The sequence below is a fragment of the Arthrobacter sp. Soil763 genome (assembly GCF_001428365.1).
GTDB lineage: Bacteria > Actinomycetota > Actinomycetes > Actinomycetales > Micrococcaceae > Arthrobacter.
Map to the genome: position 1 here is coordinate 3788 of NZ_LMSH01000001.1, position 115343 is coordinate 119130.

The 115343-nt window shown below is 69.0% G+C and carries 94 protein-coding genes, 5 tRNA genes, 1 rRNA gene, 1 pseudogene and 1 riboswitch (1 of these 102 cut by a window edge); of the genes and pseudogenes, 44 read left to right on the plus strand and 57 right to left on the minus strand.

All coding sequences use genetic code 11. From position 1 onward, the window contains the following. Positions 1-66: 66 nt before the first annotated feature. The 4 genes from ASG71_RS00015 to ASG71_RS00030 form a co-directional block, all read right to left on the minus strand. Positions 67-1590 (minus strand): 16S ribosomal RNA (locus ASG71_RS00015). A gap of 552 nt (positions 1591-2142) precedes the next feature. After that, a complete protein-coding gene (locus ASG71_RS00020) occupies positions 2143-5841 on the minus strand; it encodes a 1,4-alpha-glucan branching enzyme (protein WP_056735886.1) in 3699 nt (1232 codons plus the stop codon). 1 nt (position 5842) lies between these two features. After that, complete coding sequence (treS, locus tag ASG71_RS00025) at positions 5843-7639, minus strand: maltose alpha-D-glucosyltransferase (RefSeq protein WP_056735887.1); 1797 nt, start codon at positions 7637-7639, stop codon at positions 5843-5845. Positions 7640-7645: 6 nt separating this feature from the next. Further along, positions 7646-9718, minus strand: coding sequence for an alpha-1,4-glucan--maltose-1-phosphate maltosyltransferase (locus tag ASG71_RS00030; protein ID WP_056735890.1), 2073 nt, complete (start codon positions 9716-9718; stop codon positions 7646-7648). Positions 9719-9858: 140 nt separating this feature from the next. On the opposite strand from ASG71_RS00030, the gene glgP reads away from it, so the two are divergent. Then, positions 9859-12477 (plus strand): alpha-glucan family phosphorylase, encoded by a 2619-nt coding sequence (glgP, locus tag ASG71_RS00035; protein ID WP_056735893.1) that lies wholly within the window; start codon positions 9859-9861, stop codon positions 12475-12477. Between the two features lie 186 nt (positions 12478-12663). Here glgP and ASG71_RS00040 read toward each other — a convergent pair whose 3' ends face one another. From ASG71_RS00040 to glgX, 3 genes are read right to left on the minus strand one after another with little or no spacing between them, the layout of a single operon-like run. Then, a complete protein-coding gene (locus ASG71_RS00040; protein ID WP_056735895.1) occupies positions 12664-13017 on the minus strand; it encodes a barstar family protein in 354 nt (117 codons plus the stop codon). Positions 13018-13023: 6 nt separating this feature from the next. Further along, entirely contained in the window at positions 13024-13515 is a 492-nt protein-coding gene (locus ASG71_RS00045) for a ribonuclease domain-containing protein (RefSeq protein ID WP_056735897.1), read from the minus strand. A gap of 19 nt (positions 13516-13534) precedes the next feature. After that, a complete protein-coding gene (glgX, locus tag ASG71_RS00050; RefSeq protein ID WP_056735899.1) occupies positions 13535-15649 on the minus strand; it encodes a glycogen debranching protein GlgX in 2115 nt (704 codons plus the stop codon). 111 nt (positions 15650-15760) lie between these two features. On the opposite strand from glgX, the gene ASG71_RS00055 reads away from it, so the two are divergent. Then, complete coding sequence (locus ASG71_RS00055) at positions 15761-16567, plus strand: carbon-nitrogen hydrolase family protein (RefSeq protein ID WP_056735901.1); 807 nt, start codon at positions 15761-15763, stop codon at positions 16565-16567. Between the two features lie 197 nt (positions 16568-16764). Here ASG71_RS00055 and rlmB read toward each other — a convergent pair whose 3' ends face one another. From rlmB to ASG71_RS00085, 6 genes are all read right to left on the minus strand, one after another. Beyond that, positions 16765-17751 carry a 23S rRNA (guanosine(2251)-2'-O)-methyltransferase RlmB gene (gene rlmB, locus ASG71_RS00060; protein ID WP_056737122.1) on the minus strand — a complete coding sequence of 329 codons (987 nt, stop codon included), beginning with the start codon at positions 17749-17751 and terminating at the stop codon, positions 16765-16767. A gap of 145 nt (positions 17752-17896) precedes the next feature. Further along, positions 17897-19351: a cysteine--tRNA ligase gene (gene cysS / locus ASG71_RS00065; protein WP_056735904.1), complete on the minus strand. Its 1455-nt coding sequence runs from the start codon at positions 19349-19351 to the stop codon at positions 17897-17899. Positions 19352-19404: 53 nt separating this feature from the next. Then, positions 19405-19752 carry a hypothetical protein gene (locus tag ASG71_RS00070; protein WP_056735906.1) on the minus strand — a complete coding sequence of 116 codons (348 nt, stop codon included), beginning with the start codon at positions 19750-19752 and terminating at the stop codon, positions 19405-19407. Positions 19753-19815: 63 nt separating this feature from the next. Further along, complete coding sequence (gene ispF, locus ASG71_RS00075; protein WP_056735908.1) at positions 19816-20322, minus strand: 2-C-methyl-D-erythritol 2,4-cyclodiphosphate synthase; 507 nt, start codon at positions 20320-20322, stop codon at positions 19816-19818. Between the two features lie 2 nt (positions 20323-20324). Further along, a complete protein-coding gene (ispD, locus tag ASG71_RS00080; RefSeq protein WP_056735910.1) occupies positions 20325-21143 on the minus strand; it encodes a 2-C-methyl-D-erythritol 4-phosphate cytidylyltransferase in 819 nt (272 codons plus the stop codon). Between the two features lie 91 nt (positions 21144-21234). Beyond that, a complete protein-coding gene (locus tag ASG71_RS00085; RefSeq protein ID WP_026266570.1) occupies positions 21235-21717 on the minus strand; it encodes a CarD family transcriptional regulator in 483 nt (160 codons plus the stop codon). A gap of 350 nt (positions 21718-22067) precedes the next feature. Between ASG71_RS00085 and ASG71_RS00090 the strand changes: the two genes are divergently transcribed. Then, a complete protein-coding gene (locus tag ASG71_RS00090; protein WP_056735912.1) occupies positions 22068-22643 on the plus strand; it encodes a hypothetical protein in 576 nt (191 codons plus the stop codon). Positions 22644-22730: 87 nt separating this feature from the next. Here ASG71_RS00090 and ASG71_RS00095 read toward each other — a convergent pair whose 3' ends face one another. Both ASG71_RS00095 and ASG71_RS00100 read right to left on the minus strand, forming a co-directional pair. Next, positions 22731-23411: a response regulator transcription factor gene (locus ASG71_RS00095; RefSeq protein WP_056735913.1), complete on the minus strand. Its 681-nt coding sequence runs from the start codon at positions 23409-23411 to the stop codon at positions 22731-22733. Beyond that, positions 23408-24658: a sensor histidine kinase gene (locus ASG71_RS00100; RefSeq protein ID WP_056735914.1), complete on the minus strand. Its 1251-nt coding sequence runs from the start codon at positions 24656-24658 to the stop codon at positions 23408-23410. The genes ASG71_RS00095 and ASG71_RS00100 overlap by 4 nt, the downstream gene beginning before the upstream one ends. A 208-nt stretch (positions 24659-24866) precedes the next feature. Between ASG71_RS00100 and phoU the strand changes: the two genes are divergently transcribed. After that, on the plus strand, positions 24867-25529 hold the full coding sequence (gene phoU, locus ASG71_RS00105; protein ID WP_056737125.1) for a phosphate signaling complex protein PhoU: 663 nt from the start codon (positions 24867-24869) through the stop codon (positions 25527-25529). 90 nt (positions 25530-25619) lie between these two features. Here phoU and ASG71_RS00110 read toward each other — a convergent pair whose 3' ends face one another. Further along, on the minus strand, positions 25620-26366 hold the full coding sequence (locus ASG71_RS00110) for a phosphoglyceromutase (protein ID WP_056735916.1): 747 nt from the start codon (positions 26364-26366) through the stop codon (positions 25620-25622). Between the two features lie 68 nt (positions 26367-26434). On the opposite strand from ASG71_RS00110, the gene ASG71_RS00115 reads away from it, so the two are divergent. Next, positions 26435-27289: a class I SAM-dependent methyltransferase gene (locus ASG71_RS00115; protein ID WP_200947911.1), complete on the plus strand. Its 855-nt coding sequence runs from the start codon at positions 26435-26437 to the stop codon at positions 27287-27289. 19 nt (positions 27290-27308) lie between these two features. Here the strand turns inward: ASG71_RS00115 and ASG71_RS00120 are convergent, their stop codons facing one another. Further along, the gene (locus ASG71_RS00120; RefSeq protein WP_056735918.1) at positions 27309-27662 is read right to left on the minus strand and encodes a DUF2516 family protein; all 354 of its coding nucleotides are present in this window, start codon (positions 27660-27662) and stop codon (positions 27309-27311) included. A gap of 9 nt (positions 27663-27671) precedes the next feature. Continuing rightward, positions 27672-28856, minus strand: coding sequence for a trans-sulfuration enzyme family protein (locus tag ASG71_RS00125; protein ID WP_056735919.1), 1185 nt, complete (start codon positions 28854-28856; stop codon positions 27672-27674). An 89-nt stretch (positions 28857-28945) separates the two neighbouring features. Between ASG71_RS00125 and tmk the strand changes: the two genes are divergently transcribed. The 4 genes from tmk to ASG71_RS00145 all read left to right on the plus strand — a co-directional run bounded on the left by tmk (position 28946) and on the right by ASG71_RS00145 (position 32572). Next, positions 28946-29614 carry a dTMP kinase gene (gene tmk, locus ASG71_RS00130; protein ID WP_056735921.1) on the plus strand — a complete coding sequence of 223 codons (669 nt, stop codon included), beginning with the start codon at positions 28946-28948 and terminating at the stop codon, positions 29612-29614. Then, positions 29611-30753 (plus strand): DNA polymerase III subunit delta', encoded by a 1143-nt coding sequence (locus tag ASG71_RS00135; RefSeq protein WP_056735923.1) that lies wholly within the window; start codon positions 29611-29613, stop codon positions 30751-30753. Before tmk ends, ASG71_RS00135 begins: the two co-directional genes overlap by 4 nt. 60 nt (positions 30754-30813) lie before the next feature. Continuing rightward, positions 30814-32397: an alpha/beta hydrolase gene (locus tag ASG71_RS00140; RefSeq protein WP_056735925.1), complete on the plus strand. Its 1584-nt coding sequence runs from the start codon at positions 30814-30816 to the stop codon at positions 32395-32397. Between the two features lie 102 nt (positions 32398-32499). Continuing rightward, positions 32500-32572, plus strand: a tRNA-Thr gene (locus ASG71_RS00145). Between the two features lie 99 nt (positions 32573-32671). On the opposite strand, the gene ASG71_RS00150 is transcribed toward ASG71_RS00145, so the two are convergent. From ASG71_RS00150 to ASG71_RS00160, 3 genes are all read right to left on the minus strand, one after another. Beyond that, positions 32672-35164, minus strand: a complete 2493-nt coding sequence (locus tag ASG71_RS00150; protein WP_162254035.1) for a S8 family serine peptidase — start codon at positions 35162-35164, stop codon at positions 32672-32674. A 376-nt stretch (positions 35165-35540) separates the two neighbouring features. Beyond that, positions 35541-37076 carry an alkaline phosphatase D family protein gene (locus tag ASG71_RS00155; protein WP_056735928.1) on the minus strand — a complete coding sequence of 512 codons (1536 nt, stop codon included), beginning with the start codon at positions 37074-37076 and terminating at the stop codon, positions 35541-35543. 157 nt (positions 37077-37233) lie between these two features. Further along, the gene (locus ASG71_RS00160; RefSeq protein WP_056735930.1) at positions 37234-37707 is read right to left on the minus strand and encodes a DUF2231 domain-containing protein; all 474 of its coding nucleotides are present in this window, start codon (positions 37705-37707) and stop codon (positions 37234-37236) included. A gap of 70 nt (positions 37708-37777) precedes the next feature. Between ASG71_RS00160 and ASG71_RS00165 the strand changes: the two genes are divergently transcribed. Beyond that, complete coding sequence (locus ASG71_RS00165) at positions 37778-38836, plus strand: hypothetical protein (protein ID WP_056735932.1); 1059 nt, start codon at positions 37778-37780, stop codon at positions 38834-38836. Positions 38837-38872: 36 nt separating this feature from the next. Next, a complete protein-coding gene (locus ASG71_RS00170) occupies positions 38873-39097 on the plus strand; it encodes a hypothetical protein (protein ID WP_056735934.1) in 225 nt (74 codons plus the stop codon). Between the two features lie 148 nt (positions 39098-39245). Here ASG71_RS00170 and ASG71_RS00175 read toward each other — a convergent pair whose 3' ends face one another. The 7 genes from ASG71_RS00175 to ASG71_RS00205 all read right to left on the minus strand — a co-directional run bounded on the left by ASG71_RS00175 (position 39246) and on the right by ASG71_RS00205 (position 45873). Continuing rightward, positions 39246-40091 (minus strand): aldo/keto reductase, encoded by an 846-nt coding sequence (locus tag ASG71_RS00175; RefSeq protein ID WP_056735936.1) that lies wholly within the window; start codon positions 40089-40091, stop codon positions 39246-39248. 110 nt (positions 40092-40201) lie between these two features. Continuing rightward, a complete protein-coding gene (locus tag ASG71_RS00180) occupies positions 40202-40651 on the minus strand; it encodes a hypothetical protein (RefSeq protein WP_056735938.1) in 450 nt (149 codons plus the stop codon). 7 nt (positions 40652-40658) lie between these two features. Further along, positions 40659-41330: a bacterial proteasome activator family protein gene (locus tag ASG71_RS00185; protein ID WP_056735940.1), complete on the minus strand. Its 672-nt coding sequence runs from the start codon at positions 41328-41330 to the stop codon at positions 40659-40661. Positions 41331-41469: 139 nt separating this feature from the next. Further along, the gene (locus ASG71_RS00190; protein WP_056735942.1) at positions 41470-41661 is read right to left on the minus strand and encodes a YbdD/YjiX family protein; all 192 of its coding nucleotides are present in this window, start codon (positions 41659-41661) and stop codon (positions 41470-41472) included. Positions 41662-41671: 10 nt separating this feature from the next. After that, entirely contained in the window at positions 41672-43963 is a 2292-nt protein-coding gene (locus ASG71_RS00195) for a carbon starvation CstA family protein (protein ID WP_414826642.1), read from the minus strand. A 220-nt stretch (positions 43964-44183) separates the two neighbouring features. Continuing rightward, positions 44184-44717 (minus strand): PadR family transcriptional regulator, encoded by a 534-nt coding sequence (locus ASG71_RS00200; protein WP_056735946.1) that lies wholly within the window; start codon positions 44715-44717, stop codon positions 44184-44186. A gap of 172 nt (positions 44718-44889) precedes the next feature. Further along, positions 44890-45873 carry an NAD(P)H-quinone oxidoreductase gene (locus tag ASG71_RS00205; RefSeq protein ID WP_056735948.1) on the minus strand — a complete coding sequence of 328 codons (984 nt, stop codon included), beginning with the start codon at positions 45871-45873 and terminating at the stop codon, positions 44890-44892. 160 nt (positions 45874-46033) lie between these two features. On the opposite strand from ASG71_RS00205, the gene ASG71_RS00210 reads away from it, so the two are divergent. Then, positions 46034-46121 (plus strand) — tRNA-Ser (locus tag ASG71_RS00210). A 93-nt stretch (positions 46122-46214) separates the two neighbouring features. On the opposite strand, the gene ASG71_RS00215 is transcribed toward ASG71_RS00210, so the two are convergent. Beyond that, positions 46215-46970 carry a ZIP family metal transporter gene (locus tag ASG71_RS00215; RefSeq protein WP_056735950.1) on the minus strand — a complete coding sequence of 252 codons (756 nt, stop codon included), beginning with the start codon at positions 46968-46970 and terminating at the stop codon, positions 46215-46217. 111 nt (positions 46971-47081) lie between these two features. Here ASG71_RS00215 and ASG71_RS00220 point away from each other — a divergent pair, with 111 nt between their 5' ends. Genes ASG71_RS00220 through ASG71_RS00230 form a run of 3 tightly spaced genes read left to right on the plus strand, consistent with a single transcriptional unit; the run spans position 47082 to position 48456 of the window. Continuing rightward, positions 47082-47585: a TspO/MBR family protein gene (locus tag ASG71_RS00220; RefSeq protein WP_056735952.1), complete on the plus strand. Its 504-nt coding sequence runs from the start codon at positions 47082-47084 to the stop codon at positions 47583-47585. Positions 47586-47594: 9 nt separating this feature from the next. Next, positions 47595-48044 carry a helix-turn-helix transcriptional regulator gene (locus tag ASG71_RS00225; RefSeq protein ID WP_056735955.1) on the plus strand — a complete coding sequence of 150 codons (450 nt, stop codon included), beginning with the start codon at positions 47595-47597 and terminating at the stop codon, positions 48042-48044. Positions 48045-48054: 10 nt separating this feature from the next. Then, complete coding sequence (locus ASG71_RS00230; protein WP_056737129.1) at positions 48055-48456, plus strand: VOC family protein; 402 nt, start codon at positions 48055-48057, stop codon at positions 48454-48456. 44 nt (positions 48457-48500) lie between these two features. On the opposite strand, the gene ASG71_RS00235 is transcribed toward ASG71_RS00230, so the two are convergent. Beyond that, positions 48501-48722, minus strand: a complete 222-nt coding sequence (locus ASG71_RS00235) for a helix-turn-helix transcriptional regulator (RefSeq protein WP_056735957.1) — start codon at positions 48720-48722, stop codon at positions 48501-48503. Beyond that, positions 48719-48958 (minus strand): hypothetical protein, encoded by a 240-nt coding sequence (locus ASG71_RS00240; RefSeq protein ID WP_056735959.1) that lies wholly within the window; start codon positions 48956-48958, stop codon positions 48719-48721. Before ASG71_RS00240 ends, ASG71_RS00235 begins: the two co-directional genes overlap by 4 nt. 372 nt (positions 48959-49330) lie before the next feature. On the opposite strand from ASG71_RS00240, the gene ASG71_RS00245 reads away from it, so the two are divergent. The 3 genes from ASG71_RS00245 (at position 49331) to ASG71_RS00255 (ending at position 55795) form a co-directional block, all read left to right on the plus strand. Next, positions 49331-53863, plus strand: a complete 4533-nt coding sequence (locus tag ASG71_RS00245) for an ExeM/NucH family extracellular endonuclease (protein WP_056735961.1) — start codon at positions 49331-49333, stop codon at positions 53861-53863. A 274-nt stretch (positions 53864-54137) separates the two neighbouring features. Beyond that, complete coding sequence (locus ASG71_RS00250; RefSeq protein WP_235563885.1) at positions 54138-55580, plus strand: glycosyltransferase family 2 protein; 1443 nt, start codon at positions 54138-54140, stop codon at positions 55578-55580. Further along, a complete protein-coding gene (locus ASG71_RS00255; RefSeq protein ID WP_235563886.1) occupies positions 55577-55795 on the plus strand; it encodes a hypothetical protein in 219 nt (72 codons plus the stop codon). The genes ASG71_RS00250 and ASG71_RS00255 overlap by 4 nt, the downstream gene beginning before the upstream one ends. On the opposite strand, the gene ASG71_RS00260 is transcribed toward ASG71_RS00255, so the two are convergent. Then, entirely contained in the window at positions 55792-57861 is a 2070-nt protein-coding gene (locus ASG71_RS00260; protein WP_056735963.1) for an FAD/NAD(P)-binding protein, read from the minus strand. The genes ASG71_RS00255 and ASG71_RS00260 overlap by 4 nt on opposite strands. 74 nt (positions 57862-57935) lie before the next feature. On the opposite strand from ASG71_RS00260, the gene ASG71_RS00265 reads away from it, so the two are divergent. The 3 genes from ASG71_RS00265 (at position 57936) to ASG71_RS00275 (ending at position 62123) form a co-directional block, all read left to right on the plus strand. Continuing rightward, complete coding sequence (locus ASG71_RS00265; protein WP_056735965.1) at positions 57936-60191, plus strand: prolyl oligopeptidase family serine peptidase; 2256 nt, start codon at positions 57936-57938, stop codon at positions 60189-60191. Positions 60192-60272: 81 nt separating this feature from the next. After that, positions 60273-60360, plus strand: a tRNA-Ser gene (locus tag ASG71_RS00270). 125 nt (positions 60361-60485) lie between these two features. Next, a complete protein-coding gene (locus ASG71_RS00275) occupies positions 60486-62123 on the plus strand; it encodes a phytoene desaturase family protein (RefSeq protein ID WP_056735967.1) in 1638 nt (545 codons plus the stop codon). Between the two features lie 8 nt (positions 62124-62131). Here ASG71_RS00275 and ASG71_RS00280 read toward each other — a convergent pair whose 3' ends face one another. Further along, positions 62132-64315: a RecQ family ATP-dependent DNA helicase gene (locus ASG71_RS00280; RefSeq protein WP_056735969.1), complete on the minus strand. Its 2184-nt coding sequence runs from the start codon at positions 64313-64315 to the stop codon at positions 62132-62134. A 123-nt stretch (positions 64316-64438) separates the two neighbouring features. Here ASG71_RS00280 and ASG71_RS00285 point away from each other — a divergent pair, with 123 nt between their 5' ends. From ASG71_RS00285 to ASG71_RS00300, 4 genes are all read left to right on the plus strand, one after another. Continuing rightward, positions 64439-65857, plus strand: a complete 1419-nt coding sequence (locus ASG71_RS00285) for a phosphomannomutase/phosphoglucomutase (protein WP_056735971.1) — start codon at positions 64439-64441, stop codon at positions 65855-65857. Between the two features lie 5 nt (positions 65858-65862). Then, positions 65863-66369, plus strand: coding sequence for a hypothetical protein (locus ASG71_RS00290; protein WP_235563887.1), 507 nt, complete (start codon positions 65863-65865; stop codon positions 66367-66369). Between the two features lie 13 nt (positions 66370-66382). After that, a complete protein-coding gene (locus ASG71_RS00295; protein WP_056735973.1) occupies positions 66383-66832 on the plus strand; it encodes an RrF2 family transcriptional regulator in 450 nt (149 codons plus the stop codon). A 149-nt stretch (positions 66833-66981) separates the two neighbouring features. Then, a complete protein-coding gene (locus ASG71_RS00300) occupies positions 66982-68142 on the plus strand; it encodes a globin domain-containing protein (protein ID WP_056735975.1) in 1161 nt (386 codons plus the stop codon). A 154-nt stretch (positions 68143-68296) separates the two neighbouring features. On the opposite strand, the gene ASG71_RS00305 is transcribed toward ASG71_RS00300, so the two are convergent. Both ASG71_RS00305 and ASG71_RS00310 read right to left on the minus strand, forming a co-directional pair. Beyond that, positions 68297-69676 (minus strand): FAD-binding oxidoreductase, encoded by a 1380-nt coding sequence (locus tag ASG71_RS00305; RefSeq protein ID WP_056735977.1) that lies wholly within the window; start codon positions 69674-69676, stop codon positions 68297-68299. A 248-nt stretch (positions 69677-69924) separates the two neighbouring features. After that, the gene (locus ASG71_RS00310) at positions 69925-71757 is read right to left on the minus strand and encodes a phosphoenolpyruvate carboxykinase (GTP) (protein ID WP_056735979.1); all 1833 of its coding nucleotides are present in this window, start codon (positions 71755-71757) and stop codon (positions 69925-69927) included. Between the two features lie 278 nt (positions 71758-72035). On the opposite strand from ASG71_RS00310, the gene ASG71_RS00315 reads away from it, so the two are divergent. The 5 genes from ASG71_RS00315 (at position 72036) to ASG71_RS00335 (ending at position 77300) form a co-directional block, all read left to right on the plus strand. Further along, positions 72036-72109: transfer RNA gene (locus ASG71_RS00315), tRNA-Arg, on the plus strand. A 244-nt stretch (positions 72110-72353) separates the two neighbouring features. Further along, positions 72354-73811, plus strand: a complete 1458-nt coding sequence (locus ASG71_RS00320) for a dihydrolipoyl dehydrogenase family protein (protein WP_056735982.1) — start codon at positions 72354-72356, stop codon at positions 73809-73811. Positions 73812-73945: 134 nt separating this feature from the next. Beyond that, positions 73946-74620 carry a hypothetical protein gene (locus tag ASG71_RS00325; protein ID WP_056737137.1) on the plus strand — a complete coding sequence of 225 codons (675 nt, stop codon included), beginning with the start codon at positions 73946-73948 and terminating at the stop codon, positions 74618-74620. Beyond that, a complete protein-coding gene (locus ASG71_RS00330) occupies positions 74617-76662 on the plus strand; it encodes a YhgE/Pip domain-containing protein (RefSeq protein WP_056735984.1) in 2046 nt (681 codons plus the stop codon). Before ASG71_RS00325 ends, ASG71_RS00330 begins: the two co-directional genes overlap by 4 nt. Continuing rightward, the gene (locus ASG71_RS00335; protein ID WP_056735986.1) at positions 76659-77300 is read left to right on the plus strand and encodes a TetR/AcrR family transcriptional regulator; all 642 of its coding nucleotides are present in this window, start codon (positions 76659-76661) and stop codon (positions 77298-77300) included. The genes ASG71_RS00330 and ASG71_RS00335 overlap by 4 nt, the downstream gene beginning before the upstream one ends. Positions 77301-78079: 779 nt before the next feature. Here the strand turns inward: ASG71_RS00335 and ASG71_RS00345 are convergent. The 5 genes and pseudogenes from ASG71_RS00345 to ASG71_RS00365 form a co-directional block, all read right to left on the minus strand. Then, positions 78080-78958, minus strand: a pseudogene (locus ASG71_RS00345) (EamA family transporter); the annotation flags it as partial. Between the two features lie 21 nt (positions 78959-78979). Next, on the minus strand, positions 78980-79585 hold the full coding sequence (locus ASG71_RS00350; RefSeq protein WP_056735990.1) for a hypothetical protein: 606 nt from the start codon (positions 79583-79585) through the stop codon (positions 78980-78982). Between the two features lie 112 nt (positions 79586-79697). Then, complete coding sequence (locus tag ASG71_RS00355; protein ID WP_056735993.1) at positions 79698-80225, minus strand: SixA phosphatase family protein; 528 nt, start codon at positions 80223-80225, stop codon at positions 79698-79700. 53 nt (positions 80226-80278) lie between these two features. Beyond that, a complete protein-coding gene (locus ASG71_RS00360) occupies positions 80279-80482 on the minus strand; it encodes a dodecin family protein (protein WP_056735995.1) in 204 nt (67 codons plus the stop codon). A 131-nt stretch (positions 80483-80613) separates the two neighbouring features. Next, positions 80614-81468, minus strand: a complete 855-nt coding sequence (locus tag ASG71_RS00365; protein WP_056735997.1) for a winged helix-turn-helix domain-containing protein — start codon at positions 81466-81468, stop codon at positions 80614-80616. A 668-nt stretch (positions 81469-82136) separates the two neighbouring features. Between ASG71_RS00365 and ASG71_RS00370 the strand changes: the two genes are divergently transcribed. From ASG71_RS00370 to ASG71_RS00380, 3 genes are all read left to right on the plus strand, one after another. After that, complete coding sequence (locus ASG71_RS00370; protein ID WP_056735999.1) at positions 82137-82877, plus strand: response regulator transcription factor; 741 nt, start codon at positions 82137-82139, stop codon at positions 82875-82877. A 3-nt stretch (positions 82878-82880) separates the two neighbouring features. Beyond that, positions 82881-84458 carry a sensor histidine kinase gene (locus tag ASG71_RS00375; RefSeq protein ID WP_056736001.1) on the plus strand — a complete coding sequence of 526 codons (1578 nt, stop codon included), beginning with the start codon at positions 82881-82883 and terminating at the stop codon, positions 84456-84458. Between the two features lie 213 nt (positions 84459-84671). Next, positions 84672-84855, plus strand: a riboswitch (cyclic di-AMP (ydaO/yuaA leader). 1 nt (position 84856) lies between these two features. Next, positions 84857-85603 (plus strand): hypothetical protein, encoded by a 747-nt coding sequence (locus ASG71_RS00380; protein ID WP_056736003.1) that lies wholly within the window; start codon positions 84857-84859, stop codon positions 85601-85603. Between the two features lie 114 nt (positions 85604-85717). Here the strand turns inward: ASG71_RS00380 and ASG71_RS00385 are convergent, their stop codons facing one another. The 3 genes from ASG71_RS00385 to ASG71_RS00395 all read right to left on the minus strand — a co-directional run bounded on the left by ASG71_RS00385 (position 85718) and on the right by ASG71_RS00395 (position 87733). After that, complete coding sequence (locus ASG71_RS00385) at positions 85718-86095, minus strand: glyoxalase superfamily protein (RefSeq protein ID WP_056736004.1); 378 nt, start codon at positions 86093-86095, stop codon at positions 85718-85720. A 132-nt stretch (positions 86096-86227) separates the two neighbouring features. Further along, positions 86228-86863: a uracil phosphoribosyltransferase gene (upp, locus tag ASG71_RS00390; RefSeq protein ID WP_056736007.1), complete on the minus strand. Its 636-nt coding sequence runs from the start codon at positions 86861-86863 to the stop codon at positions 86228-86230. Between the two features lie 12 nt (positions 86864-86875). Next, positions 86876-87733: a phosphatase PAP2 family protein gene (locus ASG71_RS00395; RefSeq protein ID WP_056736009.1), complete on the minus strand. Its 858-nt coding sequence runs from the start codon at positions 87731-87733 to the stop codon at positions 86876-86878. 98 nt (positions 87734-87831) lie between these two features. Here ASG71_RS00395 and ASG71_RS00400 point away from each other — a divergent pair, with 98 nt between their 5' ends. After that, positions 87832-88341 carry a nucleoside deaminase gene (locus tag ASG71_RS00400; protein ID WP_056736011.1) on the plus strand — a complete coding sequence of 170 codons (510 nt, stop codon included), beginning with the start codon at positions 87832-87834 and terminating at the stop codon, positions 88339-88341. Here the strand turns inward: ASG71_RS00400 and ASG71_RS00405 are convergent. Genes ASG71_RS00405 through ASG71_RS00420 form a run of 4 tightly spaced genes read right to left on the minus strand, consistent with a single transcriptional unit; the run spans position 88338 to position 92156 of the window. Then, complete coding sequence (locus ASG71_RS00405) at positions 88338-89573, minus strand: DNA glycosylase AlkZ-like family protein (RefSeq protein ID WP_056736013.1); 1236 nt, start codon at positions 89571-89573, stop codon at positions 88338-88340. The two genes, ASG71_RS00400 and ASG71_RS00405, sit on opposite strands and share 4 nt — an antisense overlap. A 38-nt stretch (positions 89574-89611) precedes the next feature. Then, positions 89612-90730, minus strand: a complete 1119-nt coding sequence (locus ASG71_RS00410) for a glycosyltransferase (protein ID WP_056736015.1) — start codon at positions 90728-90730, stop codon at positions 89612-89614. A 7-nt stretch (positions 90731-90737) separates the two neighbouring features. Continuing rightward, positions 90738-91136, minus strand: a complete 399-nt coding sequence (locus ASG71_RS00415; RefSeq protein ID WP_056736017.1) for a 6-pyruvoyl trahydropterin synthase family protein — start codon at positions 91134-91136, stop codon at positions 90738-90740. A 3-nt stretch (positions 91137-91139) separates the two neighbouring features. Next, entirely contained in the window at positions 91140-92156 is a 1017-nt protein-coding gene (locus ASG71_RS00420) for a zinc-binding alcohol dehydrogenase (RefSeq protein WP_056736019.1), read from the minus strand. A 128-nt stretch (positions 92157-92284) separates the two neighbouring features. On the opposite strand from ASG71_RS00420, the gene ASG71_RS00425 reads away from it, so the two are divergent. Continuing rightward, positions 92285-92374 (plus strand) — tRNA-Ser (locus ASG71_RS00425). A 739-nt stretch (positions 92375-93113) separates the two neighbouring features. On the opposite strand, the gene ASG71_RS00430 is transcribed toward ASG71_RS00425, so the two are convergent. Further along, entirely contained in the window at positions 93114-93746 is a 633-nt protein-coding gene (locus ASG71_RS00430; protein WP_056736021.1) for a PAS and ANTAR domain-containing protein, read from the minus strand. Between the two features lie 325 nt (positions 93747-94071). Between ASG71_RS00430 and ASG71_RS00435 the strand changes: the two genes are divergently transcribed. Beyond that, the gene (locus ASG71_RS00435) at positions 94072-94326 is read left to right on the plus strand and encodes a hypothetical protein (protein WP_056736023.1); all 255 of its coding nucleotides are present in this window, start codon (positions 94072-94074) and stop codon (positions 94324-94326) included. Positions 94327-94409: 83 nt separating this feature from the next. Here the strand turns inward: ASG71_RS00435 and ASG71_RS00440 are convergent, their stop codons facing one another. From ASG71_RS00440 to ASG71_RS00460, 5 genes are all read right to left on the minus strand, one after another. Beyond that, positions 94410-94967, minus strand: coding sequence for an HPP family protein (locus ASG71_RS00440; protein ID WP_235563888.1), 558 nt, complete (start codon positions 94965-94967; stop codon positions 94410-94412). Positions 94968-95121: 154 nt separating this feature from the next. Further along, positions 95122-96216 (minus strand): heme-dependent oxidative N-demethylase family protein, encoded by a 1095-nt coding sequence (locus ASG71_RS00445; RefSeq protein WP_056736025.1) that lies wholly within the window; start codon positions 96214-96216, stop codon positions 95122-95124. A gap of 9 nt (positions 96217-96225) precedes the next feature. Then, positions 96226-97197, minus strand: a complete 972-nt coding sequence (locus ASG71_RS00450) for a PDR/VanB family oxidoreductase (protein ID WP_056736027.1) — start codon at positions 97195-97197, stop codon at positions 96226-96228. Then, positions 97194-97799, minus strand: coding sequence for a dimethylamine monooxygenase subunit DmmA family protein (locus ASG71_RS00455; protein ID WP_056736029.1), 606 nt, complete (start codon positions 97797-97799; stop codon positions 97194-97196). Before ASG71_RS00455 ends, ASG71_RS00450 begins: the two co-directional genes overlap by 4 nt. Positions 97800-97808: 9 nt before the next feature. Then, positions 97809-99353: an APC family permease gene (locus ASG71_RS00460; protein WP_056736031.1), complete on the minus strand. Its 1545-nt coding sequence runs from the start codon at positions 99351-99353 to the stop codon at positions 97809-97811. A 327-nt stretch (positions 99354-99680) separates the two neighbouring features. Here ASG71_RS00460 and ASG71_RS00465 point away from each other — a divergent pair, with 327 nt between their 5' ends. The 3 genes from ASG71_RS00465 (at position 99681) to ASG71_RS00475 (ending at position 102170) form a co-directional block, all read left to right on the plus strand. Further along, complete coding sequence (locus tag ASG71_RS00465) at positions 99681-100442, plus strand: FadR/GntR family transcriptional regulator (protein ID WP_056737140.1); 762 nt, start codon at positions 99681-99683, stop codon at positions 100440-100442. After that, entirely contained in the window at positions 100439-101140 is a 702-nt protein-coding gene (locus tag ASG71_RS00470) for a cache domain-containing protein (RefSeq protein ID WP_056736032.1), read from the plus strand. The genes ASG71_RS00465 and ASG71_RS00470 overlap by 4 nt, the downstream gene beginning before the upstream one ends. Positions 101141-101249: 109 nt before the next feature. Continuing rightward, positions 101250-102170: a F510_1955 family glycosylhydrolase gene (locus tag ASG71_RS00475; RefSeq protein WP_056736034.1), complete on the plus strand. Its 921-nt coding sequence runs from the start codon at positions 101250-101252 to the stop codon at positions 102168-102170. Between the two features lie 35 nt (positions 102171-102205). Here the strand turns inward: ASG71_RS00475 and ASG71_RS00480 are convergent, their stop codons facing one another. Beyond that, entirely contained in the window at positions 102206-102715 is a 510-nt protein-coding gene (locus ASG71_RS00480) for a peptidase (protein ID WP_235563889.1), read from the minus strand. A gap of 303 nt (positions 102716-103018) precedes the next feature. On the opposite strand from ASG71_RS00480, the gene ASG71_RS00485 reads away from it, so the two are divergent. From ASG71_RS00485 to ASG71_RS00495, 3 genes are all read left to right on the plus strand, one after another. Next, positions 103019-103654: a DUF4232 domain-containing protein gene (locus tag ASG71_RS00485; RefSeq protein ID WP_235563890.1), complete on the plus strand. Its 636-nt coding sequence runs from the start codon at positions 103019-103021 to the stop codon at positions 103652-103654. A gap of 67 nt (positions 103655-103721) precedes the next feature. Further along, complete coding sequence (locus tag ASG71_RS00490; RefSeq protein WP_056736038.1) at positions 103722-108743, plus strand: DNA glycosylase AlkZ-like family protein; 5022 nt, start codon at positions 103722-103724, stop codon at positions 108741-108743. Beyond that, entirely contained in the window at positions 108736-109572 is an 837-nt protein-coding gene (locus ASG71_RS00495; protein ID WP_056736040.1) for a DNA-formamidopyrimidine glycosylase family protein, read from the plus strand. The genes ASG71_RS00490 and ASG71_RS00495 overlap by 8 nt, the downstream gene beginning before the upstream one ends. Before the next feature lie 24 nt (positions 109573-109596). Here the strand turns inward: ASG71_RS00495 and ASG71_RS00500 are convergent, their stop codons facing one another. Beyond that, a complete protein-coding gene (locus ASG71_RS00500) occupies positions 109597-110244 on the minus strand; it encodes a YczE/YyaS/YitT family protein (protein WP_056736042.1) in 648 nt (215 codons plus the stop codon). 144 nt (positions 110245-110388) lie between these two features. Between ASG71_RS00500 and ASG71_RS00505 the strand changes: the two genes are divergently transcribed. Beyond that, on the plus strand, positions 110389-111390 hold the full coding sequence (locus ASG71_RS00505) for an RluA family pseudouridine synthase (RefSeq protein ID WP_056736044.1): 1002 nt from the start codon (positions 110389-110391) through the stop codon (positions 111388-111390). Positions 111391-111487: 97 nt separating this feature from the next. Continuing rightward, on the plus strand, positions 111488-112132 hold the full coding sequence (locus tag ASG71_RS00510; RefSeq protein WP_056736046.1) for a DedA family protein: 645 nt from the start codon (positions 111488-111490) through the stop codon (positions 112130-112132). Between the two features lie 34 nt (positions 112133-112166). Here the strand turns inward: ASG71_RS00510 and ASG71_RS00515 are convergent, their stop codons facing one another. Together ASG71_RS00515 and ppc are read right to left on the minus strand one after the other, a co-directional pair. Continuing rightward, entirely contained in the window at positions 112167-112472 is a 306-nt protein-coding gene (locus ASG71_RS00515) for a hypothetical protein (protein WP_056736048.1), read from the minus strand. A 153-nt stretch (positions 112473-112625) separates the two neighbouring features. Continuing rightward, positions 112626-115343, minus strand: partial view of a phosphoenolpyruvate carboxylase gene (gene ppc, locus ASG71_RS00520; protein ID WP_056736050.1) — the 3' portion only. It continues 99 nt past the right edge of the window; only the last 2718 of its 2817 coding nucleotides appear in the window; its start codon lies beyond the right edge, outside the window; its stop codon occupies positions 112626-112628.

The window sequence follows — 115343 nt, forward strand, 5'->3', positions numbered from 1 at the left end:
CGTACTCCTGACAACACCACCACACAAACACWCRGGCTTGGCRGGGTTGTTGTAGGTGCTCCTTAGAAAGGAGGTGATCCAGCCGCACCTTCCGGTACGGCTACCTTGTTACGACTTAGTCCCAATCGCCAGTCCCACCTTCGACAGCTCCCTCCCACAAGGGGTTAGGCCACCGGCTTCGGGTGTTACCAACTTTCGTGACTTGACGGGCGGTGTGTACAAGGCCCGGGAACGTATTCACCGCAGCGTTGCTGATCTGCGATTACTAGCGACTCCGACTTCATGGGGTCGAGTTGCAGACCCCAATCCGAACTGAGACCGGCTTTTTGGGATTAGCTCCACCTCACAGTATCGCAACCCTTTGTACCGGCCATTGTAGCATGCGTGAAGCCCAAGACATAAGGGGCATGATGATTTGACGTCGTCCCCACCTTCCTCCGAGTTGACCCCGGCAGTCTCCCATGAGTCCCCGCCATAACGCGCTGGCAACATGGAACGAGGGTTGCGCTCGTTGCGGGACTTAACCCAACATCTCACGACACGAGCTGACGACAACCATGCACCACCTGTAAACCGGCCACAAGTGGGGGACCTGTTTCCAGGTCTTACCGGTTCATGTCAAGCCTTGGTAAGGTTCTTCGCGTTGCATCGAATTAATCCGCATGCTCCGCCGCTTGTGCGGGCCCCCGTCAATTCCTTTGAGTTTTAGCCTTGCGGCCGTACTCCCCAGGCGGGGCACTTAATGCGTTAGCTACGGCGCGGAAAACGTGGAATGTCCCCCACACCTAGTGCCCAACGTTTACGGCATGGACTACCAGGGTATCTAATCCTGTTCGCTCCCCATGCTTTCGCTCCTCAGCGTCAGTTAATGCCCAGAGACCTGCCTTCGCCATCGGTGTTCCTCCTGATATCTGCGCATTTCACCGCTACACCAGGAATTCCAGTCTCCCCTACATCACTCTAGTCTGCCCGTACCCACCGCAGATCCGGAGTTGAGCCCCGGACTTTCACGGCAGACGCGACAAACCGCCTACGAGCTCTTTACGCCCAATAATTCCGGATAACGCTTGCGCCCTACGTATTACCGCGGCTGCTGGCACGTAGTTAGCCGGCGCTTCTTCTGCAGGTACCGTCACTTTCGCTTCTTCCCTACTGAAAGAGGTTTACAACCCGAAGGCCGTCATCCCTCACGCGGCGTCGCTGCATCAGGCTTCCGCCCATTGTGCAATATTCCCCACTGCTGCCTCCCGTAGGAGTCTGGGCCGTGTCTCAGTCCCAGTGTGGCCGGTCACCCTCTCAGGCCGGCTACCCGTCGTCGCCTTGGTGAGCCATTACCTCACCAACAAGCTGATAGGCCGCGAGTCCATCCAAAACCACAAAAGCTTTCCACCCCCCACCATGCGATGAGGAGTCATATCCGGTATTAGACCCAGTTTCCCAGGCTTATCCCAGAGTTAAGGGCAGGTTACTCACGTGTTACTCACCCGTTCGCCACTAATCCCCGGTGCAAGCACCGGATCATCGTTCGACTTGCATGTGTTAAGCACGCCGCCAGCGTTCATCCTGAGCCAGGATCAAACTCTCCGTTGAAAACAAACAGACTTGCATGTGTTAAGCACGCCGCCAGCGTTCATCCTGAGCCAGGATCAAACTCTCCGTTGAAAACAAACAGACACAGCACCCGCACCCGGGAAAACGGGAACRAAGCRCTGCACAAAATTTGAAACCAGCTGTAAAAACCATGCCATCCACGGGGTGGACAACACAGCCAAAACAACCAATCAATAAAACAATTGGTATCAACAAACTTGGCACACTATTGAGTTCTCAAACAACAGACACACCCGGCACCACCACAACCCAACCAAGGGGTCCCGGCTCGCTCCGGAGCAACTTKTCAAACTTACCCGCGCGCTTCGCCCTAGTCAAATCAGCGTTTTCGACTCAGTCTTCGAGAGGCTTTTTGTCTTTTCAGCGGATCATCTCCGGGGAGCAGCGCGGAAATAAACTGTACCACCACTCGGCCGCGGTGACAAAGCCGCCCTGGTGCGGGGCCCTCTTGGAGAGAAGTCTGGACCCCGGCCGGGCAGCGAAAAGGCCCGGAACCGCGCGGATTCCGGGCCCTTCCGGAGCGGCCGGCGGTTAGTCGGCGGCCCTGAAGTAGGCTGCGCCGAGCGGGGGCAGCGTCACGGTTAGCATGGCGGGCTGGCCGTCCACACCGCCGTCGGACGCTGTCAGCGTGCCGCCGTTCAGTACGCCAGAGCCGCCGTACGCGGGGTCGTCGGTGTTCAGCACTTCCTGCCACGCACCGGCGGCCGGCACACCGAGCCGGAAGTCATGGTGCGGGGCGCCGGAGAAGTTGAACACGCACACCAGTTCATCACCGTCCGCACCGCGGCGGATGAAGCTGAGGACGTTGCGGTCCGCATCGCCGCCGTTGATCCACTGGAAGCCGTCGGGATCGTTGTCCCGCTCGTACAGGGCCGGGGTGGAGCGGTACAGCTCGTTCAGGTCCTTGGTCAGCAGCTGCACGCCGCGGTGGGCGGGGATGTCCGCCAGCCACCAGTCCAGGCCGTATTGTTCGGACCATTCGGCTTCCTGGCCGAACTCGGTGCCCATGAAAATGAGCTGCTTGCCCGGGTGCGCCCACTGGTAGCCGAGGAACGCCCGCAGGTTCGCCAGCTGCTGCCACCGGTCCCCGGGCATCTTGCGCAGCATCGATCCCTTGCCATGGACAACCTCATCGTGGCTGATCGGCAGCAGGAAGTTCTCCGTGTAGGCGTAGACCATCGAGAAGGTGATGGTGCCGTGGTGCCATTTGCGGTTGTACGGGTCCTCGGCCATGTACTTGAGCGAATCGTGCATCCAGCCCATGTTCCACTTGATCCCGAAGCCCAGGCCGCCCTGGCTGGTGGGCGCGGTGACCCCGGGGAACGCGGTGGACTCCTCGGCGATCATGACCGCGCCGGGGTGCGTCTTGTAGACCGTGGCGTTGACCTCCTGCAGGAAGGAGATCGCCTCGAGGTTTTCGCGGCCGCCGAAGCGGTTGGGCCGCCACTGGCCCTCCTCGCGGGAGTAGTCCAGGTACAGCATCGAGGCGACCGCATCAACGCGCAGCCCGTCGATGTGGAACTCCTCGAGCCAGTACAGGGCGTTGGCGACCAGGAAGTTGCGCACCTCGCGGCGGCCGAAGTCGAAGATCAGCGTGCCCCAGTCGGGGTGCTCGCCCAGGGCCGGGTCGGAGTGCTCGTACAGCGGTTCGCCGTCGAACTGGGCCAGGGCCCAGGCGTCCTTCGGGAAGTGTGCCGGCACCCAGTCCAGCAACACGCCGATCCCGGCCTGGTGCAGCTCGTCCACCAGGTACCGGAATTCGTCGGGATGCCCGAAGCGGGAGGTCGGCGCGAAGTAGGAGGTGACCTGGTAGCCCCAGGAGCCGCCGAACGGATGCTCCGCGACCGGCATGAATTCGACATGGCTGAAGCCGAGCCACTTCACGTACTCGACCAGTTCCTTGGCCAGTTGGCGGTAGTCAAGGCCAAGCCGCCAGGATCCGAGGTGGACCTCGTAGACGCTCATCGGGGCGTTGTGCGGATCCCGAGCCTCCCGCGCCTGCATCCATTCGGCGTCTTTGAAGGCGTAGGAGGGTTCCACCACCCGGGAGGCGGTCAGCGGCGGAACTTCGGTGCCGAACGCCAGCGGGTCGGCCTTTTCCACCCAGTGGCCCTGCCGGGTCCGGATCTCAAATTTGTAGCACGCCCCTGCTACAACCCCGGGGATGAACAGTTCCCAGACCCCGGAGGAGCCGAGGGAGCGCATCGAGAATTCCCGGCCGTCCCAGCCGTTGAAGTCGCCCTTGATCCGGACGGCCTGCGCGTTCGGGGCCCAGACGGCGAAGGACACGCCGTCGACGTCGCCGAGGGATGACTTGTAGTGCCGCACGTGCGCGCCCAGCACATCCCAGAGGCGCTCGTGGCGTCCCTCGCCGATCAGGTGCAGGTCGATTTCACCGACCGTGGGCAGGTAGCGGTAGGGGTCGTCGGCGCGCTGCGGCGCCTGCCCCTCGTAGCTGACCTCGAGCCGGTAGTCGGGGACGTGTCCCGACTCCACCGGTTCCAGCACGGCGACCCAGACGCCGTGGGCTTCGTGGGTCATCGGGACGGTGCCGGCGGAGGTGGCGACCGAGACGGCTTCGGCGAGGTGCTTGACGGTGCGGATGGTGACATGGCCGTAGTCGTCCAGGTGGGCGCCGAGGACCGAGTGCGGCGCGTGGTGTTCCCCTGCGGCGATGCGGCCGAGGGTGGCTCCGTCGACGGGAAGCGGGGCTCCGGGTCGATCGGTACGTGCTGATCCTGTCATTTTGTTACCTTCCGGTGCGGCTTCGGCAGGAACGCCGGAGTCTGTACTGCCGAGGAGACGACGGGACGCATTCACCGGGATGGCGAGCCAGTCCGGCCGGTTCCGTAGTTCGTAAACAACTTCGTAAAGGGCTTTGTCCAGCCACAGGGCCACGAAGAGCGGCGAGTCGCGGTCGATCGTGCCGGGGGTGACTTCCGCGTAGCCGGCCAGGAAGGCCTCCGCGCAGTCGTCCACCCAGCCTGCGGGGACCACCGCGGCCGCGGCCGCCGGGGACGCCGTGCCGCTGTGTTCGCGGACCGCCGCGCCGGCGGCGTAGTCGAAGGACCGGAGCATGCCGACGACGTCGCGCAGCGGCACGTCGGGGAAGTTGCGTTCGGAGATCGGCCGCAGCGGCTCCCCCTCGAAGTCGAGGATGGCCCAGCGGGCGGGCGCCCCGGGAGCGCCGGGGACCTGCAGGATCTGGCCCAGGTGCAGGTCACCGTGGATCCGCTGCAGCGGCCCCGCCCCGCTGCCTTTGAGCCGGGCGAGCAGCGCGTCGAGTTCGGCGTCAAACGGCCCGACGGCGGCGCCGGCCTCCGCCCAGGACTGGCGGACACGCTGGGCGACGCCGGAGGCGATGTCCCGGCCCGGGACGGCCTCCTCGGCGGTGCCCAGGGCCTCGGCGAGGCGGCGGTGGACGGTGGCGGTCGCGGCGCCCAGGGCCCGCGCCTCGGCGGTGAAATCGGTGCCGGTGCTGGCCGCGTCGACGGCGAGGCGCCAGGCGTCCAGCCCGCCGGCCAGGAACTCGTGCGCGACGGCGAGCTCGCCGCGCGCGGTCTGCCCGGCTCCCCCGCTGTCCGGTCCGGTCCACTCGCCGGTGACCCAGCCGAGGGTTGCCGGGACCTCCGCGGTGCGGCCGGAGGTCAGCGCGGCACCGATCTCGACCTCGGGGTTCTGCCCCTCGGAGAGCACCCGGAAGAACTTCAGGATCGCCGCGGAGTCGCCGTCGTCGACAATCACCGAACTGTTGGACTGCTCACCGGAGAGCACCCGGACCTTGCCGGTCGCGAAGGGCAGCCGGTAGCCGGAGGGCACCAAGTGCCCGCTCGCCGCGGCGTCGGCGGTGGAGCCGCCGGTGCGCATGAGCTCAAGCCAGGCCGCGATGAACGCCGGGTCGTGGACGCCGTCGTAGATCCAGCCGTGCGCCCCGTCCGAGCCGTCCGCCGGGATCTCCCCGAGCAGGGCCGCGCCCGCCCCGGCGATCGGCAGGGTGCGGGCGCTGAGCGGGATCTGCACGACGTCGGTGCGGCTGCCGTCGGCGGTCGGGTAGGTCACCGCCAGGAGCAGGACCTCCAGACGCGCACCGGTGTCCGGCGCCCCGCCCAGCTGCACCAGGCCCACGGGCTCGAAGCTGAAGTGGGCGCTCTTGACGGGGAACCAGCGTTGCCGCGGCAGCCAGCTGCGCAGCAGGGAATCCAGCGCGGGGGAAAGGTTCGGTCGGGTCATTTCAGCCTTCGATGGACAGGATAGGCATCGCCTGGGTGTGCGGGGAGGCCGGGTTGGAGCCGGCCGAGCGGACGCGCAGCCAGAAGAAGTCGTGGCTGCCCAGGGTCAGGGTGAGGGTGCCGTCGTCGGCGATGCCGGGGAACGGCTGCCCGCCGAAGACGTCGCGCAGCCCGCGGCCGGCGTACTGCGGGACCCGCAGCGTGGTGGCCACCGGGTGCTGGGAGAGGTTGAACGCGCACAGGATGGTCTCCGGCTCCTCCCCTGCGGCGTTGCCTGCCGGCAGTTCGCGCAGGTAGGCCAGGACGACGTCGTGGTCCGCCTCGACGTGCTGGAAGGAACCGAGCCCGAACGCCGGGTGGTTCTTGCGCACGCTGAGGATTTGCCGGGTCCAGCGCAGCAGCGACCCCGAGTGGGCGGCCTCGGCCTCGACGTTGGCCATGCTGTAGTTGTAGACCAGCGACTGGATGACCGGGAGGTAGAGCTTGCCCGGGTCGGCGTTGGAGAACCCGGCGTTGCGGTCCGGGTTCCACTGCATCGGCGTGCGGACCGCATCGCGGTCCTCGAGCCAGATGTTGTCGCCCATGCCGATCTCGTCGCCGTAGTACAGGAACGGGCTGCCCGGCAGCGAGAGCAGCAGGGCGTTGATCAGTTCGATCTCCGACCGCGAGTTATCCAGCAGCGGCGCCAGCCGGCGGCGGATGCCGATGTTGGCCCGCATGCGCGGGTCCGGCGCGTACCAGCCGAGCATCGCGGCGCGCTCGTCGGCGGTGACCATCTCCAAGGTCAGCTCGTCATGGTTGCGCAGGAACGTCCCCCACTGGGCCCCTTCGGGGATGGCAGGGGTGTCCTTCATCGTCTCGATGATGGGCGCGGCCTTCTGGTCACGCAGGGCGTAGTAAAGCCGCGGCATGATCGGGAAGTGGAAGGCCATGTGGCATTCCGGCTCTTCCTCGGTGCCGAAGTACTCCACGACCTCGACCGGGGGCTGGTTGGCTTCGGCGATGATGACGCGGCCCGGGTAGCTCTCGTCGACCATCTTCCGCAGCTGGCGCAGGAACTCGTGCGTCGCGGGCAGGTTCTCGCAGTTGGTGCCTTCCTCCTCGTACAGGTACGGGATGGCGTCGGCACGGAAACCGTCGATGCCCTGGTCCAGCCAGAACCGCACGACGTCGAACAGGGCGTCGATCACCTTCGGATTCTCGAAGTTCAGGTCGGGCTGGTGGCTGAAGAAGCGGTGCCAGAAGAACTGGCGGCGGATCGGGTCGAAGGTCCAGTTGGATTCCTCGGTGTCCACGAAGATGATGCGGGCGTCCTGATACTTCTCGTCCGTGTCGCTCCAGACATAGAAGTCGCCGAACGGGCCGTCCGGGTCCTTGCGGGACTCCTGGAACCAGGGGTGCTGGTCCGAGGTGTGGTTCAGCGGCAGGTCGATGATGACGCGGACGCCCCGGGCGTGCGCTTCGGCGACGAGCCGCTTGAAGTCGCTGATCGTGCCGAATTCGTCCAGCACCGAGTTGTAGTCGGAGATGTCGTAGCCGCCGTCGCGCAGCGGGGACTGGAAGAAGGGCGGCAGCCAGAGGCAGTCGACGCCGAGCCACTGCAGGTAGTCCAGCTTTTCGATCAGGCCGTGGAAGTCGCCGGAGCCGTCACCGTTTCCGTCCGCGAAGCCGCGGACCAGCACCTCGTAGAACACCGCCTTGCGGTACCAGTGCGGGTCGTGCTGGAGCCCGGGGGCATTCAATTCGAAGGTGCCCTTCGGGGTGAAGTGATGGCTGGGGTTGCTCGGGCTGAAACTCACTGGCTGCTACCTCCGGATGCTCAGGATGTGGGCGGGCTCGACGTGCGCATCGAGGCGGACGTAGTTGTACTCGCCCCACTCCCAGCTTTCGCCGGTGAGCAGGTCATCGACGATGAAACCGCCGTTGTGCGTCAGGTCCGCCGGGTCCAGATGCAGGGCGGGCAGGTCCAGGGACACCGTGCTCTCCCGGGTGCTGTGCGGATCCACGTTCACCACGATGATCACGGTGTCCTTGGAGCCGTCCGGCAGGGTCTTGTGCTTGGAATACACCACGGTGGCGTCGTCGGTGCTCTGGTGCAGCGTGAGGTTCTGCAGGTCGCCGAGGGCCGGGTGGGCGCGCCGGATCTCGTTCAGCCGGGTCAGGTACGGGGCGAGAGTGCGGCCGGATTCGGCCGCGGCATCCCAATCGCGGGCCTTGTATTCGAACTTCTCGTTGTCGATGTACTCCTCGGCCCCGGGCCGGGCGACGTGCTCGTAGAGTTCGTAGCCGGCGTACACGCCCCAGATCGGGCTGGCCGTCGCCGCGAGCGTGGCGCGGATCTTGAACGCGGCCGGGCCACCGAACTGGAGGTATTCGGTGAGGATGTCCGGGGTGTTGACGAAGAAGTTGGGCCGGAAGTAGGCCGGCGATTCGTGGCTGACCTCCTGGAAGTACTCCTCCAGCTCCTTCTTGGTGTTCCGCCAGGTGAAGTAGGTGTAGGACTGCTGGAACCCGGCCCGGCCGAGCGCGTGCATCATGGCCGGCCGGGTGAACGCCTCGGCGAGGAACACGACGTCGGGGTGCTTCTTGTTCACCTTCGCGATCAGCCATTCCCAGAACCACACCGGCTTGGTGTGCGGGTTGTCGACGCGGAAGACCTTGACGCCGTGGCTGACCCAGAGCAGGACGATCCGCAGGATCTCGTTGGACAGACCCGCCGGGTCGTTGTCGAAGTTCAGCGGGAAGATGTCCTGGTACTTCTTCGGCGGGTTTTCGGCGTACGCGATGCTGCCGTCCACCCGGGTGGTGAACCATTCGGGGTGGCTCTGCACCCAGGGGTGGTCCGGGGCGGCCTGCAGGGCCAGGTCCAGGGCCACCTCGAGGCCGAGTTCGCCGGCGCGGGCCACGAAAGCGTCGAAGTCCTCGAAGGTGCCCAGGTCCGGGTGGATGGCGTCGTGGCCGCCCTCCTTGGCGCCGATCGCCCAGGGCGAGCCGGGGTCGTGCGGGCCGGCCAGCAGGGTGTTGTTCGGGCCCTTGCGGTGCTGGGTGCCGATCGGGTGGATCGGGGGCATGTAGATGATGTCGAAGCCCATCGCGGCGACGGCGTCGAGGCGCTTGGCGGCGGTGCGGAACGTTCCGGAGGTCCACTCGCCGGTCTCGTGGTTGCGGACGGCACCCTCGGAGCGGGGGAAGAATTCGTACCAGGCACCCCGGCCGGCCAGTTCGCGCTCCACCAGCAGCGGATAGGGTTCCGTGGCGGTCACCAGTTCACGGATCGGCTGCCGGGCGACGACGGCGGCGACCTCGGCGCTGAAGCCGGCGGCGAGGCGTTCCTCGGGCGTCTTGGAGGCGTCGGAGAGCCCGACGACGGCGATCCGCAGGGTCCGCCGGTCCGCGGAGGGCCGGGTGGTGTCTTCCGACGCCTCGGTCAGCAGGGCGGCGCCCTCGGCGAGCATCAGGTCGACGTCGATGCCCGCTTCGATCTTCACCTCGGCGTTGTGGTGCCAGGTGCCGTAACGGTCGTGCCAGGCTTCGATGACGAAGGACCACTTGCCGGTCCCGGACGGGGTGAGCTGGCCTTCCCAGCGGTCGGTTCCCATGCCGCGGTCACCGCGCGGGGGTGCGAGCCGGATCCGCTGGCGTTCCTTGCCGCGCGGGTCCAGGAGCACCGCGCTGACGCCGAGCATGTCGTGGCCCTCACGGAACGCGGTGGCCCCGACGACGATGCTCTCGCCGACGACTGCCTTGGCGGGGAATTTTCCGTCCTCGACCGCGGGCTGCACCGCGGTGATGGGAAATCTGCCGAATTTGAGGCCCTCCGTGATCAGGGCCTTCGGCTTTTGCTTGGATACGGCACTGGTTCGCGAGTTAGTCGTCACAGCCTCGACGTTATCTACAAATCGCACAGAATGCTAAGGTCACGCAGTTTTTTGGGCCAATCCTGAGGTCCTTCCGACATTTACCGGAAAGAAAGCCAAAGCGGTTCCGGGGCCCTGAGTTGTCCGTTAGTGTTTCGCTCGTGAAGGCTATCCGCAGATTTACCGTCCGAACCGTTCTTCCCGAATCGATCCGACCCCTGGCGCGGCTCGCCACCAACCTTCGCTGGTCGTGGCACCTGCCGACGCGGGAACTGTTCGAGCAGCTGAACCCGGCCGTCTGGGCCGAAAGCGCGCAGGACCCGGTGACCTTCCTCGGCCTGGTCAGCCGCGAGGAGCTGCAGCGGCTCGCAGCGGACCAGGACGTGGTGCGCCGCGTCCACGCCGCCGCCGACGAGCTGGACCGGTACCTGGAGGAGCCCCGCTGGTACCAGAGCCTGGGCGAGGACGCGCCCCGGTGCATCGCCTATTTCTCCCCCGAGTTCGGCATCACGGAGGTGCTGCCGCAGTACTCCGGCGGGCTCGGCATCCTCGCCGGCGATCACCTGAAGGCGGCCTCCGACCTCGGCGTACCGCTGATCGGCGTCGGGCTGCTCTACCAGGCCGGCTATTTCAAACAATCTCTGTCCCGCGATGCCTGGCAGCAGGAGACCTATCCGGTCCTGGACCCCGACGGCCTCCCGCTGACCCTGCTCCGCGAGCCGTCCCCGGACGGGAACGGCCGTCCCGTGCAGATTTCCCTGCCGCTCCCCCACGGCCGGCGCCTGCTGGCGCACGTCTGGCGGGCCGACGTCGGGCGCGTCCCGCTGCTGCTGTTGGACTCCAACGTCGCGGGCAACGACGACGCCGCGCGCGGCATCACCGACCGGCTGTACGGCGGCGGCGGCGACCACCGGCTGCAGCAGGAGCTCCTGCTGGGCATGGGCGGGGTGAAAGCGCTGCGGGCCTTCCAGCGGCTGGCCGGCGTCCCGGCGCCGGAGGTGTTCCACACCAACGAGGGCCACGCCGGCTTCCTCGGCGTCGAGCGCATCCAGGAACTGATGTCCGGGGAGAACCCGCTCAGCTGGGAGGAGGCGCTGACGGCGGGACGCGCGTCCACCGTGTTCACCACCCACACCCCGGTCCCGGCCGGCATCGACCGCTTCGAGACCTCCCAGATCGAGCATTTCTTCACCGCCGGGCTGGCCCCGGATGTGCCGGTCGCGAAGATCCTGGACCTGGGCCGGGAAGACTTCGCGGACGGCAATCCGTTCGTATTCAACATGGCGGTGATGGGGCTGCGGCTGGCGCAGCGGGCCAACGGCGTCGCCAAGCTGCACGGCGTTGTCTCCCGCGGCATGTTCTCCGCGCTCTGGCCCGGGTTCGACCACTCCGAGGTGCCCATCACCTCGGTCACCAACGGCGTGCACGTGCCCACCTGGGTTGATCCCCGGGTCTCCCAGCTGGCGCGCGGACAGTTCGGTTCCGACGCCGAGACCGAGGGCCGCTGGGACCTGGCCTATAACGTCAGCGACGAGGCCATCTGGGCGCTCCGCCGCGAGATGCGCCTGTCTTTGGTTGAGGACGTCCGGCGCCGGCTCCGGGCCGCATGGAAGAAGCGCGGCGCGGCCGACGCCGAGCTGTCCTGGACGGATTCGGTCCTCGACCCGGACGTCCTGACCATCGGCTTCGCCCGCCGGGTGCCGACCTACAAGCGCCTGACGCTGATGCTGCGCGACCCGGAACGGCTCCGGGCCCTGCTGCTGCACAAGACCCACCCGATCCAGCTGGTGATCGCCGGCAAGTCCCACCCGGCGGACGACGCCGGCAAGAAGATGATCCAGGACCTGGTCCGGTTCACCGACGACCCGGCGGTCCGGCACCGGATCGCGTTCCTGCCCAACTACGACATCGCCATGGCGCGGACCCTCTTCCCGGGCTGCGACGTCTGGCTGAACAACCCGCTCCGCCCGCTGGAGGCCTGCGGAACCTCGGGGATGAAGGCGGCCCTGAACGGGTCGCTGAACCTCTCGGTGCTGGACGGCTGGTGGGATGAGATGTACGACGGCGAGAACGGCTGGGCGATCCCGACGGCCAACAACGACGCCTCCTCCGAAGAGCGCGACGACATTGAGGCCGCGGCGCTGTACGAGCTGCTGGAAACCCAGGTGGCGCCGAAGTTCTACGGCCTCACGGTCTCCGACGGCGCCGGCGCCGCGGGGCCCTCGGAGTCCGGGCCGCAGACCGTCCCCACGCACTGGGTCTCGATGATCAAGCACACCATGGCGCACCTTGGCCCGGCCGTGTCCGCGGACCGGATGTTGAAGGACTACGTCAACGTTCTCTACCGGCCCGCCGCCGAGGCCGGACGGCACGCCTCCGCCGGCAACTATGCCGAAGCCAAGGCCTTGGCCGCCTGGTGCGCCCGGGTCCGCGCGGCGTGGCCCCAGATCCAGGTGGAGCACGTGGACTCCGTGGGCGTCTCGGAGGACCCGCAGATCGGCGACGACCTGCAGGTGAACGCCTACGTGGCGCTGCACGAGCTGCCGCCCGAGGACGTGGCCGTGGAGGTGGCGTTCGGCCGGGCCGAGGACAGCGACGAACTGACCGATGTGACCGTGCTGGAGTTGAAGAACGTCGAGGACCTGGGCAAGGGCCGGTACCTCTTCAGCGGCACCCTGGTGATCGACCGCTCCGGCTCCTTCGGCTACACCGTCCGGGTGCTGCCGAAGCACGAGGGGTTGGCGTCGAAGGCCGAACTGGGCCTGATCGTCAACGCCTGAGCCTGACCGGCGTTTGCTCCGTCGTTTTGGTGACGCCGCGAAGCGGCCATGCTCCGCGTGCTCGCTCGTTCCTCCCCACCGTCTCCCTAACCTCGCAAGCTCGGCCAGGGAACCCTGACGGCGGGGGCCCAGCTTAGACGCACGCTTCCGGATGGCCTGTTCGCGGAGCCGTCGGAGGTCTTGGGGTTAGAGGCAGACTGTGATGACGGTCAGGTCTGTGCCGGCGTAGCTTTCGGCGTCTTGGAGGATTTCGCAGATGAGGCCGAAGGCGCGGTCGCTGCGGAAGGTGGGCGGGACCTGCCAGATGACGGTGGCCGGCCGTCCGTCGTCGGCTGCGGCATCGGCGAAGTCGTGCAGGGCGTCGTTCAGGGCGTCGAGGTTGATGCCGTAGTGTTCCGGGAACTCCAGAACATCGCCGAAGGCGGCCAGGACCGACTTTTTTGATTCGGCGGCCGGAATTATCAGGACGCGGCGGCCGGCGTCGTGCGCCTGGTCGCGCAGTTCCTCGAGCGTCCAGGTGTCAGCGGCGAATATTTTCATGGGTCCCTACTTGCCTTCGGCGATGAATTTGAACGAATTGTAATGATCGGCGGTGTAGTACTTTTCGCCGCCGGCGCCCGTGACGATCCGGCGCGCGCCGCGGTCCGACTCCCCCGGTGTCGGGACGGTGAATTCGCGGTAATAGCCGGAGGATTTCCGCGGCAGAATACGCTCGAAGTTGCTGAACACGGCGTTGTCCCGGGCATACGGGTACGGTCCGCCGCGGGCGATGAGGACCAGGACCCGCCGGGCCTCGGACGGCAGTGCCGACGCCTTGATCTCCGGCAATCCGGACGGGTTGGCGACGCCCGGGGCCCGCGGTGCGGTTGTCGGCGCGGCTGTGCGGGCGGTCGGGCTGCCGGCAACGGGGCTGCTGGTGGTCGCCGGGCTTGCGGGCGACGGGCCGGTCCCGGCCTGGGGCAGACCGCCCAGGACGAACACCAGGACCACCAGCCCCAGCAGCGCGGCGAGCGTCGCGAGGAGCCCTCGGGTCTTCATGCGTGGTCCTTCCGGGCCGCTAAACGCGGTAGATGTTGATGCTGTTGGCCTGGACCACGTCCCGCTCCCCGGCGGCGATGCGGACACCCTGGCGGCGGTCATGCAGTTCCGAGGTGGTCAGCCGCAGCTCGTACAGCCGGTGCGCGCCGCCGTCGTCCGCGGGGATGAGCGGAAGGGTGACCTTGACGTCGTCGGCGCCGCCGTTGACCACCACGAGCCCGTCGATGCGCCCGTCGTCGGAGCCCAGCAGGAGCTGGACCACCCGGTGGCCCGGGTCCTGCCAGCGTTCCCCGGACATGGGGGCGCCGTCCGCGTCGAACCAGTGGAAGTAGGACTGCCGGTCCCGGGCCGGGTAATCGTGCGGCTGGGCGGCCAGGAATTCCTTACGGAGCCGGATCACGCGTTTGGTGGTGCGCAGCATGCCGTGGGATTCCGGGGTGCTGGTCCAGTCGATCCAGGTGATGGGGTTGTCCTGGCAGTAGGCGTTGTTGTTTCCCTGCTGGCTGCGGCCCACCTCGTCCCCGGCAGTAATCATGGGCACGCCCTGGGAGATCATCAGCGAGGCCATCAGGTTGCGGCTGGTCTGGGCGCGCCGGGCGAGGATTTCCTCGTCCTCGGTGCGGCCCTCGAAGCCGTGGTTGTAGCTGCGGTTGTCGCCGTGGCCGTCGCGGTTCTGTTCCCCGTTCGCCTCGTTGTGCTTGCGGTCGTAGGCCACCAGGTCGGCCAGGGTGAAGCCGTCGTGCGCGGTGATGAAATTGACCGAGGCCAGCCGGCTCCGGCCGGAGGGTTCGAAGAGGCTGGCCGACCCGGACAGCGCGTCCGCGAGCCGCGCCACCGACCCGCCCTGGCCGCCCGCGTCGATCGCGGCCCTGTCCGCAAGCCAGAAGGTGCGGACGGCATCGCGGAAATGGTCGTTCCAGTCCACCCAGCCCGCGGGAAAGCGGCCGGTCTGCCAGCCCCCGTAGCCGATGTCCCACGGCTCGGCGATGAGCTTGGTCTCCGAAAGGACCGGGTCCGCGGCGACGGCCACCAGGAACGGGTGCCGCGGGTCGAACTCGTTGTTGGCGTTGCGGCACAGCGTGACGGCGAGGTCGAAGCGGAACCCGTCGATATGGAACTCATTGACCCAGTAGCGCAGGGAATCGAGCACCAGCTGAACCACGCGCGGTTCGCCGAAGTTCAGCGAATTGCCGCAACCGGTGGTGTCCACGTACTTCCCGTGGCCGTCGTGGCGGTAGTACTGCTGGTCGCCCAGGCCGCGGAAGCTCAGCGTCGGGCCGTCGGAGCCGCCCTCGGCGGTGTGGTTGTAGACGACATCGAGGATCACCTCGAGCCCCGCGGCGTGCAGCAGCTTCACCATGCCCTTGAACTCGTCCTGCACCGCTTGGGGGCCGGCGTCGCGGGCGGCCTGGGTGGCGTAGCCGGGGTGCGGGGCGAAGAACGCGGCGGTGTTATAGCCCCAGTAGTTCGGCAGCCCGAGGTTCTGCAGGTGCTGTTCGTCGATGTGGAAGTGGACCGGCAGCAGCTGGACGGCCGTGATGCCCAGCGAAATGAGGTGCTCGACCATGGCCGGGTGCGCCATGCCGGCGTAGGTGCCCTGGAGGTGCTCGGGGATGTCCGGGTGCAGCATGGTCTGGCCGCGGACGTGGGCCTCGTAGATGATCGTGTTGCGCCACGGGGTGCGGGGCACGTGGTCCAGACCCCAGTCGAAGTCGCCGGTCATCCGCACGTTCGTAATGAAGCCGTCGCGTTCGTCCACGCCGCGGCCGTAGGGGTCCAGCAGCAGCGGCTGTTCGCCGTCGGCGTCGAAATCCAGCGTCGGAACGGACAGCGGCAGGGCGGCGGTCCCGGGCGAGGCGCGCAGGCCGTACCGCGATCCGGCCGGGAGCCCCTCGACGATGCCGTGGTGGACGCCATCGGTGACATTGGGCAGGGTTTTCAGCTGCCAGCTGCCGCCAGGGGGCTGGAAGGCGACATCCAGGGAGGCCACGCCGGGCGCGTAGACGGCCACGTTCGCGAAGGCACCCCGAGGATCGTCCGTCGCCGGGGAACCCGTGCGGGGGACGCTGACACCAAGCGGAAACGGCCGCGAGGCGTCTACCGTGGTAGCTGCTTCAGCAAAGGACTTGACCATCGCTAATAGCTTAGCCGGGGATAGGGCTCCCGCTTCCCTTGCCGCGGACGGTTACGGCGCCGCGGGCAGCGCACCGGCATACTGGGAGAAGACCCAGACTGGAGGTAACCCGTGCGCGTAGCACTTGCTCAGATCATTACCGGCCGCGAGCCGGAGCGGAACCTGGACCTGGTCCGGGAGTACGCCCGGAAGGCGAAGGCGGGCGGCGCCGAGCTGGTGGTCTTCCCCGAGGCGACCATGCGCGCGTTCGGCAATTCGCTGCTGGACATCGCCGAGCCCCTCGACGGGCCATGGGCGTCGCAGGTCCGAGCCCTCGCGGCGGAGCTTGGCATCGTGGTGGTGGCCGGGATGTTCACGCCGGGCGCCGCCGGGGCCGGCGGGGCCAAGGTCCGCAACACGCTGCTGGTCACCGGCCCCGGGGTGGACACGAGCTACGACAAGATCCACCTCTTTGACGCGTTCGGATTCGCCGAGTCGGACACCGTGGACGCCGGCACGGCGCCGGTGACGTTCGACGTCGGCGGCGTCACCGTGGGGCTGGCGACCTGCTACGACCTGCGGTTCCCGGCCCTGTTCACCGAGAACGCCGACCGCGGCGCCGTGGTCAACATTGTCTGCGCGTCCTGGGGCGCCGGTCCGGGGAAAGTTGAGCAGTGGAAGCTGCTGTCCCGGGCCCGCGCCGCGGATTCCACTACGTTTGTCCTCGCGTGCGGGCAGGGCGACCCGGCCAGCCAGGGCCTCGAGGTGAAGGGCTCCGCCCCGACCGGCGTCGGCCACTCCGCCGTCATCTCCCCCTTCGGCGAGGTGCTCCAGGAACTCGACGGCGCCCCGGGCCTGCTCTTCGCCGATCTGGACTCCGCCGAGGTCGCCGATGCCCGAGCTAAACTCCCCGTCCTCGCCAACCGCCACCGGTTCTAACCGACGCTCCCTCACGTCTGGCACCCCACCGCCCGACGCTCCCTGACTTTTGGCACCAAAAAGCAAAACGCTCCCTCACTTGATGTGAGGGAGCGTTTTGACTGCTGCTACCGGATCTGAGGGAGCGTCCCGGAAAAGCCCGTCAAACCTCAGGGAGCGTCCCGGGAAACCCGCCGAACCTGAGGGAGCGTCGGGGGTTATTTGACGGCGCGCTGGCGGGAGATCTCGTAGAGCGAGATGCCGACGGCCATGGAGGCGTTGAGCGATTCCATTGCGGAGTCGATCGGGATGGAGACGATCTGGTCGCAGTTCTCCCGGACCAGGCGGCTCAGGCCCTTGCCCTCGGAGCCGACGACGATGCACACCGGTTCCCCGGCCAGCGCCAGGTCCGGCAGCGAGACGTCGCCGTCGCCGTCCAGGCCCAGAACGTAGATGCCCATGTTCTTGAAGGCCTTCAGCGTGTTGTTCAGGTTCGCGGCGCGGGCCACGGGGACGCGGACGGCGGCGCCGGCACTGGTCTTCCAGGCCGAGGCGGTGACGCCGACGGACCGGCGCTCGGGCACGATGACGCCGTGGCCGCTGAAGGCCGAGACGGAGCGGATGATCGCGCCGAGGTTGCGCGGGTCGGTGATGCCGTCGAGGGCGACGAAGAGCGGGGCGTTGGCGATGTGGCCCTTCTTCCAGCCCTCCACGGTTTCCTCGGCCAGTTCGTAGGCGTCCTGGTATTCATACGGCGGGATCTGCAGCACGAGGCCCTGGTGGATGGCGTCGTCAGTCATCCGGTCCAGTTCCGGCTTGCCGGTTTCCAGCAGCGGGATGCCGCGCTCGGCCGCAATCTTCAGCGACTCCTTGACCCGGTCGTCCATCTCGATGCGGATGGCGACATGCAGGGCCTTGGCCGGGATCCCGGCGCGCAGTGCCTCGACGACGGAGTTACGGCCGGTGACGACTTCCTCGGTGGCACGGCCCTTGGGACCGGAGCGGGCGCCGGCGCTGCGGGCGCCCGGGGCGCGCTTGGCGGCGGAGCGCTCGGCAAGCTGCTTGTTCTTGTGGGCCTTGTGGTAGACCCGGTCCTCCGCCTTGGGCGTGGGGCCCTTGCCCTCGAGGGCCTTGCGGCCGTGACCGCCGGTCCCGACGGTGGGGCCCTTCTTCTGTTTGACCGAGCGGCGACCGTTGTTGGCCATGAGTTTCACCCTTTTAACTACGCGATTCGTGGATAAGTCCGACTTCCAGTCTACTGACCCGGATAAAATCCTCGACCGCACGGTTCGGCGCAGGGCCCGGCCGCCGGGCGGCCGCACCGCGTGCCAGCCGCGTGTCAGCCGCGTGTCAGCCGCGCTTGAGGCTCCAGTTCGCGCCGTCCGCGCCGTCCTCGACGACGACGCCGGCCGCCGCCAGGGTGTCCCGGATCGCGTCCGAGGCGGCCCAGTCCTTGGCCGCGCGGGCCTGGGCCCTGGCGGCGAGCTGGGCTTCGACCAGGACGCCGAGCGCGGCGGTGGCCTGCTCGTCGACGGCCGCGGCCGCGGTGTCGTTCAGGCCCAGGACCCGCAGCATGTCGTGCACGTCGTGCAGAGCGGCGCGGGCGTCCTCGAGCCGGCCCTCGGTCAGGGCGGTGTTGCCGGCCCGGACGGTTTCGTGCAGGACGGCTAGCGCCTGCGGCACATTCAGGTCATCGTCCATGGCGCGTTCGAAGGCCTCCGGCACGGCCCCGACGGTGCCGAACGTGTAGGACCCGCCGTCGGAAAGGGCACGGACGGCGCGGCTGATGAACCCGTCAATGCGTTCGACGGCGGCCGCGGCCTCCTGCAGCGACGTGGGCTGGTAGTCGAGCACCGAGCGGTACTGGGCCTGGCCGAGGTAGTACCGGACGACGCGCGGCGGGGCGAGTTCCAGCATCTCGGCCGGGCTGATGGTGTTGCCGATGGACTTGGACATCTTCTCGCCGGCGTAGGTGACCATGCCGTTGTGCATCCAGAAGTTGGCGAAGCCGTGGCCTGCCGCCTGGGACTGGGCCATCTCGTTTTCGTGGTGCGGGAAGCGCAGGTCCAGGCCGCCGCCGTGGATGTCGAACTCGGTGCCGAGGTACTTGGTGACCATCGCGGAGCACTCCAGGTGCCAGCCCGGCCGCCCGGCGCCCCACGGCGAGTCCCAGCTCGCCGTCGTCGGCTCTCCTTCCTTGTGGCCCTTCCAGAGGGCGAAGTCGCGGGGGTCTTTCTTCCCGCGGGGGTCCGAGTCGGCGGCGCCCTGCATGTCGTCAATGTTCTGGCGGGTCAGCGAGCCGTACTTGGACCACGAGCGCACGTCGAAGTAGACGTCGCCGGAGCCGTCGGTGGCGGGATAGGCATGGCCGCGGTCGATCAGCCGGGCAATGAGGGCGTGCATCTCGGGGATGTGGCCGGTGGCGCGCGGTTCGTAGGTGGGGCGGGAGACGCCCAGCGTGTCGTAGGCCTTGAGGAATTCCTGCTCGTACCGGTAGGCCAGCGCCCACCATTCCTCCTCGCGGACGGTGCCCGGCTCGCCCGCGAAGTCAGCGGCGAAGGACTCTGCGGACTTCGCCAGGATCTTGTCGTCAATGTCGGTGACGTTGCGGACCACGGTGACCCGGAAGCCGCGGTACTGCAGCCAGCGGGTGAGCTGGTCGAACGCGATCGCGGAGCGGATGTGCCCGACGTGCGGCATGCCCTGCACGGTGGCGCCGCAGTAATACAGGCTCACCTGGCCAGGTACAAGGGGAACGAAGTCCCGGACTTCGGCGGATGCTGTGTCGTAAAAGCGCAGGGTCACCGCTCCAGATTAGCCGATCCCGGTTCCCGCCCCGCCGGGGTGCTTGGCCCGGGTTACCTGCAGTGCTGGCCGATCTTGTCCATCTGCTGGCGGAGCTGCGTCAGCTGCTCGGAGGTCTGCCTGCCGGTGGCGCTCGCGGCGACCTGCTTCATGACGTCGGCCATCGACTGGATCGGTTCGGCGATCTCCGGGGCGACTTTGTCCGCGACTTCCTGGTAATGCTGGCCGATCTGGCCGGCTTTTTCCTTATCGCTCCCCTTGGGGACGAAGGTATCGGTATTGAGGAACTTGCAGCTTTCCTCCACGCTCATCCGGGGCGTGGCCGACGGGGCAGGGGTGCCGCCGCAGGCGGTTAGCAGCGTTGCCGCAAGAACGACGACGGCGGGAAGCAGCTTTTTCACGGGAAGTCTCCTGACGATTCCGGAGGGGTGTCCCTTAAGCGTAGGCCTCCGGGCCGGTGATGGTCAGCCCGCGGGGTAAACCAGGGCGGTGGCCGTTGCCGCGATGCCTTCGCCGCGGCCGGTGAAACCCAGCCCGTCGCTGGTGGTCGCCGAGACACTTACCGGCGCGCCGGCGGCTTCGCTCAGCACCCGCTGCGACTCCTCGCGCCGCGGTCCGAACTTGGGCCGGTTCGCCACGAACTGGACGGCGATGTTGCCGATCTCAAAACCCGCGGCCCGGACGATCCGGGCGGCCTCGGCCAGCAAGGTGGCCCCCGAGGCCCCGGCGTATTCGGGCCGGTCCGTGCCGAAGTGCGTGCCAAGGTCGCCCACGCCGGCGGCGGAGAACAGTGCGTCAGCGGCGGCGTGCGCCACCGGGTCGCCGTCGGAGTGGCCGGCGAGTCCGCGTTCGCCCTCCCAGAACAGCCCGCCCAGCCAGAGCGGCTGCGGCGCCTCGTCCGGGGCGTAGGCGTGGACGTCGATCCCGATCCCGGTCCTGGGCAGGAGCGGGGGCTGTGGCTGTGCGTCCATCCCTAGCCCTCCACCCAGCGGGCACCGAGCGGGCCTTCGAGCAGTCCCTCGGCGAGGATGAGGTCCAGCGGGGTGGTGATCTTAAGGGACTGGCTGGCCCCGCGCACGGCGTAGACGGGGACGCCCAGCAGTTCGACCAGCATGGCGTCGTCCGTCACGGCCGCCGCGCGGTCCGCGTCGAAGCCGGCTGCCGCTTCGTGTGCCCGGCGGAGGGTGGCGAGTTCGAAGCCCTGCGGGGTCTGGACGGACCGGAGCTGTTCGCGGGGCGCGGTGCCGGTGACCACTTCCGGGGCGATGCCGGCGCTGCCGTCGTGGGTGGCTTCGACGGTTTTGACCGTATCGACCACCGGGACGACCGGGATGACGGCCTTGGCGCCGGCCGCCAGCGCGGCCGCAACCCGGTGGAAGACGGCTTCGGGGGCGAGTGCCCGGGCAGCGTCGTGGACCAGGACGGCCTCAACGTCGGGTTCCAGGGCCGCGACGGCGGCACGCACGGAGTCCGCGCGGCTCGCGCCGCCGTCGACGATGGAGACGGCGGGCAGCTGGACGGCCGCGCTGGAGGTTGCGGTGCGGCGGTGTTCGGCCTGCAGCTCCGCAGCGAAGCTCTCGCACTGGGCCCGCAGCTCGGCGTCGCCTGGCGGCAGCGCGACGCAGATCTGCCGGGCGATGCCGGCCGCGGCGACTCCGCGCAGCGCGTGAGTGAGGATGCTGTCGCCGCCCAGCGGGACCTTCGCCTTGGGCATGCCGTAGCCCAGCCGCTGGCCGGATCCGGCGGCCACGAGGATGACCGCGGTGACGGGAGCTGTCGATGCAGTGTTCATGCGCTCAAGACTACGTCCCGCCGCCGGGGCCGGCAGGTTTTGGGCAAAAAGAAGCCCCGGCGGCGTGATGCCACCGGGGTTCGATTCTTAGCTAGGAAGCCAGGACCTCGTCGAGAACGCTTGCGGCCTTCTCTTCATCGGTCTTCTCAGCCAGTGCCAGTTCTGAAATCAGAATCTGGCGGGCCTTGGCCAGCATGCGCTTCTCTCCTGCGGAGAGACCCCGGTCGTGGTCCCGGCGCCACAGGTCGCGGACGACCTCTGCCACCTTGATCACGTCACCGGAAGCAAGCTTTTCCAGGTTTGCCTTGTAACGACGCGACCAGTTGGTGGGCTCTTCAGTGAACTCGGCACGCAGCACGTCGAAAACGTGCTCCAAGCCTTCCTTGCCCACTACGTCCCGGACCCCAACAAGGTCAACGTTTTCTGCTGGAACTTCAATGGTCAGATCACCCTGAGCCACCTTGAGCTTGAGATACATCTTCTCTTCGCCCTTGACAGTGCGCATCTTGATTTCTTCAATTTTGGCTGCACCGTGGTGAGGGTAAACTACTGTCTCGCCGACCTCAAAAACCATGTGGACATTCCCCTTTCCCGCAGACCAGTTTATCACGATTAAGGCATACGACTGCCATGGATCGGCCACGGAAACCGCGTAAATACGCGGAAAATCGCCATAATCGGCCTCTCAAACCCCTTGACGGACGCGGATAATAGTGCATTGCCCGGCGGCTGCCAAGGGCTTCCGGGTCCGACGGCGGAGGGGTCACCGGCTGGCCGGACGGCCCCCGGCTGCTCCCTCCCACCGGCCCCGGCCGGGCGCTTTCATGTAGCGCCCGGAATCCGCGTTTGGGGCGATTGCGGATAGGCTATGGCTGAATAATGTTTCAAGACTCTCAAGGAGTGCGTGACGTGCGTTTCACTGCGATGACTCGGGGCCGGCGCGGCAAGCTGGCAATGGCAACGGCTGCACTTGGCATTGGCCTGCTGTCCGTGACCGGATGCGGCTACATCAATGCCCAGCAGACGACGGAGCAGTACTCGGCGTCGGACGGGACGGCGACGGAGCTCGGCCCGCTCAAGCTGCGCAACATGATGATCATCGCCGATGGTGAGGACAAGGCAGGCCGCGTGATCGGCGCCGTCTACAATTCCTCGGCCAACGATGTGAAGCTCACCATTAACGGCGCCGGCGGGTCCCAGACCCAGGTCCCGGTCAAGAAGAACTCCTACGTGCTGCTCAACGAGTCCTCCGACCCGGCCATCCTGAGCACCGCCGGTGGCAAGCCGGGCTCGCTGGTGGAGGTCACGATCCGCGAGGACGGGACCAACAAGGACGCCAAGTTCAAGGTCCCGGTGCTGGATTCGACGATCGTGGACTACAAGTCCTTCCTGCCCACGGCCGAGCCCACCACGTCGGAGTCCGCCTCGGGCACGGCTTCGCCGTCCGAGACCCCGTCCGAGACCCCGACCGAGACGCCGTCGGCCACCCCGACGCCGTAGCGCCGGAAAAGTTACGTCCGCACGCAGAAGGAGGGGCACCCGCACGGGGTGCCCCTCCTTCTGCGTTAACCCGGCTGTCCGCGCCGCCTAGGGTTCGAACTTGTAGCCCAGGCCGCGGACGGTGACGAGGTAGCGCGGCGCCGACGGGTCGGGTTCGATCTTGCTGCGCAGCCGCTTGACGTGCACGTCCAGGGTCTTGGTGTCGCCGACATAGTCGGAGCCCCAGACCCGGTCGATGAGCTGGCCCCGGGTCAGCACCCGGCCCGAGTTCCGCAGGAGCATCTCCAGCAGTTCAAATTCCTTCAGCGGCAGCGAGACCTGTTCGCCCTGGACGCTGACGACGTGCCGCTCGACGTCCATCCGGACCGGCCCCGCCTGGACGGTGCTGGAGACCAGCTCTTCGGGTTCGCCGTGGCGGCGCAGCACGGCGCGGACCCGTGCCACCAGTTCCCTCGAGGAGTAGGGCTTGGTGACGTAGTCGTCGGCGCCAAGCTCCAGTCCCACCACCTTGTCGATCTCGGCGTCTTTGGCGGTGAGCATGATGACCGGCACGGAGGAGCGCTGGCGCAGCTGCCGGCACACCTCGGTGCCGGACTGTCCCGGCAGCTGCAGGTCAAGCAGGACCAGGTCGGCGCCGTTGCGGTCGAATTCGGTGATGGCATCCAGGCCGTTGTCCACGACCTCTACTTCGAACCCTTCCTTGCCCAGCAAGTAGGACAGGGGGTCGCTGAACGATTCCTCGTCCTCGACAATAAGAATCCGGCTCAAGCGCTAGCTCCTTGCTCATGGACGCCGGCGGCGTCACGTCGTTCGGGTCGATCTGGTCGTCCTGGTCGTTCTTGGCTTTCGGGCCGCTCGGCCCGCGCGGTGCGGCCGGACTCCGCGGCGGGTTCGTCCTGGCCCTCCATCTCGGGCAGCCGGATGGTGAAGGTGGACCCCTGCCCCGGCTGGGACCAGACCGTCACCTCGCCGCCGTGGTTCGCCATGACGTGCTTGACGATGCTCAGGCCCAGGCCGGTGCCGCCGGTGTGCCGGGACCGTGCGGAGTCGACCCGGTAGAACCGCTCGAACACCCGCTCCTGGTCCTCGGGGCTGAGCCCCTCCCCCTGGTCGGTCACGGAGACCGCGACCAGGCCGTCCCGGGAGCGGACCCCGACGCCGACCCGGGTGTTCTCCGGCGAGTACCTGATGGCGTTGTCGATCAGGTTGCGCAGCGCCGTGACCAGCAGGTCCTGGTCACCGTAGACCATCGCGTCGGTCCGGCCGCCGACGACGATCTCGATGTTCTTGCTTTCGGCGGGCAATTGGGAGCGGTCGACGGCGTCGGCGACCACTTTGTTGATGTCCACCGGGTGGGCCTGCTGGGCGACGTTGGCGCCCTGCAGCCGGGACAGTTCGATGATGTCCTGGACCAAGGCGGCCAGCCGGCTCGATTCCTTGTGCATGCGCTTGGCGAAGCGGCGCACGGCTTCCTCATCGTCGGGCGAGGCTTCCAGCGCCTCGGCGAGCAGCGAGATGGCACCGACCGGAGTTTTGAGCTCGTGCGAGACGTTGGCGACGAAGTCGTTGCGGATTTCCTCGGTCCGGGTGATTTCGGTGCGGTCGTCCGCAAGCAGGAGGATATATTCCTCGCCGAGCATGGCGGCGCGGACCTGCACCACGATGGTGCCCTGGCCGAGCGGACCGCGCGGCAGTTCGAGCTGCTGTTCGAGGATGACCCCGTCGCGCCGGACCTTCGCGGTCATGTCCAGCAGCTGCCGGTGCACCACGGTGTGGCCGCGGACCAGGCCGTAGGCGTACGCCGCGGGGCTGGCCCGGACGACGCCGTCGATCGCGTCCACCACGACGAACGCCCGCCCGACGACGGCCAGGACTTCCGCGGCGCCGTCCGGGAGCGAGGGGTCACCGGTTTCGACGTCGCTGATCTTGCGTTGCTGTTCGCTGATCCGGAAAGCGAGCACGCCGAAGATGCCGAGCGACAGGCCGATCAGGCCGGCGATCACGCCGATGAGCATTGGATCCACGGCTCCAGCTTATGCTCTGGGACCGGGCCGGAATCGAAAACGTGTGCGGTTCCGGGGTTGGTTCAGCTAACGTTCACCTATTGAGGCGTAACAGTTCACCGGAGACTGGAAAGGTGGCAGGTTGAACGCCGCAACGGTGAAACGAAACGAGCCGGCCGCCCTGGTGCCCGGCGACGTTTCCAAGGAAAGGAACGCGCCCGTGCGTAAGGTTTTTCAGGAAGAGCTGGCCCAGGTCGGCGAGCAGCTCGTCGAGATTTCGAAGCTCGTCAGCGAGGCATTCGAGAAGGCCACCACTGCCTTTGAGGGCGCCGACATTGACCTGGCCGAGGATGTCATCGCGGCGGACGCCCGGATTGACTTCCTGCAGAACAGCCTCGACGAGCGCGCCATCGACATCCTGGCCCTGCAGGGTCCGGTAGCCAGCGACCTGCGCATGATCGTGGGCTCGCTGCGGATGAGCGCCTCCCTGGAGCGGATGGGCGACCTTGCCCGGCACATCGCCCAGCTGGCGCGGCTCCGCTACCCGGCGAACGTGATCCCGCAGCCGCTGCAGGAGACCTTCAAGAGCTTCGCCAAGCACGACCTGGAGATCGCGGAAAAGCTCACCGTGCTGCTGGAGACCCGCGACCTCGAGGTGGCCCGGGACATCCTGAAGGCCAACAGCGCCGTCAACGACCTGCACCTGAGCGTCTTCAAGGCGATCGCCCGCGACGACTGGGCAGAGTCCGCGGCGACCACGGTCGACGTCGCCCTCGCCAGCCGCTACTTCGAGCGGTTCGCGGACCACGGCGTGTCCGTCGCGCAGAAGGTCACCTACCTCGTCACCGGCGCCTGGCACCCGAACAGCATCGAGCACAGCTGACGCTTCCGCTGCCCTGCGGCAGGTACGACGGCGGCCGGTCACCCCAAGGGTGGCCGGCCGCCGTCGTCGTTGTGCGGGGTGTCCGCGGCGCTACTTCTTGCCCTGGTTGGCCACGGCCTTGATCGACTCGGCGGCGGCCTCGGGGTCGAGGTAGGTTCCGCCCGGGTTCAGCGGCTTGAAGTTCTCATCCAGTTCGTAAACCAGCGGGATGCCGGTGGGGATGTTCAGGCCCGCGATGTCCTCGTCGCTGATGCCGTCCAGGTGCTTGACCAAGGCGCGCAGGGAGTTTCCGTGGGCGGTGACCAGCACGGTCTTGCCTGCCTTCAGGTCTTCCTTGATATCCGACTCCCAGTACGGCAGCAGGCGGATCAGGACGTCCTTGAGGCACTCGGTGCGCGGCACGGCGTCGCCGAGGTCCTTGTACCGCGGGTCCCCCACCTGGGAGAACTCGGAGTCGTCCGCGAGCGGCGGCGGCGGGGTGTCGTAGGAACGGCGCCAGGTCATGAACTGCTGCTCGCCGTATTCGGCCAGGGTCTGGGCCTTGTCCTTGCCCTGGAGGGCGCCGTAGTGGCGCTCGTTGAGACGCCAGTCCCGCTTGACGTCGATCCAGCCGCGGTCCGCCTTCTCCAGCGCCAGGTTGGCGGTGTTGATGGCCCGCTTCAGCCGCGAGGTGTAGAGGATATCCGGCAGGATATTGTTCTCCACCAGCAGCTCCCCGCCGCGCACTGCCTCGGCACGGCCCTGGTCGTTCAGGTCGACGTCCACCCAGCCGGTGAACAGGTTCTTGGCGTTCCATTCGCTGTGGCCGTGGCGCAGCAAGATCAGCTTGTAAGTCATGGTTGTCATCCTAACCGAGGGGCCGCGGGCGGCGCCCTGCGTTACAGCGGCCGGGATAGGCTGGACGCGTGGTGCAGAAGGCGGAACGGGTGGCGTCCCCGGGGACCCGGGGCGGGGCCGGCGGCAGGACCGGCGGCCGGGCCGGGCGCCCGGTCGGCAACATCACCCGCGGGACCACCAACCCGAACCGGATGCGGCGGGTGGACCGCTGGCTCACGGGCCCGCAGGCGTGGCGGCTGCGCAATGCGCCGGACCCGCTGGTCGTCGACCTGGGCTACGGCGCCTCCCCGGCCACCGCCGTCGAACTTTTCGACCGGCTCCGGGCCGTCCGGCCGGACGTGCGCGTGGTCGGGATCGAGATTGAGCCGGAGCGGGTCCGGCAGGCCAAGGCACTGGAGCGCCCGGGCCTGAGCTTCCAGCTGGGCGGCTTCGAACTCCCGGTGCCGGGCCGGCCGGTCCTGGTGCGGGCGTTCAACGTGCTGCGGCAGTACGAGGAAGCGGACGTGGCCGCGATCTGGCGGCTGGTGCAGGACCGGCTGGCGCCCGGCGGACTGTTCATCGACGGCACCTGCGACGAGATCGGCCGCCGGGTCACGTGGGTGGCGCTCGACGCCGAGCGGCCCCTGTGCCTGGGCCTGTCCTTACGTTTCGGCGGCTTTGAGCTGCCCTCGGAGATCGCCGAACGGCTGCCCAAGGCGCTGATCCACCGGAACGTTCCGGGCGAACGCATCCATACTTTCCTGCAGGCCTTGGACAAGGCGTGGCTGGAGGCGGCGCCGCTTGCCTCGTTCGGCAACCGGCAGCGCTGGACTGCGATGTGCCGGGCGGTGCGCGACGCCGGCTGGCCGGTGCTGGACGGCCCGTCGCGGTGGCGCCTGGGCGAGCTCACCGTGGCCTGGGACGCCGTCGCGCCGGGGCCCTAGAGAGCCTGCGAGCTTACGGTCACCAGGGGCCGTACGGGCCCATGTTGCGGCTGCCGCCGCGGCCGGCGTCCTTGACCGCCGGTCGCACGTCGGCGAGGTACACGCTGGCTGCCGTCACCGCGGCGATGCCGAAGAGGCCCAGCGGGCCGAAGAAACCGCCGCCGCCGCTGACGATGGAGAGCAGGCCGATCGCCAGGGCGCCGCCGGTCAGGGCCAACCAGAAAGTTTTGGTCCGCTTGGACACCGCCTCGAAGGCGTTGGCCTTGTGCCGCAGGCAGTCGAAGAACGCCCACACCTCGAGAGCCAGGGCTACGAGGGCGAGGAGGAAATAGATCCCCGTCTCGGCAATTGAAATCAGCGTTCTTCCGTCCATGCCCCCAGCCTATCCGCCCAGCGCCGCGAGAGCCTGTTCCAAATCGGCCCACAGGTCCTCGACATTTTCGATGCCCACGCTGAGCCGGACCAGGTTGTCCGGAACGCTGGTTGGCTCCGCCGTGTGCCGGCGTCGCCGTTCGATCAAGGATTCCACCCCGCCGAGCGAAGTCGCCGGCAGCCAGAGACGCAACGCCCGGATCATCCGGTCGGCCGCGTCGGCGCCGCTCAATCCGGCCGCCGGGGCCATCTCGATGCACAGCACCGAGCCGAAGCCCTTCATCTGCTTCCTGGCCCGCTCGTGCCCTGGATCCGAGGCCAGGCCCGGGTAGCGGATGCTCTGGACCAGGGGGTGGCTGCTGAGCCGTTCCGCGAGCAGCGCCGCGGAGGCCTGCGAACGTTCGATCCGGAGCGCAAGGGTGCGCAGTCCACGCAGGGCCAGCCACGCCTCGAACGGCCCGGCGATGCCGCCGTGGATGGTGCGGTGGTGCAAAAGCCGCGCATGCAGGTCCTCGTCGGAAGTCACCAGGGCCCCGAGGACGACGTCGGAGTGGCCGGAGAGGTACTTGGTGACTGAATGCAGGACGACGTCGGAGCCCAGGCTGAGCGGCTGCTGCACCAGCGGGGTGGAGAAGGTGTTGTCCGTGACCACCAGGGCTCCGGCGGCGTGCGCGGCGGCAGTGAGTGCCGGGATGTCCGCGATGCCGAGCATCGGGTTGGTGGGGCTTTCGAGCCACAGCATGTTGGCCGGCCTGCCGCCGGCCGGAGCCAGTTGTGCCAGCACGGCGTCGGTGTCCGCGATGTCCACGGTGCGGAGTTCCAGCGTGCCGCGCTCGGCCAGTTCCGTGGCCATGCCGAGCGAGCCGGCGTAGCTGTGCGAGGGCATCACCAGGACGCCCTGCGGCGGCAGCAGGGACAGCGCGGAACTCACGGCGGCGAGGCCTGAGGCGTAGAGCAGGCCCGGCAGCGCCGCGCCCTCCAACTGCGCCAGGGCCTCCTCGAACGGGTCCCAGGTGGGATTGGAGTAGCGCCCGTAGCCGCGGTCGCCGGGACCCAGCGGGCCGGTGCCGACGTAGGTGGAGGAGAGCACGATCGGCGGGTTCACCGCGGCGTCCCGCTCGCGCGCCGGACGTCCGGCGGCGACCACCACGGTTTCGGCCGAAAGCGAGGCGGCCTGTTCTTCGGAGAGACTCATGGTGACAGGGTACTTCGGGGCGCCGCCGTGCCCGTAAGGCGTTACGCGCTGCCCGCCAAGGTGTCGGTGATTGTCGGTAGGCTAGAGCAGTGACTACCCAGACTCCCGGACCGGCCGCCGGACTGTTCATTGCCTTCGAGGGCGGCGACGGCGCCGGCAAGTCGACCCAGGCGGCGGAACTGGCCGGCGCGCTGGAAGCGCGCGGGCTGACCGTGCTGCGCACGCGGGAGCCGGGCGGGACGCCGATCGGCGAAAAGCTGCGGTCCCTGGTGCTGGACCACGGCCACGGCCACATCGACGCGAGGACCGAGGCCCTGATCTTCGCCGCGTCGCGCGCCGCGCACGCCGAGCAGGTCATCCGCCCGGCCCTGGAGCGGGGCGAGGTGGTCCTGACCGACCGCTACATCGACTCCTCGGTCGCCTACCAGGGTGCCGGCCGCGACCTCGGCACGGAGGTGGTGCGGACGCTCAATGAGTGGGCCACCTCGGGGCTGCAGCCGGACCTGACCGTCCTGCTCGACGTTGACCCGGCCGACGGCCGGCGGCGCCGTACCGCCGGCGCCGCCGCGGAGGACCGGCTGGAGTCCGAAGCCGACGAGTTCCATGCCCGGATCCGCGCCGCGTTCCTGGACCTGGCGGCGGCCCAGCCGGAGAAGTACCTGGTCCTCGCCGCTCAGCTGCCGGTTCCGGAGCTGGCGGCCCGGATCCGTGACCGGGTGGAGGCCCTGCTGGCGCTGCGCGAGGGAAGCCCCGCGTGAGTGTCTGGGACGACCTGCACGGCCAGCCCGCCGTCGTCGACCAGCTGCGCCAGGCCGCGGAGGGCGACGGGCTGACGCACGCGTGGCTCTTCACCGGCCCGCCGGGGTCCGGCCGGTCCAACGCCGCCAAGGCCTTCGCCGCGGCCCTGAACTGCGACCAGGAAGACGTCACGCGGCGGGGCTGTGGCGAGTGCCCGGCGTGCCAGACGATCCTGGGCGAGACGCACTCCGATGTGACCTTCGTGCGTACCGAGAAGGTCACCATCACCATCGATGAGGCGCGCGAGCTGGTGGCCACCGCTGGCAACCGCCCGTCCTCCGCGCGTTGGCGGATCATTGTCGTCGAGGACGCGGACCGGATGGCGGAGCGCACCACCAATGTGCTGCTGAAGGCCATCGAGGAGCCCACGCCCCGCACCATCTGGATGCTGTGTGCTCCGTCCCCGGCGGACGTGCTGGTGACGATCCGCTCGCGCTGCCGCCCAGTGGCGCTGCGGCTGCCGCCGGCGGCCGACGTCGCCGCCCTCCTGGTCAAGCGCGACGGCGTCGCTCCCGACGTCGCCGAACGCGCGGCCCGCGCCGCGCAGAGCCACGTCGGCATCGCCCGGCGGCTGGCCCGCGACCCCGAGGCCCGGGAGCGCCGGCTGGAGACGGTGCGCTTCCCGCTGCACCTGCGCGGCGTCACCGCGGCGGTGATGATGGCGGACAAGCTCGTCAAGATCGCCACCGAGGAGGCCACCAGCTCCAATGAGGAGCGCGACGCCGCGGAGAAGACCGCGCTCCTGGCCACTCTGGGCGCGCCCGACAGCGGGCCCCTGCCGCCGGCGATGCGAGGCCAGGTCAAACAGCTGGAGGACGACCAGAAGCGGCGCGCCAAGCGCTCGGTCACCGACTCCCTTGACCGCACCCTGACAGACCTGCTGTCCTTTTACCGGGATGTGCTGATCATCCAATTGGGGAACTCCGTGGAGCTGGTCAACGTTGAGTTGAGGGCCGAACTGCAGGAGTTCGCGGGACACTCGACGCCCGAGGTGACCCTGGCCCGCATGGATGCCATCAACAAGGCCCGCAAACGGATCACGACCACCAACGTGGCCCCGCTGCTGGCCATCGAGTCCATGGCCGCGAGCCTGATCTGAGCCGGCGGCAATACTCCGCCTCACGATTTTTAGACAGTTCCACATCCCAAGGAGAACCGCATGACGTCAGCACCCCACCGTCCCGCAGGCAGCCGACCTCCGGGCCGCCGCGGACGGACCGCCGGGGCCGCGGCGCTGGGCCTGGTGCTGGCCCTGGTCCTCTCCTCCTGCACCCTCTTCGGCTCCGGCGGGGGCAACTCCGGCAGCGCCCCTGGCTCGGCTGACCCGTCGATCGCCGCCGCAGCACCGGCCGAGCTACGCAGCTTTTACTCGCAGCAGCTGACCTGGTCCCGCTGTGAAGGGGAGTTCCAGTGCGCCAAGGTCAAGGTTCCGGTGGACTACGCCAAGCCCGACGGCGGCACGATCGAGATCGCCGCTATCAAGCTGGCCTCCAAGGGCGGCAACACCAAGGGCAGCCTGCTGGTCAACCCCGGCGGGCCGGGCGGCTCCGGCTACGACTTCGTGCGGGATGCCGGCGCCACCAACATTTCCGAAAAGGTGCGCTCCAACTACGACGTCGTCGGTTTCGACCCCCGCGGCGTCAAGCGCTCGGCACCGGTCACCTGCCTGACCGATAAGGAACGCGACGCCAACCGGGCCAAGGTCTACAAGCTGGACACCGACGCCGGGCTGGCCGAGGCCCTCGCCGACAACAAGGCAATCGCCGCCAAGTGCGCGGAGAAGACCGGGCCCGTCATGGGCCACCTGGATACCGTCAGCGCCGCCAAGGACCTGGACATCCTCCGCGGTGTCCTTAACGACAGCAAGCTCAACTATCTGGGCTACTCCTACGGCACGTTCCTCGGTTCCACCTACGCGTCGCTCTTCCCGGACAACGTGGGCAGGATGGTGCTGGACGGCGCCATGGACCCGTCGCTGAGCTACGAGGATCTCACCAGCGGCCAGGCGAAGGCCTTCGAGAAGGCCATCCGCGCCTACGTGGACAACTGCCTGCAGGACAGCGGCTGCCCGCTCAGCGGCGGCCCGGACGACGCCGTCCGCCAGATCCAGGACCTCATCGCCGCCGTGGAAGCCAACCCGATGCCGGCCAAGGACGGCCGGGTCGTCAACGCCTCGATGTTCGTCAGCGGATTCATCCTGCCGTTCTACAACGACGACAACTGGCCGGCACTGACCCAGGCCCTGGACAGCGCCATGAAGGGCGACCTCTCCCCGATGCTCCGGCTGGCGGACTTCGGGGCGGACCGGGAGCCCGACGGGACCTACTCGGCGAACTCCACCTTCGCCTTCACCGCCATCAACTGCCTCGACTACCCGATGAACTCGGACACGGCGGCGATGCGCGCCGAGGAGAAGCAGCTCCGCGAGCTCTCCCCCACCCTGGGCTACTACTTCGCCTACGGCGGCACGAGCTGCAAGGACTGGCCCTACAAGAGCGTCCGCACCCCGGCCCCGGTTCAGTACAAGGGCTCCACGGACATCCTCGTCGTCGGCACCACCGGGGACCCGGCCACGCCGGTCGAGTGGGCCAGCGCGCTGCGCAAGCAGCTGGGCACTGCGTCGCTGCTGACCTGGGAAGGCCAGGGCCACACCGCGTACGGCCGCTCCAACAGCTGCGTGGAAAAGGCCGTCGACCGCTACCTCGTGGACGGCAAGACGCCGGCGGACAACACCGTCTGCTGAGGTGCCCCGCGGGACTGCCGGCTCATTTTGACCCGGGCGCGGACACTCCATTACAGTTGACTCTTGCATGATCCGCCCGGTTCGCCGGCGGCCCACGCGGTTGCTTCCTTAGCTCAGTCGGTAGAGCGTTTCACTCGTAATGAAAAGGTCATCAGTTCGATTCTGATAGGAAGCTCGAAGAAAACCCCGGGTTCCCGCTCATACAGCGGGAACCCGGGGTTCTTTCGTTGGGCGCGGGTGGCGCCGCCCTGCGATGACGCCCTGCGGCGGCGCCCTACGGGATCCGGATGCTGGGGCCCGACCACTTGGTGACCGTGGCGTACCCGGCCTTGGAACCGATCACACGGACCTTGATGGTGTCGTACCGGTCCGCCCAGACGAGCCGGTAGTACCGCCCGGTCGCACCCCGGATGGCAACCCCCGACCGGTACCACTGGTAGCGCAGCGTGGTTCCTGCGGTCCAGGTCCTCGGGTTGGCGGCAAGCGTGTAGCCGTAGCGCGGGTAACCGCTGATCCAGGGCGTCCCCGCGATGAGGGTGCCCGTCGCGACGGCGCCCGTCGTGGCGGAGTCCCTGTAAAGGGTGGTGTAGCCGGCTTTGGTGCCGGTGACGCGGACCCGCATGGCCTTGCCCTGGTCGGCCGCTCCGAGCGTGTACTTGGCAGCCGTGGCTCCGGTGATGGCGCTGCCGGAGCGGTACCACTGGTATCGAAGGGCAGCGCCCGGAGTCCAGGTGCCGGGGGCCGCGGTCAGCGCGTAGCCGACTTTCCTGGTGCCGTTGATGATCGGGGCCGGGCCGGAAAGGATGCCGGCGCTGACTACGTAGGCCGGGGTTTCTTTGACGATGGTGGTGTAGCCGGGCTGGGTGCGGGTCACGCGGCCCATCACGGCCTTGCCCAGGTCCGCCGCGGTGAGGTCGTATTTCGGGTGGGTGGCGCCCGGGACCGGCGCCCCGGACCTGTACCACTGCCAGGTCTGCGTGGCGTTGACCTGCCAGCCCGCTTGATCGGTCAACGTTCCCAGGAGCGACATCCCAACGCGGGCGCTGCCCGTTACCGTCAGGACCGGGTCCGGAACCGAGCCGGGATCCACCGGCTGGGTGGGCTCCGATGTTGCCGTCGCCGGATCGCAGCCGTATTTGGTCCCGGTGACGACGACGCTGAGTACTTGCCCCAGGTCGGCCGGCGCCACGGTGTACGTGCTGCCGGCCGCCGCCGCGATGGCGGCCCCGGCACGGTACCACTGGTAGCGCAGCGTGGTGTTTGGTGTCCAGGTGCCCGGGTCCGCGGAGAGCACCGAGCCGACAGTGGCGCTGCCCCGGATGGACGGGGTGCCCGGCACGATCGGTTCCGGGGTCACCGCCCCGGCGGCCGCAGCCTGGACAGCGGCGGCCGCGTCAACCAGGCCGGCTCCGCAGCCTCCGGTGTCGCAGGTGCCCGGTAGCGGCCGGGCCGTCTGCTTAAGGATCGCTTCGACCTCGCCCGGCGTGAGGGCCGGGTTTGCGGCCGTGATCAGGGCCGCGGCGCCGGCGACGTGGGGTGCGGCCATCGAGGTGCCCTGCATGTAGCCGTAGGTTTCGGCTCCGGGCACCGTGGTGCCGTTATTCCAGGTCGAGAGGATGGTGTTCTGCCCGCCGGTGGAGCCATCACCGCCGGGGGCACTGACGTCGACCTCGGGCCCGTAGTTGGAGTAGTAGGCCCTGTTCCCCTCTCGGCCGGTCGCCCCGACGGTGACGATGTTGCTGCAGTTCGCCGGGGTGGAACCGGAGGCCGGTGAATTCTCGTTGCCGGCAGCGGCGACGACCGTGACGCCCCGCGCGGCGGCGAAGTCGAGGGCGGACTGGAAGTAGGTGCCGCACTGGCCGTCACCGCCCAGGGACATGTTGATGACCCGGGCGGGGGTGATGGTGTCCGGAACGCCGGGGACGGCTCCCCCGGCAGCCCAGACGACGGCGTCGGCAACGTCACTGAGGTAGCCGCCGCAGGCGCCCAGGGCGCGGACCGGGAGGATCGAGGAGGAGTACGCGACGCCGGCGATGCCGATGCCGTTGTTGGCGGCCGCCCCGATGGTGCCGGCGACGTGCGTGCCGTGCCAGGACGAGGAATCGCCGTTGCAGTAGTCCCCGGCGTCGGTGGCGTCGCTGTCGCGGCCATCGCCATCGTTGGAGATGGTGGAATCGGAGATGAAGTCGTAGCCGGGGAGGACCTGCGTCAGGTCCGAGTGGGGTGTGATGCCGGTGTCGATGACGGCGACGACGGCGCCGTGGCCGGAGGTGACATCCCAAGCCGCGGGGACGCGCATCCCGGCCTTGTCCTCGAAGAGGTCCCACTGCCGCGGGTACATCGGGTCGTTCGGGGTGGAGGCCTGCCGGAGGAAGGTGTCCGGTTCGGCGTATTCGACGTTGGCCTGGCTGCGCAGGGAGGCGAGGACCTTGGCGCCCTCGGAAGGGGTCAGCGTCCCGGCAGCCTGGACGACGGCTGCTCCACGGGCCGTGGCGCGCAACTCTTTGACGGAGACCCCCGAGGACCTGGCTGCCTGCCCGTAGGCGTGGGCCCGGGCACTGGCCCTGCCGGCGGCTTCGGTCTTGAACTTCACCACGAACCGTCCCGCCGCTACGGCAGGTGCGGGCGCAGTCGCCGTCGCGGGCGGGGAGACCGGCCGCAAATCACGCTCGGGCGCCGCTGCGGCGGGAAGCGTGAACAGGGTGCCGCAAAGGACGGCTGCAGTACTCAGTGAGACGACGGCCCTGGACGGGCGCGGTGCGGTCATTCGGTTCCTCAGGTGCATGGCCGGCGGCCGCCGGCGCTCGGGCGAGAGCGGGAAACGCTCGCGCTCGACCAGCCCCGGGTCCCCGAAAGAACTTTAACCTAGAAGCATCGGTGCTGGCCGCAAATTGCGGGTACCCTTGGCCTTTCCTGCGCTTGGAGCGCACCCCGGAGACTGCAGCCGTCCGGGCGCCCCGCAAACCACCCTCGACATTCTCGATTTTTGATCGGAAGCTCAAGGAGACCCCCCGGAAATCAGTGATCTCCGGGGGTCTGTCTTTTGTTGATTCGGCGTGATCGCGGCCGGACCAGCGGCTTCCATGGGTGCTCTGAGGGGCCGCCCAGCCGAACCGAGTCCAGGGCGCCGCCCCACACCGACGTCAGGCCCGCTGCGCCCCAGGCTGGCCGTTCCGGACCACGAAGGACGCGTCGACGACGGCCGGTGACGTGGTGTCCGCGGCCGACGCCACCACGAGGTAGTCGCTGCGAAACTCGTCCGGGGTCACCGTGCAGCGGGTCCAGCCCCGCTTGTCCGGGTTGATGTAGTGGGTGTGGGGGTTGGCCGGCAGGCCGTCCTTGATTGACTGGGCCCAGCCGCATCCGGAGCTGATGGAGGTTCCGACGAACTCCGTGGTGACGATCTTTGAGGCCGGGTCCGCGTGGTCGAGCAGGACATCGTTGACGAAGGCGGCGTGCCAGTCACCGCTGAGGATCACGGGGTTGGCCGGGTTCTGCCGGTTGATGAAGTTGGTGAGGCGGTTGCGCGAGACGACGTAGCCGTCCCACTGGTCGTGGTTGACCGAAAGCTTCTCGGTCGTGTCGTAGTCGTACTGCGCCATCATCGTCTGCTGGGCGATGACGTTCCAGCGGGCGGACGAGGAGGCGAGCCCCTTGAAGAGCCACTGTTCCTGCTCATCCCCCATGAGGGTGCGTGAGGGGTCGTACACGCCGGGGTGCTGGGGGCCGCCGGGGAAGTTCTCGGTGAGCTGGTCCGAGCGGTACTGGCGCGTGTCCAGCACGTGGAACCGCGCCAGGTTGCCGTAGTCCAGGGCCCGGTACAGGACCATGTCCGGGCCGGTGGGCCGTTGCGGACGGCGCAGCGGAAGGTGCTCGTAGTAGGCCTGGAACGCGTTGGTGCGCAACTGAAGGAACCGCTGCGGGTCGTTCGACGCCTCGTTGTCGGGCTGGGACACAGCGTTGGCCCAGTTGTTCTCGACCTCATGGTCGTCGAAAGTCACGACGAACGGGAACCGCGCGTGCGCGGCCTGCAGGTCGGGCGAGCTCTTGTACTTGGCGTGGTTGTTGCGGAAGTCGGCCAGCGTCTCGTGGTTCCTGGCTTCGTAGGTGTAGTCCCCCACGTGCACCACGAGGTCAAGGTCCTCCCGTGCCATGGTGCGGTAGGCGGCGTAGCGGCCGCCCGCCCACGACTGGCACGAGGCCAGTCCGAAGGTGATCCGCGCCGGGTCCGACCCGGCCGCCGGCGCCGTGCGGGTGTGCCCGACCGGGCTTTCCTCGTTGCCGACGCGGAAACGGAACCAGTAGTCCGCGGACGGGCGCAGGCCGTCCACCTCGGCGTGCACGGAGTGGGCCAGCTCGGGGGTGGCGCTCTCGCTGCCCGCTTTGACGACGGTGCGGAATGCCGGGTCCGCGGCGACCTGCCAGTTCACCTGGACCTTGTAAGGGGGCATGCCGCCCCGCCCGTCTGCGGCCTGGGGCTCCGGCGCCAGCCGGGTCCACAGCACGATGCCGTCAGGGGTAGGATCACCGGACGCCACACCCAGGGTGAAAGGGTTCTGCGGGAAGTGCGGTTCAGCCCAGGCGGGGGCCGTGGAGAGGCCGTAGATGGCGGCAGTGGCCGCCGCGCCGCCGGACAGGGCGAGGAAGCGTCGGCGGGACGTGGCAAAGGAACCTGACATGGTGTCTCCTGAGTGGGTCGGCTGATGTCCGCTCCATTCAGTCAGCGCGAGCTGAGGGGACTGTGAACCCGCAGTGAACGAGCCCCAAACCCTGTCCGGATCCCTGGGGCGACGGTGCAGCGCGCGTCCGGCCCTCCAGCACCGGCTCGACCCGGTCCTACCGGCCCCAGACCGACGCGGCGCCGGAGTGGCCGGTGACGATGCTCTGGTACAGGAAGAAAGCCCCGGCCAGTGCCCCGGCGACCAGCAGGACCAGCCGGACCGCCCGGTTATCACGCAGGCTTCCCAGGAACGCGAAGCGCCGCCCGATCGGGTCGTAGCTGGTCACGATCATGGCCGCCACGATCACAAAGAAGATCACCGAGACAATCTTCAACACGTCGCCCTGCTCTGCATGTTCCCGGATCATCTCCGTCGCGGGACGGGACTCCTCCAGCTGCTCCCCGGCTTGCGCGGTGACCAGCGAGATAGGCACCAGGAGCAGCGCGAGGACCCCCAGGGGCCAGGCGAGGTACCGGCGCCAGCGCGGCGCCGCGGCGTAGATGATGGCCGCGAGCCCCGCGATCGGACCAAGAACGACGACGGCGTGGACCAGCAGAATATGGGCCGGGAGACCGGCAATTTCAATCACGGAGGATCTCCTACGGTGGACGTGCCCTGCACTTTCCCGGCGCAGGGGCCGGAGCTTCTATGATTCTTGCATGGCAGAGCGTGGGCTGGCGGGCATCGCGGCGGAACTCTATGCCCTGCCGTTCGACGACTTTGTTGCCGGCCGCAACGCCGCCGCCAAGGCCCTGCTCGCCGAAACCGCCCCGACACCGGAGCTGCGGGCCCGGGCCGCGGAGGTCAGGGCCCTGCCCAAACCCTCGGTAGGCGCCTGGGCCGTCAACATGCTCGCCTGGCAGCAGCCCGCGGCCCTGCACGGCCTGGTTGATCTGGGGCGCACCATGCGGCAGGCGCAGAACGACCTCGACGCCGCTGCCCTCCGGACGCTCGCCCGGGAGCGGCGGACGCTGCTCGCCGCCGCGGTCGACGCAGCCCGGGCGGCGGCCGCCCAGCGCGGACGGAAGATCAGCGGCACCGTCGCCGCGGAGGTGGAACAAACGCTGCGCGCGGCCACTGCGGACGAGGGTGCGGCCGCTGCCGTCGGCAGCGGGCGCCTGCTCCGCGCCCTGGCCGGCGACGGCGTCGACGTCGTCGACCTCGACGGCGCGGTCGCGGTCCCGGATGCTCCCCCGGCGGCTGCCGCCGCGCCGCCGGCCGCCGCTGCCTCAACCCCCGCCGGGTCACCGCCGCCGGCCGGGCGCGGGAAAACGAGCGGCGCGGCAGGTCGAAGCCGCACTGCCGGGGCCGCTCCCGTATCCGGCAAACCCGGGAGCACTACGCCGCCGCCGACCGGCGAGCCGCGGCTCCGGGCTGTCCGGCCGGAGCGGCCCGCGCCCAGCCCCACCGTGCGGAAACGCGCGGAGGCGGCACTGCAGGAAGCGCAGGCGGCCGCGGAGGCCAGTGCCGAGGAGGCAGCGCGCACGGCCGGCGAGCGGGAGGACGCCGAGGGGGCAGCCGCTGCCCTGGCCGAGGAAGTCAGCCGGCTGAGGCAGGAACTGTCCCGCACGGAGTACGAGTTGCGGCGGGCACGCAAGCAGCTGGACCACACGTCGGCGACCGCCCAGCAGGCCGGCCGCGCCGCCGCCAAGGACCGCCGCCGGGAGGAGCTGGCCCGGCAGCGGGTGCTCCGGCTGGGCAACACGCCGGACCGGTGACGGAAGACTGTCAGAGGCCGGTTGCAGACTTAAACCATGGAAAAGCATCAGGATTCCGCATCAGCCCGGACGGCGGGGACGCAGCAGCCGGCACTGTACTGGGAGGTGACCTATCTGGACGCCGACTGCGGCCGGGTACGCACCGAAGCTTTCGACGACGCCGCACAGGCCGAGCGCTTCGCCAGCCGCTACGTCCACCACCAGGACGGCTGGGCGATCGTCGACGCCCTCCAGGTGCGGGCCGGCCGGGCCGCCGCCTGACATTGGCGGACCAGGCGCATGGGAGCTTCCTGAGAGTCTCGCTTCCGCCCTATCCGGGGACGTGCGGCGGGAGCGGCTAACCCCGCGGCACTTAAGCCGAAGGGCGGCCCGGGGCCGAAGCCCCGGACCGCCCTCTGGCTGCGCTCGGTTAGGCGAAGTCCGACACCGCGGGGTCGGCGCCGATCCGGCCCGCGCCCTCGGCGGAGCGGTCCAGTCCGTTGATTGCCTGCACATCGGTCTCATCGAGGGTGACGTCCAGGGCCGCGTAGTTTTCGCGGATCCGCGACTCGGTCACCGACTTGGGGATCACAACGTTGCCGATTGCGAGGTGCCAGGCGATGACGACCTGCGCCGGCGTGGCGTTGTGCTTGGCCGCAATCTCCGCGATGACCGGGCTTTCCAGCAGTTCGCCGCCCTGGCCCAGCGGCGACCAGGCTTCGGTCAGGATGCCGTTGGCCGCGTTGAACTCGCGCAGGTCCGCCTGGTTGAAGAACGGGTGCAGCTCAATCTGGTGGATGGCCGGCACTACACCGGTCTCGTCGATGATGCGCTGCAGGCCTTCCTTGGTGAAGTTCGAGACGCCGATGCTCTTCACGCGGCCCTGCTTCTGCAGTTCGATGAGCGCCTTCCAGGTGTCCACGTACTTGTCCTGCTTGGGCTGCATCCAGTGGATCAGGTAGAGGTCCAGCGTCTCCAGGCCCAGGCGCTCCATGGATTCCTTGAACGCCGTGAGGGTCGACTCATAGCCCTGGTCCGCGTTCCACAGCTTGGTGGTGATGAAGATTTCCTCCGGCTTCAGGCCGGAACGGGCGATCGCACGGCCCACGCCGGCCTCGTTGCCGTAGATCTTGGCGGTGTCGATGTGCCGGTAGCCGGCCTCGAACGCCTGGACGACAACCTTTTCGGCCACGTCGTCCTCGACCTGCCAGACCCCGTAGCCGAGCTGCGGGATGGTGTTGCCGTCATTGAATGTCAGTTCAGGAGAAGAAGTCATCTTTTTATCCTGCCAAGTCGGGGCCGCCGATGCCAGTGTTTTCTCACCGCTAAGCTAGCCGCTTAACCCGGAATATCCGGCCCTGACCGCCCCGGGTTCCGGCGGCGGCGTCAGGACGCCGACTCCGCCAGGCGCCGTTCGGCGTCGACGACGTGCTCCGCGACGGTGTCCGCGCGGCGGCGCACCGAGGCTGCCCCCACGGGTACGGGACCGACGGCGAGGCGGAGCATCGCGGCCGCCTCCGCCGTCATGGCCAACGAATTGCCGGCCGTCGACAGCGAGCGGTGCACGCCGGCGAGTGCACCGGGAATGTCCAGGCCCTCGCTCGGCGACCGGCGCTGCGCCTCGCGGCAGATGGAGCGCACCCGCACGGCCAGCGCGGACAGGTCGTTGGCGATCTCCACCAGTTCGGCGTAGAGGGCTTCGTCTTCCACTCCTTCGAGGACCTGGTGGTAACGGTCAAGGCCCCGGATGAAGCGGTCATGGGCGCGCCGCCAGAGGCCCTTGCCGAGTTCGGCGTCGTCCTTGCGTCCCTGCCGTGCTGCGCTGAAGAAACCCAACGCGGTCCTAAAGGTACTGGCCGGGGCCGTGGTCCGGATCGGCAGCTTCGGCGGGCCGCGACGGGTCCGTGCCCGGCCGCCGCTCGGCCGCGCGCTGCGGCTCACCGTTCTCCCCAATGATGACCCCCGGCGCGATCATGGTGCCCGGCGGCAGCTGGCGGAGCTGCAGCTGCGAGGCAGCGTGCTCCCGGGCAGCGTGCTGGGCGGCGATGGCCGTCTGGATGCCGTGGAAGAGCCCCTCGAGCCAGCCGACCAGCTGGGCCTGGGCGATGCGGAGTTCCGCGTCCGACGGCGTGCCGTCGTCGGTGAAGGGCAGGTGGATCCGTTCCAGTTCCTGGACCAGTTCCGGGGCGAGGCCGTCCTCGAGTTCCTTGATCGAGCGTTCGTGGATTCCGGCGAGCCGGAGCCTGGCGGCGTCGTCCAGCGGCGCCGACTTCACCTCATCCAGCAGCTGCTTCATCATGGTGCCGATCCGCATGACTTTGGCCGGCTCGTCGACGAGGTCCTGGAGATGGCTTGCCCGGCTGCGGGGCTCCCCCGGTTCAGCAGGCCGTGAGTCGGCGGCGTCCGGCGGGGTGGCGGTGCCCTCCAGCGGGGTATCAGCCTCTTCCGGCGTAGCGGCGTCTTCCGGCGTGGTGCCGGTGCCGGTGCCGGGCTGAGTGTCGTTCGGATCGCTCATGGCTTCATACTCTCACGACGGCGGGTGCGCGGCAGGGCCGCAGGACCTCCGCGCCGGGCGCTGGCGCGCCCGCCCCGGGACGCCGAAGGCGCCGCCGGGAACGTCAGTTCCCGACGGCGCCTTCGGCGTGCGCCGCAGCTCAGCAGCAGCGGCCTTGCGGGTTGGCGTCCTGGCGGTCCGTGTGGTCGCGCCAGAAGTCCCGCTCGCACATCGGCGGCCCGGCGTGGCCCGAGGCGCGGTGGTGCTCAAGGTACTTCTTGTAGGCGTCTGCTCCGAGCACGCCGCTGAAGTACTCGGCGAAGCCCCGGAAGCCGGCTACGAGTGCGTTCATGGCCGGTACCTCAGTGCCCGGCCGAGTGTTCGAGCCGCTGGTCCGCCGGCAGCTTCTTCCACTCCGCCTCAAGCTCGCGCTCCGCGGCGGTCGGGAAGAGCCCCGCCGGCGCGAACACGCGCGAGGGCTGGGCCGGGTCCTCGTACTCGACGTTGGCGATGCCGGCCTTGACGTTGCGGAACGCCTTGGCGGTGGCGATCAGCGCCGTGATGATGACGATGATGCTGAGGACCACGAAGATCACCGAGAGCCAGCCCTGGATCATGGTGTTGCGGACCACGGCTTCCATGGCCGCCTGCGTCTTGGCCGTGCCGAACGAAGTCTTCCCGTCGGCGAGGGCCTTGGAGAAGGCGGCGTTGTTGGCGAAGTACCCGACGGCCGGGACCGGCGAGAAGATCTTGTAGAAGCTCGCGGTGATGGTCACGACGGCGGCGAACGCCAGCGGCAGCGCCACGATCCACAGGTACTTGAAGGTGCCGCGCTTCGCCACGATCGCGAGCACGACCGAGAGGGCGATGGCGGCGAGCAGCTGGTTGGCAATGCCGAACAGCGGGAAGAGCGTGTTGATGCCGCCGAGCGGGTCGGTGACGCCCATCAGCAGCACCGCGCCCCACGCCGCCACCATGACCGCCGTGGCGAGCCAGGCACCCGGGCGCCAGGAGTGGTCCTTGAACTTCGGGACAAAGTTGCCGATCGAATCCTGCAGCATGAAGCGCGCAACGCGCGTGCCGGCGTCGACCGCGGTGAGGATGAAGAGCGCCTCAAACATGATGGCGAAGTGGTACCAGAACGCCATCATCGCGGTGCCGCCGATGAACTGCTGCATGATGTGCGCCAGGCCGACGGCGAGGGTGGGGGCGCCGCCGGAGCGCGAGACGATGCTTTCCTCGCCGACGTCTTTGGCGGTCTGGGCGAGGACGTCGGGGGTGATGTTAACGCCGGACAGGCCCAGGCTGTTGACCCACTGGGCCGCGGTTTCGACGGTGCCGCCGGTGAGCGCGAGCGGGGCGTTCATGGCGAAGTAGATGCCGCGGTCGATCGAGATGGCCGCAACGAGCGCCATGATCGCAACGAAGGACTCCATCAGCATGCCGCCGTAGCCGATCAGGCGGGTCTGGCGTTCCTTCTCGATCAGCTTGGGCGTGGTGCCGGAGGAGATCAGGGCGTGGAACCCGGAGAGGGCGCCGCAGGCGATGGTGACGAACAGGAACGGGAACACGGCGCCGGAGAAGACCGGGCCGTTGTCACGGGAGGCGAATTCGCTGAACGCCGGGACCGTGATTTCGGGCCGCACCACGATGATGGCGAGGGCGAGCATCACGATCACGCCGATCTTCATGAAGGTGGAGAGGTAGTCGCGCGGGGCGAGCAGCAGCCACACCGGCAGGATGGCGGCGATGAAACCGTAGATGATCAGGCCCCAGGCGATGGTGACCTTGTCCAGGTGGAAGAAGGCCGCACCCCATTCGGTGCCGGCGACGGCGCCGCCGCCGATGATCGCGGCCATGAGCAGCACGAAGCCGATCAGGGAGACCTCCATGACCTTGCCGGGACGGAGGTAGCGGAGGTAGACGCCCATGAACAGGGCGATCGGGATGGTCATGCCGACCGAGAAGACACCCCAGGGGCTTTCGCCGAGGGCGTTGACGACGACGAGGGCCAGGATGGCGACGATGATGACCATGATGAGGAGGGTCGCGATCAGGGCGGCGGTGCCGCCGATCACGCCGAGTTCCTCGCGGGCCATCTGGCCGAGCGAACGGCCTCCGCGGCGCATGGAGAAGAAGAGGACCAGGTAGTCCTGGACGGCGCCGGCAAGGACGACGCCGATGATGATCCAGATGGTGCCGGGTAGGTAACCCATCTGGGCTGCGATAACCGGGCCGACGAGCGGGCCGGCGCCGGCGATGGCGGCGAAGTGGTGGCCGAAAAGGACGTTGCGGTCCGTGCGGACGTAGTCCTTGCCGTCGGCCTTGTACTCGGCCGGGGTGGCGCGGCGGTCGTTTGGCTTGGCGATGTACCGCTCAATGACCTTGGAGTAGAACCGGTAGCCGATCAGGTAGGTGCAGACCGAGGCGAACACGAACCAGATGGCGTTGACGGTTTCGCCGCGGATGATCGCGAGCATGAACCAGGCGACGCCGCCCAGCAGCGCAATGGCCGCCCAGAGCGCGATTTTCGCCGGCGTCCACTTACGTTCCTCGGCTTCGCGGACGGCGTCGTCGACCGCGGTGGCCGGAAGGCCCGGCACCGGCGTAATGCCGTCGTCGAGTGGTGCTGTGTTTGGCCTGCCATCTGGCATTGTGCCCATGTCTCCTCCTTGAGAAACCCCTCTGACAGATCAGCAGTCAGATCTGCCCCATGGCACCCTATCAACGGCGCAACCTGATGGATATGGCTTCACGGCCGCCGCTCCGGGCGGCTCGCCGAACGGCGCAATGCCCGCGGTGAACGGCGTCACATGCGCGCGTGAAAATGCGCCGGCCGGCGGGTTCAGGCGGGGCCGGCGGGCACGGCGCGCGTCAGGCGGGGCCGGCCAGCTGCATCAGGCGGGCTTCGCACAGATCCAGCCAGCGGACCTCCGCCTCGGTTTGGAAGATCAACGAGTCCAGCACCAGCAGCCGGGCAGTGTCCGCCGCCCGGAGGTGCGCTACCGCTTCGCGGCGGGTCCGGGTGTATTCCTGCAGGGTCCTGATCGAAACGGCCCGCTGCGCCTGGATCAGGGCGCCGACGTCGACCGCGGGCAGGGTCAGCGCCAGGGCCAGCTTGATGGCGAGTTCGTTGCGCGGCGGGCTGGTCCGGCTGACGGCGGCGCCGAACCATTCCCGGGCCTCCGCCCGGCCCGCGTCCGTGATGCTGTAGACAATGTGGCCCTCGGCGTCCGCGCCGTTCTGTTCGACCAGCCCGTCGCGTTCCAGCCGGTCGAGGGTGGTGTACACCTGCCCGATGTTCAAGGGCCAGGACGAACCGGTCCGGTCCTCGAATTCAGTCCGGAGCTGGTACCCGTAGCGGGGCCGTTCCTGCAGCAGCGCGAGGAGGCTGTGGCGGATTGACATGGTGATCCCGAGGGTAGCAGGACGACGGTATACACGCGCCCCAAGACGCGTGTATACCGCGCATGGAATTACACTATCGTCCTTTTGGCCCGCGGGACCCCGTCATATGCCTGCCACGGAATGCGGTGCGTCACACCCCCCGGCAGTGTGACAGCGGCCGGTTGGCGCCGGGTCAGGTGACCAGGAGGACCTTGCCGACGTGTTCGCCGGAATCGAAATAGCGGTGGGCGGCCTGGACCTCGCCCAGCGGGAACGTCTTGGCGACCAGCGGCCGGATGCGTCCGTCCGCCAGCATCGGCCACACCGCGTCACGGACGGCGTTCATAATGACCGTCTTCTCCTCGACCGGACGCGGCCGCAGGGCGGTCGCGATGATCGCTGCCCGCTTGGTCAGCAGCTGGCCCAGGTCCAGTTCGCCCTTGGTGCCGCCCTGCAGGCCGATCACCACCAGGCGCCCGTAGTCGGCCAGGGCGTCCACGTTCTGCCCCAGGTATTTCGCCCCGACGACGTCGAGAATCACATCCGCACCCTTGCCGCCGTTCTGGGCGCGCAGGCTCTCCGGGAAAGCTTCCTCGGTGTAGTTGATCCCGATGTCGGCGCCGAGGAACGCCGTGGCGGTGCCGACCTTCTCGGCGGTGCCCGCCGTCGCGGCCACCCGGGCGCCGAGCGCCTTCGCCAGCTGGATGGCCATGGTGCCGATGCCGCCGGTGGCCCCGTGGATGAGCACGGTTTCCCCCGCCTGCAGCTGGGCCGTCATGACCAGGTTCGAATAGACCGTGGCGGCGACTTCCGGCAGCGCGGCCGCGGTGACCAGGTCCACGCCGTCGGGGATCCGCAGCACCTGCCCGGCCGGAACCGCCACCTGCTCGGCGTAGCCGCCGCCGGCGAGCAGGGCCACCACTTTGTCACCCACGGAAAAGGGCTTGGTGACGCCGGGGCCGAATCCGGCGATCCGCCCCGAGACCTCAAGGCCCGGAATATCGGATGCGCCGGGCGGCGGCGGGTAGAAGCCCCGGCGCTGCTGGACGTCCGCCCGGTTGAGTCCGGCGGCGACGACGTCGATCAGCACCTCACCCTCGCCGGGCACGGGAGCGGGGACCTCGCGGAGCTCCAGGACCTCCGGACCGCCGGGCTCTGAGATGTAGACAGCCTTCATGGAGAACTCCCGTTTCCTTGCTCATGTAGTGCGGGGCGCGACCGGACGGACCGCGGCGCCGGCTCCGACCCCAGTCCAGAATAAGTGGCCGGAACGGCTCAGTGCGCCAGCGCCGCTGCTTTTTGTCGCTCATGACGGGCTATGGAACACTACTGGGTAGGGAAGGTTGTCCGAGCGGCCGATGGAGCTGGTCTTGAAAACCAGTGTGCGGTAACCCCGTACCAAGAGTTCGAATCTCTTACCTTCCGCGCTGGTCACGCTTTCCGTGGCCGGAGGGGCTGTTGGGCCGGACCTGAGGGGACGGCGCGGCAGCCCCTTTTCGCGTCTGCGCCCGGTGCCGCCTAGGCTCCTGCCTGGCTGATGGTGTAGGCGGCCAGGAATCCCACGGCGGCAATCAGGCCGGTGAGGTTGTGGTGCTCTTCGAAGGCCTCGGGAATCATGGTGTCAGCCAGCATGGCCAGGATGGCACCCGCGGCGGTGGCGGTGATAAAGGCCACCAGCTCGGCCGGCGCGTTCTGCAGCGTCGCGTAACCGATCAGCGACGCCAGGCCGGACATCAGGGCGATTCCGCCCCAGACCCCGAACACATACCCCGCGCTGCGGCCGGACTTCTTCATGCCAGCCGTGCTGGAGAGCCCTTCGGGGACGTTGGAGATGAACACCGCGGCCAGCATCGCCGGGCTCACCGCGCCGCCCGTGACCAGGCCCAGCCCGAGCACGACAGATTCGGGGATCCCGTCGAGCAGGGCGCCGACGGCTATGGCCGTTCCGCTGCCGGGCTTGGCCTGCTCGGTGGGTTGCTTTCCGCCCGACCGCTTCCGGTGTTTAGCGCCGCGGCGGGCGAGCAAGGCATTGGCCGCAACATAGATCAGTGCCCCGCCCAGGAAGCCGGCCGCCGTCGGCCACAGCCCGCCGCCGTCCGCGGCCTCCCCCACCAGGTCGAATGCGAGCGCGGAGATCAGCACGCCGGCGCCGAAGGACATGACCGAAGAGACAATCTTGGGCGGGATCTGCCACTTCCAGGACAGGGCTGAGCCGAGCACCAGCGCGCCGCCGGCGACCGTGCCCCACAACAGTGCCTGGAACCACATCGGCATTTTTGTTCACCCCTTCTGTTGCCCCAAGCAACGCTACACCCGGAGAGCCTTGACGCGGCCCGGCCGGGTCGGCTACCTCTGGGGCATGGCAAACGGGACCGGGGAGCGGCGATGAAACTCTCGACAGTGGCCTGGACGGCGGCCGCCACGGCAGGCGCCGCGGCAGCAGGAGGCGCCGCGACGGATCCGGGGAGCCGGTGGTACCGGGCGTTGCGGAAACCGGACTGGCAGCCGCCGCCGGTCGCGTTTCCGGTCGTGTGGACCGCCCTGTATACGGACCTGGCGGTGGCATTTGCCGTCGCCCTGGACCAGAACGGCGGGGACACCGCGGCGGACCGGCGGCGCGAGGTCCGCGCGTACCGCCGCGCCCTGGCCGCGAACCTGGTGCTGAACGCCGCGTGGAGCTGGTTCTTCTGGCGCTCCCGCCGGCCGTGGCTGGCCGCCGCGGAAGCCGCGGCGTTGACGGTCAGCAGCGCGGATCTGGTCCGGAGGACCTACCGGCTTCGCCGCGGCGCCGGCATTGCGCTGGCGCCATACGCCCTCTGGTGCGGCTTCGCCACCGTCCTGTCCACCGCGATCGCCCGGCTCAATCCGGCCGGGCCGAGTCAGCGCTAAACTGCCCCCATGACGCCGCAGGAACTTTCCAATCTGGCGCACCTGCGCCGGGCGCGGGACCTGATCGACCGTGACTTCGCCCGGCCGCTCGATGTGCCTGCCATGGCCGCCGGCGCGCTGATGTCCCCGGCGCACTTCTCCCGCCAGTTCAAGGCCGCCTACGGGGAGACACCGTACAACTACCTGATGACGCGGCGGATCGAGCGGGCGATGGCGCTGCTGCGCGCCGGCGCCAGTGTTACCTATGCCTGCATGGAGGTGGGCTGCACGTCGCTGGGATCCTTCAGTTCACGGTTCACCGAAGTCGTCGGCATTCCGCCCAGCGTGTACCGGGAGCGCGAGCACAAGGCCGTCAAGGCCATGCCCTCGTGCGTGGCACGGCAGCACACCCGCCCTCCGCGCAACCCGCCGCGGAAGTTGAGCAGGATCGAAGAAGCACCGGCTCTGCCGCCCTCGTAGCGTGGACCTCATGAACATCTCACTGCAATACGCCCAGATCACCGTCAACGACCTGGACGAGTCCCTGCCCTTCTATCGCGATGTCCTCGGCCTCGAGGTGCGTAACGACGTCGGTTCCGACGGCCACCGCTGGGTCACCCTTGGCAGCGCAGCCCAGCCCGACCTGGAAATCGTCCTATCGCCCCCGCACGCCGGCCGCTCGCAGGAGGACGGCGACGCACTCCAGCAACTGCTTACTAAAGGGGTCCTGCCCGTGATCGTGTTCCGCACGGACGACCTCGACGCCACCTTCGAGGCCGTCCGAGCCGCCGGCGCCGAGGTGCTGCAGGAGCCCATCGATCAGCCGTGGGGACCCCGCGACTGCGCCTTCCGCGACCCGTCCGGCAACATGATCCGCTTCAACCAGGCCTGACCCGAAAGCGGGGCGTCGAACGGACGCCCCGGCCGGCAGCCTGATCAGCGGCCGCCCGGGGCGTCCACGTCGTCCTCAGGCGGGATGAAGATGGCTTCGATGGGCTTGCCGAACAACCTGGAAATGCGGAATGCCAGGGGAAGCGCGGGATCATAGCGGCCCGTTTCCAGGGCGTTCACGGTCTGCCGGGAAACACCGAGCTGGTCCGCGAGCGCACCCTGGGTCCAGCCCCGCCCCTCCCGCAGCGTCCTGAGGTGGTTGTTCACCGTCGGCCCGCAATCGCTCCGGTGTGGATCCAGCCGAGCATCCCGGCCCCGTAGATGAGCCAGCCGGTGCCGTCGATGCGCTGTCCGGCTATCTCCAGGAACGCCAGCGTCACGGAGGCGATCATGGCCACGGCGAAGCCGCCGGCCAGCCCCTGCAGCATCAGCAGCCGCTGATAGTCCTCGCTCCGCCGCACGTGCCTCAGGACCGCCCGGACGATCCAGAGTGTGCTTGTCATCTGCCGGGGGGCAACCTGGTCTGGCGGGAAAAATCCTGCGGAAAAACTGCTGAAAAAATTGGCCGGCAACCGCTTACGGCGCCGCTACCGGCAGGTAGTCTCGTGACAGCTCGGGCAGGGGACATCGGGCCGGGCGCCTGCACGACCCCGCACCCCCACTGCCGCCGGGCACCCGTCGGGTCAACTGCCGGCTGTGGGGCGTTCCGCTGGGGGCCGTCTCGCCGAATGCACATGCAATCCACCCTGTGTTCATTCACCCCTGTTTTGCTGTGCCGGAACCTGCTTGACCAGGAGCAGACCGGCCGGTCCGCGGCCCTCAACCCGGACATCGCACCCAGCCCTTACCCGGGCACCTAATGAGAGTTAGAGCGGATGAAATTCACACCTTGGAAAACAGCGCTGGGCACAGCCCTGTCCGCAGGGCTCATTGCCCCGCTGGCGGCCCTGCCCGCCGCCGCCCTGGAGGCCACACCAGCGGCCGCCGGGACATCGCCGGTCATCATCAACGAGGCGTACCTCAGCGGCGGCAGCGCCGGCGCGGCCTACAAGAACAAGTTCGTCGAGCTGCACAACACCTCGGACGCCCCGGTATCCCTGGACGGCTGGTCAATCCAGTACCGGTCCGCCACCGGAACCGCCGCCCCGAATAACACGGCCGCCCTCACGGGGACCATCCCCGCCGGCGGGTATTACCTGCTTGAGGGCGGCAGCAACGGCACCGTCGGCGCCGACCTTCCCACCGCCGACACGACCGCCGCCGGATTCAATCCGGCAGGCGGCGGCGGAACGATCGTCCTCGCCCGGCAGGCCACCGCACTGCAGTCGCTGGGCACCGGATCCGTCGTCGAACCCGCCGACGTCGCGGACCTGCTCGGTTACGGGAGCTCCAACACGTTCGAGACCCAGGCGGCAACGGCGCCGTCGGGCAACACGGACGTCAAGAGCCTGAACCGCAGCGGCGGCGCGGACAACAACAACAACGCCGCCGACTTCACCCTGAACGCGGCCATCACCCCCAAGGCGGCCAACGGGGAAGCCACGCCGGTGGACCCGGGCCCGGTCACTCCCCCGGTCTCCAAGAGCATCGCCGAGATCCAAGGCACCGGCGCCGCCAGCCCGCTCGCCGGCTCCGCGGTCACCACCCGCGGCAAAGTCACTGCCGCCTTCCCGACCGGCGGCTTCGCCGGGTTCTACCTGCAGACGCCCGGAACCGGCGGCGAGCTGACGCCGGCCAACCACACCGCGTCGGACGCCATCTTCGTCTATGCCCCGGCCGCCGTCGCCTCCGTGCAGATCGGCGACTATGTCCAGGTCACCGGCGATGTGGCCGAGTACTACGGCATGACCCAGCTCAACGCCGCCGGCGTCACCCAGCTGACCGAGGCCGCCCCCGAGGTCAAGGCCACCGGTTTCACCCTTCCGGCCGACGAAGCCTTCCGCGAATCCCTCGAGGCGATGCTGCTGACGCCCCAGGGACCCGTCACGGTCGCGGACAACTACTCCCTCAACCAGTACGGCGAAATCGGCCTGGCCGGCGGCACCACCCCGCTGGAGCAGCCCACCGCCGTCGCCCCCTACGGTTCCGCCGAGTACACCGCCACCGTGGCGGCCAACGCCGCACGCAGCATCAAGCTCGACGACGGCGCCAGCACCAACTTCCTCAAGGACGCCGCCACCAAGGCGCAGACCCTGCCGTATCTGACCACCACGGACCACGTCCGGGTCGGCTCGCCGGTGACCTTCAAGACCAATGTGGTGCTCAGCTACGCCAACAGCTCGTGGAAGTTCCAGCCGCTGTCACAGCTGACGGCCGAGAACGCGGGCTCGGTGCAACCGGCAAGCTTCGGCGCCACCCGCGCGCAGGCCCCGGCCGCCGTCGGCGGAAACCTCAAGCTCGCCTCGTTCAACGTGCTCAACTACTTCCCGACCACCGGGGACCAGGTTCCCGGGTGCACGTTCTACACCGACCGCGCCGGCAACCCGATCACGGTCAAGGGCGGCTGCGACGTCCGCGGCGCGGCCAACGCCGAGAACTTCAAGCGCCAGCAGGACAAGATCGTTGCCGCCATCAGCAAGTCCGGCGCCGACGTCGTCACCCTCATGGAGGTGGAGAACTCGGCCCAGTTCGGCAAGAACCGGGACGACGCCCTGGCCAAGCTGGTCGACGCCCTGAACATCGCCACGCCCGGCATCTGGGACTACGTGCGGACGCCCGCCAACGCACCCCCGCTGGCCGACGAGGACATGATCCGCACCGCCTTCATTTACAAAAAGGCCGCCGCCGAACCTGTGGGCGAATCCATCATCCACAACGACACGGTCGCCTTCGCCAGTGCCCGCAAACCGCTGGCGCAGGTTTTCAAGCCCGTCGGCGCCGCCGATGACCAGAAGTTCATCGCGATCGCCAACCACTTCAAGTCCAAGGGCTCCGCCGCGACGCCGGACGACACCGACAAGGGCCAGGGCAACTCGAACCTCGCCCGCACCGCCCAGGCTCAATCGCTGCTCGGCTTCGCCGACGAACTGCAGAAATCCAAGGGCACCAACAACGTCTTCCTGATCGGCGACTTCAACTCCTACGCCAAGGAGGACCCGATCAACGTCCTCACGGCCGCCGGGTACGTCAACCAGGACGAGAAGGCCAAAAACGCCGACGGCTCCGCCAAGCACTCCTACCTCTACGGCGGCCTGGTCGGTTCCCTGGACCACATCCTCGCCTCGCCGGCGGCCAACGCCGTCGTCACCGGCGCGGACATCTGGAACATCAACTCGGTGGAATCCGTGGCGCTGGAGTACAGCCGCTACAACAACAACGTCACCGACTACTACGCGGCGGACCAGTTCCGGGCCAGCGACCACGATCCTGTCGTCGTCGGGCTTGACCTGAAAGCCGGCGCCACCGTCCCGGCCAGCGTTGACCTGAACTTCCTGGGCATCAACGACTTCCACGGCCGCATCGACTCGAACACCGTCCTGTTCGCCGGCACCATCGAGAAGCTCCGGGCCGCCGCGGCGCCGGGAGCCACCGCGTTCCTCTCCGCCGGCGACAACATCGGCGCCTCGCTGTTCGCCTCGGCCGTGGCCAAGGACCAGCCGACCATCGACGTGCTGAACGCCCTGGAGCTGCGCACCTCGGCCGTGGGCAACCACGAGTTCGACGGCGGCTGGGCCGACCTGCGTGACCGGGTCATCGCCGGCGGGGCCAACGCCAAGTTCCCCTACCTGGGCGCCAACGTCTACACGAAGGGCACCACCGAGCCGGTCCTGCCGGAGTACACCGTGCTGGACATGAACGGCATCAAGGTCGCCGTGATCGGCACCGTCACGCAGGAAGTGCCGTCGCTCGTCACCCCGGCCGGCGTCGCGGACCTCGAGTTCGGTGACCCCGTCGAGGCCATCAACCGCGTCGCCGCGAAGATCAAGGCGGGCAAGCTCGCCGACGTGATCATCGTCGAGAACCACGACGGCGCCGGATCCGGCGCCCCCGAAGGCGCCACCCTGGAGCAGGAAGTCGCCGCCGGCGGCCCCTTCGCCAAAATGGTCCAGGAAGTCACCCCGGACGTGGCCGCGATCTTCAACGGCCACACCCACAAGCAGTACGCGTGGGACGCCCCGGTCCTGGATGCTGCCGGGCAGCCGACCGGCAAGACCCGTCCGATCGTACAGACCGGCAACTACGGCGAGTACATTGGCCAGATCCAGCTGACCATCGACACCAAGACCATGGCTGTCACCGGCTACAAGGCGGGCAACGTCAAGCGGACCACGGAGCCGGCGGCCGACCTCGTCGCCGCCTACCCGCGGGTTGCCGCGGTGAAGGCGATCGTGGACAAGGCTGTTGCCGACGCCGCCGTGATCGGCAGCCAGCCGGTGGGCAAGGTCACCGCGGACATCACGACGGCGTTCGCCGGCTCCCCCGCCGTGCGCGATGACCGCTCAAGTGAGTCCACCCTGGGCAACCTCGTGGCCGACTCGCTCGTGGACTCCCTGAAGGCACCGGAACTCGGCGGCGCCGAGATCGGCGTCGTCAACCCCGGCGGCCTGCGCAACGAGCTGTACTACGCCCCCGACGGGACCATCACCTACGCCGAGGCCAACGCGGTCCTGCCGTTCGTGAACAACCTGTGGACCACCACTCTGACGGGCGCGCAGTTCAAGACGCTGTTGGAACAGCAGTGGCAGACCAACCCGGACGGCACGGTCCCCAGCCGCGCGTACCAGCAACTGGGCCTGTCCAAGAACGTGAACTACACCTACGACGCCGCCCGCGCCGCCGGGGACCGGATCACCTCGATCCGGATCAACGGTGCGCTGATCGACCCGGCGAAGTCGTACCGGATCGGCACGTTCAGCTTCCTGGCCACCGGGGGCGACAACTTCCGGATCTTCAAGTCCGGCACCGGCACCAAGGACTCCGGGCTCGTGGACCGCGACGCGTGGATCAAGTACCTGCAGGGCCACAACCCGGTCTCGCCGGACTTCGCGCGGCGCTCCGTGGCCGTGGTGAACACCACCGCAGCCGAGGTCAAGGGCGGGGATTCCATCACCCTGGCGGTCTCCAAACTGGACCTGACCTCGCTGGGCAGCCCGGTGAACACCTCGCTGCGGGCCGAGTTCACCGACGCCGCCGGGACCGTCACCGCCCTCGGGTCGGTACCGGTCACTGCCGGTGCGGCGACGGTGGACGTCAAGGTGCCCGCCGGCGCGGCAGCCGGCACCGGCACCCTGGTGCTCACCGCCGTCGAATCCGGAACCCGCGTGGCCACCGACGTGACGGTGGCGGCCAGCGTCCCGGTTCCGCCCAAGTGCACCGCTCCGGTCAAGCCGAAGCGGCCCGCGGACCTTGTGGGCCAGGTGAACTACGGCCTGGTCATGGCCGCCTACCGCAAGTGCCTGAAAGGCTAACCCGCCAGCCGCCCCGCGAGTGAGCATGCCCGTTTTCGGGCCCGCCCACGAGTGAGCATGCCCCGTCCCTGCCCGGACCGGTGGACATAGCACCCTATGTCCACCGGCCGCGCCGGAGGCGGGGCATGCCCATTTTTCGTGCCGGGCAGATACGGACATGCCCGGTCGTCGCTCCCGTGCGGAAGCGGACATGCCCGTTTTTCGGCGAGGGGGCGCTGTGTCACACGGGAAATCTGTTACAGACGGGACTGCTGTGGCGGGGTACTATTTGCCGGTGCGCAGAGGCAAATTCAACCGGGCAGTCGGCATCGTCATCGCCCTGACGGCAAGTGGTGCGGCGGCGCTGCTGTGGTTCGCCGTAGCCGCGGGCGGACCGGCCCTCAGCCAGTCCCCCGCCCAGGGCCTCCTGCTCGGATTCTGGAGCATCCTCTACAACACCGACGCCCCGGCCCCGCGCGTCCTCCTCGCCGCTGTCGCCCTGGCGCTGCTGCTGGCCGCCGGCGTCGCGGCGGTGGACCGCAGGATCGCCAACCGTTCCCGCCGCTCCCTGGATCCGCTCACCCGCCCGCTGGCACCGCGGGTGGTGATGTCCGAGACGCGCGGCGTCTTCGCCGGTCCGGTCACCGTCACGGTCCTGATCCCGGCCCACAACGAGGAGGCGTCGCTGCCGGGCACCATCGCGTCATTGCTGGAGCAGTCCCGGCGCCCGGATCGGGTCATTGTCGTGGCGGACAATTGCACGGACTCCACCGTCGCACTCGCCCGGGAGGCCGGCGTCGAAGTGGTCGAGTCGGTGGCGAACACCCAGAAAAAAGCCGGAGCGCTCAACCAGGTGCTGGACCAACTGCTGCCGGGCCTCGGCGATAACGACGTCGTCATGGTCATGGACGCGGACACCAGGCTCGACGACGGATTCCTCGCCGTGGCCGTCGACCGTTTCACGCAGGACCGGGCGCTGATGGCCGTGGGCGGCCTCTTCTACGGTGAAGAGGGCCACGGCCTGATCGGGCAGTTCCAGCGCAACGAGTACCTCCGCTACAGCCGCGAGATCGGCCGGCGGCGCGGGCGCGTCTTCGTGCTGACCGGCACCGCCTCGATGTTTCGGTCCAGGGCCCTGCGCACAGTGGCGCAGAGCCGTGGCGCCTCGATTCCGGGCACCCCGGGCGATGTCTACGACACGGCAGCCCTCACCGAAGACAACGAACTCACGATCGCGCTGAAGTCCCTGGGCGGGCTGATGATCTCGCCCGCACAGTGCACGGTCGTTACAGAACTGATGCCCGGCTGGCGCATGCTCTGGGCACAGCGGCTGCGCTGGCAGCGCGGCGCCCTGGAAAACATCGGCGCCTACGGCGTCACCCCGCAGACCATGCGGTACTGGGCGCAGCAGTTCGGCATCGGCTACGGCGTAATCGCACTCGGCTCGTACCTGCTGCTGATTTTCCTCATGGTCTTTGCCCTGGACACTTGGATCTGGTTCCCGTTCTGGCTGGGCCTGGGCGCCCTGTTCATGGTCGAACGCGTCGCCACGGTCTGGCAGGGCGGCTGGCGCGCACGGCTCCTGGCCGTCACGCTCTTCCCGGAACTGTTTTTCGACATGTTCCTCAACGTGGTCTACCTCAAGGGCGTCGCCGACATTTCGCTGGGCCGGACGGCCAGCTGGAAACACCTCACGCCCGCCCGGCCGCGCGAGTTCCAGACGGCGGAGCGCCCGTGACCGCCACCCTGCTCCCCGCCGGACTCCTCTTCCCGGAATCCTTGCTGCACTCGCAGTGGTTCGCCATCCTGGCCACCTTCGTGGCGATCAACACCGTCATGTACGCCGCCCTGGCGCTGGCCAAGATTCTCCCCAAGCTGCACCCGACGGAGTGGATCCGGACCCGCAACGAGCGCTCCGAGACGCGCAGCATCCACCCGGACGCCGCGGACTAGGGCAGGTCCCGGCCCAGGATGCCGCGGGCGATCTCGTCGGCGTCGCGCAGCGTGCGCTGGCCGCTGCGGTACGCCGGCCCCTGCTGCTGCCGGGCCTCCGCGGCGATGGCCGTGCCCCACTGCGCCGCGGACAGCTGCAGGCCCAGCACATAGATACCCTCGGTGACCGCTCCGTTCGCGCCGACCGGGCGGTAAGGGTGCGGCACCACGTCCAGGCCGGAGCTCTGCACCGGCATCCCCTCTGCGCTCATCATCAGGCGCGGTCGCACCAGGCCGTCGGCCAGGAGCTGTTCCAGCAACGGCGACGCGTTGACCGCCACCCGGTTCGCCGGGGCGAGGGCCTCAATCATCGCCGTCGCCTCCACCCGGTCCGGGACGTCGCCGACGGCGCCGGGTCCGCCGGAGCCTGGGGCGTGCGGGCCGCCCACCCAGGGCGACGCGGCGGTAAACGCCCCGGCCTTCCGGTCGACGCCGAATTTCGGGTCCGGTCCGACGAAACTGACCACGCCGGCCCGCGCGAGCGCCGCAAGCTGCTCGGCCCGCAGGGCGGGCGGCCCGCTGGCCAGTCCCTCCACGAACGACTCGAACCAGCCGCGCAGCCCGGCGACCCACGATTCATCGGTGATACCGCCGTCGGCGACAACCGTCTTGAGGGCCGCCCGGCCGTGGTGCAGGGCGCCGATGGCCATCTTGACGGGGTCCTGCTCACCGAGGGCGGAGCGCCGGGCGTCATCGAGCAGGTACTCGACGACGGCGGCGTCCAGTTCCGCCCGGGACGCGAAGGTGCGGCCGGCCAGCGGCGCGGCGAGCCCCAGCAGGTCGAGCCGGTGGGCCTGGTCAACGTGCGCGGCGATGACGGCCCCGGCAGCTTCCTCCCACTTCGCGGTGGAGTGCGCGTGCGGCTGCAATGCTTCCTCCAGCGCGGCCAGGAAGGCCTCCGGGCCGGTCCCGACGGCGCCGGGCTGCGAGCGCGCCAGGGTGGAGTAATACGCCCACAGGACGTCCCGGTGCAGCAGGGGCCAGAGGTCGTGGTCGAAGCCGGGGACGATGCCCGCCGCGGCGAACTTGGCGAGCGCCTCCTCGGTGCAGTACCGCAGCGAAACCGACGCCGGGTAGTAGCCGGCCAGGGCGGCCTTGGCCCGGTACGGGGTCCCGCGGCGCGAGGCGGCGATGATCTTCGGTTCGCGGCCGGAGGGCTGGTAGGTCAGGCCGCCGTCCGCGGCGGGCAGGAACTTGCCGCCGCGCCCCTCGGTCAGCTGGCCCATGACGTCAAAGAAGTTCAGCCCCATGCCGCGCACCAGGACCGGCTGCACGGCCGGGATCACGGACCAGTCGACGTCGGCGGGGACCGCGGGCGGCAGGTACTTCAGGCCCAGCTCTTCGGCCGCGGCCTGGAGTTCGCGCTGCTCCGGGTTGAGCCGGGACTCCAGGTGGCCCAGCGCCAGCACCACCGAATCGACGCTGAGCACGGTCCCGTCGTCGAGCGCGACGTCGAACCGGGCGCCCCCGCCGGCCTGGCCCAAGGCGGGCACGTGCCCGTCGTCGGGCACCGGTCCGGTTTCGGGAACCGGACCCTCCGCCGTCGCCGTCGGCCGGACCGACACCGCGGCGCTGCGGTGGAACTCGACGGTGACGCCGGCAGGAAGCCTGCGGATCAGTTCCTCCAGCGTGCACCGCAGGTAGCGGCCATAGAGCGCACGGCTGGGAAAGTCGGAAGAGGTCAGCCCGGCGAGCTCCTCCCGGTCCCCGGCGGAGAGCTCCGGGTCCGGTTCCCTCTCCTGCCGTTGCCGCCACTGGTCGAAGGTGCCGCCGGCCAGCGGTGCTGCCAGCTCCGGCTCCTGCGGCACGACGGTGGGGTAAAACGACTGGGTGTTCATCAGGTAGAGCCGCGACTGCCCGGGCTGCCAGACGTGTCCCGGGCCCGCCGGGAAGGGGTCGACGACGTCGATGTGCAGCGACGCGTCAGCAGCACCCGGCGTCCAGTTCGCGAGCAGCCGTTCCAGCACGCTGGTGCCCCGGGGCCCGGCGCCGATCAGTGCCGTCCGGATGCTCTGCGATATTCCCACGGCATCCAGCGTATCGGCATCCGGGCCGGCGGCTTGACTTGCCTGCGCGGCGCCGCTGTTGCTTGGATGGGCGAATGAGCACCTCTGCAGCTGAATATTCCACTGTGTCCGGCGAGCCCTCCGGGGAGGTTTCCGCTACCGCACCCGAACCCGTCGACGAGAACATCTGGCTGGAGGACATCTACGGCGAGGAGCAACTGGCCTGGGTCCGGGAGCAGAACGCCCGCACCGAGGAACTGCTCGAAGACGCCGACTACGGCGAGCTCGAGAACCGGATCCTGGAGGTGCTGGACTCCACCGACCGGATCGCCATGGTGGGCAAGCACGGCCGCTGGTACTACAACTTCTGGAAAGACCGCGAGAACCCCAAAGGACTGTGGCGCCGGACCGACTGGGAGAGCTACCGCGCCGGATCCCCCGAGTGGGAGGTCCTGCTGGACGTCGATGCCCTCGCCGCGGCCGAAGGCGAGGAATGGGTCTTCCACGGCGCGAATTTCCTGCGCCCGGCGCCCGGGGAGCCGCACCGCCGCGCCCTCCTGGCGCTGTCCCCCGACGGCGGCGACGCGAACCGCTACCGGGAGTTCGACGTCGAGACCCGCAGCTTCGTCGACCCGGCCACGGGCGGCTTCGACCTTCCGACGGCCAAGGGCAACGTCTCGTGGCTCGACGCCGACACCCTGCTGGTGGCGACGACCGCCGCGGACCTGCCGCGCACCAGTTCTTCCTATGCCCGGACCGGCGTGCGGCTGCGCCGCGGCGAAACCCTGGACGCCGCGGAGCGGCTCTTCGAGATCCCCGAGGAGCACATGATGGCCCTGCTGCTCCACGACCCGACCCCCGGCTTCGAGCGGACCTTCGCCGTGGACTGGATCAGCTTTTTTGAAAAGCGCACCTCCGTGCTGCGGGACGGCTCGTGGGTCGAACTTGAGGTGCCCGCCGACGTCAACCTCAGCTCCCACCGCGAGTGGCTGCTGTTCCGCCCGCAGGGCGAGTGGACCGTGGAGGGGACCACCTACCCGGCCGGTTCCCTGCTGGCAGCCGACTTCGAGGATTACCTGGCCGGCGGCCGGGAGCTGTCCGTGCTTTTTGCCCCCGACGAGCACACCTCGCTGCAGTCCTGGAGCTGGACCCGGGACTTCCTACTGCTGAACCTGCTGCGGGACGTTTCCTCGGAGATCCGTGTGCTGGATCCGCAACGGCCGGGCACCGACGCGGCCTGGGCATCCAGCACCCTGGACGCCTGCCCGCCGCTGCACGATGTGACCGCCTACGCCGTCAGCGACGAGGACGATCTCGTTGACGAGGACACCGGCGGCGGCGAGGATGCCGGCGGTACCGCCGGGAACGACTTCTGGCTCGTCGCGACCGGGTTCACGACCCCCAGCACGCTGACTCGCGGCACCCTGGTCCGGGCCGGCGTGGACGGCGTTACCAGCACGCACGAGGTGGTCCGGACCGCGCCGTCGTTCTTCGACGAGGACGCCTACGAGGTCCAGCAGCACTTCGCCGTGTCCAAGGACGGCACCCGGGTACCGTACTTCCAGATCGCCGCCCGGGACCTGGTACTCGACGGCCAGAACCCCACCCAGCTCTCCGGCTACGGCGGCTTCGAGATCTCCCGCACCCCCGCGTACAGCGGCGCGGTGGGCCGGGCCTGGCTGGAACGGCGCACGGAGGAATCCGCGGCGGCCGAAGGCGATGCACCGCACAGCCGCGGAGGCGTCTACGTGGTGGCGAACATCCGCGGCGGCGGCGAGTACGGGCCGTCCTGGCACCGCGCCGCCCTGCAGGACAAGCGGCACCGGGCCTATGAGGACTTCGCCGCGGTCGCGCAGGACTTGATCTCCCGCGGGGTGACGTCCCGGCAGCGGCTGGGGTGCGTCGGCGGCTCCAACGGCGGGCTGCTGGTGGGGAACATGCTCACCCAGTACCCGGAGCTCTTCGGCGCCATCTCCTGCGGGGTGCCGCTGCTGGACATGCGCCGGTACAGCAAGCTCTCCGCCGGGTATTCCTGGATCGCCGAGTACGGCGACCCCGACGTGGCCGAGCAGTGGGAGTTCATCCGGACCTTCTCGCCCTACCACCTGCTCCGCGACGGCGTGGAGTACCCCGAGACGTTCATCTGGACCGCCACTTCGGATGACCGGGTTGGTCCGGTGCAGGCCCGCAAGATGGCCGCCCGCATGCAGGCCATGGGCATCCCCAACGTCTGGTTCCACGAGGCGCTGGAGGGCGGGCACGCCGGCGCCTCGGACAACCGCCAGGCCGCTGCGCTGCAAAGCCGGAGCCAGCATTTCCTCTGGCGCGCACTGGCAGGCCGGGCCGCCTGAGCCCGGCGCCGGGCGGCGCGTCGACCGTTTTGCACTGCATGGCCGGTTCTGCGTATCCTTGGTTGGCTAGTAATAGCAATTGGAGACGTGCCAGAGCGGCCGAATGGGCTTCACTGCTAATGAAGTGTGGGGCACAACTCCACCGGGGGTTCAAATCCCCCCGTCTCCGCGTTTGGCCCCGGTCCTCGACCGGGGCCTTTTGCGTACCCGGCTCCGACGCTCCCTCACCTCCGGGCCGAACCTGCCCGACGCTCCCTCACCTCCGGGCGGGTTTTCGGATGGCAGGATAGGCGCATGTCGACCAAGCACGCGTTTGACGCGATCATCCTGGGCGGCGGCCACAACGGGCTCGCCGCCGCAGCGTACCTGTCCCGGGCCGGGCGGAAGGTCCTGCTCCTGGAGAAGCTCGACCGGCCCGGCGGCGCGGCGGTCTCCGCCGAGGCGTTCGACGGCGTCGGGGCCTGGCTTTCGCGCTATTCGTACCTGGTCAGCCTGCTGCCGCGTCAGATTATCGACGACCTCGGCCTGCGCATCACGCTGGCCCGGCGGCGGTACTCCTCCTACACCCCGGACCCGGCGGACCCGCGCCGCGGCCTGCTGATCGACAACGACGACGACGCGGCCACCGCGGCGTCGTTCGCCGCGGTCGGGGCGCCGGAGGGTGAATTCCGCGCCTTCAGCGACTTTTATGCCGGCTGCGGCAGACTCACCCGCGCGCTCTGGCCCACCATGACCGACCCGCTGCCCACCCGCTCCGCGGCGAAACGGCTGGCGGCCCTGGCCGGGGCGGAGGACGCGTGGGAAGCGATGGTGGAACGGCCGGTTGGAGAGGCGATCTCCCGGGCGCTGGGCCACGACCTGGTCCGCGGCGTCGTGCTGACCGACGCCCTGATCGGCACGTTTGCCCGGGCCGGCGACACCGACCTGCAGCAGAACATCTGTTTCCTCTACCACCTGATCGGCGGCGGCACCGGCGACTGGGACGTGCCCGTGGGCGGGATGGGTGCGGTGTCCGGGGAACTGGAACGCGCCGCACGGGAGGCCGGGGCGCTCATCCTCACCTCGGCGGAAGCCACGTCGGTCCGGGCCGGCGGCGTCGTGGGTTACCGGCACGACGGCGCCGACCATACCGTCTCCGCCCCCTGGGTGCTGGCCAACGTGGCTCCGGTGGTCCTGGACCGCCTGCGCAGCGCCGGTGAGGCCGGTCCCGGCACCGCTCGGACCGGATCCCCGCACGGGACGCAGAACCCGAACCATCTCCGTGAAGGCGCCCAGGTCAAGGTCAACCTGCTGCTCAAACGGCTGCCGCGGCTGCTGGACGACACGGTCAGTCCGGAGGCGGCGTTCGGCGGGACGTTCCATATCAACGAGACCTGGGCCCAGCTGGACGCGGCGTACCTCGGCGCCGCGGCCGGCGAGGTCCCGGACCCGCTACCCTGCGAGATCTACTGCCATTCGCTGACGGATCCCAGCATCCTCTCCCCCGAACTCCAGGCCTCGGGTGCGCAGACCCTGACGGTGTTCGGCCTGCACGTCCCGGACCGGCTCGTCACCGCCGCCAACAATGATGTGCGCCGCGCCGAGCTGCAGGCTGCCGTCCTGCGGTCGCTGAACAGCGTCCTCGCCGAACCGGTGGAGGACCTCCTGCTGACCGGCCCGGACGGCCAGCCCTGCATCGAGACCAAGACCACGCTGGACATCGAACGGGCCGTCGGCATGCCGCGCGGGAACATCTTCCACGGCGGGCTGGACTGGCCCTTCGCGGAGGACGACACGCCGCTGGACACCCCCGCCCGGCGCTGGGGCGTCGAGACCGACGACCCGCACCTCCTGCTCTGCGGATCCGGTGCCCGCCGGGGCGGCGCAGTCAGCGCCATCGGCGGCCACAACGCCGCCATGGCCGTCCTGGAAGCAGAGGGCTCAGGCCGCTAAACGTGGGCTTAGCCGGCTTGGCCGAGCACGAGCGGCAGCACGGCTCCGGCTCCCGCGAGCCGGAGCGCCCGTCCGGCCACCGTGACGGTCCAGCGGCTGTCCACCAGGTCGTCGACCAGCATCACGCTCTGGCCCTGGATGCCCGCCAGTGCCGCCTCGAGCTCCGGCCCCACCACGAGGCGGTCCCAGACTCCCGCGAGCCGGTAGGCGCTGTTTCCGCCCCGGCCGCCCGTCGGGCCGCCATGGGCGAGTTCCAACTGGCCGAGGTACGGGATCCGGCCGATCCCTGATATCCCCTGCGCCAGCGTCTGCACCAGCTCGGGCTTGCTCCGGGACGGGACGCTCACAATCGCCGCCGGGCGCGCCGCGCCGCTCCAGCCCGGGTTGCGCGCGTCACCGCTGCCCCACTCGCGCAGGACCTGGACGCACGCCTGCAGCATGGCCTGGTCCACGGCGCGGTCGGGGGCGCCGGCGGCGAAGATCTCCCGCAGGGCTCCGCCCCAGCCCAGGTCCGTCATGCGGGCCAGGACGCGGCCATTGGCGACGCTTTCCTCCGCTTTCATCTTGCCCTTCACCGGCACGCCCAGCCGGTCCATGCCGCTGGGCCACTGCAGCCGGGGTTCCAGCACCATGCCGGCCCTGTTCAGGGTCTCCCCCGCCGCTTCCGTGGCGTCCGCGGCGATGTCGGCCGGGAACCACTGGCCGGCGCAGTTGTCGCAGCGGCCGCAGGGGCTGGCGGTCTCGTCGTCGAGCACCGAGGTGATGTACTCCATCCGGCAGCCGGCCGTGTCCTGGTAGATCACCATGGAATCCTGCTCGTCCACCCGGGCCTCGGCGATCCGACGGTACCGCTCGGCGTCGTAGGTCCATGGGCGCCCGGTGGAGCGCCACCCGCCGCCGACCCGCTCCACCGCCCCGTCCACGGCGAGCACCTTGAGCAGCAGTTCCAGCGGCGTGCGGCGCAGGTCGACCCGGGCCTCGAGCGCCACGGTGGACACGGCCGTGCCTGCCTCGGCGAGGGCGGTCAGGACCGCGGCCGCCTTTTCCTCGGAGGGCATGGAGGCGGTGGCGAAGTACTGCCAGATGTCCCGGTCCTCGGCGCCGGGCAGGAGCAGCACGTCGGCGTTCGCCGCGCCGCGGCCCGCACGGCCGACCTGCTGGTAGTAGGCTACCGGGGACGACGGCGCACCCAGGTGGACCACAAAGCCCAGGTCCGGCTTGTCGAAGCCCATGCCGAGGGCGGAGGTGGCCACGAGTGCCTTGACCTGGTTGTCCTTGAGCAGTTGCTCGGCGCGCTCCCGGTCCGCGGGGTCGGTGCGTCCGGTGTAGGCGAGCACCTCGTGGCCGGCTTCGGCCAGCAGCCGGGCGGTGTCTTCCGCCGCGGAGACGGTCAGGGTGTAGATGATGCCGCTGCCCGGGAGGTCACGCAAATGGGTCAACAGCCAGCCCAGCCGCTGCCGGGAGTCGGGCAGCCGCAGCACGCCGAGGCGCAGGGATTCCCGGCCCAGGGCGCCACGGATCGTCAGGACCCCCTCCCCAAGCTGCTCCTCGATGTCGTGGACCACCCGGGAGTTGGCAGTGGCGGTGGTGGCCAGGACCGGGACGGTGTCCGGCAGCTGGGTGATGAGGTCCGCGATCCGCCGGTAGTCGGGGCGGAAGTCGTGGCCCCAATCGGAGATGCAGTGGGCTTCATCGATCACCAGCAGGCCGGTGCGGCGGACCAGTTCCGGCAGCTGGTTCTCACGGAACGAGGGGTTCGTCAGCCGCTCCGGAGACACCAGGAGCACGTCCACCTCATCGGCGGCGAGCTGTGCGCGGACGGTGTCCCAGTCCAGCTGGTTGGCGGAGTTGATGGCTACCGCACGGACCCCGGCGCGGGCGGCGGCGGCCACCTGGTCGCGCATCAGTGCCAGCAGCGGGGACACGATCAACGTCGGTCCGGCACCGCGGCGGCGCAGCAGCAGGGACGCGACGAAGTAGACGGCGGACTTACCCCAGCCGGTGCGCTGGACCACGAGGGCGCGCCGGCCGCCGTCGACCAGCGCCTCGATCGCCTCAAACTGGCCGTCGTGGAACTCCGCTTCCGGATGCCCCACCAGTTCCCGCAATACGGCGCGGGCCTGGTCACGGGTTCCGCCACCGGCGGCGGATCCAGGGGCGGGAAGGACTGCAGCGTTCTGGTTAGTGGCCATTGATTCAGTATCCCAGCCAGCTCCGACAGCCACGAAGCGGGCCGGCGGGTATGTGGAGAAGGCCTGTCCACATACGCCCGCGGCCCGGCGGGGCCGCGGGCGGTTCCACGTAAGATAGGTGCCGTGACTAGCGAACAGACGAAGACCTTTGACCTTTCGGCGTCCTTCAAGGCGTACGACGTGCGCGGCATTGTGGGCGAATCCATCACCACCGAAATCGTCGAGGCCGTCGGGGCGGCGTTCGTGGACGTCCTGGACCTGGCCGGAGAGACCGTTCTGGTCGGCGGCGACATGCGCCCCTCCTCGCCGGAGTTCAGCCGGGCCTTCGCCAACGGCGCGGCCACCCGCGGCGCTAACGTCCAGCTGCTCGACCTCATCTCCACCGACGAGCTCTACTACGCCTGCGGGTCCCTGAACGCGGCCGGCGCCACCTTCACCGCCAGCCACAACCCGGCCGAATACAACGGCATCAAGATGGCCAAGGCCGGCGCGGTGCCGATCTCCTCCGAGACCGGCCTCAAAGAGATCCAGGCCGCCGCCGAGGCTTACCTCAACGCCGGCACCATCCCCGGCGACGTTCCGCGCGGCCTGATCAGCGTGCGCGACGTGCTCAAGGACTATGCCGAGTACCTGCGCAGCCTCGTGGACCTCAGCGGCTCCCGTCCGCTGAAGGTCGTCGTGGACGCCGGCAACGGCATGGCCGGCATGACCACCCCGGCGGTGCTCGGCGATACCCTGCTGCCCAAGCTCCCGCTGGAGATCATCCCGCTCTACTTCGAGCTCGACGGCTCGTTCCCGAACCACCCGGCCAACCCGCTGGAGCCGGAAAACCTGCGCGACCTGCAGGCCGCCGTCATCGCGCACGGCGCCGACGTGGGGCTCGCCTTCGACGGCGACGCGGACCGCTGCTTCGTGATCGACGAAAAGGGCCAGCCGGTCTCCCCGTCCGCCGTGACGGGCATGGTGGCCCGGCGCGAAATCGCCCGCGCCAAGGCCAGCGGCGAGGACACCCCCACGATCATCCACAACCTCCTGACGTCCCGGGCGGTGCCTGAACTCGTCGCCAGCGAAGGCGGCCGGGCGTTCCGCACCCGGGTGGGACACTCCTTCATCAAGGCCGTCATGGCCGCCGAGGGGGCCATCTTCGGCGGTGAGCACTCCGCGCACTTCTACTTCCGCGACTTCTGGAACGCCGACACCGGCATGCTCGCGGCCATGCACGTCCTGGCCGCGCTCGGCGAGCAGGACGGCCCGCTGTCCGAACTGGGCCGCGAATACGAGCCCTACCGGTCCTCCGGCGAGATCAACTCGGAAATCGAGGACAAGGCCGCCGCCGTGGAACGGGTCCGGGTGGATTTCCACACCGAGGATGTCGAGGTCGACTACCTTGACGGCAGCACGTTCATCGCCGCGGACGGAAGCTACTGGTTCAACCTGCGCCCCTCCAACACCGAGCCCTTCCTGCGGCTCAACGTCGAAGCGGTCGACCAGGAAACCATGGAGCGCGTCCGCGACCGGGTCCTGGCCCTGGTCCGGAGCTGAAGGCCGTGACTGATCCCGCAGCCTCCGGCCCTGACCTGCAGCCGGCGGACCCCACCGAGGACTCTTGGCGCGGTTCCGTGCCGGACGCCAGTGCGACCGACCTGGAGAACCTGCTCGGCACCGGCGTTGGGGCGGCGCAGGAACAGCTCGAGCGCAACGGCGGTTTCCTGCCGTTCGCCCTGGTCGTGCAGAACGACGGCGAGGTCCGCCTCGTCGCTGTCACCCCGGCCGACGCTGCCGGCGACACCGACGCCGACTTCGACGCGGACGGCATGATCGCGGACCTGACCGAGCTGCTCCGCCAGCACCGGGACGAGTTCCGCGCCGCCGCGATCGTCTGCGACATCACCCTGCTGGAAGAGGACTCGGACGCCATCCACGTGGCCGCCGAGCACCGGGACGGCTCCGTCTTCGCGGCCGTCCTGCCCTACGGCGGGAATTCGCAAACGAACGCGCTGGAGTTCGGCGAGCTCTCCGCCGACACCAACGAACCCACCGTCTGGGTGGACTAGACAAGCCGGCCGGATGAAGATCAACGCCTTCGCGGACGTGAGCCTGCGCGCCATGATGGTGCTCGCAGCCGCGCCCGACGGCGAGCTGCTCACCACCCAGAGCATCGCGGACGCGGTCGGCACCCCCTACAACCACGTCAGCAAGGCGATGGCCAGGCTGCGCGAGCTCGGCCTGATCGACGTCGAGCGCGGCCGGCTGGGCGGGGCCCGGCTCAGCGCCGCCGGCCGCGCCGCCACCGTCGGCCAGTTGCTGCGCCAACTGGACACCCGGACCGACCCGGCCGACTGTGTCGGTTCCGCAGGCACCTGCCCGCTGATCGCCGAATGCCGGCTGCGCGGGGCCCTGGCCCGCGCCCGGGAGGCGTTCTACCGGGAGCTGGACGGACTGGTGGTCGCGTCCCTGCCCACCGAACGGCAGATGGCCCCCGTCTTCCAGACCATCGGCCTCCGCCCGGACCTCTAGTCCTCGCCACGCCACGCCCGGGCGTCACGTCGATTTGCAACCGATTTCTACGACCTGTAGAACTGAGGCATGAATACTCGTATTTGAAATACAAGTATTTCGGAATCGGTCCGGTTGAAGACCCCGGGCCACTATCTCAGGAGTCAGCAATGCTCTCGGACAAGTCCTTCCCCGTCATCGAGGCCACCCTGCCGCTGGTCGGTTCCCGGATCGCCGACATCACGCGCAAGTTTTACGCCCGTCTCTTCGGCGCGCACCCCGAACTGCTGGACGGTCTCTTCAGCCGCTCCAACCAGCGCTCCGGGAACCAGCAGCAGGCCCTGGCCGGAAGCATCGCCGCCTTCGCCAGCCACCTGGTCAGCAACCCCGGCACCCTCCCGGAGACCGTGCTGTCGCGTATCGCCCACCGCCACGCGTCCCTCGGCATCACCGAACCCCAGTACCAGGTGGTCTACGAGCACCTCTTCGCCGCCATCGCCGAGGACCTCGCTGACGTCATCACCCCCGAAATCGCCGAGGCCTGGACCGAGGTCTACTGGCTGATGGCCGATGCCCTGATCAAACTGGAAAAGGGCCTCTACGCCAACCAGGCGAACGACAAGATGTGGACCCCGTGGCGGGTCGCCGCCAAGACCGCCGCCGGCACCGGCTCCATGACCTTCACCCTGGAACCGGCGGACGACACCCCGGTCACCCCCGCACTGTCCGGCCAGTATGTCAGCGTCAAGGTAACCCTGCCGGAGGGCCTGCGGCAGGTCCGCCAGTACTCGCTCTCCGGTGACGCCGGCACCAGCCGCAGCTTCACCACCAAGCTCGACGACGGCGGCGAGGTCTCCCCCGTGCTGCACAAGCATGTCGAAGTCGGCGACGTCCTCGAGATCTCCAACCCCTACGGCGAGATCACGCTCAAGGAGGACGACGGCCCCGTGGTCCTCGCCTCGGCCGGCATCGGCTGCACGCCGTCCGCCTCGATCCTGCGCTCCCTCGCCGAGTCCGGCTCGGATCGCCAGGTGCTGGTGCTGCACGCCGAAAGCACCCTGGACAGCTGGGCGCTGCGCTCCCAGATGACCGACGACGTCGAACGCCTCGACGGCGCCGAACTGCAGCTCTGGCTGGAACGTCCGGAGGCCGGCGCCCGGGAGGGCTTCATGTCGCTGCGCGACGTGGACCTGCCGGCGAATGCCTCGCTGTACCTGTGCGGGCCGCTGCCGTTCATGAAGAACATCCGCAACGAGGCCATCAACGCCGGCATCCCCGCCACCAAGATCCACTACGAGGTCTTCGGCCCGGACATCTGGCTCGCCAACTGAGCAGCCCCTCGCCAGTAACAGACGACGGCGGCCCGCACCTTCGGCGCGAAGGATGCGGGCCGCCGGCGTCGTTATCCGGACCTGACCGCCGCACCCGCGCCGTACCCCGGCGCCCGCCTGCCGGGCTACCGGGCGCCCCGGCGGCTGCCGCGGGTCAGGCCGGGACGCCGGTAATGGCGTGCCCGAACCGCAGGACGTTGCCGGGGTCGTAGCTGGACTTCGCCGCCCGCATCCACTCGTACACCGCCGGTGACCAGGCTCGGGCCCGGTCGGCCTCGTCGCCGGGCTCGCCGTGGAAATTGACCAGCGTGTACCCGGTGGAGTGCGGGGCCATGGCAGCCAGGATGCTGCGGATGGAGGCCTGGACCGCCTCTGCGATGGGCGGCATCTTGAAGCCCAGCAGGAAAAGCAGGAACGCCGCATCCCGCCCCGAGACGGCGTTCGGCAAGGCCCCGGCCCGGGCCAGCGCCCCGCCGAGCGGCCGGATCTCCACCAGCAGCAGCGGACAATCCGTGCCCTCCCCGGCGAGGGCGAGCAGGTCGGCCACGGTTTCCTCGGTTAGGTCCTTCAGGAGCGCCCCGGCATCGGTGAACGGGAGGGGATCCGCCGGGTCCATGTGAATCTGGTCGACATCCAGATAGTCCATGGGCCCTGCCGTGTCCATCAGCGGCGTCGACACGGCGCGCATCGGCGCCAGCAGCCGGTCGCCCTCCTCACGTCCGGCCGCCGCGGCGAAGCGAAGGTGCACCACGAACTGGCCGCGCAGCGGTGCGGGGACAAACTCCATGTCCGGCAGCCGCAGCAAGGAGATGGAGGGCGACGCGTCCTCCGGCAGGGTGGGCAGCCACTGCCGGAATGCGGCCAGGATGGCGGCAGCGTCGGCGCCGGGGTAGATGATCCCGCCGCCATAAAACTCGCCCAGCGGGAACAGGGAGAACTCCAGCTCGGTGACGATCCCGAAATTGCCCTTGCCGCCGAGCATCAGGGCGAACAGTTCCGCTTCGGCCTCGGCGTCGATCCGCCGCAGCGCGCCGTCGGCCGTGACGACCTCCATGCTGCGCACGTGGTCGGCGGCAAACCCGTGGGCCCGGCCCAGGACGGGAAGACCGCCGCCGACCGTATAGCCGACCACGCCGACGTCGGTGCTGGACCCGTGGAGCCCGACCAGGCCGTGCGGCACGCTGGCTTCCAGGAGGCTGCGCCACTTGACGCCCGCGCCCACGCGCGCGGTCCGCGCGGCCGGGTCGATCTGCAGCGCCTGGAGCCGCCGCGTGCTGATCAGCAGGCCGCCCTGCACCTCCGAGTCGGCCCCGTGCCCGGTGGCCTGCACCGCAACCGGGAGCCCGCATTGCGCCGCCCACCGCACGCCGGCCGCCACGTCCCGGGCATCCTCGGCCCCCAGCACGACGTCGGGCCGGTGCACGACCGCGGCGTTGAAGGCGAACGTCTCGGCGGCGTACTCCGCGCTGTCCGGTGTCAGCACGGGGCCCCGGACGGTCCTCGAAAGGGCCTGGATCTCCTCGGGTGCAAGCATGCTGGGCTCCTGGGTCTGGTCTGCTGCGGGCCGCGCGCGGCAGCCCGAAGCCGGGGTGGCCCGGCCGCCCTGAACGCGGCGCCCCGCAGGTGGATGCGATGAGCCTAGGAGTCCTGCGCTGCCGCGGGCTAGAGGACTTGGTCCCGGCGCTCCGCCGCACCCGTCCGCTGAAGGGCGGGAACCGGCGCTTAAACACGGCGGCCCCGCACCTTTGGCAAGGTGCGGGGCCGCCGTCGTTTCAGCGCGGGTTAGTGCGCGGACATGCGCTCCTTGAGCGAATCCAGTTCCGCGCGCAGCGCCTCGGGCAGCGAGTCGCCGAACTGCGCGTACCACTCCTCGATGGAGGCAAGCTCGGCGTCCCACTCGGCGCGGTCCACGCGAACGGCGTCCTCCACGTGCGCGTGGGTCAGGTCCAGGCCGGTGAGGTCCAGCGATGCGCCGGTCGGCACGAAACCGATGGGCGTCTCGACGGCGTCGGCCTTGCCCTCGATGCGCTCGATGGCCCACTTGAGAACCCGGGCGTTGTCGCCGAAGCCGGGCCAGGCGAAGCCGCCGTCGGCTGTGCGGCGGAACCAGTTCACCAGGAAGATGTGGGGCAGCCGCTCCGGGTTGGCCTTGCCGGAGACACTGATCCAGTGCTTGAGGTAGTCACCGGCGTCGTAGCCGATGAAGGGCAGCATGGCCATCGGGTCGCGGCGCAGCCGGCCCACCTGGCCGGCGGCGGCGGCGGTCGTCTCCGAGGACAGGGTGGAGCCCATGAAGATGCCGTTGGTCCAGCTGCGCGCCTGGGTCACCAGGGGAACCGTGGTCTTGCGGCGGCCGCCGAAGAGAATGGCCGAGACTTCCACGCCTTCGGGGCTGTAGTACTCCTCCGCCAGCATGTCGACCTGCGAGATCGGGGTGCAGAAGCGGGAGTTCGGGTGCGCGGCGGGCTGGTCCGACTCGGGGGTCCAGTCATTGCCCTGCCAGTCGATCAGGTGGGCCGGGACCTCGTCGGTCATGCCCTCCCACCAGACACCGCCGTCGTCGGTGAGGGCGACGTTGGTGAAGATGCTGTGGCCCTTGGCGATGGCCCGCATGGCGTTCGGGTTGGTGCCCCAGCCGGTGCCGGGGGCGACGCCGAAGAGACCGGCCTCCGGGTTGGTGGCGCGCAGCTCGCCTTCCTTGCCGATCCGCATCCAGGTGATGTCGTCGCCGAGGGTCTCCACTTCCCAGCCCTCGATGGTCGGATCCAGCAGGGCGAGGTTGGTCTTGCCGCAGGCGGACGGGAACGCGGCGGAGACGTAGTAGTTCTTCTTTTCCGGCGAGGTCAGCTTGAGGATGAGCATGTGCTCGGCCAGCCAGCCCTCGTCCCGGGCCATCACCGAGGCGATGCGCAGGGCGTAGCACTTCTTGCCCAGCAGGGCGTTTCCGCCGTAGCCCGAGCCGTAGGACCAGATGGAGCGCTCCTCCGGGAAGTGCACGATCCACTTTTCCGGGTTGCAGGGCCAGGCGACGTCGGCCTGGCCCGCTTCCAGCGGGGCCCCGAGGGAGTGCAGGGCCGGCACGAAGAAGGCGTTGGTCTCGGTGATCTTGTCCAGGACCTTGGTCCCGATCGAGGCCATGATGCGCATGGAGGCGACGACGTACGCGCTGTCCGTGATCTCCACGCCGAACTTGGGATCCTCGGCGTCGAGGTGGCCCATGACGAACGGAATGACGTACATGGTGCGGCCGCGCATGGATCCGCTGAACAGGCCGCGCAGCTTCTCCTTCATTTCGGCCGGGTCCATCCAGTTGTTGGTGAACCCTGCATCGCGTTCGTTCTCTGAGCAGATGAAGGTCTGCTCCTCGACCCGGGCGACGTCGGCCGGGTCGGAGAAGGCTGCGAAGGAATTCGGGAACAGTTCGGGGTTGAGCCGAGTGAGGGTTCCGGCGGCGACGAGTTCGTCCGTCAGCCGGGTGTTCTCCTCTTCGGACCCGTCAACCCAGTGGATCCGGTCCGGCTGGGTCAGTTCAGCTACCTCCTCAACCCACGCCAGCAGGCCAGCATGAGTGGTGGGTGCTTTCTCAAGCAGCGGCAGTCGCGCCAGATCGCCCATTACGGTTCCCTTCTTCGGGTTCAGTGGTGTGTCCTAAATGCTAGGGCCCGCACACTCCCCTATTTCCGGCCGGATTCCGGGCCCGGCGGCGGGGTTCTCTCCAAAAACCGCACAAATTCAGGGTTGAGCATCATTCGCAAGCCTCAATTAAGTGATCAAGGTCACGTAGACCGGTCTAGTCGGGGAGATTACAGCGCCTTCGATTTGGTACTCAGGACCGGACTCGCGTAAAGTAATTCGAGGTTCGGGGGAGCGAGAGTTTCCGAAGAGCCGAAGATGCGCCCATAGCTCAGCTGGATAGAGCGTCTGTCTACGGAACAGAAGGTCAGGGGTTCGAATCCCTTTGGGCGCACAGAGAAAAAGATCCGCACCGGACCCGGTGCGGATCTTTTTTTGTTCCCTCACGGCCGCGCCGGGCACCCCTGCCCGGGATAGGCCGAAGCGCCGGCGCGGATGTTCCGAAAAACCGCACCGGTTCCGGACCGGCGCACCCCGGGCCAGCGGCGCACCGGTCCGGAACCGTAGCGCACCGGTCCGGAACCGTAGCGCACTGGTCCGGAACCATAGCGCGGACCGCGCGGGGCTAGGCTGTTGCCATGACGGCACAGGTTGAGCGTGAATTCGATGTCATTGTGATCGGCGCAGGCGCTGTGGGCGAGAACGTGGCCGAGCGCGCCGTCAAGGGCGGCCTGACCGCGGCCTTGGTGGAAGCGGAACTGGTCGGCGGCGAGTGCTCCTACTGGGCCTGCATGCCGTCGAAGGCCCTATTGCGCCCCGGCACCGCGCTCCATGGCGCCCAGACCGTGCCCGGCGCCGAGGAAGCGGTCACCAGGGTGCTCGATGCCGCTGCGGTCCTCAAACGCCGCGACTACTTCACCTCCAACTGGCAGGATGACAGCCAGGTCCAGTGGGTCGAGGACACCGGCATCGAACTGATCCGCGGCCGCGGGCGGGTCGCAGGGATCCGCCGCGTCGACGTGGCAGGACTGGACGGCAACGCCTACGCACTCACCGCACGGCACGCCGTCGTCGTCGCCACCGGGTCCCGGCCCACCATCCCGCCGCTGCCCGGCCTCGACGGCGTCGACTACTGGACCACCCGCGATGCCACCTCCGCCCGGGACATTCCCGAGCGGCTCGGGGTGCTCGGCGGCGGCGTGGCCGGAACCGAACTTGCCCAGGCCTTTGCCCGGCTCGGGTCGGCGGTGACGGTGGTGGCCCGCGGCGCGCTGCTGGGAGCCTTCCCGGCCCCCGCGGCCGAGCTCGTCCAGGCAGGGCTGCGCGCCGACGGCGTCGAGCTTCACCTGAAGACCTCAACCACAGAGGTCCGGCAGGAGGACGACGGCTCCGTGACGCTCGTGCTGGACGGGGGCGGGCAGGTCACGGTGGACAAACTGCTGGTGGCCACCGGCCGGCAGCCCGCACTGGAGGGGATCGGGCTCGAAAGCGTCGGGCTCTCCGCCGCGGAGGGGAAATCCCTGCGGGTGGACACCGACAGCAGCGGCCTCATCGACGGAGCAGCAGAGAATGCCGAGCGTCCCTGGCTGTACGCCGTCGGCGACGCCGCAGGGAAGGTGCTGCTGACCCACCAGGGCAAGTACGAGGCGCGCGCCGCCGGCGATGCGATCGCCGCCCGCGCCAAGGGAACGCTCACGGGCGAGCCGGCCGCTTGGAGCCGCTACGCCCACACGGCCGACGACCACGCCGTCCCCAACGTGGTGTTCACCGACCCGGAACTGGCCAACGTGGGCCGGAGCCTGGAACAGGCCCGGAAGGACGGCTACCGCGCTCGGTCCGTGGAACTGCCGATCCAGGTCGCCGGTTCGTCGCTGCACTCGGAGCATTACAAGGGCTGGGCGCAGCTGGTGGTGGACGAGGACCGCCGGGTCCTGCTGGGCGCGACCTTCGCCGGTCCCGACGTCGCCGAGCTGCTGCACGCGGCGACCATCGCCGTCGTCGGCGAGGTTCCGCTGGACCGGCTGTGGCACGCCGTCCCGTCCTACCCGACCATCAGCGAAGTGTGGCTGCGCCTGCTCGAGGAGTACGGCCTCTAAGGGCAGCGCGAACGGACACTTGAGGCCCCGGAATCGTCGATTCCGGGGCCTCAAGTGTTCGTTCGCCCACATCTATTTGAACTGACCGGTCAGTTTAGTTAGCCTTGAAGCAGACCACCTGCGAAAGGCTTTCCTTGCTCAGCGCCAACCAGCTCCATGTGAACGGCCGCCGGGACTTCCTGCTCCCGCCGACCTCCCTCCAGGCCGCCCGCGGCGGGCTGCTGCTCGCCGTCGGCCACCGCCAGGACCAGCGCACCGCCCTTGCCCTGGCCCTCAGCGGCCGGATGAAGCCCTCCGGCGGCAGCGTCGAATGGGACGGCAGCGCCCGGACCAAGCAGCTGCGGCAGGCGGCCGCCGTCGTGGACGCGCCCGGCGTGAACGAACCCGAGCAGCACCTGAGCGTCCGCGACCTCGTCACCGAGGACCTCGCACTGGTTCCCCGCCGCTACCGGGGCGCACTGCTCAGCACGCCGTGGCTCAAGGTCAACCGCTTCGAGGACATCGCCGACCGCTGGGCCGAGGAACTGCCCGCCGACCGGCGGCTCGAACTGCTGACGGCGCTGGCCCTGGCCAATCCGCATACCGACCTGCTGGCGGTCGACTCCCCCGACCGGCACAGCGGTGACCCGGCCCTCTGGCTGCCGCGGCTTGAGGAGCTGGCATACGACGCCGGGCGGCCGCTCGCCGTCGTCGCCACCGTTGCCGCCGTTCCGCCGGGCTATACCGGTCCAGTCGCTCGGATCGGCAATGCCGTCACCGCGCCGGCCGACGCCCCGCGCCAGCCCGAACCCGAGGAGGAAGCCCGATGACCGTCCTGCGGCTGGCCCGTTCCGAACTCAAACGCATGACCGGCGGCCTGCTGCCGAAGCTCACCATCCTGGCGCTGGCCCTGGTGCCGCTGCTGTACGGCGCGGTGTACCTCTACGCCAACTGGGATCCTTACGGCAACCTGGACCAGATCGACGCCGCGCTGGTGATGGAGGACACCGGCGCCGATTCGGCTGACGGTACCCGGCTGGAGGCCGGCCGGAAGGTCGCCGACAGCCTGGTGGACGGCCACGTCTTCAACTGGCAGGCAGTCTCCAGCGAGGAAGCGGCGGACGAGGGGGTCAGCAGCGGCAAGTACGCCTTCGCGCTGAAGATTCCCCGCGACTTCTCGGCCAATCTGGCCTCCCCCGGCAGCTTCGACGCCGCCAACCAGGCCATGCTCAACGTGACCACCAACGACGCCAACAACTACCTGCTCAGCACGATCGTCGACAAACTCACCACCGCGGTGCACGGCACGGTCGCCAAGGAGGTCGGCGAGGAAACCGCGAACCAGCTCCTCACCGGCTTCGGCACCATCCACACCCAGATGCTCAAGGCCTCCGACGGCGCCAAGGACCTGGCCGGCGGCATCTCCTCGCTTCACGACGGCGCCGCCAGCCTGCACCAGGGCACGATCGGGCTGAGGAACGGGGCCGGCGAGCTGGTCGCGGGCCAGCGCAAGCTGCTCGACGGCGCCAACAGCCTCAACGCAGGCGCCGGGCAGCTGGCGTCAGGGCTCGGAGAGCTCAAGGACAAGACCGCCGGCCTGCCCTCCGATGCGCAGCGGCTGGCCGACGGCGCGGCCCAGGTGGCCGCCGGAAACGCCGCGCTGAACTCCAAGCTCCAGGAGATGGCCGGCCAGATGGCGTCCGCCGACCAGGCCGCTGCCGGTGCCCAGCGGGCCAGGGTCGCCGCGTCCAACGACCGGCTGGTGGCAGCCGCAGTCATCACCCGGCAGCAGGCCGATGCCATTCTGGCCGACTACGACGCGCACACCGCACCGACGCCGTCCCCGGCGGCGGCTGCGCTCAAGGGGGCCGCAACCCAGGTGCAGCAGCTCGCCGACGGTTCCGCTGCCGTCAGCTCCGGGGCTGCCCGGATCGCCGCGGCTGCCCCGGCCCTGAGCGGCGCGGTCGGCCAGGCTTCGGCGGGCGCCGACCAGCTTGCCGGCGGCTCCGCCCAGCTCGCCGCGGGCCAGCAGGACGCCTTAGCCGGCGCGGAGAAACTCGCCGGTGGCGCGCAGCAACTCGACGACGGCGCCGCGCAGCTCGAGACGGGGGCCACGAAGGCTTCCGACGGCGCCGGGACGCTCGCCGGGGAACTGGCCAAGGGCGCCGGTAAGGTCCCCAACCCCGACGACACGCAAAAGAACAGCCTCGCCAAGGTCATGGCGGACCCTGTGGCCGTCAGCAACGTATCGCAGGCGAAGGCAGGGTCCTACGGTGCCGGGCTCGCGCCCTTCTTCCTCACCCTGGCCCTCTGGATCGGGATCTTCATGCTCGTCCAGGCGATGCGCCCGGTCACCCAGCGCGCCTTGGCCTCCAACGCCCCGGCCTGGAAGATCGCCGCGGGAGGCTGGCTGCCGTTCCTCGCCGTCGCCGCCGTCCAGGCCAGCCTGCTGACCCTGGTCGTGGATGTGGGGCTGGGCCTGAACCCGGCGCACCCGGTGCTGATGTGGGTCCTGATGCTCGCCGCCTCGATGGCCTTCAGCGCGATCATCCAGGGCGTGGTGGCGCTGCTTGGCTCGCCCGGCAAGCTCGTGGTGCTCATCCTGCTGGTCCTCCAGCTGGTCTCCTCCGGCGGCACCTTCCCCTGGCAGACCACGCCCGAACCGCTCCACGTGGTGCACCAGGTCCTGCCCATGGGCTACGTCGTCGGCGGCATGCGGCACCTGATCTACGGCGCCGACCTTGCCGGCATCGTGCCCATCCTGCTGGGCCTGGTTGGCTACACTGTGCTGGGACTGGCGATGTCCGCCGTCGCCGTCCGGAAACACAAGTTCTGGACCCTCAAGACCCTGAAGCCGGAGATCGCCGTATGAGCACCACGTCCCCCGAGACTGCGGCGTCCGGCGCCGGCGGCGGGAAGAAGCTCCGGCCCGGGCGGACCAACGCGACAAAGCAGAAACTGTTCGACGCGTCCATGGAACTGATCGGCGAGCGCGGGGCCGCAGGGGTGACCGTCGACGAGATCGCAGCGGCCGCCGGCGTCTCCAAGGGGACGGTGTATTACAACTTCGGCAGCAAGTCGGACCTGATCGCCCAGCTGCTGCGGCACGGAGTGGACATCCTCATGACGCGCCTGCTGAGCGTGCAGGACGAGGCCGCGGATCCGCTCGACGCCATGGACGAAATGATCGGACAGGCCATGGACTTCATGGCCGAGTACCCGTCGTTCGCCCGGCTGTGGGTCAGTGAGAACTGGCGCACGCCCAGCGAATGGCAGGACACCTTCACCGAACTGCGCGGACGCCTGCTCGGGGTGATCGGCGCCGCGATCGACGCCGTGGCCGCCAAGTACCAGGTGGATTCCCGGGTGTCCCGCGGGAGCCTGGAGACCGCCATTTTCGGGGCCTGCTTCGTGGTGGGACTCGACCGGCAGACCTACAACCCCGAACGCACCCGGGCCCAGAGCGTTGCCGCGATCATGGCCAGCATGCGTGGCTACGTGGTGAACTAGCCCCGGTCGGGGATGATTGGTCACATGCGCCACATGGGAATCAGCGGCAAGATCGCCATCGGAGCCTCCGTGGCCGCCGTGGCACTGCTCGCGCTCACCGGCGCCACGCTGCATGAAACGGTGGGCCTCTGCTTCCTGGCCGCCGCCGCCGTGGCGTACGTGGCGTGCGTGGCGGAGGTGATAGTCCGACGGCGGCACAAGACGCTGCTGGCCAGCGGCGTCGGCAGCGTATTGTTCGCCGCCTTCGGGATCGCCTTCCTCCGGCAGTGGGGCCTGGCGTTCAACCCCGACCCGGAAGCGCTGTCCACCCGGGTGGACGCCGAGCATCCTGATCTGTACTTCTACCTTTCGGCCGCAGCCGGCGCTGCCACGCTGCTTCTGCTGCTCGCGGGCACCGTCCTTCCCGGCCGGCGTCCCCGTACCGCCTACGCCTCCGGCCGTGCCGTCTCCGGACGGCCGGCGTCCCGCCCGGCACCGCGGTCGTCGGCGTCCCGGCCGGCACCGCGGTCGCCGGCGTCACGGCCAGCGGCGCGTACGTCGGCACCCGGAACGTCGGCGGCCAGGACTGCCGCGCCCCGGGCCGCGGCGCCGCGGGCATCCGCCCCGCGTACGGCCGCCCCGCGCACGGCCCCGGCACCGGCTGCGAAGCGGCCACCGGCGTCGGCACCCCGTCCCCCGGCGCCCAAGCCCGCCGCGAAAGCGCCGGCCAAGGCACCGTCCCGTCCCGGCGCACCGTCCCGTCCGGCCGCACCCCGCACCCGCCGCTGACCGACCCGGAGCGGCCGGGTCCGCGGGACGGGGCGCAGCACCGCGATCGCCACGCCGGACAGGAGCAGCAGCCCGCCGGCGATTTCCGCTCCGGACGGAACCTCGGCGAGCACCAGCCACGCCGTCGTCATCCCCACCACCGGTACCAGCAGGGTGAACGGGACCACCGCGGAGGACGGATACAGCCCCAGCAGGCGGTTCCAGATGCCATACCCCACGAGCGAACCGAACACCGCCGTGTAGAGCGCGCTAAGCACCGACACTGGTTGCAGCTGCAGCAGGGCCTCGGAGACGGCAGCGGGCCCGTCGACCAGGAGCGAGAGCCCGGCCAGCGGCACCGGCACGACGGCGCCGGACCACACCACCAGCCCCAGCCCGGAGGCGGCGCGCGCCTTGCGGGCCACGATGTTGCCCGCCGCCCAGGACAACGCGGCGGCCAGCACGATCAGCAGCGGCAGCAGCGGTGCCACGAGGCTCCGGCCCACCGCCACGACGGCGAGGCCGGCGATACCCAGCACGACGCCGGCGAGCTGCCGGCGGGTGGGCCGCTCGCCGAGGATCCCCGCGGCCAGCAGGACCGTGAGCAGGACCTGGGCCTGCAGCACCAGCGAGGCCAACCCGGCCGGCATGCCCAGGGCCATGGCCAGGTAGAGCAGTCCGAACTGGCCTGCGCTCATGAAGAGGCCGACGCCGATGATCGCCCGCCAGCTGACGTCCGGCCTGCGGATGAAGAAGATGCAAGGGAAGACGACCAGGGCGAAGCGCATGGCGACGAACAACAGCGGCGGCATCGGGGCGCCGGAGGGATGCAGGCCAAGGTCAATGGCGACGAAGTTGACGCCCCAGAGGACCGCGACGAGCAGGGCCAGCGCGGAATGCCGCGGCGTCACGGGGCCGCCCGGCCGCGCAGCTCAGAGATTGCGCGGCCGCTCGTCGTGCGGGCGGTCGGAATCGTGGCGCTCGGTGGCCGGAGCCGGAGCCGCCGGGGGCTCGCGGTGGGTCCGGTCACGGCGGAGTTCCGCATCCTGTCCGGCCTGTTCCCGGGCGGTCTCGCCGCCAACGGTGTCGCTGTGCACGGTGTCGCCGCGTTCGGTGTCACTGTGGCCTGCGCCGCCGCCGACGGTCTCGCCTCGTACGGTGTCCTCGCGCCGGGCATCATCGCGGACTGTGTCGCCGCGTTCGGTGGTGACGACGTCGGGGTCGACGTCGTCGGCCCGGCGGAGCTGCTCCTGGGCGCCGGCGCGGACGGCTTCAGCTTCCTGCTGCGTGCCGCGGGCCTGCCGGCGGAGTCGTTCGGCCTCCACCTCGGCAGCCTTGGCGTCCGCTTCTGCCCGTGCTGCTTTCGCCTCGTGCTCGCGGGCAGCGAGCTGGTCGGCCTCGGCCTTCTCCCGCATTTCCGCCGCCCGGTTCCGGTCCGCGTCCGTCTTGCGCTTGCGGCTGAGGTACATCGCCACGCCGATGATCGCGAGCACCACGACGATGCCGACGATGATGCCTATGAGCTGTCCTGAATCCACGGTGACCCACCTTTTCCTCGGTCGCTGATATAACCCGTCAGTAAAAGCAGTTGCAGCATCAGTAAACAACACAATGCCCGGGCTGCCTATCAACTCAGGACCGTGCGGCCGGCTACTTCGCGCGGGGCACCTTGAAGTGGGTCAGCCGGGCGTCCTGGCCGTCCAGTTCGGCCCAGGGCTTCTCCGTCTCGAATACGGTCAGCCCGCTGGTGGGGTAACGCGTCGCGGCGTCCATGTACGCCTCGTGGTTGGAGTCCCGGGACGCCAGATGCATGGCCAGGTCCTGGACGCCGGGCATATGCGAGATGACCATCAGCGTCGTCACGGTGTCCGGGACGTGGTTGATCACGGCCAGCATGCGCAACGCGGAGGCGCCGTAAAGACCGTCTTCAAGCTTCGGTGTCGGCGCCTTGTCCCCTAGGGCGCTGCACACCCAGGTGCAGGTCTGCCGGGTCCGCAGGGCGCTGGAGCACAGGATGAAATCCGGGACCACGCGGTGCTTGAGGAGCCATTGTCCGGCCAGCGGCGCATCGCGGTGCCCGCGTTCTTCCAGCGGCCGCTCGTGGTCCGCCACCCCTCCGGGCCAGTCGGCTTTGGCGTGCCGCATGAGCACCAGCCGTCTTATGTGATGCGCGCTCATGGCTCCCATCCTAGTGGGGGCCGTCGGCCATGAGCGCGCCGGCCGGGGAGGCCTCAGTCGTCCAGGACGAAGGTCACTTCCAGCACCACGTGCCAGGCGACGACGGCGCCGCCGCTGATTTCGACTTTCTGTTCCTTGACCCAGGCGCCCGTGACGTTCCGCAGGGTCTTGTTGGCCCGGTCCACGCCTTCCTTGATGGCGTCCTCGAACGAGGTCTTGGAGTTCGAGCTCAGGGTAGTAATACGTGCAACAGACATGATTCCTCCCAATAGTCGGATCGACGGTCCGAGACTACGCCGAAGCCGTACAACGCAACAGGGTAAGGCGGACGCCAAAACGCCCGCCCCCGGCGGTGGGCCGGGAACGGGCGTTTTGCGCAGGATTAGAGCTAGATCGAGTACTCCGGGGCGGCCCAGACGACGACTTCCGGGTGCTCGTAGAAGCGGTAGCCCTGGCCGCGGACCGTGCGCACGGTGTTGGCCAGGCGGCCCAGCTTGGAGCGCAGGCGGCGGATGTGCACGTCGATGGTGCGCTCGTTGGGGACCTCCTCGGCGTTCTTCCACAGGCCTTCGAGCAGCTCGTCGCGGCCCACGGTACGGGTGCCGTTTTCCACGAGGTAATTGAGAAGCTCGAATTCCTTGAAGGTCAGGTTCAGCGATTCGCCGTCGAGCGCCACCTCGCGGCGGGCCAGGTCGATCAGCACGCCGGACGGGCGCGGATCCTGCGGCTGCTGCAGCCGGGCGTTTTCGGCGCGCTGCCGGGCACCGGCGGTGGGGTCGCCGAACGTGGAGCGGACGACGTCGAGCGCCGAACCGGAGGCGGAGGCCGGCGCAACGGCCACCGCGGCGTAGCTCTCCGCGCCGGGCACGAGGGACTGGGCGTAGGCGCGGATTTCCTGGGCGAGCTTGGCAATGGAGGTTCCGGCGGCGGCCGCGGTCTCCTCGTCAATGCCCATGTAGAGCACGAAGCCCCGGGCAACGTTGTCGTTGGGGACCGGACGGACGGGGCCGGCATTCCCGGGGGCAATCACCGGGGTGGGCGCCGTGGTCGGGGCCGTCTCGGCCGGGACGGCGCGAAGCTGGCCGTACGAGCTGGGGTTGTACCCCTGGGCGGCGTAGCCGGGAGCGGGGAATCCGGCGGGGCCGAAGCTGGGCCGGCCGCCGAAGCCCTGGCGGACACCGGCCTGGCCGGCCTTGTTAGCGTTTCGGACGGAGATGTGGACGTATCCGGATGCAACTGACATGGATTGCTTACCTCAATGTGAATGGCCGTCATCGCGGCTCGAATGCTGTATCCCCGCAATGAGAACTGGGGAGGGGCGCCCGACGCTGGGCTGGGGGCGAATGCCTAGGAAACGTTCTGGGGTGTAGAAGTTAGGCGTGCATTCGACAACAGGGCATCTCAGTACCAGCGGGTGCGCTGATCCAGGAAGCTGCGGCTGCAGGTGCTGTTGAGTTCTTGTTCACACTGGAAGTCTGCAACGTAACAATAAGAACTAGCAAGTAACAATGGACGTCGAAGTCCGCATCGTGAGACGAAATCGCCGTTTGTAGCAGAGATCACAATTCTGCACCGCCGACCTCAAGCCGGATAAACCTGCGTGACGCAACTTCTTTTCCGCGCTTACCCGAAGATTGTTCGAAATGGCGCCCCGTATGCGGCTTTACGTTTTCCGTAAGGAGAAATTACGAAATCGCATCTTTGGCCCGGGGTGCGGGGTGGCCGTCCACGCATTGGGCAGCCCGTCGAACCCACCCCGGCGGCCGCCGTTGCCAACCATCAGACGCACCGGCGGCCCGAGCGGCGGCCCGGCCACTCCACGGCGGACGCCCAGCTCGATACTCTGGAATTCACAGGTGCCGCACAGGATCCCCAAAGCCGCACCTCAACGGCAGATCGGAGAGTCGTCCCATGGCCACATCGCACTCCCTGACCAACCACCTCCCCCAGCTGACGCACCCGGACGGCTCCCCCATCCGGGCCCTGGTGGTGGACGACGAGCCCAGCCTCTCGGAGCTGATGAGCATGGGGCTGCGCATGGCGGGCTGGTCCGTGGCCGTGGCGGCGGACGGCCCCGAGGCGGTCAAGCTGGCCAAGGAATTCCGTCCCGACGTGCTGGTCCTGGACGTGATGCTCCCCGGGTTCGACGGCGTCGAGCTGCTCAGCCGGATCCGTGCCTTCGCACCCGAGGTGCCGGCGCTGTTCCTCACGGCCAAGGACGCCGTCCAGGACCGGATCACCGGGCTGGCGGCCGGGGGTGATGACTATGTCACCAAGCCCTTCAGCATGGAAGAAGTCCTCCTGCGGCTCCACCGCCTGGTCCAGCGCTCCGGGGTGGCCGCCATGGACACCGCCGAGCTCGTCGTCGGGGACCTCGTGCTGAACGTGGACACCCGCGACGTGACGCGGGCCGGCGAGGACGTCCACCTGACCGCCACCCAGTTCGAACTGCTGCGTTACCTGATGGAGAACCCGAAACGGGTTATCAGCAAGGCCCAGATCCTGGACCGGGTCTGGGACTACGACTTCGGCGGCCAGGCCAACATCGTGGAACTGTACATCTCCTATCTGCGGAAGAAGATCGACGCCAACCACGCGCCGATGATCCACACGGTGCGCGGCGCCGGCTACGTCCTGAAACCGGCGGACTGACCGGTGCCTTCGTTCTCCGGCGCTGCGGCCGCTCACGGGCCCGACTGGCGCAGCCCGTCCACGTGGCATCTGCGCACCCGGCTGGTCCTGGTGGCCATGGGACTGCTCGTGGCCATCTGCGGCGCGGTGGGCGTCTTCAGCTACATCTCCATGGATTCATTCCTCACCCGGCAACTCGACGAACAGCTCGGAGCCGCCGCGCACCGCTCCAGCGAGTTCGGCCGCTCCGAGCCCAACGACCCCCGCGGGCGGCCGGACCCGCTTGAGGCACGGGGCCAGGGCGTCGGCACGCTGAATGCCCGGTTGCAGGACGGCGCCGTGATGAGCGCCGGCTTCCTGGCCGGCGACGCCACGCGCAGGAGCCTCTCGGCCGACGACAACGCGGTCCTGCTGGCACTGACCCCGAACGCGGAGCCGGTGGACCGGACCCTCTCGGCAGGCGCCTACCGGCTCATCGCCGCGACCGCCCCGTACGGCGACGTCATTGTCACCGGGCTGCCCCTGGACGAGAAGCAAAGCACCCTGGCCTCCCTGGTGGGCACGCTCGGAGCCGTGTCCGCCGGAGGCCTGATCCTGATCGGGCTCGTCGGCACGGCCCTCATCCGCCGGACCATGCAGCCGCTCGAGCAGCTCTCCGAGGTCGCCACCAAGGTCTCACGGCTGCCGCTGGACGCCGGCGAGGTGGCGCTGGGCGTGCGGGTCCCGCCGTCGGCCGCCCATCGGGGCACGGAAGTGGGCAGCGTCGGCTACGCTCTGAACCAGATGCTGGAGAACGTCTCCAACGCCCTGCAGGCCCGGCAGGAGAGCGAGATGAAGGTGCGGCAGTTCGTCGCGGACGCCTCCCACGAACTCCGGACCCCCTTGACCGCGATCCGCGGCTACACCGAGCTGCTGCGGATGACGGAGCATTTCACCCCCGACGGCGAGAAGTCCCTGGCCCGTGTGCAGAGCCAGTCGGAGCGGATGACCGCGCTGGTGGAGGATCTGTTGCTGCTCGCGCGGCTGGACGAGGGACAGCCGCCCAAGTTCGGCGACGTCGATCTCACCCAGCTGGCGGTCGAGACGGTCAGCGACGAGAAGGTCATGGCCCCGGACCGGATCTGGCAGCTGGAACTTCCCGAGGAGCCCGTGCTGGTGCGGGGCGACGCCACCCAGCTGCACCAGGTGTTCGCCAACCTGCTGTCCAACGCCCGCAAGCACACCGGGCCGGGAACGACCGTGGTCACGGGCGTGACGCGCGCAACCGACGGCAGTGCCGTGGTCACCGTGACGGACAACGGCGGAGGCATCGCCCCGGAGTTCGTCGGCCGGGTCTTCGCGCGCTTCGCCCGTGCCGACGCCGCCCGCACGAACCCGGCGGCCGGGTCCGCGGGCCGGTCTGCCGGACACTCGAACGGGACGACGGCGGGGACGACGGCGGTGGCGGCACCGGCGTCCGAAGGCACCAGCGGGTTGGGTCTGTCGATCGTGCACTCGATCGTCGAGGCACACGGCGGAACGGTTGAGGTGACCTCCCGGCCGGGCCGGACCCAGTTCGCCGTCAGGCTGCCGGCCGCCCCGGCAGAAACCGCCGCTTCCTGACCGGCCGCCCCGGATCCTCGCCGTCTCGACGGTTCTCTGCGTCCTCGATGCTGCGCACCGGCTAGCGGGAGGGGAACCGCCAAAACAGGTCCACTATTAACGGCTAAAAAGGCAAGCCGCCACACCACCCCGCATCACACCCGTTACCTAAATGTGACTTTGGGGGCGGAGTTCGGTACGGTTTTATGGTGCGGTCATCGATCTGGCCGCGTATCCGGGTTGACGCCAAGCTCTGCCGCTCCCGGATTCTCATGGACCAGGCAGAGGCGGGGGACCCAGTGTTCCCGGGCATTCTGCAGCCATGCACCCTTGGGGTTAAGCCGACACGTTGAGATTCCGTGCGGCCGGGTCACGCATCCGAACCCGACAGCTCACTCCGTAGGCGTTGAGAGGCATAAATGACTGATTTCAAGGTACCCGCGCGCCCGGAGGGCGCTAAACGCACGTCCGACACCGACCACGCGCGCCACCGCGCCGCCCCGGCCAAGCGCGCTTCAGCGCTGTCAAGGCTTCGTGCAGGCTCGGCCGGAAAGCGCGCAGCCGTCGCCGCCACCGCCTTCGCCGTCCTGCTGGGCGCCGGCGCGGCAGGCCAGGCCTCCGGCCAGAGCGCCCGCGCCGACGAAACGGCCAAGGACACCGCCGCTTCCCTGCAGACCTTGAACTTCGAGCGGGTCGGCAGCAACACCCCCGCCTCCCCCGCCGCAGCGAGCGTCGAGGCCAAGGCCAGCAAGGCGGCCAAGGCGCCGGCTGCCCCCGCCGCCAAGGCTCCGGCCCCGAAGAAGGCCCCCGCAGTACCCAAGCCGGCAGCGGCGAAGCCCGCCAAGCCGGTCGCCGTCGACGACCCGGCCGGGGCGCAGGCCTATGCGGCCTCCCAGTTGCCGGCCCACGGCTGGACGGCGAGCGAGATGCAGTGCCTGATGAAGCTGTGGACCAAGGAATCGGACTGGAAGACCACCGCGACCAACCCCAGCAGCGGCGCGTACGGCGTGGTGCAGTCCCTGCCGGCGGAGAAGATGGCCAGCGCCGGCGCGGACTACCGGACCAACTACCGGACCCAGATCAACTGGGGCCTGCAGTACGTCGAGGACCGCTACGGCTCGCCGTGCAACGCCCTGAACTTCCACTACGCGAACAACTGGTACTAAACCCCGCGGGACCTGCGCGTATGGCGCCCGCATAACGAGGCCCGGATCCACTGGAGCCGGGCCTCGTTATGCGTCGTGCCACGCCTGGCCGACGGCGGGGCGGCGCCGGGCAGGCTACCCGTTCGGACGGCCGGGGATGTACTGCACGGCCCATTTGTTGCCGTCCGGATCGGCAAAGTAAATGAACTGACCCCAGTCCTGGACGTCGATTTCGCTGACGTCCACGCCGCCGCCCTTGAGTTGCCGGTGCGCGGCCTGGATGTCGCTAACCACCAGCTGGAGGCTGGGCGCGGTGCCGGGGGGAGCGTCGGTAAGCCCCTCGCCGATCGCAATCGAACAGGCCGAGCCCGGCGGTGTCAGCTGGACAAACCGGATGCCCTCGGAGGGGCGTTCGTCGTAGTCGGCGTTGAAGCCCACCTTGTTCACGTAGAAGTCCTTGGCCCGGTCCACATCTGACACGGGCACGAACACGAGTTCAAGTTTCCAGTCCATGGCCACAGGCTAGTCCCGGACGGGTTCCGCCGGAACCCTTGGATACCGGGCTGGATGCCGGGATGGACCTAGCCGACGGGCGGTAGGCAGCAAAAAGGCCCCGGACCGCTGGTCCGGGGCCTTTCGCCGTGTCTAGACCGCGATGCCGTAGAGCCGGTCGCCGGCGTCGCCCAGGCCGGGAACGATGTAGGACTTTTCGTTGAGCTTCTCGTCGATGGAGGCCAGGACGATCGTGACGTTAGCCTCCGAGAGTTCCTCCTCCAGCTTCGCCAGCCCTTCGGGGGCGGCCAGCAGGCAGATGCAGGTGACGTCGGAAGCGCCGCGCTTGAACAGGAACTTGATCGCTTCACGCAGCGTGCCGCCGGTGGCCAGCATCGGGTCCAGAACGAAGATCTGCCGGTCCGTCAGGTCCTCCGGGAGGCGCTCCGCGTAGGTGATGATGTCCAGCGTTTCCTCGTCCCGGGCCATGCCCAGGAAGCCGACTTCGGCGGTGGGAACCAGCTTGGTCATGCCTTCGAGCATGCCGAGGCCGGCGCGGAGGATGGGGACAACCAGCGGGGTGGGCTTGGTGAACGCCGTGCCGATGGTGGTGCTGACCGGCGTCTCGATGGTGACCGGCTCGGTGCGGACGTCGCGGGTCGCCTCGTAGGCCAGCAGCGTGACCAGTTCTTCGGTGAGCTGCCGGAAGACCGGGGACGGGGTGTTTTTGTCCCGCAGTACGGTGAGCTTGTGGGCGACCAGCGGGTGGTCAACAACGAGAGTGCGCATGGGTCAAAACTATCATCCGGACGCTGAGGAGCGTCCCCCGGGACCGGGGGTTCCGGCGTCGGTGCTCCCGCCGTCGTCCGCCGCGGTGGCGGTGCTCCCGCCGTCGTTCTTTCCTTCCACGACGGACGCCGGAGCCGGGTCGCGCAGGTGCGCCTCATTATCGAAGGTCGGTGCGGGGCCCGTGCGTTCGCGGTGTCGCAGCACGTGGAAGAGCCTGTGGGCCAGGATCACGATCCCGACCCAGCCCAGCCCCAGCACCCAGCCGAAGATCACGTCGGTCATCCAGTGGTGGCCCAGGAAGACCCGGCTCATGCCCATGAGGAAGATGAACACCGCGCCCGCCGTGATGAAACTGACACGGGCGACGGTGCGCCGCACCTGCAGGCAGGCGAGGTAGACCACCAGGCTGATCACCACCGTGGTGTTCAGGGTGTGGCCGCTGGGGAACGAGGGGGAATCCTCATAGGGGGGCACGGCGTCGGCGTGGTCAGGGCGGGTGCGGCCGATGAGTTTCTTGCCCAGCGAGGTGGCGGTGATCGAGACGGCGGCCGCGCCGCCGATCAGGATCAGCGGCCGCCAGGTCCGGGACGTCCAGATCAACCAGGCGGTCAGGATGCTGGCCAGGATCGGCATGCCGATGCCGCCGCCGATGTTGGTGAAGCCGGTGACGAACGCATCCAGGCCAGGGTTGCGTAGCTGCTGCATGAACGACAGCGTCGGCTTGTCGAGGCTGGCCATGCCGGCGTCATCCACGACGTCGTCGTAGACCTCGGCGCTTGCCAGCGCCAGTGCCACCACGACGATGCCGCCGATCAGCATGGTGATCCACAGGGCCGCGTACGGGACGACCCACTTGCCCCAGCGCCGCATCAGCCAGCTTTCAGTCCTGGTGCTCAATGCCCTCTCCCGACTTCCCGGTGCACCGCTTGGGTGCACAGCTTGCTTAGGATCGAAACTATCATTGAGCCATGACTTCCCCCGAGCCCCGCCATGCGGAATGGATGGGCCTGGCCCTCGCCGAGGCGCACCGGGCGCTGGCCACCGAGGACGTGCCGATCGGCGCCGTCGTAGTCGGGCCGGACGGGTCCGTGTTGGGCTCCGGGCGGAACGAACGCGAGGCCCTCGGCGATCCGACGGCCCACGCCGAGATGGTGGCGATCCGGGAGGCCGCTGCCCGGCTCCGCGAGCGCCGCGCGTCGGCGGGGCTGCACGACGACGGGTGGCGGCTGGCGGACTGCACCCTGGTGGTGACGCTGGAACCGTGCGCGATGTGCGCCGGCGCGGTGGTGCTGGCCCGGATTCCGAGGGTGGTGTTCGGGGCGTGGGATGAAAAGGCGGGCGCCGCCGGCTCGGTCTTCGATATTCTCCGCGAGCGCCGGCTCAACCACTGGGTGGAGGTCTACGCCGGGGTGCGCGAGCAGGAGTGCGGGGCACTGCTGCGGGAGTTCTTCGCAGGCCACCGCGCAACCGAAGCCTAGGCCCCGGCCACCGACGACGCCCGCAACGCGTCGATCCGCTGTTGCCGGGACGCCGGCGAATCCAGGCTGTAGGCGCGGAAGTCGCCCAGGTCCGCCTTGATCCAAGCCTCCACCTCCGCGATCCGCTGCGTCACCGCCAGCGTGGGCGGGGTGAACATCCACGCCGCGACCTGTTCCCGGGCCGGGTCGTACTGCCACAGCCCGATGATCCGGCCGCGGTCAAGGATCGGGTGGTCAGGCAGGTCCGCCTGCAGCGCGAGCGAGCCCAGCACTTGCCGGTACTGGTCTTCCGCGGCCAGCAGTTCGGCCGCGTTCCGGCGCAGCAGCACCAGTGAGTCGGAGCCGGCCAGCAGCTGGATTTGTTCCTCGGCCGGTTCCTCGAAGTCAGCGAGGAGGCCTACGTCGTCGGGCAGCATCCAGAGCGGGTCTCCCCCGGCGCCGGTGGGAACCTCGACGGCGCCGACGGCGGCGAACGCGTCCTTGCTCTGCGCCACCGTGAAGCCGCTGAACCACTGGGACTGTTTGAAGGTGGCCCCGCCGGTCCAGCCGAGGTAGCGGCGGATCAGTTCCTCGCGGACCTCCTCGTCGCTGAGCGTGGCTGCCGGCAGCCCCCACGGCTCGTAGGCGTAGCGCTGCTGGTCCAGCCGCCCGTTCGCGGGGACCCGGCGGATCCTCCCGTCGGCCTGGAGGATGCCGAGGGCCGTGGGCAGGGTGGTGGCCGCGCCCTTTTTCCGGCCGTCCTCGCCCAGGCTGCGCACGGAGTCGCCGAGTTCGTCCTTGAGCTGGCGCGGTTCCAGCGGCACCCCGGCCTCGGTGAGGGTGTGCAGTACTTGTTCTTCGAGCAGCGCGATCTCCCCGCGCTCCACGCCGAGCCGGCCGACCACCCGGAAGCCGGACTCGGCCGCGTCGCGTCCCAGCCGCAGCGCCCAGGCGAAGTCGTCGGCGCCCAGCACGTAGGTGCAGCCACGCGCCGTCGGAAGTTCCAGGATGCGGTGGGCCAGCACGTCGGCGTCCACCTGCGCCCGGCGGATGCCGGCCCGGGCGAACAAGGTGAGGTAGGGATTTGCGCCGCCGATGGAGCGCGCCCAGCCGGCCCGAGCGAAAACCTCTTCCGCGCCGCACCCGGCGAGCGAGCCGTCCAGGCCCTGGCGGTGCCAGGACCAGGCCCGCAGCCGCTCCGGCGTCAGGCTCTCGGCGGAAGGCAGCTGCACGGTGCTGGGCTCGGTCTTCATGGGCTCATTCTGCACCCGCCCTGTCCAAGTCGCCCGTATTAGTTGGCCGTGTGGGGTGGCAGGCCCGGCCGCTGCCGCGGGCCGGCGGGGCGGCCGAGGATGTCCAGGACGGCCCGCGCCGTGGCGTCCCAGCCGGGCAGGCGTCCGCGGGCGGCGTGGGCCGCGGCCCGCCAGGCGGCGCGGAGTGCGGGGTCGGTGAGCCAGCGGCGCAGCAGCGCGGCCAGGGGTGCGGGGTCCTCCCTCAGGTCGACGGCGGCACCCGGCACGGCCGGGGCGGCGGCGGTGCTGGTGTCGACAGATGTGCCGGGGGTTCCGGCGGCCAGCGCTTCGACGGCTCCCGTGCCGTCCCGGACGATCACCGGCACGCCGCGGGCCAGCGACTCGGTCACCACCAGACCGTACGTCTCGGACCGGGATACCAGCAGGCTGAGGTCCGCCGCGGACCATTCGGCGTCGAGGGCGGCGCCGCGCAGTTCCCCCGGGATCCGCACCCGTTCCGCCAGGCCGGGGCGTCCGGCCTGGCGGCGGAGCCGGGCGGCGTAACCGGGGTCTGCGGTGTCCGATCCGGCGAGCGTCGCCGTCCAGTCCAGGTCGGTGAGCTGGGCGAGTGCGGAGAGCAGGAGCTGCTGGTCCTTGTTGGGCAGCAGCGCGGCCAGGACTAGCAGGTGCGGCGGGGCCGAACCGGCCGCGGGGGCCGCCGGGTCGGTGCCAGGGACCGCGACGTGGATCCCGCCATCGGCGTCACGCAGGCCGTGGGCCGTCCGGAGCGCCGCCGCGGCGGTGTTGCTGGTGCAGATGACGCCGGCGGCGGCCCGGAGGGCGCGGCGTTCCAGGTCGGGATGCGCCGCCAGCGGCATGTGCAGCAGGATCCAGGCGGGCGTCCCAGCCGCGGCCGCCGCCTCCAGCTCCTCCGGCGCCCCGCAGGCCACCAGCCCGTCGACCAGGGTGACCCGGCCGGCGTCGGACGCGGTGAGCAGTCGGCGCAGCGCGCCCCGATCCGCCGGGCCGCCGACCGGCCAGCCGCCGTCGACGGGCAGGGTTTCGGTGGCGACGCCGAGCTGCGCGAGGGCGCGGAGCAGTGCGGCGTTGTAGGCGTTGCCGCCGGAGGTGTGGCGGACGTTGCCGGGCACCAGAAGCCGGACGCCGGGCGCTTCCACGGTGCTGCTAGCCGGCGTCGAACTCGAGCGAGTAGCTGGCCCAGGCGTCGGGGGTTTCGCGCAGGGTGACGTCGAGGCTGGCAAGCGCGCGGCCGTCACTGCCGCCGCGGATCCGGCCGGCGACGGCGTCGGCGATGTACTGAGCGAGCGCTTCGGTGGTGCTGAGCTTGCCGGCGAAGTCCGGGTGCTCGTCGAGGTTCTTGTAGTTGAGGCCCGCCAGGACGTCGTCGAGCACCTCGCCTGCCTCACCGATGTCCAGCACGATCGCGTCCTCGTTCAGGGCGGGGCGGCGGAAGGTCACCTCCGTGACGAAGGTGGCCCCGTGCAGGCCCTGCGCCGGGCCGAAGGCGGGGCGGGGCAGGCTGTGGGCGATCATGAAATTACGGCGGACAGTCAGGCTGAACACGGATTACCTCGGGCTTTCGGTTGCGGGGACTTCGGGGTATTCGATGACGTGGCAGAGCGCGTCCAGGCTGCCGTCGGAGAGGCGCTGGACGACGTCGGGCAGCTCGCTGTACGCCGAGGCGCCGGTGAGGAACGTGTCGAAGACCGGGTCGGCCAGCAGCGAAACGGCCAGGTCCAGCCGGTCGGCGTTGGTGCGGCGGTGGCGGCGGGCGCGGGCGACGACGCCGACCTGGCTGGCGCGGATGGAGAGCCGGCGGGCGTGGAAGTCTTCGCCCAGCGGCAGGGTGACGGCGCGGTCCGCGTACCAGGACATCTCGATGATGTCGCCCTCGTCGCCCACGAGCTGCAGGGCACGCTGCAGTCCCGCCTGCGAGGCGGAGCAGTGGATCACGATGTCGCAGTCGTCCAGCGCGTCGTCGGGGTGGCAGAAGTCGACGCCGAGGGTGTCGGCGAAAGCGCGTTTGGCGGGGTCGACGTCGATTAGCTGCAGCCGACCCAGCGGGAACGTGGCCAGGAGCTTGGCGACCATGCCGCCGACCAGCCCGGCGCCGATGACGGCGACCCGGTCGCCCAGGCGGGGCCCGGCCTCCCAGAGGGCGTTGACGGCGGTCTCCACGGTGCCGGTGAGGACGGCGCGGCGCGCGGGGACGCCCTCCGGCACCTTCGTGAGCGAGGCGACCGGCACGATGTAGCGGTCCTGGTGGGGATACAGGCAGAAGACGGTCTGGCCCTGCCACTCCGCGGGCCCCTGCTCGACGACGCCGACGGAGAGGTACCCGAACTTCACCGGCGACGGGAAGCTGCCCTCCTGGTGCGGCGCGGCCATATTCCCGGCGACGCACTCCGGCACGCGGGCGTTGTGTACCACCATCTCGGTGCCCTTGCTGATACCGGAGTAGAGCGTGCGCACGAGAGCTTCACCGGGGCCGGGCGCGGTCAGCTCTTCGCGCCGAAGTTCGCCCTGTTCCGGCCCTACGGTCCAGTAGGCGGTCGCGTGTCGTGTCTCGTTGTCATTACTCATCTTGCTTACGAATCTAGTGCCGGAGCCGGGCTGGATGAAAGCAGCCGGGCCGCGCGGGGCGCGGACTACGGCTGCGCCGACGGGCCGTTTTGGGGTTGAGCGACTTGCTCCGGTACCCTATTCAGGTTGGTGACGTGTCCGAGCGGCCGAAGGTGCAACACTCGAAATGTTGTTTGGTGTAAAAGCCAACGTGGGTTCAAATCCCACCGTCACCGCCAGATAGCGAGGCCCCTGCTTCCTTTGTTTACAAGGGAAGCAGGGGCTTTTGCTTTGCCCGTGGGGTGCAAACGCTGCGTGGCAGGGGCGGCGCGCCCGCGGCCGAAACTTGGAGAAGGCCGGCCCAACAGTCCCCACGCTCATCTCGCCAGTCACGCCTATCACGCGTAGGTTGATCGCCCGCCGCCGTTGCCCTTACCCTCGTAGTGAGGTCTTGCAGAGGGCCCTTCTTCGCGTTTTGTAGAGGAAATCCCCTGTGACCATCATTCTTTCCGGCACCGCAGCCGCCGAGTCGCATCCCTCCGCTGTCTCTATCCACCGACTTCGGGGCCGGCATGGCCTGGCGCGCCTGCGCTCAGCTCCTCCGCGCCCCTTTACCCTCTGCACCAGGCCACGGCACTGACTCCAGCCGACACCGCAAAGGCCCGCCCCGTACCGACCCGAGCCAGCGAGGCACGGCCGACCCGGCGAGGGGATCACTAGACCACCGCGGGGATGGCCCACACGGAAACGGATTGGGGGTGGGCCATCCCCGCGGCGCACCTAAGCTCCGACGGCGCTGCTGTTGGTTCAGCCCTCGGGCGCCCCGGGCATGGAAGGGCCGGGCGGCTGTATTGGGGGATCAGCCGCCCGGCCCACTTCCCATTATTTGGCATCTTCGACGCCCTTGTCCATGCTCCCCGGCCTAAATTTGCGGCCGGCGGCTCTTCGATGCGAGGGAAACGGCGTGCCGTACGCGGATCACGGGTGAGCAGGAGCTGGGAGTCCAGCAAGGTGAGCGGCGGCCTTACCGCCTATCGCGGCGTGTACGAGGTCTTCAGCAACTGTGTGGAGCTTGGCGTTGGTTCCTTGGCTCGCGGCGGCTAGGACCCGGAAGGCCCCTGGACCATCGACGCCCCTTAGCGCCATAACAATGCCTTTCGCCTGCTCAATGAGGTCCCTATGGGCATAGACGCGCTCGATCGCCTCGGAGGCCGCGTCCTGCGATTGGATGCGCAGGCTCTGGGTTACGTCCACCATGAAGCCCCGAACATCATCGACCTGCCCTGACGCTCCGGCTAGGGCCTGAATCGCTGAAAAGACACGCCGCTCCCTGCCACGGACATCGTGGATCCGGTGCAAGAGCGCCCCCTGTCCCCCACCCTTCAAGAGATCCACCCAGACCGAAAGGATGTGCTCCCGGTCCAGCGGATGCTTGTGGGCCATGAAGAGTTCGAAGGTGGGCACCACCTCCCCCGGACGCAGCCCGTGGATGCCGAACAAGCCGTCCGACCACACCATGCCGCGCGAGGGGATATGGAATTCGAAGGTCCCGGACGGGCAATTCGCGCCCGGACCGAGCGGAAAGAGATACGTATCAAGCTTCGACCACATATAAGCCCTCCGAAGTTCGGTCCCGCGGCCACAACGCAGGGCGTTCGTCCCGACGTCGTCTCAGGTCCTCGCGAAATCTACGACATTCGGGAGACCAGCCACAGAGTACTACGTCCTCCGGCGGCGGAGTCATGAGCGTTAACACGAAGGTCCGCCCCTGGTTCACGCCCCGGGCTGCCACCACACGGCCATGACTGGACGTGAAGCACCGACCGCCGTATGTTCGGAATTATCCGGCGGGGTTCCCTCACCGGATACTCGCGCCGTCCGGTGCGAGCGCCACTGATGCAGCCCGGTGGACCTTTGATGCATAGAACGGCACGCCATGCCCACCTCACACATCGCCCGGTTCCTTCAGGAAGCAACTGTCCCCGACGACGCGGAACTGCCGCTCGGTCCGGACTGTCTCTATGGCCTCTACACAAGCTGGTGCATGCTGCACCAGATCAGCCCCCTGGACGACCTCCAGTTCCGCGACATTCTTCAGCAACACGGCGTCAACCCGGAGAACTTCCGACGACGCATTACCGGCCCCGCGGCCACGGACTACATACTCGCCAGCTACCCAGCTGCCATCTGACCACTGAGCCCCCGCAAGCTCCGCGGTCGCAGTCATCGACGTGGACAACCACGAGCGGCGTCTTGGCCGAACGCCAGCCCCCTCTAAATCCAGTAGGTCGGGTACCTGGCTCCGCGCAGTCGGGATTGGAGAACTCCGAAACCCACCAGGACAGAGGCGGCGATAACGGAGCAGACGACGAAGGATATTTGATCCGCCGTGGCCATGGTCGCGATGACGGCCGTGGCGGCAGCCGGCGAATGCGGCATCCGTAACAACAGTGTGGCCCCCACTGCCAGGCCGCCCGCTATCGCGGCTGCCCAGATGGAGTGGCTAAGAAGCCCGGTGGCGGCGCCCAGGGTAGCGGCGATGAAATGTCCTCCGATCACGCTTCTGGGCTGTGACAGCGGCGACTGCGGGGCCGCTGCAACGAGCGCCATGGATGCGGCCATCGGTGGGATAAGCAGAAGGTGGCCTGACACCTCGCCCAAAGCCACGAGGAGAACAAGCGCTGCGATGCTGGCGAAGGTCGTCAGCAGCAGTTTTACCGCCGGGACTCGCGGCGGAGCCGATGAGGCCTCACCCGGGAGGGCAGGGGCCTCGACGTTTGGACGCACAGGGGCGATGACGGACATGGATATTCCTGACGGGGCGATGGTCATGGGTAATTCTTTAGGCCGGTGGAGTTCGACTCGGAGAGCCGGCGGCAGGGTTCATGACGACGAGGGGTGGTCCCTCGTGCGGCCTGCCGCCGGCTCTCGTGGGTACTGCGAAGGTCGGTGCCCGCGCCTGAAACGGGCGCCGACTCCTGTGGCCCTACTCGCCGGTGGGCTGGATTCCTCCGGAAGCCCAGGGATAGCCCGTGGCCAAGGGAGCGCCGTCGTCGTGGTGTGACAGCCATTCGACGGCAGCTGCGTGGTAGCGGTGGAAGCCCTTGTAGTCGACGAGTTCCGGATCCAGGGACGCGAGGGCGCGGTGTATGCGTTTTGCCCAGTTGGGCGCGTACTGGACGAGCTCGGAGAGGCTGACGAGGTAGGTACGGACCGGGAAGACTATGGCGTTTGACCGGGGCAGGCGGTGCAGTGGCTGCAGTTCAATGCGCAGGTACACCTTCTCGCCCGCGTTCTCGCTGGTGACCGTCGTCCGGTCGGGCGCCCATTCGTGGAGGGTTTCCACTGATGTCTCCAGGCGGGGGTTGACGGTGAGCGACCAGTTGACGCGCCTGACGGGGTGGCCGGGCTTCATGCGCAGCAGGAACTTCAGCGCCCTGTCCAGGATGCCCATGTCGTGCAGCTTGGGAACCGGTCCGTGGAACTCGAAGAAGCTCATTCCGACGTTGAATTTCAGCGAATAGTCGGCCCGTTGGGTCGTCATGCCTGCGCCGATGACGAGGGTGTTGTCTTTCTCTTCAAGGACGACGAATTCGCCCTGCGCCTGCCGGGTGGCGTACTTCATCGGATCCATGGGCAGGGTCGACGGGTCCCCGAAGGTGAACGAGTCATCGATGTTCAGCAGGCGGTTCTGCCAGCGCCACTCGTTGCCGTCCTTGGTGAGGGTGAAGTGTTCCGGAAAATCCCTCGCGTAGGACTCGAAGATGAGCTCGAGCAGGTCCCACTGGGCTTCCATCATGTGCGGCAAGGCAAGGTAGTGAACACCTGGCATGTCGCGGAGCATCTGGGCGCGGTGGGCGCATTCAGAGACGTAGTGTTCGTCGACGTCGAACGCGGCTTTGAGGGCCCCGTCTCCGGCCGGAACGTGCGGTTCCAGGTTCATGGAGTACATGTAGTCGTCGTCGGGGAAGGGGAAGGGGAGCCTCCGAACGCCCTCGGGGGAGTTCTTGAAGTTGTAGTTACCTTCGGGAGTGTAGGTTTCGTCTGTTTTGAAGGCCGTTGATGCCGGTGATGCTGTCACTGGTGGTCCTTAAGCGTTGATAACGAGTTTGGTACAGGTCGCCCGTGAGACGCAGGGCAGGATGAGCTTGTTGGTGCATCGGTCCGACTCGGATAGCCAGTCGTCCCGGTGGTCGATGGTTCCCTCGAGCTCCAGGACTTCGGTTTCGCACTCTCCGCACGCACCGCCCCTGCAGAGGTAGGGCAGCGTATGACCAGCTTCTTCGACGGCTTCGAGCAGTGACTGTTCGGGGGAAACCTCAATCACCGCTCCGGAGCGTGCCAAGGTTACGGAGAACGGGTCGCCGGTGGATCCCAGGTCGTCGAACCGTTCGAAGTGGATGTTCGAGTCGGACCAGCCCAGACCGTGGGCCGAGGCAACGACGTCGTCGATCATTCGCGTCGGTCCGCAGACATAGGCATGGGTCCCGAGGGGGCGTCCTGCCAGAATGTCCAGGGTGTTCAGCCGGGACTGGCCGTCATGGCCGTACAGCGTGACCCGGTCCCCGTAGCGGTCCTTCAGCTCGTAGCCAAGGGCGGCGTGCTCCGGGCCGCGCACGGCCAGATGAAGTTCGAAGGAACTTCCCTTCAGGCTGAGTTCCTCCAGCTGGGCAAAGACGGGCGTGATGCCCACCCCTCCTGCGATGAACAGGTGATGCCGGGCATGCTTGGACACCGGAAAGAGATTTGCCGGAATACCGGCCAGGAGAACATCGCCCTCGCGGACGCTGCTATGCATGGCCACGGAGCCGCGTTTCCCGTCGTCGACCCTCCGGACGGCTATCTGGTATTCACTGGTGTCGTATGGCGAACTCATCAGTGAGTACGCATTGCGCTTGGTCTCTTCCCCCACGGGAATCAGGACGGTGAGATGGCTGCCGCCGGAGAATGCAGGAAGCCAGGAACCGTCGACTGCGCATAAGGTGTACCGGTTGATTTCCGGGGTGACCGCTTCAATACGTTTGACCTGGAGCTGCAGCGCTCCATGCTGGGCTTCGCTCATGTGTCCAACTCCTCGTTCGCCGGCAACTCGCCCGGTACTTCGCTGTCCGCTTTGACTCCCTGGAAGGCTGCGAGCCGCCCGGAGTAGTGATCGCGGACGATCAAATTGAGCTCACAGCCCGGGCATACAAACACCCTGTGAGCGACGTTTTCGGAATAGTGGCCGCAGTGGGCGCACCACACACGCCTCACGAATGAACCGGCGTGCTCCCGGAGGACTTCATCCCGGTGCATGCCGTAGGACGTCGCAACCTGCATCGAGGTGCCGATGAAGCCCTCGGAACCAGCCAGGTACAGCCTGGTTCCCATTTCTGCCGCGGCAAGGACTGTGTCGAGTCCCCCGACCGCGTCCGCGTTGCCGGGGAAGACGCGCAGTTCGCGGACTGCGAATTGCTGGAGCTCCGACAGGAAGTTGTGGCCCGTGAAGGATTCTGTTGAGTAAAGGACCGTCGTCGAAGCCAACTGCTCCGGGGTCATGGCTGTCAGCAGACGCACCAACGGCTTTCCTCCGCTGCCCTGGGCGGCAGCGATGTGGTTAAGCCCGCTGGCCATGGGTGTGAGCTCGTCATAGACAGGACGGCTCTTGATACCGGTGATGAGCATCGGGAGTTCTTACCTTTCATCCTTCAGCGCCGCGACACGGTCCACAGCGCCGGAGCGGTAGGACGCCGTCGAAACGGCGTCGGCGGCCGGGGCTTCGCTCCTGAGATGCGGCTTTTTCCAGGCCATGTAAATCAAGCCCGTTCCGACGACCACGACGGCGGAAATCAGAACGACGTAGTTGGCGAACCAGCCGTCCTCCGGCGTTCGCGGCCAGGCCATGTTGATGATGCCAAGGACTCCCCAGACCAGGGCCGCGACGTTGATGGGGAAGCCCCAGGCACCGAGCCGGAAAGCGCCGTTCGGCTTCCAGCCGAGGATGCGTGCCCGTAGGGAAGCGAGAACGACCATCTGGAAGCCCATGTACATGCCCATGGCGGCGAACGAAATGATTACCGTGAGGGCGTCGCTGGAAACCTTCGAGCCAATCACAATCAGGGCCGGCACGATGCCTGCAAGGAGCAGGGCGTACGGTGGGACGCGCCGGGTTTCACTGAAGACACTCAGCAGCTTGCTTCCGGGAAGCATGCCGTCGCGGGCCATTGAGTAGGCAAGGCGGGAGGTCGCGGCCTGCAGGCTCAGTACGCAGGAGAGGAACGAGACCATGACGACGCCCAGAACGACCTTGAAGCCGATCGGGCCGAAGGCCGCGAGGAGGACGTCACCGACGGGGTCGGTGTGCTCTCCGGAAATCACGGCGCCGAAGTCCGGCACGGCAAGGATCAGGGACAGGCACACGAACATGGCGGCGAACCCGCCGATGTAGATCGTCATTCTCATGGCTTTGGGAATGGTCCGGCCCGGGTTCACAACTTCCTCAGCGACGTCCCCGCATGCTTCGAAGCCGTAGTACTGGAAAATGCCAATCAACCCTGCCGCAGCGAAGGCCACGAAATAGTTGCTGCCGTCACCGGCACCGAAGGACTGGAACAGCACACTCAGGTCGTGGTGCCGCGCGGTAACGAGCAGCCAGCCGCCGACGACCAATGCTCCGCCAAGTTCTGCCAGGAGACCAAACATGGCAACGGCGTTCAGGAGTTTGGTGCCTCCCAGGTTCAGGGCGGTCGCAAGCGCGATGACGACGAGTCCGGCGATGATGATGGAATCGACCGTGTTCTCCATACCGAGCAGGGCGCTCAGGAACGGTCCGGCTCCATACGCGATACTTGCGATGCTCGTCAGCAGGGCGACGAGGTAGACCCAGCCATTCATCCAGCCCCATTTGCGTCCCCACAGCCGGCGGGACCACGGGTACACGCCGCCGGCCACCGGATAGGCCGCGACAACCTCGCCGAAGACGGAGGCGACTAAGAACTGGCCGACGCCGACAATGGCAAGCGACCAAAACATGGGCGGTCCGGCGACACTCAACGACGCTGCAAACAGCGAGTAAATCGCCACTACGGGCGACAAATAGGTAAAGCCTAGAGCGACGTTTCCCCAGAACGACATCTCCCGTTTGAACCGGCTCTCGTACGAGTAGCCGAGGTTGGCAAGGTGCTGAGCGTCTTCATCGAGCTCAACCACCGCAACCGGCTCAGGCGTTTCTACACGCATTGGACTCCTTTGGATTGGGTCATACCGCCGTTCTGTGAGCGGGACCACGTCGTAAAAACCATAGTTTCATATCTTTACGAGCGCAAGAGATGACATCCTGACGGTCAAAAATGACTCCTGAGCCCTAAACCGCCGCCAAAAGCTATGGTTGGCAACTTTTTGAGTGCGGCTGCAGTAGACTCCTGTCCAGCAGGACTACCTATCCAGTGGAGCGGGAGGCGCTCCCTGAACAGCTCCGGCCTACCAGACGTGCGCTGCTGCCCGGTGAGGGCCGTGGTGCCAATCGGACTAGAGTTACTGCTGTTTTCAACTTTCATGGAGTCGGCCTTGGCATCTACCACAGCTTTTGAAGCCCAGATCTACCGGTCACTGCCGGAGACGGAGCGCTCTGAAGCGATCGTCGAACGGATCTCCAAGGCGATTTCCCTGGGGTTACTCAAGGTCGGTGAACGCCTTCCTCGCGAAACTGCCTTGTCGGAGATGTTCGGCGTCGCCCCGTCCACGCTCCGTGAAGCCCTCTCTGAACTCCGGGATCAGGGGATCGTGGCCACCCGAAGGGGCCGCAGCGGTGGGACCTTCATCGTGAGACAGCCGTTCACCTCCTCCGAAGTCATCCGGAAATGGTTCCAGGAGACTTCCATTGCCGAGATCAGAGATGTGGGTGACGAACACGCCGCCATCGCAGCCGCCACTGTGCGACTGGCCTGCGAGCGGGCCGAACCGCACGAGACGAACCGGCTTCTGGACCTTGCGCGGGGTGTCGTCATGACGGACAAACCTGAACTGCAGGCACGGGCCGACAGCCGGTTCCACATAGAACTTGCGGTGCTTGCGCAGTCTCCGCGGCTGACCAACGCCGAGATCAGACTCCAATCCGAAACGGTCCAGGCCCTGTGGTCGACCGTGTCGCTGGCACGCGATCCGGAACAGGTGGCCGCCGAGCACCTGGCCCTTGCCAGGGTGATCGCCAACGACGCCCCCGAGGAGGCCCAGCGGCTCGTGCTGGAGCATATACGCCATGACATTCACCATTTGGTGGACGCGAAACTGTCCCTCGGATACCCCCCGTTTCAGCAGGAGCGCTCATGACCAACGAGAACCCCGCCACCAAGGCTGCAGCTGAGATCGCCGATTGGACGAATGCGCTCGGCCAGGAAGTCTACAAATTTGCAGCCAGAACCGGCGCATTGTGGACCGGCCGCCGCACCCCTCTCAGCGTCACGCCGAGAGATATCGCAGCGCTTGAACACATGTCCAAAGAGTTCCTGGAGAAGCACGATTTCGCCGTAGGGGCCGGAGTCATCTTCTCGGTGGACGCCATCGATAGCAGAGGGGGCATCCTTGAATGGTGGACCACCCGCGCCAAAGGCATCGAAAAGCTCGAGTTCGATCTCATCCCGGGCGGCGAACGGTTTTATGACTACCAGAACATGCCCTTTTTCACCGCGGCAAGCCGTACCGGTGAGCAATCCATGTGGGGCCCGTACGTGGACTACCTCGGCCTGGACGAGTACATCCTGACCCACACCGCACCCATACGGCTCGACGGCAGATTCGTGGGAGTAGCCGGCTACGACATCAGGATCCGCAAGCTGGAAGAAATCTTCATGCCTGCCCTCAGGGCCATCCCGGGCGACGCCGCCCTTCTCAATGAAAGCCGCCGCGTGGTGGTGGGCAACTCCGGCGCCTATCTGGTCGGAGAGAGGGTTCGATCGATCCCCGATGACAAACAGCTGATTCCGGTCGACGTGCCCCATCTCGGCCTTTCGCTGCTCACCGCCCGCTAGCTGCCGGCCGGGATGATGGCCTGCGGCAGCCCTGGCGGCGTTGGCCATTCGCGGTCCCGCCCGCCCCTCCCCCAGTCCTCACGTATCAATCCTTCCAGGAGTTTTTCTAGTGACTGTTTTCTCCACGCCCCGGAGCCGGACGGCGGCTGCCGTCGCCGCAGCGGCAGGCCTTGCGATAAGCCTCTCGGCCTGTAGTCCCGCGGCCGCCCCGGCGGTACCCGCGGCATCCACCGCAAGTACCGGTCTCCCCGACGCCCACGTCCACGGCCTCAGCGTCAACCCCGCCACCGGGCGGCTGCTCCTGGCAACCCACGACGGACTCTATGACGTGACCACAAGCCCCGTTGCGAAGGTCGGGCCAACGAATGACCTCATGGGCTACACCGCCGCAGGGAGCCCGGAAATCCTCTACGCTTCCGGCCACCCCGGGCCGGGCTCCGCGGATCCGGACCCCCTGGGCCTCATCACCAGCAGCGACGGCGGCAAGACCTGGCTCCCCTTATCCCGCCAAGGCGAATCAGACTTCCACGCCCTTGCCGCGACGGGATCCGGGCTCGTCGCTTTCGACGGCGCGCTGCGGATCAGCCCGGACGGAAAATCCTGGAAGTCCGTCGGGGTGGACTTCCAGCCCGCCGCCCTGGCCGGGCACGCCGGCAGTGATACCGTCCTCGCCACCGCGCAAGACGGGCTGCGGCGCTCGACCGACGGCGGAGCCACGTGGGCCAAGGTCCCGGCCTCCCCCGTGATCCAGTTCGCAGCCTTCGCCAGCAAGCGGACCGCTGCCGGCGTCGCCCCGGACGGCACCGTTTACCGCTCGGACGATGCCGGCCTGACGTGGACGGCCAAGGGCAAGCCGACGGGGCCGGTGCAGGCCGTCGCCGCTACTCAAAGCACGGACAGCCAGATCACCGTCTGGGTCGCAACCGGCCACGGGTTGGAGGTTTCCACCGACGGCGGCCTCACGTTCGGCCCCTACGCTCCGGGCAGCGGTCCCGCCGCCACCACCGGCGCGCCCACGGTGAAGCAATAACAGGACTCCCGTGGGAGAGTACGCAGGGGTTACGGCTAAAGGTCGGTCAGCCCGGTTCCTGCGTCATCCAGGCACGGGGAGCGTTTTCCTGCCGGCGCCCCGGCGGCGCGGAAGCACATGCACTGGGGCCCTTTCACGGCGGGCAAGGACGCCCAGACGAACCGCTGCATCTTGTTGTACTGCCCGAAATCCAGGATTGCCCCGTCCAGCAGGGGCGCCAGCTCGTGGCTGACGCTGAGCTGCAGTTCCGACGCCGGGTCAGCGTCCCCGGTGCTCCGTTGCACCAGTTCGCAGCGGAGGGGTTTGCGGGGCAGGGTTCGGGAGAAGTACAGGCCTTGTTTCCGGCACCCGCCCGGACCGAGGTAGCAGTGCAGCGTCCCGCCGAACACCCCGACCATCTCCAGGGCCGCGTCGGTGAGGAAGAACCGGCCATGGCCGGGGACATCCACGGCGGTAAGAACAGCGTGGGCGCCGTCTTCGCGGCCCGCCGGCCCTGCCGGATAGTCATCGGCCGGCACACGGACCGCGCGGCGGTTAGGGGCCACAGCCGTTGCCAGGTGCGTCGGTCGGAGAGGTCATCGCAGCACCTTACAACACAGGGCCGGTGTGCAGCGGCAGAAGAACGGCCCGGGCATGCGCAGCCCCATGCTCGCGCCGCCCGGTGATTCAGGCCCGACGCCGGGAACCGCTGCCGCCTCGGTGCTGGGCGCCGGCCCGGCGGCTTGAGGGCCCGGAAATTACAATCCGGGCATCAATCCGGGTCCTGCGTCGTGGCGTCGTTGACTCAGGCAACCGTGGAACATAAGGCTGGAGCCATGAGGCCTCAGCAGAGCACAACACGACTGGCAATGACTTCCCTGGCAGCGGCAGCGGCGGCGGCCGCTGCGCTGCTGCTCAGCGGCTGCGCCACCAGCCAGCCGCAGGGGGCCTCGAACGCCGCCACCGGCACGCCGCCGTCGGCCTCGGCCAGCGAATCCGCCGCCGAGACCCCGGCGGCGACCGCGGACGGCACCACGTCGGCGCCGCCGTCGTCCGCCGCGGCCACGACCTCGTCAGCCGCCGGCCCCGCCCGCTGCAAGGCAGCACACCTCACCGCATCCCTGGACAGCCGCGGCGGCGGCGCCGCCGGCAGCGTCTACATACAGCTGATCCTGAAGAACACCGGAACCGAACCCTGCCTGCTGCAGGGCTACCCCGGGGTATCCCTCACCGCCGGGGCCAGCGGCGAACCCATCGGGGCGGCCGCGAAGCGGGATGAGTCGGCGCCGGCTACGGACGTGCTCCTCGCCCCGGGCAAGGCCGGCAAAGCCACGTTGCGTTATACCCAGGCAGCCAACTACCCCGACTGCACCCGGACCCCTGCCGCGGGATTCCGCGTCTACCCGCCGGAGGACACGGCCTCCCTGTTCGTCCCCGCGGCCAAGGATGCTTGCTGGGAATCCGCGGTCAACCTCCTGACCATCGGAGCCTTCACGGCCCTGTGACCCCTCCCGCCGGACACCGCCATCCGCGCCGCGAAAGAGTGTCGTAGCGGTAGGGCATGATGGAGGGATGAAGGGGCAGGAGCTCGCCGGCGGCACACTCGCAGCCGTTGCCATGGACCGGTTCAGCCGGCCGACCCGGGAATGGTTCCTGGGCGCCTTCTCCGCGCCCACGCCGGCGCAGGAGGGCGCCTGGAACGCCATCTCCTCCGGCGCGCATGCCCTGGTGGTGGCCCCGACCGGCTCCGGTAAAACCCTCGCCGCGTTCCTTTGGGCCCTGGACCGCCTCCTGGTCTCCGCCCCCGCCGAGCCCGAGCCGCTTCCCGGCGTCGAGGCCGCCGCCAAGCCCGGGCGCCGGAAGGTTCCGAAGCGGAAAACCCGCGTGCTCTACATCTCCCCGCTGAAGGCCCTCGGCGTCGACGTCGAACGCAACCTCCGCGCCCCGCTGATCGGCATCACGCAGACCGCCAAGCGGCTCGACCTGCCCGCGCCGCTGATTACCGTGGGCGTGCGCTCCGGGGATACGACGGCGGCGGACCGCCGCTCGCTGCTCAGCCACCCGCCGGACATCCTCATCACCACCCCCGAGTCCCTCTTCCTGATGCTCACCTCCAAGGCACGGGAGACCCTGGAGGAGGTGGACACTATCATCATCGACGAGGTCCACGCCGTCGCCGGCACCAAGCGCGGCGCCCACCTGGCGGTCTCGCTGGAGCGCCTCGACGCGCTGCTGCCCAAACCGGCCCAGCGGATCGGCCTCTCCGCCACGGTCGAGCCGAAGGAACTCGTGGCGCAGTTCCTCGCGGGTTCGGCGCCGGCGGAAATCGTGGCACCGCCCGCCAAGAAGACCTGGGACCTGACCGTGTCGGTACCGGTCGAGGACATGTCCGACCTGCAGGGCGCCGCCGGGGCGTTCGACTCGGGCCCGGCGTCCGGGCTGCAGCCGCACGCCTCCATCTGGCCCCACGTCGAGGAGAAGATTGTGGACCTGGTGCTGGCCAACCAGTCCACCATCGTCTTCGCGAACTCCCGTCGGCTCGCCGAACGCCTCACCGCGCGCCTGAACGAGATCTATGCCGAACGTCAACTGATGGCCGCCGGCGGCGGCTGGGACGACGACGGCGGGCCGGCAGGCGGATCCGTCGCGCCCGCGTCGACGGCCACGCCCGCGCACATGATGGCCCAGGCCGGCAGCACCGCCGGGGCGGATCCGGTGCTGGCCCGGGCGCACCACGGCTCCGTCTCCAAGGACCAGCGCGCCCTGATCGAGGACGACCTGAAATCCGGCCGGCTGCGCTGCGTCGTCGCCACGTCCTCGCTGGAACTCGGCATCGACATGGGCGCCGTGGACCTGGTGGTGCAGGTCGAGTCCCCGCCCTCGGTGGCCAGCGGCCTGCAGCGGGTGGGCCGCGCCGGCCACCAGGTGGGCGAGATCTCCCAGGGCGTGCTCTTCCCCAAGCACCGGGCGGACTTGGTGCACACCGCGATCACGGTCGAACGCATGCTCGACGGCAAGATCGAACGGCTCAGCGTGCCGGCCAACCCGCTGGACATCCTGGCCCAGCAGACCGTCGCCGCCACCGCGCTGGGTGCGATCGACGTCGAGGAATGGTTCGCCACGGTCCGGCGGTCCGCCCCGTTCGCTTCCCTGCCCCGCTCCGCATTCGAGGCGACCCTGGACCTGCTGGCCGGCCGCTACCCCTCGGACGAATTCGCCGAACTGCGCCCGCGCATCGTCTGGGACCGCAACGCCGGCACCATCGAGGGCCGGCCCGGCTCGCAGCGGCTGGCCGTCACCTCCGGCGGCACCATCCCGGACCGCGGCCTCTTCGGCGTCTACATCATCGGCACCGAGGTCGAGGGAACCGGTTCCTCCGGCGGTTCCGGCAGCTCCGGCGACGGCAAGACGCCCGGCAAGGCCTCCCCCGCCAAGGGCGGCCGCCGCGTCGGCGAGCTCGACGAGGAGATGGTCTACGAATCCCGCGTCGGCGATGTCTTCGCCCTCGGCGCGACCAGTTGGAAGATCGAGGACATCACGCACGACCGCGTCCTGGTCTCCCCCGCCTTCGGCCAGCCCGGCAAGCTCCCGTTCTGGAAGGGCGACTCGCTCGGCCGTCCGGTGGACCTCGGCCGTGCGCTGGGCGCGTTCGTGCGCGAACTGTCCGCGTCCGACGTCGGGCCCGCCACCGAGCGTTGCAAGGCCAGCGGCCTGGACGACTTCGCGGCCAACAACCTGGTCCAGTACCTCGCCGAACAAAAGCTCGCCACCGAGGTGGTCCCCAGCGACACGACCCTGGTGGTGGAGCGGTTCCACGATGAGCTGGGCGACTGGCGGGTGGTGCTGCACAGTCCGTTCGGGCTGCCCGTGCACGCGCCGTGGGCCCTCGCCGTCGGCCAGCGGCTGCACCAGCGCTACGGGATGGACGGCTCGGCGATGGCCGCCGACGACGGCATCGTGCTGCGCGTGCCGATGATGGAGGACGAGCCGCCCGGGGCGGAACTGTTCCTGTTCGAACCCGAAGAGCTCGAACAGATCGTGACCGCGGAGGTCGGCGGCAGCGCGCTCTTCGCCTCCCGGTTCCGCGAATGCGCCGCCCGTGCCCTGCTCCTGCCTCGGCAGACCCCCGGTAAGCGCCAGCCCCTGTGGCAGCAGCGCCAGCGCTCGGCGCAGTTGCTGGACGTGGCGCGGAAGTACCCGACGTTCCCGATCGTGCTCGAAACCGTGCGCGAGTGCCTGCAGGATGTCTACGACCTCCCTGCCTTGAAGGACATCGCCGCCTCGATCGACCGGCGAGAGCTGCGCATCCTGCAGACCACGACGCAGCAGCCCTCCCCTTTCGCCAAGTCCCTGCTGTTCGGCTACGTCGCGCAGTTCCTCTACGAGGGCGACTCGCCGTTGGCCGAACGCCGCGCCGCCGCCCTGGCACTGGATTCGACCCTGCTCAACGAACTCCTGGGCCGGGTGGAGCTGCGCGAACTGCTCGACGCCAAGGTCATCGAGGCCACCGAGCGTGAACTGCAGCGGCTGGCCCCGGACCGGCGGATGCGCGGCCTGGAGGGCGTGGCCGACCTGCTGCGACTCCTGGGTCCGCTGACCCCGGACGAGGTCGCGGTCCGGCTCCAGGGCGACGCCGCATCCGATACCGCTTCGCTGCCGGCCCCGGCCGAAGTCCCGGAGACCGGGACGGAGGCTGCGGAGGCAGCTCCCGAGCTTCCCGCCGCGGACGCGGCCACGGCCGCGGCGCACCTTGCTGCGCTGCAGCGCGCCAACCGCGCCATCAAGGTCAACATCGGCGGCGTCGAACGGTACGCGGCGGTCGAAGACGCCGCCAGGCTCCGTGACGCCCTCGGCGTGCCCCTGCCCATGGGCGTGCCGCTGGCGTTCATCGAACCCGTGGCGGACCCGCTCGATGACCTGGTCTCACGCTACGCCCGCACCCACGGGCCGTTCACCGCCGCGGAGGCCGCCGCCCGGCTGGGCCTCGGCGTCGCCGTCGTCGGCACCGCCCTGAAGCGGCTGGCCGCGGACGGGAGGGTCGTCGAGGGCGAGTTCCGCCCCCATGCCGCGGCCCCGGAAGATACCGGCGACCCGGCCGAAGTCGGCACCTCGGAGGCAGCCCCTCCGGCCGTCGTAGTGCCCCCGGCCGGAGCCAGCGAATGGTGCGACGCCGAGGTGCTCCGGAAGCTGCGCCGCCGGTCACTGGCCGCCCTGCGCGCCGAGGTGGAGCCGGTGGACGCGTCGGCCTACGGACGGTTCCTGCCGGCGTGGCAGCATGTGCGGACGCCCGGCGGCCGCGGCCAGTCGGCGCTGCGCGGGCTGGACGGCATCATCACCGCCATCGACCAGCTCTCCGGTGTGCCGATTCCCGCCTCCGCGTGGGAACCGCTGGTGCTGGCCGGCCGCGTCTCCAACTACCAGCCGGCCATGCTGGATGAACTTATGGCCGCCGGCGAGGTGCTCTGGTCCGGCGCCGGGTCACTGCCCGGCAATGACGGCTGGGTGAGCCTGCACCTGGCGGATTCGGCCGAACTGACCCTGAACCCGGCCCCGGAGTTCACACCGGGCGACGCCCAGCAGCGGCTGCTGGACCACCTGCAGAACAACGGCGGCGGCTACTTCTTCCGGCAGCTGACCGATATCGCCGGCGGCATGGACGCGGTCCTCAGCGACCAGGACGTCGTCGCGGCGCTCTGGGACCTGGCCTGGGCCGGCCGGATCACCGGGGACACCTTCGCCCCGGTCCGGGCCCTGATCGCCGGCGGCCACACCGCCCACCGGCAGGTCGCCCGCGCACCGCGGGCCCGGGCACCGCGGCTCAGCCGGCTGGGCCGCGCGCACGGCACCGGGCTGCTCGGATCCGCCGGCATGCCCGGCGGCCGGTACGGCTCCGCCGCCGGGGCGGCCCCCACGCCGCCGCTGGCCGCGGGGCGCTGGTCGGCGCTGCCCGCCCCCGAACTGGACGCCACGATCCATGCCCGCGCCACCGCGGAACTCCTGCTGGACCGCTACGGCGTCGTCACCCGGGGCTCGGTCATGGCGGAGAACATCCTGGGCGGGTTCGGCCTGATGTACAAGGTCCTGGCCCGGCTTGAGGAGGCCGGCCGCTGCCGCCGCGGCTACTTCATCGAGCACCTCGGCGCAGCCCAGTTCGCGGTGCCTGCCACGGTGGACCGGCTGCGGTCCTACGTCGAGGACGCCCAGGTGAACAAGTCCGAGCCGGTCGCGCTGGCCCTCGCCGCCACGGATCCGGCGAACCCCTACGGCGCGGCCCTGCCCTGGCCGGCCCTGGATGTGGAAGCCGGCACCGGCCACCGTCCCGGCCGCAAAGCCGGCGCGCTCGTGGTCCTGGTCGACGGCGCGCTGGTGCTCTACGTCGAACGCGGCGGCAAGACCTTGCTGGCCTTCGACGACGACGCCGAGGTCCTCGCCGCCGCCGGCGCCGCCCTGGTGGGCGTGGTGACCCGCGGCGCCGTCGACAAGCTGGTCATGGAAAAGGTCAACGGGCACGGAATCCTGGATACGCCCGTCGCCGCTGCGCTGGCGCAGGCCGGCGCCTACTCGACGCCGAAGGGGTTGAGAATCCGTGCCTGAGGGAGATTCCGTTTTCCGCGCCGCGGCCCAGCTGCACGCCGCGCTGGCCGGCAAGGAACTGCTCGCCTCCGACTTCCGCGTGCCGCGCTTCGCCACGCTGAAACTTGGCGGCTGGACCATACAGGACGTCGTTCCCCGCGGCAAACACCTGCTGATGCGGGTGGCGGGGCCGCGGCCGCAGGACCGGCTGACGATCCACTCGCACCTGAAGATGGAAGGGACCTGGCAGATCTACCCGCCCGGGGGCCGCTGGCGCAAGCCCGGGTTCACGGCCCGGTGCGTGCTCCGCACCGCGAGCGCCGACGCCGTCGGGTTCTCCCTGGGGCTGCTGGAGGTCATTCCGACCGCCGATGAGGACAGCGTGGTCGGGCACCTCGGTCCGGACCTGCTCGGCCCGGACTGGGATATGGCCGAAGCCGAGCGCCGCCTGCGCGCTGCGCCCGAGGTGCCGATCGGCGTCGCCCTCCTGGACCAGCGCAACCTCGCCGGCATCGGCAACATCTACCGCTGCGAGGCCTGTTTCCTGTCCGGCGTGCATCCCGCGGCGCCGGTCTCCGCGGTGCCCGACCTCGCGGCGATGATCACCGACGCGAAGGTCCTGCTGACCGCCAATCTCGGCCCCGGGCGCCGGGTCACCGTGCTGAACGCGCGCGGCGTTCCCGTGGGGCGCACGGCCGGGCGGCCCGGGTACTGGGTCTACCGGCGCGAACACCAGCCCTGCCTCAAATGCCGCACGCCGATCCGCCGCGGCGTCCTGGCCAAGGACAGCGGCACCGAGGAACGCGACATCTACTTCTGCCCGCAGTGCCAACCGGCACCGGGGAGCTAGGGCCGGGAGCCGCCTGACGAACGCCTACGACGCCGGCGCCGATGTTCCGATCCCCGGGGTCTCCGGCTCGGGCAGCGTTTCGCGCCGGGAAGCCGGTTGCGGCACAGTAAACCTCGGCAGCATGAGCTGGACCAGCGGCCCGATCGCCAGGGCGTACAGCACGGTTCCCAGCCCCACCGAGCCCCCCAATAGCCAGCCGGCGGCGAGGACAGCCACTTCGATGCCGGTCCGGACCGTTCCAACGCTCCACCCGGTGCGCGACGCCAGCCCGGTCATCAGCCCGTCCCGCGGCCCGGGTCCGAGGCGCGCGCCGATGTACAGGGCGGAGCCCACACCATTGAGCAGCACCGCTCCGACCAACAGCGCGATCTGGCCGCCGAGGTGGGAGAACTGCGGTATGAGCGCAAGCCCGGCGTCGGCAAACACGCCAACCAGCACGGCGTTGCTGACCGTGCCCACGCCGGGCCGCTGCCGAAGTGGGATCCACAGCAACAGCACCAGAAAACTGACGATGACCAGCACCGCTCCGAGACTCAGCCCGGCCTTGCCCGCAAGCCCCTGATGGAACACGTCCCACGGGGCCAAGCCAAGCCCAGCGCGGACGACCATCGCCAGGGACGCGCCGAACAAGGCGAGGCCAATGAGGAGCTGAAGGAGTCTGCGCGTCATCATAGGCACCATCCTGCCACCGTCCCGCGCGCGGGAGTTCCTCGAGGCCGCCTTCGTTACGGCACTCCCCCGCCCCGCTTCTTGCAGCTGCGCCGACATTGACGGTCCGTTTCGACGGCGGGACGGCCAAAGTAGAATGGAGCGGTGATGCAGTCCCCCCTTCCCGTGCGCGACGGCGTCAACGCCACTCGCCTCCGCCTGCCGGACGAGGGTCCGTGGGAGACCGCGATGGACTACATGATGCACCGCTGGGGGCACATCGACCCGCAGGGCATCGCCGACCGCTTCGACGCCGGCGAGATCGTGGGCGAGGCCGGCGTCCCCCTGGACCGGACCACCCCGCTGCAGCGCCACACCTTCATCTGGTATTACCGCTCGCTGCCGCCGGAGACGCGGATCCCGGTGGAACTGAACATCCTGCACCAGGACGAGCACCTCCTGGTCGTGGACAAGCCGCACTTCCTGCCCACCACCCCGGGCGGTACCTATATCCAGGAGTCGGCCCTGGTGCGGCTGCGGAACCAGCTGGAGCTGCCGGGCCTGGTCCCGATGCACCGCCTGGACCGGATGACGGCCGGCATCCTGCTGCTTTCCACCAACCCCGAGACCCGCGGCAGGTACCAGGTGCTGTTCGAAAAACGCCGGGTGCAGAAGGAATACGAGTGCGTGTCCGCCGCGGACCCCGCGCCGGGGCATCCCGCCGTCGACTTCCCCGTGGTGGTCAGGAACCGGATGACCAAGTCCCGCAGCTACCTGCTGGCCGAGGTCATCGACGGCGAGCCGAACGCCGAGACCCGGATCGAACGGATCCGCACCTTCGGCGGTCCCGGCGACGCGTCGTCGGCCGCTCCCGACGACGGCGGCCCGCGCCGGGCGCTGTACCGGCTGGAGCCGCACACCGGGAAGACGCACCAGTTGCGCGTGCACATGGCCTCGCTGGGTCTCGGGATCGTGAACGACGCGTTCTATCCCGAGCTGCTGGACAAGGCGCCGGACGACTACGCCAGGCCGCTGCAGCTGCTCGCCCGCGGCATCCGGTTCGTGGACCCCATTTCCGGCAAGCCGGTGGAGTACCGCAGCCGGCTCGAGCTCTCCGAGGCCCGCCCGGGCGATCCCGACGACCGGCAGGGCGCAGCCGCCGGCCGGTAACCGGCTTCCCCGGCCGGCGCGGGAGCGGCCCGCGCGTGTCCGGCCCGCGCGTGTCCGGCCCGCGCGTGTCCGGTCCGCTTTGCGGTACCTTGTGCCCATGGAACTGGCGAGCGCGGACACCTGGGGAGCGGCAATCTATTGCTGGATCGTTCCCATCGTGCTCGGCGACGCCATCTTCCCGCCGGTCCCGTCCGAGATGCTGGTTATCACCGGCGGCGCTCTTTCCGCCGACGGCCGCGCGAACGTCTTCCTGGTGGTGCTCCTCGCCGCCCTGGCCTCCTGGATCGGTGACGTGCTGGTGTTCCAGCTGTTCAAACGCCGACTCAGCCATGTGCTGGACCGCTGGCGGTGGGGACGCACCTTCCACCGCGGCGTGCACCAGGCCATCGCCAAGGCGGGCAGGTCCTCCACCTACGGCGGCATCATCGGGATCCGCTTCATTCCCGGCGGCCGGCTCGCCACGACGGCGGCGGCCGGGATCGCCAACGTCTCCACCCGCGGGTTCAGCTTCTGTGCCGCGCTCGGGGGCACGCTCTGGGCCGCCTGGTCCGCCGGGCTGGGCTACGTCACAGGGTCGGCCACGCGGCTGCCGTTCTGGGCCAGTTCGCTGATCGGCGTGCTCCTTGGCCTGGTGATCGGCGCCGTCGTCGGACTGATCGTCACCCGCCGCCGCGGCAGCCGCTCGCCCGTCGTGGAAGCCGGACCGTCCGCGACGGACCCGGACGCCGAGCTCGATTTCTAGGCGGCAGCCCGCCGCTGCTGTGACACCGGCTCTGTTAGACCGGCGCCCAGCGGCCGCGGCTGCGCCGCAGCACCATGAGGGTTCCAGTGACCGCAACGCGTTCGACGGCGTCACGCATCATGGCGGCCGACTCCAGCGCCTGGCGGTTTTCCGCCGCGTAGGCCGTGGCGTCCACCAGGAAGCGCAGGTTCAACTGCGGCACGCCCCCGGCGAGCTCAAGCTGGTTGGCCTCCACATGGTGCCGGGTCCCGAGCGCCTCGACGGCGGTCTCCATGACCGCCTCCGGCGGCGTTCCCGGCTTCAGCCCGGTGATTTTGAGTCTGGTCTGGAACGAGGGCATGAACCCACCCTAGCGGCCTCCGACCCTCCCTCAGATCCGGCGGCATCCACAGCGACCCTCCCTCAGATCCGGCGGCATCCCGGAACACTTTGAGCCACACCTGAGGGAGCGTCCGAAATAAACCCGCCGGACGTGAGGGAGCGTCGGAAGGGACTACCCGGTGTTGCGCAGGCCTGCCGCCACGCCGTTGACCGTGATCAGCATGGCCCGCTGGAGGCGCTCGTCGATCTCGGCGTTGGGCATGTCCGTCTCCGCGGCGCCGGCCCGGACCCGGCGGAGCAGCTCCACCTGCAGGTAGCTGATCGGGTCAAGGTACTGGTCGCGGATCTCGAGGGAGCGCTTGAGCGTGGGCTGCGCGTCCAACAGCAGGTCCTCGCCGGTCAGGTTCCGGATCTCGGCCACGGTCAGCTCGTACTCCGCCCGGATGGCCTTGAACAGGTGGTGCAGCTCGCCCGGGACCAGGGTGGAGACGTAGTAGCCGGCGATATCCATGTCCGTCTTGGCGAGCGTCATTTCCACGTTCGAGAGCACGGACCGGAAGAAGTGCCAGCCCTCCATCATCTCCACGAGCTGGGCCGAGTGCCCTGCCTCGCGGGCGGCCTTGAGCCCGGACCCGACGCCGAACCAGCCCGGGACGATCTGCCGCGACTGCGTCCAGCCGAAGACCCACGGGATGGCGCGGAGCCCTTCGAGGCCGGCGCCGGAGTCGGGCCGTTTGGAGGGCCGGGAGCCGATGTTCAGCGAGCCCAGCTGTTCCACTGGGGTGGAGGCCATGAAGTACGCCGGCAGGTCCGGATCGTCGATCAGGGTGCGGTAGCGGGCAAACGCGGCGTCGGAGACGGCGTCCATCACGTGGCCGTAGCGCTCGCGCTGGTCCTCCGAAGTGCGCGGGGTGCGGTGCAGGGCCGAGCCCTGCAGCACCGCGGCGAGCGAAAGTTCCAGGTTCTCGCGGGCCAGCTCGGGCAGCGAGTACTTGTCCGAGATGACCTCGCCCTGTTCGGTGAACTTGATTTCGCCCTCCAGCACACCGTTGGGCTGGGCCATGATCGCGTCGTAGGTCGGCCCTCCGCCGCGGCCCACGGAGCCCCCGCGGCCGTGGAAGAGCCGCACCCGCACCCCGTGCCGGGCGGCGACGTCGCGGAGTTTGCGCTGCGTCTTGTGGATCTCCCACTGGCTCGTCATCACGCCGGATTCCTTGTTCGAGTCCGAATAGCCGAGCATGATTTCCTGGACGTCGCCGCGCAGCCGGACCAGTTCCCGGTAGGACGAATCCGAGAGCAGCGCGTCCACGATCTCGGCCGACGCGCGCAGCTCCTCCACGGTTTCCAGCAGCGGGGCGAAGCCGATCTTCGCGTATGGCGCCTCACCGAAGAGGTTGACCAGCCCGGCTTCGCGGGCCAGCACCGCCGCGGCCAGCACGTCGTCGGCGCCGCGCGTCATGGAAATGATGTACGTCTCGATCACGTCGGGGCCGTAGGTGCGCAGCGCCCTGCGGATCTCGCGGAAGACGTCGTACGTTCCGTCCGCGACGCCGTCGAGCTTGATCGGGTGGCCGGAGAGCGGCCGGCGGGAGGCGAGCTCGGAGCCGAGCACCTCCAGGCGTTCCGCCCGGCTGAGCTCCGCGTACCGCACGCCGGGTCCGCCGAGGCGGTCCATCAGCTGGCCGACGGCGTCATGGTGGTGGTCTGCGTGCTCGCGGATGTCGAGGGTGGCCAGCTGCAGGCCGAAGGAGGCGACGGCGCGGCGGACCCGGGCGAGGGCGCCGTCCGCGGCGAGGCCCGCCTGATGGTTGCGCAGCGAGGCCTCGAGCAGGCCGAGTTCGGCCAGCAGCTCCGCGGTGGCGGCGTAGTCGCGGCCGGGCTCGTGCGAGGACCCGGCCGCGACCCGGCGGCCGGTGTTCAGCAGCTTGGCCTTGATGCAGGTCAGCTTGAGCCGGTACGGTTCCTGCGCGTTGAGTTCCAGCACCCGGCGGTCCAGGCCGGGAAGGTTCTTCAGGTCGACGTCGATCGAGTCCAGCAGTTCCTGGTCCGCCCCGGCCAGCGCGGTGGAGTTGGAGAGGATGGAGATCAGCCCGTCGATCAGGCCGATGCTGATCCGGATGGCGTGCTGGTTCTGGATCTGCAGGATTTCGCGGGTGACACCGGCGGTGACGTTGGGGTTGCCGTCCCGGTCACCGCCGATCCAGGAACCGAAGCGGATCGGCGCCTTCGCAACCGGCAGGGTGACGCCGTGCTCGCCGAGCAGGTCGGAGAGGTCCGCGAGCATCTCCGGCATGGCGTCGCCGAGGATTCCCGTGAGGTAGTAGATCGCGTTCCGAGCTTCGTCCACCGGGGTGGGCCGGACCTGGCGGAGTTCGTCCGTCTGCCACATCTGGTCGATCACCTCGGCCAGCTGGCGGTCCTGGCGGCGGCGGGCCGAGGTGCCCTCCCGGGTCGTTTCGGCCAGGATGTCCGAGATCCGGCGGATCTTGTCCAGCACCGACCGGCGTGACGCCTCGGTGGGGTGGGCGGTGAAGATGGGCCGGACGTCGAGTTCGTCCACGACGTCCTGGAGCACCCCGGCCCCGGCCTGACCGGCAATGTCCGCGACGGCCTTGGCCAGCCAGCCGTCCTTTTCCTGCCGGGTCCGGAGCCCGCGGACCCGGTGGACCTGTTCGGCGGCGTTGGCCAAGTGGAAGTAGAAGGCGAAGGCCCGGACGAGGTCGGTCGCCTGGTCCAGCGGCAGGGAGCCGAGCAGTTCGCGGACCTGGGCGACGACGTCGTACGAGCTCCACGGTCCGGTGGCGTCCGCGCCGCCGCGGGCGGCTTCCTTGGATTCCTTGGTCAGCAGGCGCACCTGCTCCACAAGGTCGAGCAGCTCGGGGCCGTGCTG

What these genes read in the sequence shown, in the direction of transcription:
- ASG71_RS00165 (WP_056735932.1), top strand. Translation starts at nt 37,778, where the DNA reads ATGGCAGAGCGTGGGCTGGCGGGCATCGCGGCGGAACTCTATGCCCTG.
- ASG71_RS00490 (WP_056736038.1), top strand. Translation starts at nt 103,722, where the DNA reads ATGAAGGGGCAGGAGCTCGCCGGCGGCACACTCGCAGCCGTTGCCATG.
- ASG71_RS00175 (WP_056735936.1), bottom strand. Translation starts at nt 40,091, where the DNA reads ATGACTTCTTCTCCTGAACTGACATTCAATGACGGCAACACCATCCCG.
- ASG71_RS00360 (WP_056735995.1), bottom strand. Translation starts at nt 80,482, where the DNA reads ATGTCTGTTGCACGTATTACTACCCTGAGCTCGAACTCCAAGACCTCG.
- ASG71_RS00380 (WP_056736003.1), top strand. Translation starts at nt 84,857, where the DNA reads ATGACTGATTTCAAGGTACCCGCGCGCCCGGAGGGCGCTAAACGCACG.
- ASG71_RS00515 (WP_056736048.1), bottom strand. Translation starts at nt 112,472, where the DNA reads ATGCCCTCGTTCCAGACCAGACTCAAAATCACCGGGCTGAAGCCGGGA.
- ASG71_RS00335 (WP_056735986.1), top strand. Translation starts at nt 76,659, where the DNA reads ATGAGCACCACGTCCCCCGAGACTGCGGCGTCCGGCGCCGGCGGCGGG.
- ASG71_RS00195 (WP_414826642.1), bottom strand. Translation starts at nt 43,963, where the DNA reads ATGCCAGATGGCAGGCCAAACACAGCACCACTCGACGACGGCATTACG.
- ASG71_RS00330 (WP_056735984.1), top strand. Translation starts at nt 74,617, where the DNA reads ATGACCGTCCTGCGGCTGGCCCGTTCCGAACTCAAACGCATGACCGGC.
- ASG71_RS00485 (WP_235563890.1), top strand. Translation starts at nt 103,019, where the DNA reads ATGACTTCCCTGGCAGCGGCAGCGGCGGCGGCCGCTGCGCTGCTGCTC.
- ASG71_RS00420 (WP_056736019.1), bottom strand. Translation starts at nt 92,156, where the DNA reads ATGAGTAATGACAACGAGACACGACACGCGACCGCCTACTGGACCGTA.
- ASG71_RS00455 (WP_056736029.1), bottom strand. Translation starts at nt 97,799, where the DNA reads ATGCTCATCACCGGTATCAAGAGCCGTCCTGTCTATGACGAGCTCACA.
- ASG71_RS00170 (WP_056735934.1), top strand. Translation starts at nt 38,873, where the DNA reads ATGGAAAAGCATCAGGATTCCGCATCAGCCCGGACGGCGGGGACGCAG.
- ASG71_RS00470 (WP_056736032.1), top strand. Translation starts at nt 100,439, where the DNA reads ATGACCAACGAGAACCCCGCCACCAAGGCTGCAGCTGAGATCGCCGAT.
- ASG71_RS00140 (WP_056735925.1), top strand. Translation starts at nt 30,814, where the DNA reads ATGACGTCAGCACCCCACCGTCCCGCAGGCAGCCGACCTCCGGGCCGC.
- ASG71_RS00155 (WP_056735928.1), bottom strand. Translation starts at nt 37,076, where the DNA reads ATGTCAGGTTCCTTTGCCACGTCCCGCCGACGCTTCCTCGCCCTGTCC.
- rlmB (WP_056737122.1), bottom strand. Translation starts at nt 17,751, where the DNA reads ATGGCCAACAACGGTCGCCGCTCGGTCAAACAGAAGAAGGGCCCCACC.
- ASG71_RS00045 (WP_056735897.1), bottom strand. Translation starts at nt 13,515, where the DNA reads ATGAAGACCCGAGGGCTCCTCGCGACGCTCGCCGCGCTGCTGGGGCTG.
- ASG71_RS00225 (WP_056735955.1), top strand. Translation starts at nt 47,595, where the DNA reads ATGACGCCGCAGGAACTTTCCAATCTGGCGCACCTGCGCCGGGCGCGG.
- ASG71_RS00300 (WP_056735975.1), top strand. Translation starts at nt 66,982, where the DNA reads ATGCTCTCGGACAAGTCCTTCCCCGTCATCGAGGCCACCCTGCCGCTG.
- upp (WP_056736007.1), bottom strand. Translation starts at nt 86,863, where the DNA reads ATGCGCACTCTCGTTGTTGACCACCCGCTGGTCGCCCACAAGCTCACC.
- glgX (WP_056735899.1), bottom strand. Translation starts at nt 15,649, where the DNA reads ATGGTCAAGTCCTTTGCTGAAGCAGCTACCACGGTAGACGCCTCGCGG.
- ASG71_RS00120 (WP_056735918.1), bottom strand. Translation starts at nt 27,662, where the DNA reads ATGGACGGAAGAACGCTGATTTCAATTGCCGAGACGGGGATCTATTTC.
- ASG71_RS00400 (WP_056736011.1), top strand. Translation starts at nt 87,832, where the DNA reads ATGACTTCCCCCGAGCCCCGCCATGCGGAATGGATGGGCCTGGCCCTC.
- ASG71_RS00110 (WP_056735916.1), bottom strand. Translation starts at nt 26,366, where the DNA reads ATGACTTACAAGCTGATCTTGCTGCGCCACGGCCACAGCGAATGGAAC.
- ASG71_RS00395 (WP_056736009.1), bottom strand. Translation starts at nt 87,733, where the DNA reads ATGCGGCGCTGGGGCAAGTGGGTCGTCCCGTACGCGGCCCTGTGGATC.
- ASG71_RS00295 (WP_056735973.1), top strand. Translation starts at nt 66,383, where the DNA reads ATGAAGATCAACGCCTTCGCGGACGTGAGCCTGCGCGCCATGATGGTG.
- ASG71_RS00185 (WP_056735940.1), bottom strand. Translation starts at nt 41,330, where the DNA reads ATGAGCGATCCGAACGACACTCAGCCCGGCACCGGCACCGGCACCACG.
- ASG71_RS00460 (WP_056736031.1), bottom strand. Translation starts at nt 99,353, where the DNA reads ATGCGTGTAGAAACGCCTGAGCCGGTTGCGGTGGTTGAGCTCGATGAA.
- ASG71_RS00125 (WP_056735919.1), bottom strand. Translation starts at nt 28,856, where the DNA reads ATGAGTCTCTCCGAAGAACAGGCCGCCTCGCTTTCGGCCGAAACCGTG.
- ASG71_RS00510 (WP_056736046.1), top strand. Translation starts at nt 111,488, where the DNA reads ATGGAACTGGCGAGCGCGGACACCTGGGGAGCGGCAATCTATTGCTGG.
- ASG71_RS00370 (WP_056735999.1), top strand. Translation starts at nt 82,137, where the DNA reads ATGGCCACATCGCACTCCCTGACCAACCACCTCCCCCAGCTGACGCAC.
- ASG71_RS00280 (WP_056735969.1), bottom strand. Translation starts at nt 64,315, where the DNA reads ATGGCCACTAACCAGAACGCTGCAGTCCTTCCCGCCCCTGGATCCGCC.
- ASG71_RS00190 (WP_056735942.1), bottom strand. Translation starts at nt 41,661, where the DNA reads ATGAACGCACTCGTAGCCGGCTTCCGGGGCTTCGCCGAGTACTTCAGC.
- ASG71_RS00310 (WP_056735979.1), bottom strand. Translation starts at nt 71,757, where the DNA reads ATGGGCGATCTGGCGCGACTGCCGCTGCTTGAGAAAGCACCCACCACT.
- ASG71_RS00020 (WP_056735886.1), bottom strand. Translation starts at nt 5,841, where the DNA reads ATGACCCGACCGAACCTTTCCCCCGCGCTGGATTCCCTGCTGCGCAGC.
- ASG71_RS00150 (WP_162254035.1), bottom strand. Translation starts at nt 35,164, where the DNA reads ATGACCGCACCGCGCCCGTCCAGGGCCGTCGTCTCACTGAGTACTGCA.
- ASG71_RS00090 (WP_056735912.1), top strand. Translation starts at nt 22,068, where the DNA reads ATGACTCGGGGCCGGCGCGGCAAGCTGGCAATGGCAACGGCTGCACTT.
- ASG71_RS00435 (WP_056736023.1), top strand. Translation starts at nt 94,072, where the DNA reads ATGCCCACCTCACACATCGCCCGGTTCCTTCAGGAAGCAACTGTCCCC.
- ispD (WP_056735910.1), bottom strand. Translation starts at nt 21,143, where the DNA reads ATGAACACTGCATCGACAGCTCCCGTCACCGCGGTCATCCTCGTGGCC.
- ASG71_RS00405 (WP_056736013.1), bottom strand. Translation starts at nt 89,573, where the DNA reads ATGAAGACCGAGCCCAGCACCGTGCAGCTGCCTTCCGCCGAGAGCCTG.
- ASG71_RS00040 (WP_056735895.1), bottom strand. Translation starts at nt 13,017, where the DNA reads ATGAAAATATTCGCCGCTGACACCTGGACGCTCGAGGAACTGCGCGAC.
- ASG71_RS00215 (WP_056735950.1), bottom strand. Translation starts at nt 46,970, where the DNA reads ATGCCGATGTGGTTCCAGGCACTGTTGTGGGGCACGGTCGCCGGCGGC.
- ASG71_RS00385 (WP_056736004.1), bottom strand. Translation starts at nt 86,095, where the DNA reads ATGGACTGGAAACTTGAACTCGTGTTCGTGCCCGTGTCAGATGTGGAC.
- ASG71_RS00230 (WP_056737129.1), top strand. Translation starts at nt 48,055, where the DNA reads ATGAACATCTCACTGCAATACGCCCAGATCACCGTCAACGACCTGGAC.
- ASG71_RS00205 (WP_056735948.1), bottom strand. Translation starts at nt 45,873, where the DNA reads ATGAAGGCTGTCTACATCTCAGAGCCCGGCGGTCCGGAGGTCCTGGAG.
- ispF (WP_056735908.1), bottom strand. Translation starts at nt 20,322, where the DNA reads ATGGACGCACAGCCACAGCCCCCGCTCCTGCCCAGGACCGGGATCGGG.
- ASG71_RS00440 (WP_235563888.1), bottom strand. Translation starts at nt 94,967, where the DNA reads ATGACCATCGCCCCGTCAGGAATATCCATGTCCGTCATCGCCCCTGTG.
- ASG71_RS00245 (WP_056735961.1), top strand. Translation starts at nt 49,331, where the DNA reads ATGAAATTCACACCTTGGAAAACAGCGCTGGGCACAGCCCTGTCCGCA.
- ASG71_RS00220 (WP_056735952.1), top strand. Translation starts at nt 47,082, where the DNA reads ATGAAACTCTCGACAGTGGCCTGGACGGCGGCCGCCACGGCAGGCGCC.
- ASG71_RS00305 (WP_056735977.1), bottom strand. Translation starts at nt 69,676, where the DNA reads ATGCTTGCACCCGAGGAGATCCAGGCCCTTTCGAGGACCGTCCGGGGC.
- ASG71_RS00500 (WP_056736042.1), bottom strand. Translation starts at nt 110,244, where the DNA reads ATGATGACGCGCAGACTCCTTCAGCTCCTCATTGGCCTCGCCTTGTTC.
- ASG71_RS00505 (WP_056736044.1), top strand. Translation starts at nt 110,389, where the DNA reads ATGCAGTCCCCCCTTCCCGTGCGCGACGGCGTCAACGCCACTCGCCTC.
- ASG71_RS00355 (WP_056735993.1), bottom strand. Translation starts at nt 80,225, where the DNA reads ATGAGCGCGCATCACATAAGACGGCTGGTGCTCATGCGGCACGCCAAA.
- ASG71_RS00100 (WP_056735914.1), bottom strand. Translation starts at nt 24,658, where the DNA reads ATGCTCATCGGCGTGATCGCCGGCCTGATCGGCCTGTCGCTCGGCATC.
- ASG71_RS00320 (WP_056735982.1), top strand. Translation starts at nt 72,354, where the DNA reads ATGACGGCACAGGTTGAGCGTGAATTCGATGTCATTGTGATCGGCGCA.
- ASG71_RS00450 (WP_056736027.1), bottom strand. Translation starts at nt 97,197, where the DNA reads ATGAGCGAAGCCCAGCATGGAGCGCTGCAGCTCCAGGTCAAACGTATT.
- ASG71_RS00240 (WP_056735959.1), bottom strand. Translation starts at nt 48,958, where the DNA reads ATGACAAGCACACTCTGGATCGTCCGGGCGGTCCTGAGGCACGTGCGG.
- ASG71_RS00085 (WP_026266570.1), bottom strand. Translation starts at nt 21,717, where the DNA reads ATGGTTTTTGAGGTCGGCGAGACAGTAGTTTACCCTCACCACGGTGCA.
- ASG71_RS00365 (WP_056735997.1), bottom strand. Translation starts at nt 81,468, where the DNA reads ATGTCAGTTGCATCCGGATACGTCCACATCTCCGTCCGAAACGCTAAC.
- ASG71_RS00430 (WP_056736021.1), bottom strand. Translation starts at nt 93,746, where the DNA reads ATGTGGTCGAAGCTTGATACGTATCTCTTTCCGCTCGGTCCGGGCGCG.
- ASG71_RS00200 (WP_056735946.1), bottom strand. Translation starts at nt 44,717, where the DNA reads ATGTCAATCCGCCACAGCCTCCTCGCGCTGCTGCAGGAACGGCCCCGC.
- ASG71_RS00275 (WP_056735967.1), top strand. Translation starts at nt 60,486, where the DNA reads ATGTCGACCAAGCACGCGTTTGACGCGATCATCCTGGGCGGCGGCCAC.
- ASG71_RS00265 (WP_056735965.1), top strand. Translation starts at nt 57,936, where the DNA reads ATGAGCACCTCTGCAGCTGAATATTCCACTGTGTCCGGCGAGCCCTCC.